The sequence below is a fragment of the Bacillus sp. F19 genome (genome assembly GCA_023823795.1).
GTDB lineage: Bacteria > Bacillota > Bacilli > Bacillales > Bacillaceae > Bacillus_P.
The window spans coordinates 2,018,501-2,133,843 of record CP085710.1; the positions used below are offsets into that span (position 1 = coordinate 2,018,501).

The window sequence follows — 115,343 nt, forward strand, 5'->3', positions numbered from 1 at the left end:
TGACGATTGCAGATAAAGATAAAGAAGAAGGCCTAGAAGTTGCAAGACGCTTCAGCGCCATCGGCTATCAGATCATGGCGACAAGCGGAACGGCTGAATACCTTCATGCCAATGGAGTAACAGCAAAGATTGTTAATAAAATCGGCAGCGAGGCTCCAAACATGCTTGATATCATCCGCACGAGCGAAGCACAGTTTGTCATTAATACACTGACAAAAGGAAAACAGCCGCAGCGGGATGGATTCCGTATCCGCCGCGAATCTGTAGAAAACGGCATTCCATGCTTAACATCACTTGATACGGCAAAAGCGATATTGAGAGTGCTCGAGTCTATGACCTTCTCAACAGACGAAATGCCAAAGCGCGCAAACAGCAAAGAGGTGACATACGCTTGATACAAAAAGAATGGATGACGATTGCAGATCACAAGGAATTGGCAGCAGGCATATATGAAATCACCTTAAAAGGCAGTTTAACCGATCACATGAATCAGCCAGGGCAGTTTGTACATGTGAAAGTTTCAGAGACAGCCTCACCGCTATTAAGAAGACCGATCAGCATAGCGAAAATAGATAAAGAGAATCAGGAATTCACCATGATATACAGAGCAGAGGGAGCAGGCACGAAGCTCCTTTCTGCAAGAAAAAATGGCGAGCTTGTTGATGTGCTCGGACCGCTCGGCAATGGATTCGATCCGGATCAGCTGGATAAAGGCGATACGGCGCTGCTTGTCGGCGGCGGGATCGGAGTGCCTCCTTTATATGAACTATCAAGACGCCTGGTTAAAAAAGGGGTTACCGTTAAACATGTTCTGGGCTTTCAATCAAAAGAGCATGTATTCTATGAAAAAGAGTTTCAAAAACTTGGAGATACCTATGTCACAACTGTAGACGGGTCTCATGGGAACAAAGGGTTCGTCACCGATTTGATTAAAGAGTATGAGCTCACCTTTGATGCGCTTTTTTCCTGCGGACCTACTCCTATGCTCGCAAACATTGAAAAACTCTTCCCCGAAAAGCCGGTCTTTCTGTCACTCGAAGAACGGATGGGCTGCGGAATTGGTGCTTGCTTCGCATGTGTTTGTCATACAGCTGATGATCCTGCTGGCACTTCTTATAAAAAAGTGTGCAGCGACGGACCAGTTTTTAAAGCCGGGGAGGTGCTTTTATCATGCTGAACATTGAATTGCCAGGACTATCTCTGAAAAATCCGGTAATGCCGGCCTCAGGCTGCTTTGGCTTCGGAAAAGAGTTTGCAAACCTGTACGATTTAAGCAGTCTTGGTGCGATTATGATTAAAGCTGCTACGGCAGAAGCGCGATTTGGCAACCCGACGCCAAGAGTGGCGGAGACAGAAGCAGGCATGCTTAATGCCATAGGTCTTCAAAATCCAGGCTTAAAAGGAGTGCTCGAAAATGAGCTTCCCTGGCTCGAGTCATATGACGTGCCGATCATTGCAAATGTAGCTGGCTCCGCACAGGAGGATTATGTTGAAGTAGCAAGAGAAATCAGCAGGGCAAAAAATGTCCGTGCGATTGAACTGAATATCTCCTGCCCGAATGTAAAAACGGGGGGGATTGCATTTGGAACGGACCCTGAGATCGCCGCCTCTTTGACAAGGGCAGTAAAAGAAGTATCAGAAGTGCCTGTTTATGTGAAGCTTTCGCCAAATGTAAGCAACATTGTTGATATCGCCAAAGCCATTGAAAACGCCGGTGCTGATGGTTTAACCATGATCAATACGCTGCTTGGCATGAGGCTGAACATGAGAACGGCCAAACCAATTCTCGCCAACCGCTCTGGCGGATTATCAGGTCCTGCAATTAAGCCTGTTGCAATCAGAATGGTGTATGAAGTAAGCCAGGCTGTTTCCATTCCGATTATCGGCATGGGAGGCGTGCAGACAGCAGAAGACGTGATTGAATTTATGTATGCAGGTGCAAGTGCAGTCGCTGTCGGAACGGCAAATTTTGTGAATCCATTTGTATGTCCGGAGATCATTGAACAATTGCCGCAAACATTAAAAGAATATGGCTTTGATCATATTTCAGAATGCATCGGAAGGAGCTGGAAGAATGAACGGGAGACCGCTTATCATCGCACTTGATTTTCCGAATGGGAAAGAAGTGGACGGATTTTTAAAAAAGCTTCCTGAACAAAAGCTTTATGTGAAAGTGGGAATGGAGCTGTTTTATCAGGAAGGTCCTTCGATTATTCATCAGCTTAAATCAGCGGGGCATGACATTTTTCTTGATTTGAAGCTCCATGATATTCCCCAGACAGTCAAGCAGGCCATGAAAGGACTGGCAAAGCTTGAGGTGGACCTCGTTAATGTTCATGCTGCGGGCGGAAGTGCGATGATGCAGGCTGCGATTGAAGGACTGGAAGCAGGAACGCGGACAGGGTCAAAAAGGCCTTACTGCATTGCTGTCACTCAATTGACAAGTACATCTGAGGGCATGCTTAATCATGAACTTCTCATCGAAAAAGGCCTGAACGAAACAGTCCTTCACTATGCCAAACTGGCAAATGAAAGCGGACTTGATGGAATTGTCTGCTCTTCGCTTGAAGTACCTGAAATATATAAGCATTTGCACCGTTCTTTCCATACCATTACGCCTGGAATCCGACTCGCTGAAGACTCACTGAATGATCAAGTGAGAGTGGCGACGCCTGAGAAGGCAAGAGAACTGGGATCAACAGCCATTGTTGTCGGAAGAAGCATAACTAAAGCAAATGATCCGCTGACTGCATACTTACAAATGAAAAACGCATGGGAGGGTCTGCCTGTATGAAACATCAAATTGCTGAGCAGCTGCTAAAAATTGAAGCCGTTTTTTTAAGTCCAAATGAGCCATTTACATGGTCAAGCGGCCTAAAGTCGCCAATCTATTGCGACAATCGCCTCACATTATCCTATCCTGAAGTCAGAAAAGACATTGCAGAGGGATTAACTAAGCTAATCAGGGAAGAGTATCCCCAGGCTGAAATGATTGCAGGAACCGCAACAGCGGGTATCCCGCATGCTGCATGGGTGAGCGATCTGCTTAATTTGCCAATGTGCTACGTCAGAAGCAAGCCGAAAGGCCATGGAAAAGGCAATCAAATAGAAGGTAAAGTGCATGAAGGTCAAAAAGTAGTAGTTGTTGAAGATTTAATCTCAACAGGAGGAAGCGTTATTACGGCTGTACAGGCGCTTAGAGAGGCAGGCTGTGAAGTGATTGGAGTTGTCTCCATCTTCACATATGAACTGCAAAAAGGCGCAGAGATGCTCGAAGATGCCGGAATAAATGCTGTTTCCCTAACCGATTATTCTTCATTGATTGATGTAGCTCTGAAAAAGGGAGCAATTGAAAAAAAAGATCTTGAAAAGCTGATAAAATGGCGCGAAAATCCTGCAAACGAGGCATGGTTGACTGTTTAATAAGCAAAAAAGCAAAGTCGTTTTTGACTTTGCTTTTTTATTGCCAAATCAAACATGAATATAGATAAGAAACAAGGCCTATTAGAAGATAACCTGTTCGAAACAATTTAATCTGCCATGCTTCTGGAAGGAACCTTTTGCAAATACCAAGGCTTGCATGACCGATCCAGCCAAATGCCCAAAAAAGGCCTGCTTGTTCTTTTTTTATTTTTCGGAAAATTTGATGATCATCAAGCGTTACGGCGGCATAAGCTAATGAAAATCCGCCTATAAGGAAAGTGAAAATGGTCATTATGGCTGGAATTAGGATAGGTTTCACCTCTCGGACAGTAATTTTTTCTCCATAAAACCTTATTCCCGATTTGAAAGTTTAGCACTAAATTTAGCCTTTTAAATAATTTTTTAATTCCGATCGAAAAACTAGGGTTGACAGAATAACTAATTGTGATAAAATTTAGAAAAATATAATAAACTTATCCAGAGAGGCGAAGGGATCTGGCCCTGCGAAGCCCGGCAACCTGCGTTCTGCAAGGTGCTACATCCAGCAAAATGTAAACCCATTTTGAAAGATAAGGTACATCTACCTGAACAGTCTTTCAAGTTGGAAGGCTTTTTTTCTTTCTCAAATTGCGGTAAATTTCTCAGAAAGAAAGAGCGGATAAGAAATGAAATGGGGGACTGCAATGGGAAAGGAAGAACATTTTGAAATCGTCATCGAAAGATTACGGGAAATGCTGAAAACGATGAATTATGGTTCTGTCACATTGGTTGTTCAGGACGGCAAAGTGATTCAGCTTGAGAAGAATGAAAAAGTAAGAATTAAATAATATGCTGACTAGAAAAACTAGAGGCATTTTAACACTGAACGGGTTCCGTCATTCTGTTAAAATGTCTTTTTTTAATGGGACCTGGCTGATAGAGGGGAAGAATAAATATGCTTACGTATGAAACATGGCAGGAGCCAGCCGCCGATTTTGAAGTTGATGACACTTATAAAGGCGCATTAAACGTTTTAAAGTGGAGTTATGGTCATTATGGCAAAGAGATTGTATATGCATGCAGCTTTGGAATAGAAGGCATTGTACTTGTTGATTTAATTTCAAAAGTAGAGCCGGATGCAACGATCGTTTTTCTTGATACGGACGTACATTTTAAAGAAACCTATGAAACGATTGACCGGGTGCGGGAAAAATATCCGCAGCTGAATATCGTGATGAAAAAACCGGATCTCACACTGGATGAGCAGGCAGCAGAATACGGCGATAAACTTTGGGAAACAAATCCAAATAAATGCTGCCAAATCAGAAAGCTTCAGCCTCTTAACGAGACGCTATCGGAATCTGAAGCATGGATCTCAGGGCTGCGGAGAGAGCAGTCAGAAACAAGGAAGCAAGTTCAATTCATTAACCATGATGATAAATTTCAGTCGGTAAAAATATGTCCGTTGATTCACTGGACATGGAAAGATGTGTGGCGGTACGTACACAAAAACGATTTGCCATATAACCCCCTGCATGACAGGGGCTACCCGAGCATTGGCTGCTCTCACTGCACCGCACCTGCATTTAATGCCGATGATTTGCGTTCCGGAAGATGGAGCGGGCAGGGTAAAACAGAATGCGGATTACATGGATAACGAGAAGTCGCCATGCTTGAATTAGCGGCTCTCGCCATCAGTCTCTTTTTTGCAATGAATATAGGGGCAAGCGGTGCTGCTGCCTCAATGGGTGTGGCTTATGGGTCAGGTGCAGTCCCAAAGGCGCGGGATGCACTCTTAATATGTGCCGCAGGGGTGTTTGCAGGAGCGGTGCTCGGAGGCGGAGAAGTTGTAAAGACGATCAGCGGCGGCATTATCCCGCAGGAAATTATTAACGTGAAAATTGTGCTGATCATCATTATTTCCGCTACAAGCTCCCTGTTTGTTGCTAACTTGCTTGGCATTCCGCTTTCTACGAGCGAGGTTACAGTTGGTTCTGTAGTTGGAGTAGGTATAGCGTATCAAGTGCTGTTTATCAATTCATTGCTTGTTATCATGCTGTTTTGGGTAATCGTTCCTGTTGCAGCTTTTGGTTTGGCCTGGATATTCGGCAAAGGGCTGAATACGCTGCAGAATAAAGGGATTTTGCAAGATTGTCCCTGGCTTACCGTCATTCTGATTTTCGCAGGATTTATGGAAGCCTTCTCTGCAGGTATGAACAATGTGGCCAATGCAGTCGGACCTCTGGTGGGAGCAGGCTTGATTTCCGTTTCAAAGGGAATATGGATTGGAGGCGCTTTTGTAGCGCTCGGAGCCATTTTCCTCGGAAAAAAAGTACTTGAAACAAACGGTAAGAAGATTATCAGCTATTCAAAGCCTGAAGGGATTTTAATCTCAGGGACCGGTGCCGGTCTCGTCATTGTCAGTTCTATCTTCGGATTGCCGGTTCCGCTTACTCAGATTACTTCATCAGCGATTATCGGTCTTGGAATGGCGAAAAACGGAAGTGAAATTCTACATAAGCATATCGTGAAGAAGATTATCCGGATATGGATTGTTTCACCTATGTTTTCACTTGCCATTTCTTATTTCTTAGTCAAATTATTTTTAGAAAGTGATATTTATTCAATCGTCGTTCTAGTCAGTGTCATGCTTGCAACCTTAGGAGCCCTCAGCTTAATGAAGGCCATAAAAGAGGAAAAGCGGGCCGTGCATGAAGAAGGCGGAGGCATTTAGCTTTATAACCACTTAAAAAGGGTATGTTTAGGAGGAAAATAGAAAAATGAGTTTACAGCCGCACGGAGGATTACTAATTCAATCGTATAACCCAGAGGAAAAATATCAGGAGATTTCTGCAGAAATTGAAATCGATGCAATGGCATTAAGTGATTTGGAATTAATCGGAATTGGAGCATATAGCCCGCTCGAAGGATTTCTTTCACAGAAAGATTATGAGCAGGTCGTAAATGATATGAGGCTTGCTTCAGGGACTGTCTGGAGCATACCGATCACACTGCCTGTTTCAAAGGGAACGGCTGATAGATTACTAGTCGGCGAAAAAGCGAGACTGATTTACAAAGGCGAGGTATATGGCCTGATACAGGTTGAAGATGTTTATGAGCCTGACAAAGCACTTGAAGCCTTTAATGTATATGGAACGGCAGACATCGCTCACCCGGGCGTGAAAAAAATGCACGAACGGGCAGACGTCTATGTAGGCGGTAAAATTACTCTTTTAAAGAGACCTGAAAAGCCATTTAAACAATACACGTTTGATCCAATTGAAACGCGTGAAATTTTCAAAAGCAAAGGCTGGAAAACTGTCGTTGGATTCCAGACAAGAAACCCCGTGCATAGAGCACATGAATATATTCAAAAATCTGCCCTTGAAACAGTGGATGGATTATTCTTAAATCCGCTTGTAGGTGAAACAAAATCTGATGACATTTCAGCATCCATCAGAATGGAGAGCTATGAGGTACTTCTAAGAAACTACTATCCGGAAGAACGGGTTGAGCTCGGCGTCTTTCCGGCAGCAATGAGATATGCAGGCCCAAGAGAAGCGATCTTTCATGCCATTGTCCGGAAAAATTACGGATGCACCCATTTTATTGTTGGCAGAGATCATGCAGGTGTAGGTGATTACTACGGAACCTATGATGCGCAGAAAATCTTTGATCAATTTGAGGAGCAGGAGCTTGGAATCAAGCCGCTGAAATTCGATCACAGCTTCTACTGCAGCAAATGCGAAGGAATGGCGACAACGAAAACATGTCCTCATGACAGCTCGGCACATATTATTCTATCAGGAACAAAGGTAAGGCAAATGCTCAGGAACGGCGAGGTTCCTCCTAGCACTTTCAGCCGCCCGGAAGTCATTGAAGTTCTAATAAACGGACTTAAAAAAGAAGACGTTTCATAAGAAGGGAGAAACATCGATGAGCAGCAATATTGTATGGCACGAATCCTCTATTTCAAAACAAGAAAGACGAGATAAAAATAAGCACCAGAGCTTTATTCTCTGGTTTACAGGTTTATCAGCATCCGGAAAATCTTCTGTTGCGAACGCTTTTGCACGGACTTTATTTGACCGCGGCGCTCAGGCGTTTGTCCTGGATGGTGATAATGTGAGGCATGGCCTCAATCAGGATCTTGGCTTTAATGAGACCGACCGCAAGGAAAATATCAGACGGATTGGAGAGGTTTCGAAACTGTTTGTTGAAAGCGGACAAATCGTCTTAACAGCTTTTATATCCCCTTACCGTGCTGATCGTGACCTTGTCAGAGAATTGGTTGAAAAGGATGAATTCCTCGAAGTCTTTATTAAATGTTCGATTGAAGAATGCGAAAAACGCGATCCCAAAGGGCTTTATAAAAAAGCGAGAAACGAAGAAATCAAACATTTTACAGGCATCAGCGCACCATACGAAGAGCCTGTGAATCCGGAAATTGTCCTGGATACAGAAAAATATTCAATAGAAGAATGTGTTAAACAATTGACGAAAGCCTTAATTGAAAAGGGTTTAATCTAAAGGTTTACTTTTATGGGCTATAGATTAAAGAAAAAAATTCTCAAAAAGTTTTTGAATTTATTGATATATTATTCTATAAGAACAGCATTACATCATTTAAGGTAATTGTCCTCAAATGAACACGCGGTCAATTACATGTTAGTTAGGAGAGTCAGAACATGGGAAAGGTCTATTTAGTAGGAGCAGGACCAGGTGATCCTGAACTGATCACGTTAAAAGCCATCAAATGCATCCAGCATGCAGATGTTATTTTGTATGATCGCCTGGTCAATAAAGAATTGCTTTCCTATGCCAAAAAGGAAGCAGATCTCATATATTGCGGCAAGCTTCCCGACTATCATTTAATGAAGCAGGAAACGATTCATCACTTCTTAATCCGTTATGCGAAAAGCGGCAAGATCGTAACCCGTTTAAAAGGGGGAGACCCGTTTGTATTCGGACGCGGTGCTGAGGAAGCAGAAGCACTTGCAAAGCAGAAGATTCCGTTTGAAATCGTACCTGGCATCACCTCGGGCATAGCAGCTGCCGCATATGCAGGAATTCCTGTCACGCACAGGGATGTAAGTGCAAGCGTCGCTTTTGTCACAGGACATCACAAAAATGATGCAAAAGAAGACGAGAAGTGGGCAAGCCTCTCAAAAGGCATAGATACATTAGCGATTTATATGGGCGTCAGCAACCTTCCGTATATTCAGGAACAGCTTCTGAAAAATGGGAAAAGCAAAGACACACCCGTTGCTCTGGTCCATTGGGGAACGACTGAAGTTCAAAAAACAGTTACAGGCACACTTGAAGATATCCTTGAAGTTGTCCGTGAACAGAATATAAAAAATCCAAGCATGATCATAATCGGAGAAGTTGTACGCTACCGCGAGAAAATTAAGTGGTTTGAAGAGAAATTACCAATCTGTGAGGCGTTATAAAATGAAACAAGCGGTTTTATATGTGTGCCATGGCAGCCGTGTGAAAGAAGCGTGTGATGAGGCCATTGCTTTTATCGAGAAAACTCAAATGCATATTCATGCCGATATTCAGGAAATCTGCTTTCTTGAAATGGCTGAACCTTCTATTGAAGAAGGGTTCGCTTCATGCATCAAGCAAGGCGCCACACACGTTGCTGTTGTTCCTCTGTTATTGCTTACTGCTGTACATGCAAAAGAGGACATTCCTCTGGAAGTGAAAAAGGCTCAAGAAAACTATCCGGAAGTTGCCGTTACATATGGTATGCCTATAGGTGTGCACCAGAAGATGGCGATAAGCATCGTGAACAGAGTGCATGAACATGGCAGGCCTGATTCTGACTCAATCATTGTCCTGATTGGCCGCGGCAGCTCAGACCCCGGCGCAGTACGAGATTTGACTGCCATAAGCGGGCTAGTCAAAAGTGAATCCGGTGTCAGTAATGTGGAAATTTGCTTTCTGACTGCTGCTAAACCGAGTCTTGATGAGATGCTTTCAAATCTGTCGCTTCTCAAAGAAAAAACGATTTTCCTAGTGCCCTATTTATTATTTACAGGGCTGCTTATGAGGGAAATTCAGACAAAAGTTAATAAGCTTGACCATAAAAAAATCAAGCTTTGCCGGTATTTAGGCTACGACTCTGAAGTTGAAGAAGTTTTTACCGAGAGAGTGCAGTCTGCACTTGATAATCATGATTCCATGTATACCTTCAGATATGGAGACAAATGCGATGCTGCCATTAATGATTAATGTCAGAAATCGCCTGGTTGTCATCATTGGAGGCGGAAAAATTGCTTATAGAAGACTGTCTGTATTTTTAAAGCAGGGTGCAAAAATAAAGGTGATCAGTCCGCATGTGATTGATGAAATCAGCTTTCTCCACGCTCAATCACAAGTTGAATGGATACAAAAAGAAGCAGATAAAGAAGATTTCAAGGATGCGTTTTTAATTGTTGCAGCAACTGACAGCAAGGAAGTAAATGCCTGGGTAGCAAGGGAGGCGGGTGAACATCAGCTTGTCAATCTTGCTGGTGAGTCGGAGCTTGGAAATGTCCAGGTTCCTTCGTTTCATCAGCGTGGAAGATTAACGCTTGCTGTGTCAACGGATGGGGCAAGTCCATCACTTGCAAAAGATCTTTCTGGGCAATTTTTTGATCAGTTTGATGACGCGTTCTTTGACCGCTTGGAAGATCTTTTTAATGAACGGAAAAAAATTAAAGCAACAGACCTTCATCAGGATGAAAAGCGCAGACTTCTGAATCAGCTTGTTAGAAATGCGCAAGCGCCTTGGCAAGCACCGACAGACAGTTAAGAATCCGCTGAAAAAGTCCGGTTTTGACTTTTTTGGCGGATTCGTTCTGGCCGGGGAGTTAGACGCTTGCGCTGGACATAAATGCGCAAATTTTTATTCTTTCTATTAACTTCAAAAAAAGCATGGACTCATAATTGAGTCTATGCTTTTCTTAATTTTATCACCAAATCCGGATCAGGCGTCACATAGACGGTTTGCTGATAGTCATAAATCACAAAACCTGGTTTTGATCCGTTTGGTTTTTTGACATGCCGGATTTTTGTGAAATCAACCGGGACTGAGCTTGAGCCTTTTGCTTTGCTGAAATAGGCTGCAAGATTGGCCGCCTCTAAAATCGTTTCCTCACTTGGTTCCTGGCTGCGGATGACAACGTGAGAGCCAGGTATGTCTTTTGTATGCAGCCAAATATCATCCCGTGCGGCTGTTTTGTTTGTTAAGTAATCGTTTTGCTTGTTGTTTTTTCCGACAAGTATTTCCGTTCCGTCGCTTGCCGAATATTTTTCAAGGACAATTTTTGCAGGCTTGTTCTTTTTATTTCCCTTTACTTGCTTCTTCTTTAAATAGCCGCCGTCCATCAGTTCTTCTCTAATCTCTTCAATGTCCTTTGGAGAAGCGGATTCAATTTGCTGATACACGTTTTCAAAATAGAGGATTTCATTTTCAGCCAGGCTGATTTGTTCTTCCACAAACGCAACAGATTTTTTCGCTTTGTTGTACTTTTGAAAATAAGCCTGTGCATTTTCAGACGGTGTCTTTTGGGGGTTCAAGGTAATGCTGACCAATTCTCCGTCATAATAGTTTATGACCTCTGCCGTTTTATCCCCGCGTTTTATTGCATACATATTTGCTGTAATCAGCTCGCCGCGAAGCTTGTATTTTTCTGCTTTTTCAGCATCCTTTAACGTGGCTTGCAGTTTTTTTATTTTTGTTTTATTTTTCTTCAGTTCATTTTGAACAAAACGTTCAAGATCATTTCCCTGCTGCTTTACCCTGTCACGGGCTGCTTTTCCATAATAATAGCGGTCCAGCATCTCTGAAATCGTTGGGAAAACCTTGCTGGTCCCATTTAAGTGAGTAAGCGGCAGGATATAAAAGTATTCTTTTTCACCGGTTTCAATCATTGTTGCCGAAATTTCACTTTTCTTGATGTTTGAAACGAGGTTCAAAAATGATTCCGGCAGGCTGGTCCGGCTGGCTAGCCCTGCTCTAAATAGAATCTCTTTTGCAAACAGGGGAGATATTCCGGCGAACTGCTGCATAAGCTGCTGATCTAATTTCCCTGAATTGAAATCAACTTTGCGCAGAATGGTTTCTTCTGTCGCTTCAAAGGGGTTCAGTTTATTCTGCTCAGGAGGCAGAACATATTCCTGACCAGGCATAATGGTCCGGTGCCGATTTACAGCAGGTGATATGTGCTTAATGCTGTCGAGAATCATATTGCGGTCACGGTCTATTAGAATAATGTTGCTGTGTCTTCCCATTATTTCAATGATCAGGCGTTTATAAGTGACGTCGCCAATTTCATTTCTGCCTTTTACATCAAAGTAAAGAATCCGTTCTAATTCAATTTGCCCGATTCTTTCAATGACCCCGCCTTCGAGATGCTTTCTGAGCAGCATGCAGAACATTGGAGGTTCACTAGGATTTTCATAGCTTTCAGTTGTTAAATGAATTCTTGCATAGCTTGGATGGGCTGAGAGCAGGAGACGGTGATTTCCCCCATTCGCCCGGATGACAAATATCAGTTCATTTTTATATGGCTGATGGATCTTTGAGATTCTTCCATTTGCCAGTTCATTTTTCAATTCTTCTGTTATTGCATATGTAAACATGCCATCAAATGACATCGCAAGCACCCTTTTCTATAGGTAAGTTGGATCAAATCTCCACATTCAAATTATTATAGCATTTTTTTGGACAGGGCTGAATAAATTGACATTATAAGAGATTGTCCTACTATTCCACGTATTGAGAGGTGTAAAAAAAATTCATGAAATGGCATGAAATTGGACCGGAAGAAGTACTTCAGTCAATTAATACAAGCAGAGAAAACGGATTAACTGAAAAAGATGTTCAAAACAGAGTGAAGCATCACGGTTTCAATGAACTTAAGGAAGCTGAAAAACCTTCAGCATTTTTATTATTTCTGGAGCAGTTTAAAGATTTTATGGTACTGGTTTTGTTAGCGGCAACACTGATCTCGGGTCTGCTGGGCGAATATATTGATGCCATTGCAATCATTGCCATCGTTTTAATTAATGGCATACTTGGTTTTTTTCAGGAACGGCGGGCGGAAAAATCACTTGAAGCATTAAAAGAGATGTCAGCGCCTCAAGTACAGGCTCTCAGAGAAGGCGAATGGACAAGAATTCAATCAAAGGATCTAGTACCTGGAGATATCGTGAAATTTACGAGCGGGGACAGAATCGGCGCGGATCTTCGCTTAATCGAAGCAAAAAGCCTTGAGATAGAAGAATCGGCTTTAACAGGAGAGTCGCTTCCTGTTTCTAAATTTACGAATGCTTTGTCAGATGGTCATACGGGTATTGGGGATTTAACCAATATGGCCTTTATGGGAACTTTAGTAACGCGCGGCAATGGCGTTGGCGTTGTTGTTGCAACGGGCATGAATACGGCGATGGGTCAGATTGCCGACTTGCTTCAATCTGCTGAGACTCTGGAAACACCGCTTCAGAGAAGACTTGAGCAGCTCGGGAAAATCTTAATTGTTGTGGCTCTTGCGTTAACTTTTTTAGTAGTCGCCGTCGGGGTTATTCAAGGTCATGAGCTTTATGATATGTTTCTTGCAGGTGTGTCTCTTGCAGTGGCTGCAATTCCGGAAGGACTCCCTGCCATCGTAACCGTTGCTTTGTCTCTTGGTGTTCAGAGGATGATCAAACAAAGGTCGATTGTCAGAAAGCTGCCCGCTGTTGAAACGCTTGGCTGTGCATCCGTTATATGTTCAGATAAGACCGGGACAATGACACAAAATAAGATGACCGTTACTCATATTTGGTCAGGCGGACGCGAATGGCAGCTGAGCGGAGCAGGATATCAGCCTAAAGGTGAATTCTTCGTGAATGAACAAAAGGTTTTGGTGAAGGATAATAAATCCCTTCAGCAAATTCTCACATTCGGCATGCTTTGCAATACAGCAAACATTTATGAAAAAGATGATGACTACATTCTGGACGGAGATCCGACAGAAGGAGCACTTGTTGTTGCGGCGATGAAAGCAGGACTCTCAAAAGAAGCGCTGTCAAAGCAATTTAAAATTATAGAAGAATTTCCGTTTGACTCAATTCGGAAGATGATGAGCGTCATTATCGAGGATAAAAACGGGAAGCGCTTTGTTATCACAAAAGGTGCACCGGATATTTTGCTTCAGAAATTAGATTTTGTGCTATGGGACGAAAAACAGCACTATATGTCTGCAAAATACGAAACAAAAATAAATGAAGCAATCGACAATCTGGCATCTCAAGCATTAAGGACAATTGCTGTTGCCTTTAAGCCTGTCTCTGCCCAGGCCATTTATCATCAGCATGAAGCTGAAAAGAATTTGGTTTTTTTAGGACTGCAGGGAATGATCGATCCGCCGCGTCCTGAAGTGAAACAAGCAGTGAAAGAATGCAGACAGGCTGGAATAAAAACAGTGATGATCACAGGTGACCATGTCAATACTGCCAGAGCCATAGCTAAACAGCTGGATCTCTTGCCGGCGAATGGAAAAGTAATAGATGGAGCGGCTCTGTCAGCTATGCCAAATGAACAGCTTGTACAGATTGTAGATGGTATTTATGTGTTTGCAAGGGTATCGCCTGAGCATAAGCTGAAAATAGTAAAAGCGCTTCAAAACAGAGGGCACATAGTTGCCATGACAGGGGACGGAGTAAACGATGCCCCTGCCATAAAAGCTGCTGATATTGGCATTTCAATGGGGATAACAGGAACAGATGTAGCAAAAGAAGCATCTGCACTTATTTTAGTAGATGATAATTTTGCAACGATCAAGCTTGCTATTAAAGAAGGCCGGAATATTTATGAAAACATAAGAAAGTTTATTAGATATCTGCTTGCTTCAAACGTTGGAGAAATTCTGGTTATGCTTTTTGCCATGCTGCTCGCTCTTCCCCTGCCTCTTGTTCCGATCCAGATCCTGTGGGTCAATCTTGTGACAGATGGTCTGCCTGCGATGGCTCTCGGTTTAGATCAGCCAGAGGGAGATTTAATGCAGAGGAAGCCGAGGCATCATAAAGAAGGGGTATTTGCACGGGGCCTTGGATGGAAAGTCATTTCGAGGGGATTCCTGATCGGAATTGTGACCCTTGCGGCATTTATGATTGTCTATCACAGAGATCCTGACAATTTAATTTATGCCCAGACGATTGCGTTTGCAACATTGGTCATGGCTCAATTGATTCATGTGTTTGACTGCAGAAGCGAACGTTCAGTATTTTTAAGAAATCCGTTTGAGAACCTTTATCTAGTCGGCGCGGTTATTTCATCCGTGCTGCTGATGCTTTCAGTAATCTACTACGCACCGATGCAGCCGATATTCCATACAGTGCCAATCATGGCTCGAGACTGGCTCTTGGTGCTTGGATTATCAGCCATTCCAACTTTTTTGCTGGCAGGGTCACTTTTAACAAGAAAAAAAAGTTAAAATATGCTATAATTCGAAAGGTAATAGCTGAGTCTATTACCTTTTCTTTTGTTAGAAGCTCTTTTTGGCACAGAACCAGGGAGCATTTCTTATGATTTGATCAAAGAATTGGATGTGGAATAAATGGTGTGCAGCATGACAGGATATGGGCGTTCATCAATCGGGAATGATAAACTGACCATTACAGCCGAAATGAAATCGGTTAATCACCGTTTTTTTGAAATTAACGTAAGAATGCCTAGACAATTGATGTCCATTGAGGATAAAATCAAAAAAGTGATCTCTTCTATCATTTATAGAGGACGCGTTGAATTATACATAACAATTGAAGGCGAATCATTGGCAGACCGGTTTATCGAAGTTGATTGGAACCTGCTTGATCAATACGTTCAGGCAGCTGCTTCGATGCGAAACCGGTATGATTTACATAATGAATTGCAGCTTTCTGATCTCCTTGAGCTGGACAATATTTTTACAATTGGAGAACAGGAAAAAGGTAATGAAGAAATACAATCTATGATCTTTGAAGCCGTGCAGGATGCGGCAAAAAAGCTGAAAGAAATGAGATCGGCAGAAGGCGCACATTTGAAAAGCGATTTGCTGAAGCAGCTGTCAATTTTGGAATCATATGTGTCTGATATTGAGAAATATGCACCTCAAGTCGTTATCCGCTATAAACAAAGGCTGGAAAAAAAGATGGCCGAACTCTCAGAAGGCGCAATTGATGAAAGCAGAATTATAACAGAGGCTGCCCTTTTTGCAGACAGAGCGGACATTGCAGAAGAGATTACGAGAATTAGAAGCCACCTCTCACAATTCCGTGAAACGATGCAAAAAGAAGAATCAATTGGAAGAAAATTAGATTTCCTTGTTCAGGAGCTGAATAGAGAAGCGAACACAATCGGTTCTAAAGCAAATGACAAAGATATTGCCAAATGTTCAGTTGAACTGAAAAGTGTCATAGAAAGATTAAAAGAGCAAGTTCAAAATATTGAATAAACAGCAGTTAAATCGTTTATAATGGGCCAATTAGGGCAAAAATAGTTTTGTCGTTTACTAGGGGGAGCGAATAGATGAGTATTAAGTTAATTAATATTGGCTTCGGCAATATCGTCTCAGCCAACCGCATTATTTCCATTGTAAGTCCTGAATCGGCTCCGATTAAAAGGATCATTCAAGACGCTCGTGACCGCGCCATGCTTATTGATGCGACATATGGACGCAGAACGAGAGCGGTCGTGATTATGGACAGTGATCACATTATACTATCTGCGGTACAGCCCGAAACGGTTGCCCACAGGCTTTCAAATAAAGACGAGTTAACAGATGAAGGGTAGGGAAAGTTCTGGATATGAAAGAAAGAGGATTACTCATCGTGCTTTCGGGTCCTTCTGGTGTTGGTAAAGGTACTGTGCGAAAGGCTATCTTTTCACAGAATGATACAGATTTTCAATATTCCATCAGCATGACGACGCGCAAGCCGCGCGAAGGAGAAGTTGACGGAGTTGATTATTTCTTTAAATCAAAAGAAGAATTCGAACAATTAATTAAAGAAGAACGTTTATTGGAATGGGCAGAGTTCGTCGGCAATTACTATGGAACGCCGATTGACTATGTGGAGAAAACGTTAAGCGAGGGAAGAGATGTTTTCCTTGAAATTGAAGTTCAGGGAGCATTGCAGGTGCGAAAGGCATTTCCGGAAGGGTTATTCATCTTCCTTATGCCGCCAAGCTTAAGCGAGCTTAAAAACCGCATTGTCACCCGCGGAACGGAATCACAGGATATCATCAATAATCGCATGAAGGTTGCTAAAGAAGAAATTGAGATGATGGATGCTTACGATTACGTCGTTGAAAATGATCAGGTCGATCTTGCCTGCGGACGCATTCGGGCGATTGTCACAGCTGAACATTGCAGACGTGATCGCATTGCACTTCGTTATAAGAAAATGCTGGAGGTTGAATAATTAATATGTTATATCCATCTATTGATAAACTCATGAACAAACTTGATTCTAAATATACACTTGTAACAGTGGCGGCAAGACGCGCACGTGAAATGCAGGAAAATCATGATCAGCAAATCGTGAAGCCTGTCTCTTATAAATATGTCGGCAAAGCACTGGAAGAAATTAATTCAGGATTGCTGGATTATGAAAAACAAGACTAATTAAATGGCACTTTAAAATAACAACCTGAAACAAATTGGGTTGTTATTTTTCATAGTTGAAGAATTTTATAAAGCTAATAGGCTGTGGATGATGAAATTGAGTTATCTCATCCAGATGAGGCGCCTAAAACCCCGTCAGAACGAATCTGCCTGTCGGATCTGTCCAAGGCGCCTCCGCTTTTGTTCTTCTGCATGATTCGCAGCTATAATAGGTACAATGACTTTGGTGGGGGAATGTGAAATGAAGGGAAAGAAAATTCTCCTTTGCGTAAGCGGAGGAATTGCCGTCTATAAAGCAGCAGCCTTAACAAGCAAAATCATTCAGGCTGGAGCTGAAATTAAAGTAATCATGACACGCTCAGCACGTGAATTTGTCAACCCGTTGACCTTTCAGGCTCTGTCAAGAAATGACGTTTATTTTGATACATTTGACGAGAAAAATCCTGCAGTTATTTCACACATCGATCTTGCGGATTGGGCAGATCTGGTTGTGGTTGCTCCGGCCACTGCTAATACAATCGGTAAATTAGCAAATGGAATCGCGGACGATATGCTGACAACTACTTTGCTTGCGACAACTGCACCGGTCTGGATTGCTCCTGCTATGAATGTTCATATGTATGACAATCCGGCTGTTCAGAAAAACATACTCGCGTTATCCCAATATGGGTATCAATTTATTGAGCCAAGCGAAGGCTATTTAGCCTGCGGATATGTCGGGAAAGGAAGACTTGAAGAACCTGAGAAAATTGTCTCTTTAATAGAAGGATTTTTTGCTGGTAAAGAAATTCAGCCTTTAAAAGGCAGGAAAGTTATGATTACTGCGGGTCCAACCCGTGAAAAGGTAGATCCCGTCCGTTATTTTACCAATCATTCTTCAGGGAAAATGGGCTATGCCATTGCAGAAGCGGCAAATCAAATGGGTGCTGAGGTTATATTAATCTCTGGTCCTGTCACGATTGCTCCTCCTTCAGGAGTGGGGGTCATTAAAGTTGAATCAGCGGAAGACATGCATCAGGAAGTATTGAAACGCTACAGTGAAATGGATATTGTCATTAAATCTGCGGCAGTTGCAGATTATCGTCCTCGCAACGTTTCTGATCAAAAAATGAAAAAACAGGACGGACCTTTAACCATAGAAATGGAACGTACAAAAGATATTTTAAAGGACCTTGGAGAGCGAAAAGAAAATCAGGTTCTAGTCGGATTCGCTGCTGAAACGGAAAATGTGGAGGACTATGCATTAAGAAAACTCCGGAAAAAAAATCTGGATATGATTGTGGCTAACAACGTAACGCTCGCTGGAGCTGGTTTTGGGACAGATACAAATATTGTGACAATGTACAAAAAGAGCGGAGAAAAAATTGAGCTTCCTGTGCTATCTAAGCAAGAAGTAGCAAAGAAAATTTTAGAAGAAGTCAGCCGTTTTAATAAAGGAGTATAAATCATGAGGTTTGCCAGCGTAATCGTTGATGTGAAAGCGATGCAGACAGACAGAGCATTTGATTATCGGATTCCTGATAAATGGACAGGTTTTATTAAACCCGGAATGCGTGTAATCGTGCCATTTGGCCCCCGCAAAGTTCAGGGGTTTGTGATTGGCCTTAAAAATGAAAGTGAATTTGAACGGGTAAAGCCAATCGCTGAAGTGATGGATATCACGCCTGCATTAACAAAGGAACTGCTGGGTATCGGCCATTGGCTTACTCAAACAACGTTATGCTTCAAGATTTCAGCTTTCCAGGCCATGCTGCCGGCTGCGATGAAAGCGAAATATGAGAAGGAAATTGTCCTTGTTTCTGAGGAATACAGACCAAACCTTCATCCAAAAGTCCTTCCATGGTTTCAAAGCAGAAAAAGCATTTATTGGAAAGACATCGAAAAAAGCGACTCTGTAAAAGAATTTCAAATGGAAATCGAACGGGGAGTCCTTGAAGTTATTTATCAAGTAAAACAAAAGAATAAAAAAAAGACTCAAAAGTACATCACTTCAAATACTGATCTAGACGAACTAAAAAAAGAATCAGATTTATGTTCTGCGCAAGCAGCAAAACAAAAGCTCATTCTTGATTACTTTATTCAAAACAGCGGTATATCTGTGCCGCTTCAGGAACTCCTTTTGCAATTGAACATAACAGACTCTCCTGTGAAAACGCTCATTAAGAAGAAATTGCTAAGGGAAGAGAATATAGAGGTTTATCGTGACCCTTATGAGGACCGCACCTTCAAAAAGACAGAATCGCTTGCACTGACAGCTGAGCAGCAGACTGCGATTACTCCAATCCTGACCTCGGTTGAACAAAACCGGCATGATGTGTTTTTAATGTATGGCGTAACAGGAAGCGGGAAAACAGAGGTTTATCTGCAGTCTATCGAGGCGGTCCTGAGGCAGGGGAAAGAAGCGATCGTTCTCGTTCCTGAGATTTCGCTTACTCCGCAAATGGTCAATCGATTTAAAGGAAGATTCGGTTCGCTTGTGGCCGTGCTGCACAGCGGTCTTTCAGTCGGAGAAAAGTACGATGAATGGAGAAAGATTCATCGCGGTGAGGTAAAACTTGTCGTTGGAGCAAGATCTGCGGTGTTCGCTCCTTTTACTAATCTTGGTATGATTATTATTGATGAGGAACACGAAGGAAGTTATAAGCAAGAAGAGAATCCACGCTACCATGCGCGGGATGTCGCCATTTACCGTGCAAAATTTCATGAATGTCCTGTTGTTTTGGGGAGTGCAACTCCCTCACTAGAATCCTTTGCAAGAGCAGGAAAAGAAGTTTATCAGCTGCTTGCCTTAAAAGAACGTGTCAACAATCGTCCGCTGCCCCAAGTTGAAGTGATTGATATGAGGGATGAATTAAGAAGCGGGAACAGAACCATGTTTTCATCTTCTTTGCTTGAGAAGCTTCAGGACCGTATGGCAAAAGGGGAGCAATCCGTCTTATTTTTAAATAAACGGGGCTATTCTTCTTTTGTCATGTGCAGAGACTGCGGTTGTGTGACCGGCTGTCCGCATTGTGATATTTCATTAACCTATCATAAACATGGATCTCAATTAAAATGCCATTATTGCGGGCATGAGGAGCCGATGCCAAAGGTATGCCCTGAATGCAGCAGCGAACATATCCGTTTCTTTGGAACGGGAACCCAGCGGGTTGAAGAAGAGCTTGCAAAAGTACTGCCGGAAGCAAGAATCATCCGTATGGATGTAGATACGACCGGACGGAAGGGCTCTCATGAAAAGTTACTGACACAGTTTGGCAATAAAGAGGCAGATATCCTTTTAGGAACGCAAATGATTGCTAAGGGGCTGGATTTTCCCGATGTAACCCTTGTAGGAGTTTTAACTGCAGATACGATGCTGCATTTGCCTGATTTCCGCTCAGCTGAAAAAACCTTTCAGCTTCTGACACAAGTAAGCGGCAGAGCAGGCAGGCACAAATTACCGGGTGAAGTTGTCATTCAGTCCTATTCACCTGAGCATTACAGCATTCAGCTTGCAAGCCATCATGATTATGATTCTTTTTATAATCAGGAAATGCTTACAAGAAAGCAGCATGCCTATCCTCCTTTTTACTATCTTGCATTAGTAACTGTTTCTCATCCCGATCTCCTGAAGGCTGTTTCCGTAACTGAGAAAATTGCGAAGCATCTGAATCAAAGACTTTCAGATACCGTCCAGATTCTTGGACCTGTAGCTTCACCTATTCCAAGGATAAACGATAGATATCGGTATCAATGCATGATAAAATACAAGCGGGAAGAAAATCTGCACGCATCGCTTAAAATGATTATCGAACGTTATCAGCAGGATATGAATAAAAATCAATTATCCATCAGTATTGATTTAAATCCAAATACACTCATGTAGGGTTTAGATGCTTCATATGCGTCTAAACTAATGAATAGAAAAGGGAAGCGCCTGCATAGCTCAAGCATGACGAGTTTCTTGCCTAGTAGCTGGCCGATTTCGCTTGCCGTCAATGCAAAAAAATTATATTTAAATAAAGACAAACCTGGAGGATGTTTCATTGGCTATTAAACCAATTGTATTGCACCCGGCAGAAGTGCTCGAGCAAGTTTGCGAACCTGTCACCGTCTTTGACAGAAAGCTGTCAAAGTTATTAAAAGACATGTATGATACAATGATTGAACTTGACGGAGTGGGCCTTGCAGCTCCTCAAGTGGGAATTCCCATTCAAGCTGCTGTTGTTGATATAGATGACCAACATGGAACAATCGAACTGATTAATCCCGTTATTATAGAAAAGCGCGGTTCTCAGACAGGACCAGAAGGCTGCTTAAGCTTCCCGGGATTATATGGAGAAGTAGAGCGCAGCGATTTTGTTAAAGTCAGAGCTCAAAACCGAAAAGGCAAACCATTTGTCATAGAAGCAAATGGTTTTTTAGCTAGAGCGATCCAGCATGAAATCGATCACCTGCATGGAATCCTGTTTACTGCCAAGGTGAAAAAATATCTTAAAGAAGAAGAGTTAGAAGAATTGGAAGGATGATTGGCATGACAAGAATTGTTTTTATGGGAACGCCTGATTTTTCTGTTCCTGTTTTAAAAAGACTGGTGGCAGAAGACTATGAAGTTGTTGGGGTTGTAACTCAGCCTGACCGTCCTAAAGGCCGCAAAAAAACGTTAACACCTCCTCCTGTAAAAGTAGAAGCGGAAAAGCAGAATATTCCTGTGCTTCAGCCGGAAAAAATAAGAGATAAAAAAGAGCTTGAGCAGGTGCTTGCTCTTAAACCGGACCTGGTCGTAACCGCTGCATTCGGTCAAATTCTGCCGAATGAATTATTAGAAGCGCCGCAGTTCGGCTGCATAAATGTTCATGCATCATTGCTTCCTGAGCTAAGAGGCGGAGCGCCTATTCATTATTCCATCCTTCAGGGCAAAAAGAAAACGGGCATCACGATCATGTACATGGTTGAAAAACTTGATGCCGGTGATATCCTGACTCAGGCAGAGGTGACAATTGAAGAGCGTGATCATGTAGGCACTCTTCATGATAAATTGAGTGCTGCCGGAGCTGATCTTTTGGCAGAAACGATGCCTGCACTGCTTGAAGGAAAACTGACTCCCCGCAAGCAGGATAATGAAAAAGCAACATTCGCATCAAATATTAAGCGAGAACAAGAGAAAATTGACTGGACGAAAAGCGGCCAGGAAATCTATGATCACATCCGCGGTCTCCATCCATGGCCGGTTGCCTATACCCACCTGAATGGCCAGGCAGTAAAGATCTGGTGGGGTGAAAAAATCCCAAATAAAAATACAGCAGCACCCGGTACAGTAATTGGAATCGATTCTGATGGTATTGTTGTGGCAACTGGAGACAGCACGGCAATCAAAATTACAGAGCTGCAGCCATCAGGGAAGAAAAAGATGAGCGGAGAAGATTTTTTGAGAGGCACGCAAATGCAAGCAGGAATAAAGTTGGGAGAGCAAAATGAAGAAAACAAATAATGTCCGTGAGGTTGCTTTAGAAACACTGCTGACAATTGAAAAAAATCAGGCGTACAGTCATCTTCTTTTAAATTCCATGATAAAGAAGAACCATGTGAAGGAAATCGACATTCCGCTGCTGACTGAAATGGTGTATGGAACCCTGCAGCGCAAGGATACGATTGATTTTTACCTGGCGCCGTTTATGAAAAATGCCAAAAAAACTGAACAGTGGGTAATGAACCTGCTTCGCCTTTCTGTCTATCAAATGGTTTATTTGGACCGTGTGCCGGAGAGGGCCGTATTATTTGAAGCGGTGGAGATTGCCAAATCCCGGGGACATAAAGGAATTGCCTCTTTTGTAAATGGCATTTTAAGGTCGCTTCAGCGTGAAGGTGTTCCAGCCTTTGATTCTATAAAAGATGAAGCGGAACGGATTGCTGTGGAAACAAGCCATCCTGTCTGGCTTGTTCGGCGCTGGATCGCCCAGCTTGGAGCCGGCGAGACAAGAAAAATGTGCGAGGCAAACTTAACACCGCCAAGCGTGACCGCACGTGTGAATCAAATGAAGCAATCACCTGAGGAACTGATGGAAAGGCTTGCTGAAAAAGGGATTCAAACCGAAAAAGGCGACCTTACAGATGAAGCAATTAAAAGCCTGAAGGGAAATCTTGCTAAAACAGAAGAATTTAAAAAGGGCTTCTTCACAATCCAGGATGAAAGCTCTATGCTCGTGGCAAGAACGCTTGGGTTGCAAAAAGGCGACAATGTGCTGGACGCTTGCGCTGCACCTGGAGGCAAATCAACTCATATTGCTGAGATTTTGGAGAACACTGGCTACGTCCATTCGCTTGATCTGCATGAGCACAAAGTGAAATTGATTAAAGAACAGGCAGACCGTCTTCAGCTCACCAATATCGAGACAGAAGCGCTGGACAGCAGAAATGCCCATACCCGCTTTGAAAACGGCCAGTTTGATAAAATCTTAGTGGACGCACCTTGTTCTGGGTTTGGTGTTATCCGCCGAAAACCGGACATTAAATATTCAAAAACGGAAGAGGATGTTAAGCGTCTGTCAGAAATTCAGCTGGCAATTCTTTCATCAGTCGCACCTTTATTGAAAAAAGATGGTACACTAATCTATAGCACATGTACAATTGATCATGAAGAAAATGGACAAGTCGTACAAGCATTTTTAGAAAAACACATGGATTACGAACTCGATCATTCATTAACAGACCGTTTGCCGAAGCCTGCAAAACAATTTGCTGCTGATGGACAGCTTCAAATATTGCCGCACTATTTTGGCACGGACGGATTTTATATAGCAAGCTTAAGAAAGAAGGTGTAAAAATGGAAGAAGTAAAACGAACTAAAAAAACAGTCATCAAAGATCAAGTAAAACCTTCCATTTATTCTCTTGAACTCGGAGAATTGCAAAACTGGTTAACAGAGAAAGGCGAAAAGCCGTTCAGAGCTGCACAAATTTTTGACTGGCTTTATATAAAAAGGGCAGCCTCTTTTGAAGAAATGTCAAATCTATCCAAAGCGCTAAGAAGCAAGCTTGATGAACATTTCGTATTAACCACACTTAAGACTATTATTCAGCAAACTTCAAATGACGGCACAATGAAGTTTTTATTTGAACTGCATGATGGTTATTCAATAGAAACAGTTCTGATGCGCCATGAATATGGAAATTCCGTTTGTGTCACAACACAAGTCGGCTGCCGGATTGGCTGTACGTTCTGTGCATCTACACTTGGCGGATTAAAACGCAACTTAGAAGCAGGAGAAATCGTTGCTCAGGTCGTAAAAGTACAGAAGGCACTTGATGAGCTGGGAGAACGTGTGAGTCATGTGGTCATTATGGGAATAGGCGAACCATTTGACAATTATGATGAAATGATGGGATTCCTTAAAATCATTAATCATGATGATGGATTAAATATTGGAGCCCGCCATATTACTGTTTCAACGAGCGGGATCATTCCAAAAATCTATAAATTTGCAGATGAACACCTGCAAATTAACTTTGCCGTTTCTCTGCATGCACCAAACACAGAGCTGAGAAGCCGTTTAATGCCAATCAACAAGGCGTATAAGCTTCCTGAGCTTATGGAAGCCATTGAGTATTATGTGAATAAAACAGGCCGCCGTGTGAGCTTTGAATATGGTTTATTTGGCGGAGTAAATGATCAGGTAGAGCACGCTGAAGAGCTCGCGAAGCTTATTAAGCATCTCAAATGTCATGTGAACTTAATTCCGGTCAACTATGTGCCTGAACGAGACTATGTCAGAACTCCAAGAGAACAGATTGATCTGTTTGAAAAGACATTGAAAAAACGCGGCATAAATGTAACGACCAGACGAGAGCAGGGACACGACATTGATGCAGCATGCGGTCAGCTTAGAGCGAAGGAGCGCAAAGAAGAGACGAGGTGACTTCATGGAAACCGTTATTGTAACAGACAGGGGAAAAGTAAGGCAGCATAATGAAGACAGTGTTGGCGTCTTTAAAAATGAAGACGGAGATGTGCTGGCAGTTGTTGCAGATGGTATGGGAGGTCACTTAGCAGGGGATGTTGCAAGTCAAATGACGATTGCAATACTGAAAGAAATGTGGGAATCAGCTTCCCGCATTTCTTCTCCTGACCTTGCTGTTAATTGGCTTAAAGAGCATATCGAAAAAGTTAACTCTATTTTACTGGAACATGCATTGACGCATCCCGATTGCAAAGGCATGGGTACAACGGTTGTTGCAGCTGTATGTACCGGAAGCTTTGCTACAATCGGCCATATCGGCGACAGCCGGGGATATTTATGCAATACTGACGGTTTTAAACAAATTACAGAGGATCATTCCCTTGTAAATGAACTCGTGCGTTCAGGACAGATTTCAAAGGAAGATGCAGAACATCATCCGCGAAAAAATGTTCTTGTCAGGGCTTTAGGTACTGAAGAACACGTTGAACTTGATCTAACATCCATTTGTCTGGAGGAATCAGATATCCTGCTTTTATGTTCAGATGGACTATCCAACAAAGTTGGCGAGAGTGAAATGAAGCAGACATTAACTTCGCTCGGGTCACTTAACGAGATTGCATTGTCTTTGGTCAATCAGGCAAATGATAATGGGGGAGAGGATAATATTTCACTCGTCATCGTCAAACAGCCGTCTGAAATCAAAGAGGGTGATCAGACGTGTTAATTGGCAAGCGATTAAGCGGCAGGTATAAAATTCTTCGGGTTATTGGCGGCGGAGGAATGGCGAACGTATATTTGGCGCGGGATATGATTTTAGATCGCGATGTTGCAATGAAAGTCCTAAGATTTGATTTTTCAAATGACGATGAGTTTATTAAGCGATTCAGACGTGAGGCACAATCAGCAACAAGCCTTGCACATCCGAATATTGTCAGTATATTTGATGTTGGGGAAGAAGACGGCATCTACTATATCGTCATGGAATACGTTGAAGGAAATACGTTAAAACAATACATACAGCAATATGCACCGCTGCATCCCAGAGAAGCCTTAAATATAATGGAGCAGATAGTATCTGCAATCGCACACGCCCATGAAAATCATATCGTTCATCGTGATATAAAGCCGCATAACATTTTGATCGATCCGCATGGAAATGTGAAGGTAACCGATTTTGGCATCGCAATGGCATTAAGCTCCACAACGATTACCCAGACAAACTCTGTGCTCGGTTCTGTACATTATTTATCGCCTGAGCAGGCCCGCGGAGGAATGGCGAATAAAAAATCAGATATTTATTCCCTGGGGATTGTTCTTTTTGAACTGCTGACCGGCAGACTGCCTTTTGACGGAGAATCTGCTATTTCAATTGCGCTGAAACATCTGCAGTCTGAAACACCTTCAGCTAAACGGTGGAATGCTACGATTCCGCAGAGTGTTGAGAACATTATTTTAAAAGCAATGGCAAAGGATACCTTTCACAGATATGAATCTGCTGAAGAAATGGAAGAAGATATTTCAACTGCGCTTAAACCAGAGCGTCTGAATGAAGAGAAATTCGTTATTCCGGAAGATAATGAAGCAACAAAAGCGATTCCGATCATCACGGATTCAAATATGTATGAAAAAACCGATGACACCCTTGTCCGCCCTCATGAGAATAGTGGTACAGAAGCATCAAAGAAGCCCTTAAAAGAAGAAAATAAAAAAGGCAAAAAAGAGAAAAAGAAAAAAGGCAAGGCTGGCAGGATCATACTGACAATCTTTCTTCTGCTTTTGGTCTCAAGTGTTGCCGCGGTAACGCTTCTTCCTACACTTCTTATGCCAAAGGATGTTGAGGTACCGGATTTAACGGGAATGAAGTATGAAAAAGCGGTTGAACAGCTGTTTGCTGATGGGTTTGTTGTGGATGATCCAATTCATATAGAAGATGAAGAAATTCAGGAAGGCTTTGTTGTTAAAACAAAACCGGAAGCCGGCAAAACTGTAAAAGAAGGAGACACAATCATCATATATGAAAGCTCAGGGAAAGAGAAGGTGGAGCTAGATGATTATGTTAACCGTGATATTAACCGTGTCCGGGATCTTCTTGTAAGAAAAGGGTTTACAAACATTAAAGTGGAAGAAGAATTTAATGAAACAGCTGCTGGAACGATTTTAGAACAGGATCCTGAACCTGGAGTGGAGGTTATCCCAGGAGAAGATGAACTGGTCTTAACGGTTAGCAAGGGACCTGAGGAGTTTGAGCTTCAGGATTTAACAGGTTATTCAGAAGAAGCTTTAAATGCTTATATTGAAGAAAATGATCTTGAATTGGTCAGGAAAGATGTTTATTCAGACACGGTCAGCAAAGGAGAAGTCATCTCTCAATCTCCTGCACCATCTGAAAAAGTACTCCCAGGAGATACGCTTGAAGCGAAAATATCGCTTGGTCCGGAACCAATGCCAATTCAAAAAGTAAAGAAAACGATTGAAATTCCTTATCCGCCAGAGCTTGCAGGACAGCCAGCCGAGGTCAGTATTAACATAGATGATGCAGAGCATTCTATTTCAGATGTATACGATAAGTTTACTACCACTGAAACGACTTCGCGTGAAATAGAATTTTCGATTGCTCCTGATGAGAAGGCTTTTTATCAGGTTATCATCGAAAATAGGGTAGTGAAATCCGAAATTATTCCATACCCTGAGTAATTGTCTGCAGCAATCAAGGAGGAAATGTATGCCTAAAGGCAAAATTATTAAAGCGTTAAGCGGATTCTACTATTGTCTTGACGGAGAGCGGACGATTCAGTGCCGCGGCCGCGGTGTTTTCCGTAAAAACAAAGTAACACCGCTGGTTGGAGACGAAGTCATTTACGATTATGAAAATGAACGTGAAGGCACTATACAGGAGGTACTGGACCGGAAAAACGAGCTTGTCCGTCCTCCGATTGCAAATGTCGATCAGGCCATCCTTGTTTTTTCTGCTGTTGAGCCTGATTTCAGCACAGTGCTTCTTGACCGCTTTTTAGTCCTTATTGAATCGAATGATATTGAGCCGATTATTTGCATCAGCAAAACAGATCTAATTGAAGACGAAAAACAGAAGAATGAGATTTTAGCCTATGCGGATGATTACCGCAAAATGGGATATGAAGTGAGACTGACTTCTACACTTGAGGCTGATGGCATCGCCGAACTGCTGCCATTGTTAAATGACCGCATCTCAGTATTTGCCGGCCAGTCCGGTGTTGGAAAATCATCTCTTTTAAACGTGCTGCGCCCTGAACTTGCCCTTAAAACCAGTGACATCTCCTCTCACTTGGGACGAGGAAAGCATACGACAAGGCATGTAGAGCTTATTCCAGTCGGATCCGGATTAGTCGCAGATACGCCTGGCTTTAGTTCACTTGAATTCATGAATATTGAAGCAGAAGATCTGTCTTATTGTTTTCCGGAAATGAGAGAAAGAAGCGATCAATGCAAATTCAGAGCCTGCACACATGTGTCAGAACCAAAATGCGCGGTTAAGACAGCAGTGGAAAATAATGAAATCCCGAAATACCGGTATGACCATTATTTGAGCTTTATTGAAGAAATTAAGGATAGAAAGCCGAGGTACTAACCATGATTAAAATTGCACCATCGATTCTTTCAGCTGATTTTTCCCGCCTTGGAGCAGAAATTGAAGATGTTGAAAGAGGGGGAGCGGATTATATTCACGTCGATGTGATGGATGGGCATTTTGTACCTAATATCACAATCGGTCCGCTGATTGTCGACGCAATCAGACCGGTGACAAAGCTCCCTTTAGATGTTCATTTAATGATTGAGAATCCTGACGCTTTCATCGGTCCGTTTGCTAAAATGGGTGCGGATATCATTTCTGTTCACGCAGAAGCATGTCCGCATTTACACCGGACCATTCAGCTTATTAAGTCTGAAGGTGTAAAAGCAGGGGTTGTTCTTAATCCCCATACACCCGCAGATGTCATTAAACATGTTCTCGATGACCTTGATCTGGTTCTTCTTATGACAGTGAACCCTGGATTCGGCGGCCAATCTTTTATTCATTCTGTCCTGCCGAAAATTACGGAAGTAGCAGAAATGGTGAAGGAACGCGGGCTGCAGACGGAGATCGAAGTAGATGGCGGAGTAAATGCAGAAACAGCTAAGCTTTGCATAGAAGCAGGAGCAAATGTGCTGGTAGCAGGTTCAGCCATATACAATCAGCCGGACCGCATGAAAGCGATACGTGAAATAAGGAACGCTTAAGAACCGCTTTTGCGGTTCTTTTTTTAAGAATTCAATCGATAAAAAGAAATCATAATAATATTATGTAAACTATAAATAAGCAAGGATGAATAAAATGAAGTCAATTTACATTGTTGCAGGCGGACCGAAAAAGTATATACCATCCTTATCCAGATATGATGCGGATCCTGTTATCTGGATTGGTGTCGACAGGGGAGTTATCTACCTTCAGGAAGCAGGTATTACACCTGCTAGAGCATTTGGCGACTTTGATTCTATTACAGACCAAGAACGTGAGGATTTAACAAAATCGTCTCTGAATATAGACTTATTTCCGCCTGAGAAGGATCAAACAGATACGGAGATTGCTTTAGAATGGGCAATTTTGCAGGAGCCTGGTGAAATACTTCTCTTTGGTTCAACCGGGGGAAGACTCGATCATTTTCTTGCCAATACGCAGCTGCTTGCAAAGTATCCGAATGCACCGATTAAGATCATTGATCATACGAATGAAGTTACAGTGCATCTGCCAGGCACTTATAAGGTTGGGAGAGAAAGCAGTTATCCGTATATTTCGTTTCTTCCTGTAAGCGGGGAAGTAAAAGGCATAACCCTTGAGGGCTTCAAATATCCGCTGTTAAATTGTCATATTAAGCTTGGCTCTACATTATGTATTAGTAATGAACTTATTCTTTCGTTCGGTACTTTTTCATTTGAGCAAGGCATATTAATGATGGTAAGAAGTACTGATGAATAACTTCTGGAGCGTTTTTTAAACTATGATGTTTAAAAAAATAATCGGGGCTGCAATGCTTCGCATACGATGAAGAATGGAAAAAACAGATCCGCTGAATCTTTCATCATCATTTTGAACGAATGGCTGAGGAGGGAAAGTATGAAATTTTATACGATCAAATTACCGAAGTTTTTAGGTGGCATCGTTCGGGCGATGCTGGGCTCGTTTAAAAAAGATTAAGAGCAGAAGCAAAGCGCCCTGGTCATTCAGGTAAAATAGAAAATGGCCAAAGAAGGCGCTTTTTGCCTTTTTGGGCCATTTTGGGATCTTTAAGAATATAAAAAAAGCACCGCCCTTTAGCGGTACTTTTTTCATATGTTTTAAATCCCGTCCTGAATTCGTTCGAAAATCTATAGAAATGAACGGGTCAAAAGCTTAAAGCTTTTGATTAAACACGCTCAACTTTACCAGATTTTAAAGCTCGAGCAGATACATATACGCGTTTTGGTTTGCCGTCAACTAAGATACGTACTTTTTGAAGGTTAGCACCCCAAGTACGTTTTGAAGCGTTCATTGCGTGAGAACGTGCGTTTCCAGAACGTGTTTTTTTACCAGTGATTACGCATTTACGTGCCATCGTATTCCCTCCTAACTGCAAAAAACCTTTCCAATTCAAACATACTAATCTTGTTTGTCATGAGATACTTTAATAATTTATCACAACTCCTTTCGGAATGCAATAGTTCTTGCTTTTGCTTTCAAGAATTTTTCCTTGACATACATGAATATTTCATGCTGAATAATACTATAGGGAAAGATGTCCCGTGGCAGTGCTATAGAATAACTTTTAAAAATCTCTTGTATATAGTAAAATAGCTTTAGCCTATGCGAACAATACCAAAGGGGGAACAATCATGTCCATTGAGATGAAAACAAAGTACGGACAAATTGACATATCCAACGAAGTCATTGCAACTGTTGCAGGCGGTGCAGCAATTGACTGTTATGGCATTGTCGGAATGGCATCAAAAAATCAGATTAAAGACGGCATCACTGAGATCTTAAGAAAAGAAAATTTCAGCCGCGGAGTTATTGTCCGCCAAGAAGAAGATCATATCAATATTGATATGTACATTATCGTCAGCTACGGAACAAAAATCTCTGAAGTGGCTCATAATGTTCAAACGAAAGTGAAGTACACACTGGATAAAACAGTTGGACTAGCTGTTGATTCAGTCAATATTTTTGTTCAGAGTGTTCGTGTAACGAACCCGTAGTAAGGAGGAAAAAGTCCGTGTCAATTACAACCTTAGATGGAAAACGTTTTGCGGAAATGATTTTGCAGGGAGCAGGTCACCTGTCAAACAATGCAAAATACGTTGATGCATTAAACGTTTTTCCTGTTCCGGACGGAGATACTGGAACAAATATGAACCTTTCGATGACCTCAGGTGCGAAAGAGGTTAAAAATAATGTTTCTGAACACATTGGCAAGGTCGGTGCAGCACTCTCAAAAGGCCTATTAATGGGAGCACGCGGGAATTCAGGTGTTATTCTGTCCCAGCTGTTCAGAGGCTTTTCAAAAGCGATTGAATCAAAAAGCGTGATTACAAGCGCTGATTTTGCAAACGCGCTTCAGGCTGGTGTCAACACTGCTTATAAAGCGGTTATGAAACCTGTTGAAGGTACGATTTTAACCGTTGCCAAAGACTCTGCCCAAAAAGCGGTTGATACAATTGAAGCTGATTCATCTATTTCAATTGATCAATTAATGGAAGCGATTTTAACAGAAGCTAAAGCATCTTTAGAGAGAACACCGGATTTATTGCCTGTACTTAAAGAGGTCGGAGTAGTCGACAGCGGAGGACAGGGTCTTGTATTTGTATATGAAGGTTTCCTTGCTGAGCTGAGAGGCGAAAAAGTGTCAAATATTAAGGTTACTGCTTCGATGACTGATCTTGTAAGTGCTGAACATCATAAAAGTGTAGCTTCCCACATCAATACAGAAGACATTGAATTTGGCTACTGTACAGAATTCATGGTGCGGTTTGAAGATGACAAAGACGCTTTTACTGAGGAAACGTTCAGACAGGATCTCAGTGAGCACGGTGATTCTTTATTAGTTATTGCTGATGAAGAAATCGTTAAAGTACATATTCACGCAGAATATCCTGGACAGGTATTAACATATGCCCAGCGTTATGGAAGCCTGATCAACATGAAAATTGAAAACATGCGCCAGCAGCATACAAGTTTGCTTGATAACGTCCCGTCTATGCCTGCAGCTGAACCTGTTTCCAAAAAGAAAGAAAAACAAAAATTCGGCATCGTTGCCGTGACAATGGGGAAAGGCATTGCTGATCTTTTCAGAAGCATCGGCTCTCATTCTGTCATTGAAGGCGGACAAACGATGAACCCAAGCACAGAGGATATTGTTCAGGCCATTAAAGATGTTCATGCAGAGAATGTCATTATCCTGCCTAACAATTCAAACATTGTCATGGCTGCTCAGCAGGCGGCTTCTGTTGTTGATGATCACGTAATTGTTATTCCTTCAAAAACAGTGCCTCAAGGAATGGCAGCAATGCTTGCCTTCAATTCTTCAGCATCTGCAGAAGACAATGAAGAAAACATGAAGGACGCTCTGGGCTCTGTCAAGACAGGTCAAATTACGTACGCTGTCCGCGATACGAATATTGACGGCCTTGATATTGAAAAGGGCGATTTTATGGGAATCGCAAATGGCAAAATTGTAACAAAGGATACAAACCAATTAGCCTCTGCGAAAAAACTTCTCGAAGCCATGATTTCAGAAGATGATGAAATTCTTACAATTCTTCAAGGTGAAGATGCTGCTGATGATGAATTGCAGGAATTGGTGCAATTCATTGAAGAAAAATATACAGAAATAGAAGTAGAAGTTCATAAGGGTGAACAGCCTTTATATTCTTACATCTTTTCAATTGAATAATACAATAAAAGTAGAAGGGGGTTCCCCCTTCTATTTCTTATGTAAGCTGAAATTTCATAAGCTTTCCTTATCTTTCTTTTTTCCAGTATGATTACGTTTTCGCAATGGATCATTTTCTGGTAAACTGAGATTTGCAGGGGAGAATTAGATTTTGTCAGTAACTTTTTTCTAATCTTAGGGGGATTTTATGAAATATAGAAGTGTATTTGATATCATTGGACCCATTATGATCGGCCCGTCAAGCTCGCATACAGCAGGGGCTGCAAGAATCGGGAGAGTAGCACGGAGCCTGTTTGGAAGAGAGCCGAAGTGGGCGGCTATTTCGTTTTACGGCTCGTTTGCCAAAACCTTTAAAGGACATGGCACAGATGTAGCCATTATCGGCGGATTGCTTGATTTTGACACATTTGATGAAAGAATAAAAACATCTTTAGAGATTGCAGATCAAAAAGGAATGAAAGTAACCTTCACTGAAGAGGAAGCCATAACCGATCATCCGAATACAGCACGTGTCATCATTGGCGACGATCAAGGCCAGCTTGAGCTGGTGGGAATCTCAATCGGCGGCGGGAAAATTGAGATTACTGAACTGAACGGGTTTGAATTGGAATTATCAGGAAATCATCCTGCCATATTAGTTGTTCACAATGACCGTTTTGGCGCCATTGCAGCTGTAGCGAATGTTCTGGCGAAATATGCGATTAATATTGGCCATATGAATGTAGCACGCAAGGAAAAAGGCAAGCTAGCTTTAATGACAATTGAAGTAGATCAAAACATTGATACCGCTGTACTGGATGAACTTAAAACACTGCCGAATATTCTTCAAGTAACGAAAATAGCAGATTAAGCTAAAAAGAAGCAGTGATGTGACTGGGGGAAAAAACATGTTTCGAAATGTAGCAGAACTAGTCGAACTTGCAGAAAGCAAGGGCGTTAAAATAGCAGAAATTATGATTCAGCAGGAAATGGAAATGACCGGAAGAACACGCGAGCAAATTTTGTCCATGATGGATCAGAATTTAACGGTAATGGAACAAGCCGTTGAAAAGGGACTTGCCGGGGTGAAATCTCATTCAGGGCTGACTGGAGGAGACGCTGTTCTCATGCAGGCCTATATTCAAAAGGGGAATTTCCTTTCTGGAGAAATTATTCTGGATGCCGTCAGTAAAGCGGTTGCCACAAACGAAGTTAATGCTGCAATGGGAACAATCTGCGCAACACCTACTGCAGGATCAGCGGGCGTTGTTCCAGGTACTCTTTTTGCTGTGAAAGCTAAATTAAATCCAAGCAGAGAACAAATGATTGATTTTTTATTTACGTCTGGTGCTTTTGGATTTGTTGTTGCAAATAACGCATCTATTTCTGGAGCTGCCGGAGGCTGTCAGGCTGAAGTCGGATCTGCTTCAGGCATGGCTGCAGCTGCCATAACGGAGATGGCAGGCGGCACACCTAGCCAGGCTGCAGAGGCTATGGCTATTACTCTGAAAAATATGCTCGGACTAGTTTGCGATCCGGTAGCCGGTTTAGTAGAAGTTCCGTGCGTAAAAAGAAATGCTATGGGTGCTGCAAATGCAATGATCGCTGCTGACATGGCTTTGGCAGGCATTACGAGCCGCATACCATGTGATGAAGTGATTGATGCGATGTTCCGCATTGGGCAATCCATGCCGACTGCTCTTAAAGAAACAGCACAGGGAGGACTGGCGGCAACTCCAACCGGCCGTGAACTCGAGGCGAAAATTTTTGGGATATCGCTTGATGAACGCGGACAATAATCTCATGCAGCCTGTCAGTGCCGTAAAGGGAATAGGGGCGGAGTCTGAAGAGATCTTAAATGGAATGGGCATTTATACAGTAAAAGACTTAATTGAATATTTGCCATATCGTTATGAAGATTATCGCCTGAAGGACTTAGCGGAAGTACAGCATGATGAACGGGTGACAGTCGAGGGGAAGGTTCATAGTGAACCTTCTCTTGCCTTTTTCGGCAAAAAGAAATCAAGGCTGACTGTTCGGGTTCTCGTTGGAAGATATTTAATCAGCGCCGTGTTTTTTAACCGCCCATATTACAAAAAGAAGCTTGTGCTGCAGTCCACCATTACCATCTCCGGAAAATGGGACAAACATCGGCAGACGATTTCCGTCAGTGAAATCGTATTTGGTCCTCAGGCAAAGCAGCATGAAATTGAACCGGTGTACTCTGTTAAAGAAAAGATAACAGTCAAAACGATGAGGAAATTCATCAATCAGGCATTGAGTCAATACGCTTCTGACATAACGGATATGATCCCTCTGCAGCTGATGGCAGCCTATCGTCTGCCGCCTAAAAGAGAGGCGATTTTTACGATGCATCATCCATTGAAGCATGAGGATTTAAAGCATGCAAGAAGATATTTTGTCTATGAGGAATTCCTCCTGTTTCAACTGAAAATGCAGGCTTTGCGAAAATTTCAGCGGGAGCAGTCGCATGGAATTATCCATCAGATCGATCCATTGCAATTAGACGGATTTACGGAATCACTCCCGTTTCCGCTAACAAATGCTCAGCAAAGGGTTGTCAGTGAAATTTTAACCGACATGAAGTCAAATTACCGCATGAATCGCCTCCTTCAGGGAGATGTAGGTTCAGGTAAAACCGTAGTTGCGGCCATTGCCATGTATGCCGCTCATTTATCCGGCTATCAAGCTGCTCTGATGGTGCCGACGGAAATTTTAGCAGAACAGCATGCAGAATCACTTGCGCAAACCTTCAGCAGCTTCCCTGTAACTGTCTCCTTGCTGACTAGCTCAGTGAAAGGGAAAAAAAGAAGAGAACTGCTGCAGAGAGCTGCAGATGGTGAAATCCAATTTATAGTCGGAACACACGCCTTGATTCAGCAGGATGTCCATTTTGCAAAGCTTGGACTTGTTATAACAGATGAACAGCATCGCTTTGGTGTTGAGCAGAGAAAAGTGCTGCGCGCTAAAGGAGAAAATCCGGATGTCCTGTTTATGACAGCTACTCCAATTCCGAGAACGCTTGCCATCACGGCATTTGGAGAAATGGATGTCTCTGTGATCGACGAACTTCCGGCTGGCCGAAAACAAATTGAAACGTATTGGGTTAAGCACGAAATGCTAGACCGCATTCTTCGTTTTATTCATAAAGAGCTTCAGGCGGGAAGACAGGCTTATGTTATCTGTCCCCTTATCGAAGAGTCGGATAAGCTTGATGTTCAGAATGCAATCGATGTTCACGGCACCCTCGTTCATTTTTATAAAGACAAATGGAATGTAGGGCTGATGCATGGCAGACTGACAAGTGCAGAAAAAGATGAAGTGATGAGAGAGTTCAGTGAAAACCGGGTTCAAATTTTGGTTTCGACAACCGTTGTTGAAGTAGGAGTCAATGTACCTAACGCGACTGTTATGATGATTTATGATGCAGAGCGCTTCGGACTTTCACAGCTCCATCAATTAAGAGGACGAGTAGGAAGAGGAAGCTCACAGTCTTACTGTATTCTGCTTGCAGATCCAAAATCAGAAACCGGCAAAGAACGCATGCGGGTTATGACAGAAACAGCGGATGGTTTTGAGCTGTCAGAGAAAGATCTGGAACTCAGAGGCCCTGGAGACTTTTTTGGCAGAAAGCAAAGCGGTATGCCTGAGTTTAAAGTGGCTGATATGGTTCATGATTACCGTGCGCTTGAAACCGCCCGGAGTGATGCGGCAAAGCTCGTTCAATCCGAAGCTTTCTGGCAGTCGGATGATTACTGGGAGCTCAGAGAGTATCTGGAAAAAACAGGTGTTGTTGATGGTGATAAATTAGATTAATAGAATACGAAAACATAGAAAGCAGATTGCATTTGGACCTTGCAATCTGCTTTATTTGATTATATACTACTATTAGTACCTAGTCTTAAGAGTGCGGACGGTGTCAGACTAAATGAGAAAATCAAAAAAAGAGCGGCAGTCGATGCTGCAGCAGACTATAAATGAAACACCTTTTATTACCGATGAAGAGCTCGCGGATAAATTCAGTGTCAGCATACAGACAATCAGGCTAGACCGGCTTGAGCTTTCCATTCCTGAGCTTCGCGAACGAATTAAGCATGTTGCTGTCAAGCAGCTTGACGATGAAGTGAAATCACTTCCTTTAGAAGAAGTAATCGGCGAAATTATCGATCTTGATCTTGATTCCTCTGCCATTTCTATGTTTGAAGTGAAAAAGGAGCATGTGTTTGTCCGGAATCAAATCGCACGCGGCCATCATTTATTTGCTCAGGCGAATTCACTGGCAGTTGCGGTAATAGATGATGAACTGGCTTTAACGGCTAAGGCGAATATTCGTTTTACAAGACCGGTTAAAGAGAAAGAAAGAGTGATCGCAAAAGCTAAAGTGATAAAAGTAGATGAAGATAAAGGAAGAACGACTGTTGATGTGAACAGTTATGTAGGAACTGAGCTGGTTTTCTCAGGCACATTTGACATGTATCGATCAAAAACGATGAAAAAGGCAGGTTTCAGCAATGAAGATCGCAATTGATGCAATGGGAGGAGACAATGCTCCTAAAGCAATCGTAGAAGGTGCAATGAAAGCTGTCACTCTATTTAACGATATTGAGATTATCTTATACGGTAAAGAAGCTCTTATAAAAGAACATCTTTCAAATCCGGAAAGAATTACAATTGTACATACTGATACCGTTATTGAAGGAACAGATGAACCTGTCAGAGCGGTGAGAAGAAAAAAAGATGCATCAATGGTGCTGATGGCGAACGCTGTAAAAGAAGGACAGGCTGATGCCTGTATATCTGCCGGGAACACCGGTGCATTAATGACAGCAGGTTTGTTTATAGTTGGAAGAATTGATGGAATTGAAAGGCCAGCATTGTCGCCCACACTTCCAACCATTGAAGGACAAGGGTTCTTAATGCTTGATGTTGGGGCAAATGTTGACGCAAAGCCTGAGCATTTGCAGCAATACGCAATCATGGGCTCTATTTATGTCAAAAAGGTCCGCGGCCTTTCAAACCCAAGAATCGGTTTGCTGAATGTCGGCACAGAGGACAAAAAAGGAAATGAGCTGACAAAAGCAGCATTTCAATTACTGAAAGAATCCGATTTAAACTTTATTGGAAACGTTGAAGCAAGAGATCTTCTTGACGGAGTAGCTGATGTCGTTGTTACGGACGGATTTACCGGCAATGTTGCTCTAAAAACAATAGAGGGAACAGCGCTGTCCGTATTTAAAATGCTGAAGTCAGCACTGACCAGCAATATGAAATCTAAACTTGCAGCAGCAGTATTAAAGCCGCAATTAAAAGAGATTAAAGTGAAAATGGATTACTCTGAGTACGGCGGTGCCGGATTGTTCGGCCTGAAAGCGCCGGTTATTAAAGCGCACGGTTCTTCAGATCCGAACGCTGTCTACAATGCAATCCGCCAGGCGCGTGAGATGGTAAATAACGACGTCTGCAAAACCATTCAGAAAACAATTGAAAAAACGAACTCTGTTCAAGCCTGAGAGGAGATAGAATATGAGTAAACTAGCCTTTATTTTTCCTGGTCAAGGGTCGCAGACCGTCGGCATGGGGAAAGATCTGTATGATGAAGTTGAAGCAGCGCGCAGTGTATTTGCAGCTGCAGATGACAAGCTTGGTTTTCAGCTTTCTGAGTTAATCTTTGAAGGTCCGCAAGAAAAGCTGACATTAACATACAACGCACAGCCGGCTCTGCTGACAGCAAGCATCGCTTTATTGGAAAAATTGAAAGAAAGCGGGATTCAGCCGGATTTTGTTGCTGGACACAGTCTTGGAGAATACACAGCACTTGTTGCAGGAGGAGTTCTTTCCTTTGAAGATGCTGTATATGCTGTCAGAAAACGCGGAGAATATATGAACGAAGCAGTTCCTGCAGGTGTCGGAGCTATGGCAGCCATTCTGGGAATGAATTCAGATGAGCTTCGCGAAGTAACAGATCAAATCACAAACGATGGTTTCTCTGTACAGCTTGCGAACTTAAATTGCCCTGGTCAGATTGTCATTTCAGGAACAGCTGAAGGCGTGGAAAAGGCATCTGCATTAGCAAAAGAAAATGGCGCGAAAAGAGCGATCCCGCTTGATGTGAGCGGTCCGTTTCATTCAGAGCTGATGAAGCCTGCTGCAGAAAAGTTTAAAAGCATACTTGATGAGGTTAGCCTTAGCGATGCTTCTATACCTGTGGTGGCAAATGTAACGGCAGCGCCTGTAACAAGCAGCGCAGACATAAAAACCCTGCTTGTCGAACAATTGTTTTCACCAGTAAGGTGGGAACAATCGATCGGCGAAATGATTGAACAGGGTGTTACGACATTTGTTGAAATCGGTCCTGGAAAAGTTCTTTCAGGATTAGTGAAAAAAATCGATCGCAAGGTGAACACGATTGCTGTATCTGACTTAGCGTCAATCGAAGCTGCAATCGAAAAGCTCAGGGAGGTCAAATAATGGTTGAAGGTAAAGTGGCATTAGTTACTGGAGCATCAAGAGGAATCGGCCGCGCGATTGCACTTGAACTGGCTCAGAATGGTGCAAATGTAGCTGTAAATTACGCTGGGAGCGAAGCGAAAGCGAATGAAGTTGTTGATGAAATAAAGGCACTCGGCAGAGAAGCATTTGCCGTTCAGGCAGATGTCAGCGACAGTGATGCTGTAGCTGCTATGGTAAAAGCTACAGTGGAGCAATTCGGCAGACTGGACATACTAGTTAACAATGCCGGCATTACAAAGGATAATCTGCTGATGAGAATGAAAGACTCTGAATGGGATGATGTCATTAACATCAATTTAAAAGGTGTTTTTCTCACAACAAAAGCAGTTACCCGCCAAATGATGAAGCAGCGTCAAGGACGAATCATCAATATTGCATCCATTGTAGGAGTTAGCGGAAATCCTGGTCAGGCGAATTATGTAGCGGCAAAAGCTGGTGTTATCGGCTTAACGAAAACAGCAGCTAAGGAGCTTTCATCGAGAAATATTACCGTCAATGCCATCGCACCCGGGTTTATTACAACCGATATGACGGATAAATTGACAGAAGAAGTGAAAAATGAAATGCTGAAGCAAATTCCGCTTGCCCGGTTTGGCGAGCCATCCGACATTTCAAATGCAGTAACGTTTTTAGCTTCTGATAAAAGCAGCTATATCACAGGGCAAACGATCCATATTGACGGCGGAATGGTCATGTAAAAAAGATTTAGAGGTCTTCTTTTGGATTCTCTGATTTCGGCTAGTTTTTTAATAGGATATACACTATAATACTTTGAGGGGAGGTGAAATGTTATGGCAGATGTAATGGCTCGCGTAACGAAAATTATCGTTGACCGTCTTGGTGTTGATGAGGCTGAAGTAAAAATGGAAGCTTCTTTTAAAGACGATTTAGGTGCGGATTCCCTTGATGTAGTAGAACTTGTTATGGAACTTGAAGATGAGTTCGATATGGAGATTTCTGATGAAGATGCAGAAACAATTGCAACAGTGGGAGACGCTGTGAACTACATACAAAGTCAACAGTAATGTTGCATTTAAAGTCCCGTTTTAAAGCGGGACTTTATCCCTTTTAAAACATGGAACAAAAATGAAAAGATGCGTTTGTTTAAGTGATGGAGGTACCTATGCCGAAGATGAATTACAGAGAGAGAAGATCGTTTGTCAAAAAAGCAGAATTCAAACAATTTCAAGAACAAATTGGCCATACATTCCAAAATGAAAGACTTTTGTATCAAGCCTTCACACATTCATCCTATGTGAATGAGCATCGCAAAAAGCCTTACGAGGACAATGAACGACTGGAATTTTTAGGAGATGCGGTTTTAGAATTAACGATTTCTCAGTTTTTATTTAAGAAATATCCAACAATGAGCGAAGGTGATTTAACAAAGGTCCGTGCAGCTATTGTATGTGAGCCGTCGCTTGTAGCATTCGCAAATGAATTATCATTTGGAAAGCTTGTACTGCTTGGTAAAGGTGAAGAAATGACTGGCGGAAGAGCTAGACCTGCTCTGCTGGCAGATGTTTTTGAAGCATTTATCGGAGCTTTATATTTGGATTCAGGGCTTGACCCTGTCGTTGCCTTTTTAGATAAATGTGTATTTCCTAAAATTAATGATGGTGCTTTTTCTCATGTGATGGATTTCAAAAGTCAGCTGCAGGAGTTTGTTCAAAGAGACAGCAAAGGTTCTTTGGAATATAAAATTCTTCAGGAGAAAGGCCCTGCCCACAATCGTGAGTTTGTAGCCACTGTCTCTTTAAATGGAGAAATTCTCGGAACCGGAAACGGCAAATCAAAAAAAGCGGCTGAACAGCATGCCGCCCAGGAAGCATTAACAAAATTGAAACCTCATTAAGATGAATTAACCCCCGGAAATCAGGGGGTTCTCTTTATGTTCGGCAGTTTTCACTATATGAGAAAATAAAGGTTTCCTTCAAGATTTCTATTAAATTATCCGAGCATCTGAATGATAAGCGGGAAGGAGCTTTATCTTTTCAAACAAACTGGCCTGAATTATGATAGAATATGGTTGATTTTAAAGAATAGCAGGGAGGATCCTAAATGTTCCTCAAACGTTTGGATATAGTAGGATTTAAATCATTCGCAGAGCGGGTGAATGTAGATTTTGTAAAAGGCGTGACCGCAGTAGTCGGACCCAACGGCAGCGGAAAAAGCAATATAACAGACGCCATCAGATGGGTGCTCGGCGAGCAGTCGGCACGATCTCTCCGGGGAACGAAAATGGAGGATATTATCTTTGCCGGCAGTGACTCGAGAAAAGGCGTAAATATGGCGGAGGTTACTCTGACCCTCGATAACGAAGATCAGTTTCTGCCAATCGATTATCATGAAGTATCGGTTACGAGAAGAGTGTACAGATCCGGTGAAAGCGACTTTTATATAAACAATCAGTCCTGCCGGCTGAAAGATATTGTGGATCTTTTTATGGATTCCGGACTTGGCAAAGAAGCTTTTTCAATCATCAGCCAAGGAAAAGTGGAAGAAATCCTCAGCAGCAAAGCGGAGGAAAGACGCAGCATCTTTGAAGAAGCGGCAGGTGTTTTAAAATATAAAACACGAAAGAAAAAAGCAGAGTTCAAGCTTGCGGAAACGCAGGAAAATCTCAATCGTGTTCAAGATATTCTTCATGAGCTTGAAGGCCAGGTTGAGCCTCTTAAAATTCAGGCATCGATTGCAAAGGATTTTCTTGAGAAAAAAGAAGAGCTGGAGCAATTTGAAGTAGCACTCACTGTCTATGAAATTGAAGAGCTGCATAAAAAATGGGAGTCTTTATCAGAGACTGTTGAGAATGGAAGACTGCAAGAAAGCAGCCTGTTCGCTTCTGTTCAAAAGAAAGAGGCTGAAATTGAACAAATCAGAGATCAGTCCCAGGCTTTAGACGAATCAATTAACGATCTTCAGCAAGTGCTGCTCCTGGCAAGTGAGGACCTTGAAAAGCTTGAGGGCCGCAAAGAGGTACTTAAAGAGCGTAAAAAAAATGCCCATCAGAATAAATCGCAGCTTCAAAAAATAATCGAAGAAGCATCTGAACGCACGTCAGCTCTTGAACATGAAAAGAAAACTCAGTCAGCATTATTGGAAAAGCTTCAAAAAGAAGTCAGCGATCTTAAAATGCAGCTGCAGGAAAAACAAACACAGCTGTCCACGTACGATCAAAACATTGAAGAGAAAATCGAATCTCTCAAAAGTGAATATTTTGATTTGCTGAATGCGCAGGCCCAGTCAAGAAATGAAATGACGTACATAGATGATCAAATGGATCAGCAAACAAAGAAAACCGGCCGGTTAAAAGATGCGAATCAAAAATACATTAACGAGCGGAATGAGATTGAAGAGAAAAAGAGAAGACTTGAAGCAAAGCTCTCTTTACTTGAGGCTCAGCTGGATGAACAAATTAAAACCTTCCGTGCAGCACAGGCAAAATTAGAGAAGGATAAAGCAGCCTATCAAAAAAGAGAAACGTCTCTCTACCAAGCTTATCAATATTTGCAGCAGACGAAATCGCGCAAAGAAATGCTTGAGACCATGCAGGAGGATTACGCAGGCTTTTTCCAGGGTGTAAAGGAAGTGCTGAAGCAGCGTAATCAGCTCCAAGGCATTCATGGCGCTATTGCAGAGCTTATAACAACGGACAAGCAATTTGAAACTGCTGTAGAAATTGCCCTTGGAGGTGCTGCGCAGCATGTGGTTGTTGAAAACGAACAAGCTGCAAGAACAGCCATTTCATATCTGAAGAAAAATGCGTTTGGCCGAGCTACTTTTCTGCCATTAACCGTAATGAAGGAACGCACCGTATCAGCGCATGATCTTCAAACGCTTAGAAGCCACAGTGCTTTTAAAGGAATTGCCTCAGACCTGGTTTCTTTTGACCAGCGCTATCAGAGGGCTGTATCTAATTTGCTCGGCACAGTCGTTGTCACAGAAGATTTGAAGGGTGCAAATGAACTTGCTAAACTGCTAAACTACCGTTTTCGCTTCGTTACAGTGGGCGGAGATGTTGTAAATCCTGGGGGATCGATGACAGGCGGAGCGGTCAAGCAAAAAAACAATTCACTCTTAAGCCGCAGCCGCGAATTAGAAACGATTGAAAAGCAATATAAAGAAATGAGCGATAAAACAAGTCAGCTGGAAGAAGATGTGAAGTCACTGAAGGACTCGATTTCAGCTCAGGATCAGCAATTAGAGGTTCAAAGAGAAAAAGGAGAACAGCTGAGAATTGAAACACAGTCAGTAAGGTCCGAACTGAGAGAGACGGAAATGAACGAGAAGAATGTTAACGATCATCTTTCTCTTTATGATGCTGAAAAAGAATCATATCAGGATGAACAGGCCAGAATGATAAAGCGGAAAGAAGAGCTTGCTTTACAGCTGGATGCTTCTATGGAAAAAATGGAGCATCTGGATGAGCTTATTGCAGAATTATCGGCTCAAAAAACAACCCAGCAATCTTCAAAAGAAGAAGTTCAAAACGCAATAACAGATCTAAAAGTTGTTTTAGCAAGCAAAAAGCAATCACTAGAAAACCAGCTTGAAAAAGCAGAGCGGACGAAGCTTGAGCTTGATGATCAGCATAAGAAGCTGACTGAAGCACGGGAAGATTTGAATTTCCTGCACGATGAAATGAATTCCAATTTCTCGGGCGAGGAAAAATTGGAGGAAACGGCCCGTCAAAAACGCGAAGACAAAAACAAGACCATTGAACTGATTTCCGTCAGACGAAATCAGCGCCTGAAACTCCAGGATCAGCTTGAAGTTTCTGAACGGGAAGTAAAAGAATTAAATAGGCAGCACAAGCAGCTTTCAGATCTTTTAAAAGATGAAGAGGTCAGATTAAACCGATTTGATGTAGAGCTTGATAATCGATTAAATCATTTGCGCGAGGAATACTTGCTTACATTTGAAGCGGCGAAGGAAAAATATGTATTGGATCTTGATGTGGGTGAGGCACGCAAGCGCGTAAGGCTTATTAAGCTTGCGATTGAAGAGCTTGGAACTGTCAACCTTGGAGCGATCGATGAATATGAGAGGGTTTCAGAACGGTTCCATTTCCTGACTGATCAGCGCAATGACCTTCAAGAAGCCAAAGACACTCTCTATCAGGTCATCGGTGAAATGGATGAAGAAATGAAAAAGAGATTTCATCATACCTTCACCCAAATCAGATCTCATTTCGAGTCTGTCTTTCAAGCGCTATTTGGCGGCGGCCGTGCAGAGCTCAGGCTTACAAAGCCGGATGATTTGCTGAACACAGGGGTAGATATTGTCGCTCAGCCTCCAGGAAAAAAACTTCAAAACCTGGGTCTTTTATCTGGCGGAGAGCGTGCATTAACAGCAATCGCATTGCTTTTCTCAATTTTAAAAGTCCGTCCTGTGCCATTTTGCGTACTTGATGAGGTTGAAGCAGCGCTTGATGAGGCGAATGTCCACAGATTTTCTCAATACTTGAAGAAATTCAGCAAAGACACACAATTTATCGTCATTACCCACCGCAAAGGCACGATGGAAGATGCCGATGTTCTGTATGGTGTCACCATGCAGGAGTCAGGCGTGTCTAAAATGGTATCGGTCCGCTTGGAAGAAACAAAAGAATTTGTGCAATCAGGATGAAAGGAAGTAGCTGAATGAGTTTTTTTAAAAAATTAAAAGAGAAATTTACACAACAGCAGCCGGATTCTTCACCGGAAAAATTTAAAGACGGTCTGACAAAAACACGGGTCTCATTTTCAGAACGGGTAAATAACCTTGTAGCCCGCTACCGTAAAGTAGATGAAGAGTTTTTTGAAGAGCTTGAGGAGGTATTGATCGGTGCTGATGTTGGCGTATCAACGGTGATGGAACTGATTGACGAGCTGAAAACAGAAGTTAAACGCCGCAACATTCAAGATTCAAAAGATGTGCGCTCTGTCATTTCAGAAAAACTCGTTGACATCTATCAAGGAGAAGATGCTGAATCGCCAAAACTTGATATTCAAGAAGGCCGATTAAACGTCGTATTGTTTGTTGGAGTTAACGGTGTCGGAAAAACAACGACGATCGGCAAACTCGCACACAAACTTAAGAGTGAGGGCAAGTCCGTCCTGCTCGCTGCCGGTGACACATTCCGTGCCGGTGCGATTGAACAGCTCGAAGTATGGGGAGAGCGCGTAGGAGTGGATGTGATCAAGCAGTCAGCCGGTTCAGATCCAGCTGCTGTCATGTTCGATGCAGTTCAGGCCGCTAAAGCCAGGAAAGTAGATGTCCTATTATGTGATACAGCAGGACGCCTGCAAAATAAGGTAAACCTTATGAAAGAACTCGAAAAAGTGAAGCGCGTCATTGAACGTGAAATCCCTGGTGCTCCGCATGAAGTCATGCTCGTCCTTGACGCAACAACAGGCCAAAATGCCATGGTCCAGGCGAAACAATTTTCTCAGGCGACAGATGTATCAGGTATTGTCCTGACGAAACTTGATGGAACTGCAAAAGGCGGCATCGTTCTTGCTATCCGCAATGAACTGAGCATACCCGTGAAATTTGTCGGCCTCGGCGAAAAAATGGATGACCTTCAGGAATTTGATGCAGAACAATATGTATATGGACTATTTGCTGATTTAGTAGAAGAAGCATAAACAGATGAACTGTCTCATGAAGTCGTGTTTACGGCTTAAGCTGAGACAGTTTTTTTCTTTTTCAGTTCCTTTAAATAAATAGCGGGAAATCCAATATATGGATGAAAAAGCGGGTCTAACTTTCTGAACCTCAATTACAATCTGAATAGCAAAAAAAGGTCCCACTAATTCATTAAAATAATCCTAAAATGTCCATTACCGTCTGCTACTAGTGTAAAAGAACACATTTTGAAGGGTGCGGTACCGCCGATATTATGCTTATTATCCGGAACCGGTGATACACTATCCCCTGGAGCCTCCTATCGGCAAATGCGGTTTCACTATAACCGGGCACTAACTATCCAGCGTTCAGGAGTCTGCTCCGCTTTTCTAAGTGTTAAGAAAAAAACTTGACATGGAATTCAATAGCTTGTAAACTAATGACTTGTAAAGGCAATTCCCTTAACAAAGGAGAGACTCTGAGTGATGCTTGAAAAAACAACGAGAGTAAATTATCTCTTTGACTTTTATCAATCGTTGTTAACACCAAAGCAAAAAAGCTATATGTCGCTTTATTATCTTGATGATTACTCCTTGGGTGAAATTGCTGAAGAGTACGACATTAGCCGGCAGGCCGTGTATGATAACATAAAACGAACTGAGGCAATGTTAGAGCAATATGAAACCAAACTATTGCTTTTTCAAAAATTTCAAGAGCGTCAACATTTGATTGAACAATTAAAAGCTGCAGCGTTCAAGATTGATCAGGAACGTTCACTTTTGACGCTGATTGAGGCGCTGGAGAAATTAGATTAGGAGGCGGCATGTATGGCATTTGAAGGATTAGCCGACCGACTGCAGAATACAATCGCAAAAATCCGCGGCAAAGGCAAAGTGTCGGAGTCTGATGTAAAAGAAATGATGCGTGAAGTGCGTTTAGCGCTTCTAGAAGCAGACGTTAACTTTAAAGTCGTAAAAGATTTTGTAAAAAAAGTAAGCGAACGGTCAGTTGGGCAGGAAGTTATGACAAGCTTAACTCCTGGCCAGCAGGTCATTAAAGTTGTTAAAGAAGAGCTGACTGCTTTAATGGGCGGCGAACAGAGCAAAATTGCCGTCGCCAACAGACCGCCAACCGTTATTATGATGGTTGGACTGCAAGGTGCCGGTAAAACAACGACAACAGGAAAGCTTGCGAACCTGCTTCGAAAGAAACATAACCGCAATCCACTTCTCGTCGCTGCAGATATTTACCGTCCAGCTGCCATCAAACAGCTTGAAACGCTTGGAAAACAGCTGAATATGCCTGTCTTTTCCCTGGGTGATCAAGTGAGTCCTGTTGAAATTGCCAAGCAGGCGATTGAACATGCAAAAAAAGAGCATCTTGATTACGTTCTGATTGATACAGCGGGCCGTCTTCATATTGATGAAACACTGATGGATGAGCTTCAGCAGGTAAAAGAATTATCAAAACCTGATGAAATTTTCCTCGTTGTTGATGCGATGACCGGACAGGATGCCGTAAATGTAGCGCAAAGCTTCAATGATCAGCTCGGCTTAACAGGCGTTGTCCTGACAAAGCTTGATGGTGACACTCGAGGCGGGGCTGCACTATCTATCAGATCTGTTACCCAAACACCGATTAAATTCGTTGGTCTTGGAGAAAAATTGGATGCGATTGAAGCATTTCATCCAGAACGCATGGCATCCCGTATTTTAGGCATGGGCGATGTTCTCACATTGATTGAGAAGGCACAGGCCAATGTGGATGAAGATAAAGCAAAAGAACTCGAACAAAAAATGAGGACTGCTTCGTTTACATTTGACGACTTCCTCGAACAGCTCGGACAAGTCCGCAGCATGGGACCGCTTGATGAGCTTCTTGGAATGCTCCCTGGCGCTAACAAAATTAAAGGCTTAAAAAATGCTCAAGTCGATGAGAAACAGATTGGTTCTGTTGAAGCCATCATCCGTTCGATGACAAAGGAAGAAAAACAGCATCCTGAAATCATCAACTCTGGCCGCAGAAAACGGATTGCAAAAGGAAGCGGAACGACCGTACCGGAAGTTAACCGTCTTTTAAAGCAATTTGAGGACATGAAAAAGATGATGAAGCAAATGACGAGCATGTCAAAAGGGAAGAAAAAAGGCGGAATGAAATTTCCGTTTATGTAACAATTTTTAGGTGTTAAGAAAAAACACTTTACAAAGTGCTTTTTCATTGATATCATACTATCTTGTTGAAATATTTTCGGAGGTGCTTTATAAAATGGCAGTAAAAATTCGTTTAAAACGCATGGGAGCTAACAAATCTCCTTTCTATCGTATCGTAGTTGCAGATTCTCGTTCACCACGTGATGGACGTTTCATCGAAACAGTTGGAACTTACAATCCAGTTGCTAACCCGGCAATCGTAGACATTAACGAAGAGCTTGCTCTTAAATGGATGCAAAATGGTGCAAAACCATCTGACACAGTTCGCAACTTGTTCTCAAATCAAGGCATTATGGAAAAATTCCATAACGCTAAACACAGCAAGTAAGGCTAAAACGATGAAAGAGTTAATCGAGTCGATCGTGAAGCCGCTTGTTGACCATCCTGAAGATGTGTCTGTTGTAGAAAATGAACGTGAACATCAAATTGTCTACGAATTAACCTTACATCAAGATGATATCGGCAAGGTGATTGGAAAACACGGCCGGATAGCGAAGGCGATTCGGACTGTTGTATACGCAGCAGGATCTAACTCTAAAAAAAGAGTCCAGTTGGAAATTAATGATTAAGCAAAAAAGGGGAGGTATAACCTCCCCTTTTTTTGTACAATGAAAGTGATGAATATCTCTGTTATTAGAATAGCTTACCGGAGGAATGGCGATGGAAATCTTCCAGACAGTTACCGTCAAACAAATATTGACAGAAACGAGCAGGGAACAGCTTTTAAATCATTTTATGCAAACCAAACAGCAGCTGGAACGGGAAATTGATCAGCTTGCCTTTCAGCTCAAGAAAAAAGAAAAAACGAATCAGACAGAAGAAATGCGCAAACAATATCAGCGGGAAATATCAAAGCGGATGGACAAAATAAAAATAGCTGACTTTCAAATACAGCAAATACATACCCTGCCGCTTGGAAGCGAAATAAAAGAAAAAGAGATGAACGCCATTCTGGAGGTTCATGTCGGGGACCGCTGGGATGATCTTATAAAGGAAAAGACGATTGTGATTAAAGATGGTATTGTAGTCGAAATACGCTAGAGGTGAATGGTAATGACAGAAAAATGGTTTAATGTAGGTAAGATTGTAAATACTCACGGTGTAAAAGGAGAAGTCAGAGTTTTATCAACGACCGATTTTCCTGAAGAACGTTATCAGACAGGCAACGTTCTTTATCTCTTTCAATCTGAACAACAAGAGCCTGTGGAAGTAAAAATAAAGACACATCGTTTTCATAAAACATTTGATCTTCTTACCTTTGATGGGCATGGTTCAATTAATGATGTCGAGAAATATAAAAATTATCTTATTAAAGTCCCTGAAAGCCAGTTAACAGATCTTGATGAGGGTGAGTACTATTTTCACGAAATTATTGGATGTACTGTTTTAACAGACGCTGGAGAAGAAATTGGAACGATTAAAGAAATTCTCGAAACAGGGGCCAATGACGTCTGGATTGTCAAAAGAAAAAACAAAAAGGATGCGTTAATTCCTTTCATAGACGACGTTGTTAAAGAAATTGATGTTGAAGAAAAGCGCATTATTATTTCATTAATGGAAGGACTAATTGACGAATGAGAATTGATTTCTTAACCCTCTTTCCCGAAATGTTTCATGGAGTAATCGGCAATTCCATTTTGAAAAAAGCGGAAGAAAAGGGTGCCGTCAGCTTTAAAGTAACCAATTTCAGAGATTACTCTGACCATAAGCACTCCATTGTTGATGACTATCCATATGGCGGAGGAGCGGGCATGGTTCTTAAGCCGCAGCCTATATTCGATGCTGTACAAGATATTCAAAAGGAAAGTGCATCTGCCCCTAAAATTATTCTCGTATGCCCCCAGGGTGAAACCTATACCCAGAGAAAAGCAGAGGAACTGGCAAAGGAAGAGCATCTTGTTTTTATCTGCGGACATTATGAAGGATATGACGAGAGAATCAGAGAGCATTTAGTAACGGATGAAATTTCGATTGGAGATTTTATTCTTACCGGCGGAGAACTGGCTTCAATGGTTATCGCTGACAGCGTCGTCAGGCTGCTTCCGGACGTTTTGGGCAATGAGGACTCTCCTGTGCTCGATTCCTTCAGCACAGGGCTTCTGGAGCATCCTCACTACACTCGTCCATCTGAATTCCGCGGAATGAAGGTTCCAGATGTCTTAATCTCCGGCAATCATGCTAAAATTGAAGAATGGCGGGAAAAAGAATCGCTTCGCCGGACTTTTAACAGGAGACCGGATTTGCTGAGCTCCTTCGATCTATCAGACAAGCAGAAAAAGTGGATAGAAGAATTTAAAAAAGGTTAAATGCAGTATTGCATGAGAAGATTCGATATGATATGATGTTTCTTGTGATTTGGTTGCCTATAAAGTGTTTTTCCTTGAAAGGCATTTGGCGCTCATCACACTAAAACGGTGTTCCGCTGCATGATTTATTTTGTAATGAGCATCTGTTGGAAGGAGTTGAAAACGATGCAAAAACTAATTGAAGATATCACTAAAGAACAATTAAGATCTGATCTTCCTGCTTTCCGTCCTGGAGACACTGTACGTGTACACGTTAAAGTTGTTGAGGGAACTCGTGAGCGTATTCAGATTTTTGAAGGTGTTGTCATTAAGCGTCGTGGTGGTGGAATCAGCGAAACTTTCACAGTTCGCAAAATTTCTTATGGGGTAGGCGTAGAACGTACATTCCCAGTTCACACACCTAAAATCGCACAGTTAGAAGTTATCCGTCGCGGTAAAGTACGCCGTGCGAAACTTTACTACTTGCGCGAATTACGCGGTAAAGCGGCTCGTATTAAAGAAATTCGATAATCGATCGTACCAAAAAGGGCTTGTTTACTTTGAACAAGTCCTTTTTTCTTAATGTAAACAATGAAAAGCTGACGATAAAAAGATTCATGACAAAAACGTGTATGAGAAGGTGAGCTCAAAGATGACTCGAAAAAAGAGCGAGTTGTTTGAATGGATCAAAGCACTTGCTATTGCAGTAATACTCGCAGCCGTTATCCGATATTTCTTATTTGCACCAATTGTTGTGGATGGATTGTCCATGATGCCTACCCTGCACGATCAGGACCGCATGATAGTTAATAAAATTGGGTATAAAATAGGTGAACCGGAGCGGTTTGATATTGTCGTTTTTCATGCAACTGAAGAAAAGGACTACATCAAAAGAGTCATTGGACTTCCGGGAGACCGTGTAGAATACCGTGATGATACGCTCTACATTAATGGAAAAGCCTATGAAGAGCCTTATTTAGATGAGTATAAAAACACGTTAATTGACGGACCTTTGACAGAACCGTTTACAGTTGAAGAAGTCCCTGAAGGCCAGTTGTTTGTAATGGGTGATAACCGGAGATACAGCAAAGACAGCCGCCATATCGGCCCGGTATCCAAAGATGAGGTTATGGGACAAACAAGCCTGATCTACTGGCCATTAAATGATATTCGATTTGTTGAGTAAAGAAATAAAGCAGGTGTAAAGCATGACTATACAATGGTTTCCCGGCCACATGGCCAAAGCAAGACGTCAAGTAACCGAAAAATTAAAGTTAATAGATATCGTTTTTGAACTTGTAGATGCGAGAATTCCGGTATCATCAAGAAATCCGATGATCGATGAAATTATATCGAGCAAACCGAGAATTGTGCTGCTGAATAAAGCTGACATGGCTGATCCGAAGGCGACACAGCAATGGCTTGCCTATTTTAGAGAGCAGGGGATTCACGCATTGCCGATAGACGCTAAAACGGGTACCGGCATGAAACAGATTGTTTCGATGTCAAAAGAAGTCCTGAAAGAAAAGTTTGACAGACTAGCTGCAAAAGGGGTTAAACCAAGAGCGATTCGCGCATTGATTATCGGCATTCCAAATGTCGGAAAGTCGACGCTTATCAACCGTCTGGCAAAGAAAAATATGGCAAAAACCGGAGATCGACCGGGAGTCACTACTGCCCAGCAGTGGGTAAAAGTAGGCAAGGAGCTTGAGCTGCTTGATACTCCAGGAATTCTATGGCCTAAATTTGAAGATGAGCTTGTCGGACTAAAGCTAGCAACTACAGGTGCTATTAAAGATGCGATCTTAAACCTTCAGGAAGTTGCGTTATATGCATTGGAATTTTTAAGCGAAAAGTATCCAAACCGGCTTAAAGAAAGATATGCACTTGAAGAAATCCCTGAGGATCGTGTAGAGCTTTTTGATGCTGTAGCGAAAAAAAGAGGATGCATCATGTCTGGCGGCTGGGTGGACTATGATAAAACATCCGAGCTTCTCCTAAGAGAAATCCGCTCTGAAAAACTGGGACGCCTGAGCTTTGAAACGACAGAAAGCATTCAGCAATAAGAAAAGAAGACTCGCTATATGGCGCGTCTTTATTTTTTTTGTAAATGAAGAATGATGAAAGTCCAGGGTAATTAACTCATTTTTTCGCTTTTATACTTTACATACCGATAAATAAAGGCTGTGATATCCATGAAAAAACAAACAACTGAGCAAATCAGGCAAAAATTGATTCAAATCGAACATACAGGCGACCCTTTTTTACTTGAATGCGGAAAAGATGAACGAAAAAGTGTACAAAAACTGGTCGAAAAATGGATGCGCGAATTTGAACAGAAGAAAAAAGATAAGCAGATGTTTGAAGACATGATGACATTTGAGCGTCAGGCAAGAGACAAGGGATATAAATACATATGCGGAATTGATGAAGTCGGACGCGGTCCGCTGGCAGGGCCTGTTGTGGCTGCTGCTGTTATCCTTCCTGAAGAATTTTTCCTGCCAGGGTTAACTGATTCCAAAAAACTGTCAGCAGAAAAAAGAGAGTTATTTTTTGAGAAGATCGTCAGTGAGTCTGTCGCTTATGGAATCGGGACTATTTCACCTGCGCAAATTGATGAGGTGAACATCTATCAGGCTACTAAAGCTGCTATGCTGAAGGCTGTAGATGAGCTCGCTGTGCGGCCTGAGTATATGCTCATTGATGCAATGGAGATTGCCCTGCCAATCCCTCAAGAATCATTGATAAAAGGGGATGCAAGAAGCGTGAGCATCGCTGCGGCCTCCGTCGTGGCAAAAGTCACCAGAGATCGAATCATGAAAAAGCTTGCACAGAAATTTCCCCAGTACGGGTTCGATCAAAATATGGGATATGGAACAAAGCTGCATCTTGAAGCTTTAAATAAGAATGGAGTAACAGACTATCACCGCAAGAGCTTTTCTCCTGTGAAAGAAATGGCATTAAGTAAATAAGGGAGCAGTAGTAATGAATAAAATCATTGCAGGTAAAAGGCAGATACTCATTCAGGAAGAACAGCATCATTTATGGAAAGATCCTTGAAAAAAGCGGCGATCTTGCTGTCATACAAATTGGAGATTCTAAACTAAAGGCGATGATCGACAGCAGCGTTCCTTCTTCAGGGACCTATTGGTTTAGTTTAAATCCGGTAAATAGGGCAATTCCTTCAGCCCTTGATTGATTTACATATTCAAAACTGCATCATGACTGTCACAATTTATAATCAATTCAAACCGTTTCACTCACTCTTTCACAAGGAAGCTGCAAAATTCAATCATGTTCCTGTACAGCAGGATCCTTCGTTTAATGAAATCCTCCATAAGGTGGAAGTGAACGAGCAAATTCCGAAAGAACTTTATCACGCAGTCGCTGAAATCTTTTTATTTATTTATCATGTGGATAAAGAAGTCAAGACCATGTCAGACAAAAATAACTGGGAAAATTGAAAATATTTTATATTACTAGAAAAATAAATTTTGTGAAAAAGTTAGAAAAAAATAAAGGATTCGACGAATTTCTGCAGAATAGTAGACAAGGTATCAACTATTTTATAAAATGAAAGCGCAGTCTATTTTTTCGTACATAAGTTAGGAGGATGAGAAATGAATATCCATGAGTATCAAGGAAAAGAAATCCTTAGAAAATATGGAGTAGCAGTACCAAACGGCAAAGTTGCCTTCACAGTTGAAGAAGCTGTGTCAGCAGCAAAAGAATTAGGTACTGAAGTAGTTGTTGTAAAAGCTCAGATCCATGCGGGCGGCCGCGGAAAAGCTGGCGGGGTAAAAGTTGCAAAGAATATTGAAGAAGTGGAAACTTATGCGAATGAAATTTTAGGGAAAACGCTAGTTACCCACCAGACAGGTCCGGAAGGCAAAGAAGTAAAACGCTTACTTATCGAAGAAGGCTGCGATATTAAGAAAGAATACTATATCGGACTTGTATTGGACCGCGCAACTTCACGTGTTGTTTTAATGGCATCTGAAGAAGGCGGAACGGAAATTGAAGAAGTTGCAGAAGCAACTCCTGAAAAGATTTTCAAAGAAGTAATCGATCCTGCTGTAGGTTTACAAGCTTACCAGGCTCGCAGAATTGCTTTTAATATTAATATTCAGAAAGAATTAGTCGGGCAGGCTGTTAAATTCATGATGAGCCTGTACAAAGCATTCACTGAAAAAGACTGTTCAATTGCTGAAATCAATCCTCTTGTTGTAACAGGAGACGGGAAAGTAATGGCGCTGGATGCAAAATTAAACTTTGACTCAAATGCCCTTTACCGCAGAAAAGATATTCTTGAATACCGTGATCTTGATGAAGAGGATGCTAAAGAGATCGAAGCTTCTAAATATGACTTAAGCTATATTTCTTTAGATGGAAATATCGGCTGTATGGTAAATGGAGCAGGACTTGCAATGGCAACGATGGATATCATCAAGTACTACGGCGGGGACCCGGCAAACTTCCTGGACGTTGGGGGCGGTGCAACGGCTGAGAAGGTAACAGAAGCATTTAAGATTATCCTTTCAGATCAAAACGTAAAAGGGATTTTCGTCAACATTTTCGGCGGAATTATGAAATGTGACATTATCGCTCAGGGTGTTGTTGAGGCTACGAAACAAGTCGGCCTTGAAATTCCTTTAGTTGTCCGTTTAGAAGGCACTAACGTTGAGCTTGGCAAACAAATCTTAAATGAATCCGGTTTAAATATCACATCTGCAGAATCAATGGCTGATGGCGCACAAAAAATCGTATCTTTAGTAGGGTAAGAAAGGCAGGGGACTTAAGATGAGCGTATTTATTAACAAAGATACTAAAGTAATTGTACAGGGGATTACAGGATCTACTGCGCTATTTCATACAAAGCAAATGCTTGAGTATGGCACAAAAATAGTAGGCGGAGTTACACCGGGAAAAGGAAACACGGAAGTAGAAGGAGTTCCTGTCTTTAATACAGTTGAAGATGCTGTTAAAGAAACAGGTGCAAATGCATCAGTCATTTATGTTCCGGCACCATTTGCAGCAGATGCAATCATGGAAGCTGTTGATGCTGAACTTGATCTCGTTATCTGTATCACTGAACACATTCCGGTTCTTGATATGGTTAATGTGAAGCGTTACATGGAAGGCAAGAAAACCCGCCTTGTCGGACCAAACTGCCCGGGTGTCATCACACCTGATGAATGTAAAATCGGCATCATGCCTGGATATATTCATACAAAAGGACATGTTGGCGTCGTATCACGTTCAGGAACATTAACATACGAGGCTGTTCATCAGCTCACTCAAGCAGGCATCGGTCAATCTACAGCTGTAGGTATTGGCGGAGATCCTGTAAACGGCACAAACTTTATCGATGTTCTTAAGGCATTCAATGAAGATGAGGACACATATGCAGTCATCATGATCGGCGAAATCGGCGGAACTGCTGAAGAAGAAGCAGCATTATGGATTAAAGAAAACATGACAAAGCCAGTTGTTGGCTTTATCGGCGGTCAAACAGCACCTCCTGGAAAGCGCATGGGCCATGCTGGTGCGATTATTTCAGGCGGCAAGGGTACTGCGGCCGAAAAGATTAAAACAATGAATGAGTGCGGCATAAAAGTTGCTGACACTCCATCTGTTATGGGTGAAACATTAATTGAAGCTTTAAAAGAAAATAATTTGCTGGAAAAATGTAAAACACATTAAAAAGATCTGGGAATAGCATAATATGCTATTCCTTTCTTTCTATATCGCTCTTTTCCAATCCAAAATGAATACTCCGAAAATCAATCAAGATATGCCTTTTATAAAAACAATATATAATAGTAGAAAGGGACTTAAAATGCTCGAAATAGAAAAAACGCTTATCCATTTATCGCACTGCAGGGGCTTTCGCCACCTTAATTTTTTCAAACTGTTTAAAGCCGACTCAACTTTAAAATCCCTATACAGGTTCACAGATCAAGAGATTCAGCTGCTTTTCAAGCTTACAGATCAAACACTTCCACAATTTCTTCAAGATTTCCACTCATTTAACCTCCAAGACATAAAGGCATATTATGATGAACAGAACTTTCATATGCTCACTCTTTTTAATGAAACTTACCCAGAACTGCTGCGTGAGATTCCAGATCCCCCTCCAATTCTCTTTTATAAAGGTGACATAACTCGTCTAAAATCAAAAAAAATGATCAGCATAGTAGGAACACGGAATCCAACAACATACGGCATAAATGCGCTGCAAAAAATTGTGCCGCCCTTAGTCAGCGATGGATGGACCATTGTAAGCGGGCTGGCTAAAGGTATTGACGCTCTTGCCCATCGTGCCGCCTTAAATGAAAAGGGAGCAACAATCGGAGTTATTGCAGGGGGATTACAACACTTTTATCCTAAGGAAAATAAAGCTCTGTTTGAAAAAATGTCCTCTGAACAGCTTGTCCTCTCGGAACATCCTCCAAATGTAAAACCTCAAAAATGGCACTTTCCCCAAAGAAACCGGATCATTAGCGGCTTGAGCCTTGGAACAGTTGTGATGCAGGCTAAAGAGAAAAGCGGATCGCTGATTACGGCTAACATTGCAATAGATCAGGGGAGACAGGTTTTTGCTGTTCCGGGGTCCATATTTGATGATTTCTCTGCTGGAGCAAATCAGCTGATCAAGCAGGGGGCATATCTCGCAGAAGACGGAAGCGATATCATAAATGATCTCATTTTGCAGGTATAATAAGCGTATTTTTCCTTCTTATGTTCATTTACTGTTTGACAAACTGCATCACAATATTTAATAATAGTGGAGATTTAACCTGTTTAAGCAAATCATGGAATGTATGCGTTATTCTTTGTATGCGGCAGGAATATCATTTCATTTAAAAGATAAACTCATAAATTTAAAAAAGTGAAAGTATGAAAATAAAGAGAGAGAACACCTCTTTAAGGAGGATCATGTATGTCGGATTTTTTAGTGATTGTTGAATCGCCGGCAAAAGCGAAAACAATTGAACGATATCTAGGAAAAAAATATAAGGTTAAAGCTTCTATGGGGCATGTCCGCGATCTTCCAAGAAGTCAGATCGGCGTAGACACTGAGGGGAATTACGAACCGAAATATATTACTATTCGGGGGAAAGGGCCAGTCCTTAAAGAATTAAAAACAGCAGCAAAAAAAGCCAAAAAAGTCTATCTCGCAGCTGACCCGGATCGCGAAGGGGAAGCTATTGCCTGGCACCTCGCTCATAGTCTTGACGTTGACGTACTGTCAGACTGCCGTGTCGTTTTCAATGAGATAACAAAGGATGCCATCAAAGAATCATTTAAACATCCTCGTCCCATCAACATGGATTTAGTTGATGCTCAGCAGGCGAGACGTATTCTGGACAGATTAGTCGGGTATAAAATCAGCCCGATTCTCTGGAAAAAAGTAAAAAAAGGATTAAGCGCGGGACGCGTTCAGTCTGTTGCTGTCCGTTTAATCATTGACCGCGAAAAAGAAATAAAGGCATTTGTTCCGGAAGAATACTGGACAATAGAAAGTCAATTCTTAAAAGACCAAGATCTTTTCGATGGTGCATTCTTTGGGATCAGCGGGAAAAAAGCGGAATTAAAAACCGAAGCTGATGTTAACGAAGTATTAAATAAAATCAAAGGCAACAATTTTACAGTCACAAACGTTTCGAAAAAAGAAAGAAAACGTAATCCAGCAGTTCCATTTACAACATCTACACTCCAGCAGGAAGCGGCCCGTAAATTGAATTTCAGAGCGAAAAAGACAATGATGATTGCACAGCAGTTATACGAAGGAATGGACCTTGGTAAAGAGGGGACTGTCGGTCTGATTACGTACATGCGTACAGATTCTACAAGAATTTCTGAAACAGCTCAGCAAGAAGCATTTACTTTCATTGAACAGAAGTATGGCAAAGAATTTACGAATACAGAGAAGAAGGCTGCGAAAAAAAATTCAAATACCCAAGATGCCCATGAGGCGATCCGCCCTACTTCAACTCTGAAGGATCCTGCATCTTTAAAAGAATTCTTAAGCCGCGATCAGCTGCGTTTATACAAATTAATCTGGGAACGTTTTGTAGCAAGTCAAATGGCATCTGCCGTACTTGATACAATGAGTGTCGATTTAAACAATAACGATGTAATGTTCAGAGCAAATGGCTCCAAAATTAAATTTCCCGGATTTATGAAAGTATATGTCGAAGGAAATGATGATGGAGTGGAAGAGAAGGACCGCATGCTTCCTGATTTACAAAATGGAGATGTGGTTTATTCAAAGGATATAGAACCTGCTCAGCATTTCACTCAGCCTCCCCCTCGCTATACAGAGGCAAGACTTGTAAAAACGCTTGAGGAGCTTGGAATAGGCAGACCGTCAACTTATGCACCTACTCTTGATACAATTCAGAAAAGAGGCTATGTTGCCCTTGATAATAAACGATTTATTCCGACTGAGCTTGGTGAGATCGTTCTTGAATTGATCATGGAATTTTTCCCTGAAATCATTAATGTTGAATTTACGGCTAAAATGGAAAACAGTCTTGATGAAATTGAAGACGGAAATGTACAATGGGCCAATATCATTGACGATTTTTATAAAGATTTTGCAAAGCGCCTGGAAGTCGCTGAAAATGAAATGGAAGAAATCGAAATTAAAGATGAACCGGCAGGTGTGGACTGTGAAGAATGCGGCAACCCAATGGTGTTTAAGATGGGGCGTTACGGAAAATTCATGGCTTGCTCGAATTTCCCCGATTGCCGCAATACAAAACCGATTGTGAAAGAAATCGGGGTTCCTTGTCCGAAATGTGAAAAAGGAAATATCGTTGAAAGAAAATCAAAGAAACGCCGCATTTTCTATGGCTGTGATCAATTTCCAGAATGTGACTTCCTATCATGGGATAAACCGATTGCAAGATCATGCCCAAAATGTGATAATATGCTAGTTGAGAAAAAACTTAAAAAGGGCATGCAGGTACAGTGCGTGAACTGTGATTATAAAGAAGAACAGCAAAAGTAAAGGTGAGCGAAGTCTTGCTCACCTTCTTTATGTGTTTTATGGAGGTTAAAAAAATGAACAATAAAACAGTAAATGTAATTGGAGCCGGTCTTGCCGGAAGTGAAGCAGCATGGCAGCTTGCAAATCGCGGAGTCCAGGTAAACTTGTATGAAATGAGACCGGTTAAACAAACACCTGCTCATCATACAGATAAATTTGCAGAATTGGTGTGCAGTAATTCCCTGCGAGCAAATGGTTTAACAAATGCAGTAGGCGTTCTGAAAGAAGAAATGAGAATGTTTGATTCAGTCATTATTAAATCTGCTGACGATTGTGCAGTACCAGCAGGAGGCGCACTGGCAGTTGACCGTCACGAATTTGCAGCCCTTGTTACGGATCGGGTGAAAGGGCATCCTAATGTTGCGGTCATCACTGACGAAGTAACTGAAATCCCCGCTGGTCCTACAATTATTGCAACTGGACCGCTTACTTCTAAAGCGTTATCCGAGCAATTAAAGGCGCTTACTGGTGAAGAATATTTGTACTTTTATGATGCAGCTGCACCAATTCTTGAAAAAGACAGCATTGACATGGATAAGGTATATTTGAAATCCCGTTATGATAAAGGCGAAGCAGCATATTTAAACTGCCCGATGACAGAAGAAGAGTTTGATCGTTTCTATGATGCGCTCATTGAAGCCGAAACTGTTCCTCTAAAAGAATTTGAAAAGGAAATTTTCTTTGAAGGCTGCATGCCGATTGAAGTAATGGCAAAACGCGGTAAAAAGACAATGCTTTTTGGCCCGCTTAAACCAGTTGGACTTGAAGATCCGAAGACTGGAAAAAGACCACATGCGGTTGTTCAGCTCAGACAGGATGATGCTGCCGGCACTCTTTATAACATTGTCGGTTTTCAGACACATTTAAAATGGGGGCCGCAAAAGGAAGTATTGAAGCTGATCCCGGGTTTAGAAAATGCAGAGATTGTCAGATACGGTGTCATGCACCGGAATACATTCATTAATTCTCCTAAAATGCTTAAGCCGACTTATCAGTATAAAGAGAGAGAGGATCTGTTCTTTGCAGGTCAAATGACAGGTGTTGAAGGCTATGTAGAATCTGCAGCTTCAGGCTTATTGGCAGGCATCAATGCTGCAAATTATGTTCTTGGGGAAGAATTGCTTGTGCTTCCGCATGAGACTGCAATGGGAAGCATGGCAAGATACATTACAACAGCAAATCCTGACAATTTCCAGCCTATGAATGCGAATTTTGGCATTTTTGCAGAGCTTCCTGAGCGCATCAAAAATAAAAAAGAACGCTATGAAAGATACGCTAACAGAGCGATAGAAACAATTCAAAAAATTTCGAAAAAATAATAGAAATCATTTGCAAGGGCTGCTGAATGTATGATAACATTTAGTAGCCCTTGTGAGGTGTTATGATGGAAAATGTTAAGAATTCTTTAAGTCTGTTCGTAGAATATTTACAAATTGAGAAAAACTATTCACAATATACAATAGTGAATTATGTTGCTGATATAGAAGATTTTTTTATATTTATGAAGGAGCAATCCTTGATTGATCTTCAGCTCATTACATATTCTGATACAAGATTATACTTAACTCAGCTGCATCAAAAAAACTTTGCCAGAAAAACAATTTCAAGAAAAATTTCTTCGTTAAGAAGCTTTTACAGATTCCTTAATCGGGAAAAGCTAGCAGCAGAAAATCCATTTGCGAGTGTCTCTCTTCCCAAAAAAGAGCAGAGGCTGCCTCAATACTTATATGAAAAAGAGCTCGAGCAGCTGTTTACTCTATCAGATCCTGCTGCTGCAGCCGGCCAGAGAAATCAGGCATTGCTTGAAGTTTTATATGGTACAGGTATAAGGGTAAGCGAATTGTGTCAAATCAGGCTTTCCGATCTTGACTTGCATATAGGCACTGTCCTTGTGAACGGCAAAGGCGGAAAACAGCGCTATGTTCCCTTTGGAAGCTTTGCACAGGACACTTTGGAACTTTATCTATCTTCAGGAAGAAAGCAGCTGCTTCTTAAAGATAAACAAAATGGAGATCATGATCATCTTTTTGTCAATCAGCGGGGCGGACCTTTGTCTGTAAGGGGGGTCCGGCACATTTTAAATGAAATGATTAAGAAGACTTCTTCAACAATGAATATCAGCCCGCATATGTTCAGGCATACGTTTGCGACACACCTTTTGAATGAAGGTGCTGATATGAGAAGCGTTCAGGAGCTTTTAGGCCATTCCCATTTATCTTCTACACAAATCTATACTCATGTGACAAAAGATCATTTACGAAACATTTATCTGTCTCATCATCCGCGTGCTTAAAGAAAAAGATTACGGAGGAATTTGTATGTCTCAATTTCATGCGACGACCATTTTTGCGATCCAGCACAACGGCAAATGTGCAATGGCAGGCGACGGTCAAGTAACATTCGGCAATTCAGTTGTAATGAAACACACTGCAAAAAAAGTGCGAAAGCTATTTAACGGCAAGGTCATTGCTGGATTTGCCGGTTCAGTAGCAGATGCGTTCACTTTATTTGAAATGTTTGAAGGAAAGCTTGAAGAATACAATGGAAACCTCCAGCGTGCAGCGGTCGAGCTGGCAAAAGAATGGCGCAGCGATAAAGTGCTGCGAAAGCTTGAGGCCATGCTCATCGTCATGAACGAAGAAGATATCCTTCTCATTTCTGGTACAGGCGAAGTGATCGAACCTGATGACGGGATTTTAGCGATTGGATCTGGCGGAAATTATGCTCTCTCAGCAGGAAGAGCGCTTAAAAGATATTCTGGAGATGCGCTCTCAGCAAAAGAAATAGCAGAAGCAGCACTTCAGATGGCCGGAGAAATTTGCGTTTATACAAATCTGAATATAACAGTAGAAGAGTTATAAAGAGAGGAGTAATGATCAAATGAAAGAAATGACGCCAAGACAAATTGTTGAACGTTTGGATCAGTATATTGTTGGTCAGAAAGACGCAAAAAAAGCGGTTGCTGTTGCTTTAAGAAACCGTTACCGCAGAAGTCTGCTGTCAGAAAACCTTCGCGATGAAGTTGTGCCGAAGAACATTTTAATGATTGGACCTACCGGAGTAGGCAAGACGGAAATTGCAAGAAGAATTGCAAAGCTTGTAGGAGCTCCTTTCATAAAAGTTGAAGCAACCAAATTCACTGAAGTCGGCTATGTAGGACGTGATGTTGAATCAATGGTCCGTGATCTAGTTGAAACATCAGTCCGATTAGTAAAAGAAGAAAAAATGATAGAAGTAAAATCCTCAGCTGAAGAAAATGCCAATAGAAGACTTGTAGAATTATTAGTTCCAGGCAAGAAAAAGCAAACATCATATAAAAACCCATTAGAAATGCTTTTCGGCGGTGCTCAGGGTACCTCACAAGAACAAGATGATTATTCAGCTGAAGAGCAGTCTACAGAAGAAAAAAGACGCAAAATTGCTCATCAGCTTGCTTTAGGCGAACTTGAAGAACACCATGTCACGGTGGAAGTAGAAGAACAGCATGCTTCAATGTTTGATATGCTTCAAGGATCGGGTATGGAACAAATGGGCATGAACATGCAGGACGCATTAAGCAGTTTTATGCCTAAAAAGAAGAAAAAGCGCAAGCTCACAGTGCGCGAGGCGCGAAAAGTTCTGACAAGTGAAGAAGCGCAAAAACTGATTGATATGGATGATGTTACACAAGACGCCGTTTTGCGCGCAGAGCAGATGGGCATCATTTTCATAGATGAAATCGACAAAATCGCCAAGAAGAATCAAGCTGGTTCTTCAGCTGATGTATCCAGAGAAGGAGTTCAGCGCGATATCCTCCCAATCGTTGAAGGATCAACAGTGGTAACAAAATATGGATCTGTCAAAACAGATCACGTGCTGTTCATTGCTGCAGGTGCATTCCATATTGCCAAACCGTCTGATTTAATTCCGGAGCTTCAGGGAAGATTCCCTATCCGTGTTGAACTGACTAAATTAAATGTAGAAGATTTCGTCCGGATTTTAACGGAGCCAGATAATGCTCTGCTGAAGCAATATTCGGCTTTATTGGAAACAGAAGGTATACAACTTGAATTTTCTGACGATGCTATTCGTAAGATTGCAGAGGTTGCATTCCAGGTCAATCAGGACACGGATAATATCGGGGCAAGAAGACTTCATACAATACTTGAAAGACTTCTCGAAGACCTTTCATTTGAAGCACCCGAGATCACATTAGATAAAATAGCGATCACACCTCAGTATGTCGAGGATAAATTAAGCAAAATTGCTAAAAACAAAGACTTAAGTCAATTTATTTTATAATTCCATATTTCCAGGAGGAACTTACTAATGGCTTTATTGCAAAAAACAAGAAAAATTAATGCTATGCTTCAAAAGGCAGCAGGAAAACCAGTTAATTTCAAAGAAATGTCGGAAACATTAAGTGATGTCATCGAAGCAAATATATTCGTCGTCAGCCGCCGCGGCAAACTTTTAGGATTTGCCATCAATCAGCAGATTGAGAATGAGCGTATGATTCAAATGCTTGAAGATCGTCAATTTCCTGAAGAATACACAAAGAATTTATTTAACGTCAATGAAACATCATCAAACCTTGATGTTTTCAGTGAGTATACAGCTTTCCCTGTTGAAAACCGAGAGCTGTTCAAAAGCGGCTTAACTACAATTGTACCTATCATTGGAGGCGGAGAGCGTCTGGGAACACTTATCTTAGCTCGTCTGCAGGCTCAATTCGAGGATGATGATTTAATTCTTGCTGAGTATGGAGCTACAGTTGTCGGAATGGAGATTCTTCGTGAAAAAGCAGAAGAAATTGAAGACGAAGCAAGAAGCAAAGCAGTCGTTCAAATGGCAATCAGCTCTTTATCTTACAGTGAGTTAGAAGCAATTGAGCACATTTTTGAAGAATTAAATGGAAATGAAGGCTTGCTGGTTGCGAGTAAAATTGCTGACCGAGTAGGAATTACCCGTTCGGTTATCGTTAATGCATTGCGCAAACTTGAGAGTGCTGGTGTTATTGAATCACGTTCTCTTGGAATGAAAGGCACGTACATTAAAGTATTAAATGATAAATTCCTATTTGAACTTGAAAAATTAAAAACAAATTAACAATATCATTACAAAAAAGCACTTCTTTTGAAGTGCTTTTTTGTTTTGCCTAGACAAAATGTTAATTCGGGTGTAAAAATACCTATGACTATTAAATCACCCTGGGGAATAGTGTGAAAACACTAGGTAAAAAGAACTAGAATAAAAATAGATACAAATTCCGACCTTTTTTTACAAAACCTTTATAGACTTTAAGACTATTATTTCTTACAATTACAGTATAGATTTAACATAATTAGACAATATATCATTCGAAAGGTATAGGGATTTTGTGAGGGGACTAAATGAAAATTTTTTCTGAAACCATTCAATCGCTTGAAAATGCTGTGAATCGATCTGCAATTAAGCAAAAAGTAATTAGTCAAAATATTGCCAATGTAGATACTCCCAATTATAAATCGAAAGAAATTGACTTCAAACAGTCCTTAGATTCTGAAGTGAGCAGGCTTCTAGCTAAAAAGACTGATCAGCGTCATCTTTCTTTCGGATCAGGACAAGAATCCTACTCGATTAAATCCAAAGCAAACACATCCTACCAGGCAAACGGCAATAATGTAGACGCAGATCGTGAAATGTCAGACTTGGCTGAAAATCAAATTTATTACAATGCACTTATCGACCGTTTAAGCAGTAAATTTAACTCGCTTAAAACGGTGATTAGAGGAGGAAGCTGATTATGAATATTTTCAGTCAGTTAAATACAACCGCTTCTGCCCTAACAGCGCAGAGATTAAGAATGGATGTCATCTCATCCAATATGGCAAATGCCGATACAACAAGAGCTGTCTTTGAAAATGGAGAATGGCAGCCCTACCGGCGAAAAATGGTCGTAACTGAGCCAAATGGAAATACGTTTTTATCTCACTTACATAGAGCACAGGGTAAAGTGGCAAATGACTTGTCTGGTGTAAAGGTCACAGAAATCAAGGAGGATCAAACTCCATTTAAACTGGTATTTGATCCTGAACACCCGGATGCAAATGATCAAGGATATGTAGAGCTCCCTAACGTTGATCCTCTAAAAGAAATGGTTGATTTAATGAGCAGCACACGGTCATACGAGGCAAATGCAACAGTTTTTAACGCTTCTAAAGACATGCTGATGAAAACATTAGAATTAGGAAAGTAGGATTGAGGATCCATGATTCAAGCTATATCACCCTTTCAGATGCAGAGAGTTAAGGAAAGTCAAGTTCAGGACGTTCAAAAAAATAAACAAACTCAACAGACCTCATTTTCCGATTTCTTAACACAATCAATCAATGAAGTGAATTCCATGCAGGTGAAATCAGATCAAATGACCGCTGCATTAGCAGAAGGGAAAAATGTTCAATTGCAGGATGTTATGATTGCCGCTGAAAAGGCGAGTGTAACCATGCTTGCAACAATTGAAATCAGAAATAAAGCAGTAGAAGCATATCAGGAAATGATGAGAATGCAAATATAATCTTAATATGTATAAAACTAGCGATGGATGCCGACTTCTCTATGCAGCATTCATGTCGTCATTATCGGGGGATTTCCAGGAATGAATCAGAAGTTAATGGAATTTAGAAATAAAATAGTACAGGTTTGGACTGAACGCACGAAAGCACAAAAGGCTTTTATCATTGGCGGAATTGCTGCTTTGCTTCTTTTTATTGGAATTGGATCTTATATGGCATCAAATCCCGATCTTGTAGCGCTTTATAAAGATCTATCCCCCCAGGAGACAGGTCAAATAAAGGAAACGCTGGATGCTCAAGGGATTCAATCAAAAATCACAGATAATGGTGCAACAATATTGGTGCCCTCTGAGATGGTTGACAATCTAAAAGTTGAGCTTGCAGCTGAAGGAATCCCGAACAGCGGTGTGATCGACTATTCGTTTTTTGGTCAAAATGTTGGATTTGGGATGACGGATAACGAATTTGATGTTTTGAAGCTGAAAGCCACACAAACAGAACTTTCAAATTTAATAAAAGGTATTGAGGGAGTACATGACGCAAAGGTCATGATAAATCTTCCGAAAGAATCTGTTTTTGTTAATGAAGACAATGGCTCATCTACCGCCTCTATTGTCTTAAGCATGAAGCCCGGAATACAGCTTGATCAGACAAAGGTAAATGCCCTTTATCATCTCGTTTCAAAAAGTGTTCCTGATCTATCTACAGATAATATCGTCATTATGGATCAAAATTTTGAGTATTTTGATTTAAAAAATAATAAAAATATTCCTGTTGTTGAAAATATTTCCACTCAGTATGATCTGAAAACGAAAATTGAGCAGGATATTCAGCGTCAAGTCCAAAAAATGCTCGGAACGATGATGGGGCAGGATAAAGTAGTTGTATCTGTAACTGCTGATTTAGACTTTACCCAGGAAAACAGAGAAGAAACCATCGTAGAGCCTGTTGATAAGGAAAATATGGAAGGTCTTGCGGTAAGTGTAGAAAGAATTACTGAGACATATACAGGCGAAGGTGCACCTGAAGGCGGCGTTACTGGAGCTGGAGAAGATGATATACCTGGCTATGAAGCTGTCCAGGGTGAAGGTACAGGGGATTATGAAAAAATAGAAGAACGAATAAATAATGAAGTAAACCGTGTTAAGAAAGAAATCGTTGAAAGTCCATATAAAGTTCGTGATTTAGGAATTCAAGTCATGGTTGAACCCCCTTCTTCAGATGACCCAAGTTCATTATCTGCTGAAAGTGTAAATGACATTGAAAAGCTCCTTGGGACGATCATCCGTACTTCGATAAATAAGGATGAAACGGCAGAGCCGCTTACAGATGAACAGATAGAGGAGAAAATATCCGTTTCTGTACAAGCGTTTGCAGGGAAAATGGACCTGGTGGATGAGACGAAATCATTTCTTCCAGTCTGGCTTTATGCGGCGGGTGGAATTCTCTTCCTGATTATTGTTATCCTTCTGGTTTTATTATTTAGAAAAAAACGCAAAGCAGAAGACGAATATGAAGAAGACATTTTTGTACAAGAGAAATTGATCCTGCCCGATGTAAATAATGAGCATGAAAGCGAGACATCTGTAAGGAGAAAACAATTAGAAAAAATGGCCAGAGAAAAACCGGAAGATTTTGCGAAGCTGCTCAGATCTTGGCTGACGGAAGAATAGGAGGTTTTAAGTGATGGTAAGAAGAGCAAACAATGGAAGACTTACTGGGAAGCAAAAAGCCGCCATCCTTCTGATTTCCCTTGGTCCAGATGTAGCTGCATCTGTTTATAAGCATCTATCAGAAGAGGAAATTGAACGACTGACTCTTGAAATCTCAGGAGTCAGAAATGTAGATTCTCAAAATAAAGAAGAAATCATTGAAGAGTTTCATCAAATTGCGATGGCTCAGGAATTTATCTCTCAAGGAGGCATCTCTTACGCGAAACAGATTCTCGAAAAAGCTTTGGGAGAAGATCGGGCATCAGGCATCATTCACAGGCTGACATCTTCACTGCAGGTTAAACCTTTTGATTTTGCAAGAAAAGCTGATCCTGCACATATCTTTAATTTTATACAGGGGGAGCATCCCCAAACAATTGCCCTTATTTTATCTTATTTGGACCCCGTACAATCAGGCAAGATCTTATCTGGCTTGCCGCATGAGCAGCAGGCTGATATTGCAAGGCGCATCGCTAAAATGGACCGTACTTCACCGGAAATTATCAATGAAGTGGAACAGATCCTTGAGCGGAAATTATCATCATCTGTCACGCAGGATTATACACAGACAGGCGGCGTCGAAGCTGTAGTAGAAGTTCTTAACGGTGTAGACCGCAGTACAGAAAAGACCATTCTTGATTCTCTCGAAATACAAGATCCGGAACTTGCAGAGGAAATAAAAAAGAGAATGTTTGTATTTGAAGATATTGTGACACTTGACAGCAGAGCGATTCAGCGCGTCATCCGCGACGTGGAGAACGAGGACTTAATGCTTTCTCTGAAAGTTGCAAGCGAGGAAGTAAAAGAAGTTGTCTTTAAAAATATGTCAAAGAGAATGGCAGAGACATTTAGAGAAGAAATGGAGTTTATGGGTCCAGTCAGACTTCGTGATGTTGAGGAAGCTCAGTCACGCATCGTTGCAGTTATACGCAGACTTGAAGACGCCGGCGAGATCGTAATCGCCCGCGGCGGAGGAGATGATATCATTGTCTAAATTGATTAAATCGGCACATGCACTTCAGCAGGAAGACGCTAAAAAATCAATTTTATTAAAGACAATCGACTTCAGTCCTCCTTCAAATGTAAGGGGAAATCCAGAACTGTCAATGAAAGCAAAAGTGTTTTTGCAGCAGGCAAGCGAGGAAGCTGAAACACTTGTTCAAAAAGCTAAAGCTGAAGCGAAAAGCATCCGAATTAATATAGAGGCTGAGCGGCAGCAATGGAATTCTGAGCGGGAGATGCAAAAAGAAGTAGCGAGAGAAGAAGGATACCTTGCCGGTCTGAATGCCGGAAAAGAAGAAGGCTACATGCAATACATATCCCATCTTGAAGACGCACGGGAAATTGTTCAGCAATCAAAGGAAGATTATATCGGCAAAATTGTTTCAGCTGAAGAAACGATCGTCAAGCTTGCTGTTAAATTGGCTGAGAAGCTGATTTTTATTGAAATGGAAGAAAATCCGAAGTGGTTTTTGGAGCTTGTTAAAAAAGCATTAAATGAAGTTCGCGAGTATCCTGAAATTAAAATTTTTGTTCATCCGATACATTATGGTCATGTTTTAAAACAAAAAAATGAATTAGAGAATACGCTTATGTCTAAATCAGACTTGTTTATATTTCCTGATGATTCATTGCCAGAAGGAAGCTGTCAAATTGAATCACCTTTTGGAAAGGTGGATGCAGGAATAGATGTACAGCTTCAGCAGCTGAAGCAGCAAATGCTTGAATTGGTTGGAGAGGAATGAGCACTTTTTGAAAGCAGAGGAGTTAATCTCGAGAATAGATACCCTGGATTCTTATAAAAGATATGGAAAAGTTATCAAAGTGATTGGACTGATGATTGAGTCAAGAGGCCCGAAAAGTTCAATAGGAGATTTATGCTATATTCATACAGGTTCCAGTAAGGAATCAGCAATTCCGGCTGAAGTGGTTGGATTCAAAGGGGAAAACGTCCTATTGATGCCATTTGAGCATCTTTCACAGATTTCACCAGGCAGTATCGTGAAAGCAACAAATGACTCTTTGAAAATAAAAGTAGGTTCTGGTTTGATCGGTCAAGTTGTAGATGCGTATGGCCATCCTCTAAATCTATCCCCTTTGCCAAAAGGTTTAACGCCAATATCTGCTGAACAAAGTCCTCCAAACCCTATGAGAAGACCCCCAATAAATGAACCGATGGAAGTAGGCATTCGCGTGATCGACAGCCTGCTGACTGTAGGAAAAGGTCAGCGTGTAGGGATTTTTGCGGGAAGCGGCGTAGGGAAAAGTACACTCATGGGAATGATTGCAAGAAATACAAAAGCGGATCTGAATGTGATCGCTCTAATAGGAGAGCGCGGCCGTGAAGTCAGGGAATTCATTGAAAAGGATCTGGGAGAAGAAGGGCTTAAACGTTCTATTGTAGTAGTGGCAACCTCAGATCAGCCGGCTTTAATGAGAATGAAAGCTTCATATACTGCTACAGCCATCGCTGAATATTTCCGGGATAAAGACATGAATGTCATGTTCATGATGGATTCTGTTACAAGGGTTGCCATGGCACAAAGAGAGATAGGACTCGCAGTCGGCGAACCTCCAACAGCCAAAGGCTATACACCAAGTGTTTTTGCCGTCCTGCCTAAGCTATTAGAGCGGACAGGCACAAACGAGAAAGGAACCATTACTGCTTTTTATACCGTGCTTGTAGATGGTGACGATATGAATGAGCCGATTGCGGATACAGTGCGGGGAATACTCGATGGACACATCGTGCTTGACCGCAGCTTGGCTAACAAAGGCCAGTTTCCGGCAGTCAACGTATTAAAAAGCATAAGCAGGGTAATGAATCAAATTGTTTCTGATCATCAGAAAAAGAATGCGGCAAAACTGAGAGAATTACTGGCAGCTTATATGAATTCTGAAGACTTGATTAATATTGGAGCTTACAAAAGAGGTTCGAACAGGGAGATTGATGATGCCATCCGATTTTATCCGAAGATTATTTCATTTTTAAAACAGGATGTGCATGATAAAATCACTTTTGCAGAGAGCACAGCCTCATTAGAACGATTGATTGAAAAAGGTGAGAATGGGTGAAATATACATACCGGTTTCAAAAAGTGCTTGAATTAAAAGAAAATGAAAAAGAAAAGTCTCTTGAAGACTATAACCGTTCTGTTTTTGAATTTGAAAAAGCCGCAGAAAAGCTGTATGACTGCCTGAAGAAAAAAGAGGTGCTCGAAGAGAGAACCATAAGGCAGCTGAGCACAGGCATGCCTGTACAGGAAATCCGCCACTTTCAGCAGTTTGTCACTAATTTAGAAAAAACGATTGCCCATTATCAGCGGCTGGTCGTTATGACAAGAGAAAACATGAATGAAAAACAGCTTGAGCTTACTGAAAAAAATATTGAAGTAAAGAAATATGAAAAAATGAAAGAAAAGCATGATGAAGTTCATCTCGAACATGTGAAAACATCAGAATCAAAGTTCATGGATGATCTCTCGATTCAGGCCTTTGCACTTCGGGGAAATTAGGTGAAAATACTGTGAAAAACAATGAGAATGATTCAAGCAAGCTTCAATGGACATTTTTTGTAATTGTCATTCCATTTATATTTACTGTCACGTTCATTACGGTCATCTTAACAGTAGCGCGCGTAGATGTGGCAGGGAAAATGAAAGGAGTGATCTTGCATCTGCAGGGAACTGCAGAACATACGAGCGTTCATGAGGAAAAAAACAGCAAAAATGCAGATGCCTCCCATACAGCAGAGCTTGAGAAAGCTAATAAGTTTCAAAAAAACACCATTGAAAAACAGCAGCAGGAAATATCTGCCGCAGAAAACGACGCTGACCTTAAAGTGAGAGAAATTCAGCAGCTCAGCCAAGAAGTAAAGTCCCTCAAAGAACAGCTGCTTGGAACAGAAAATAAAGAAAAAGATATCGCCAAACTCTATGAAAAGATGTCCAGCAAAAAAGCCGCTGAAATCATCCCGTTTTTATCAGATGAAGAGGCTTTGCTGATTTTAACTTCTATTAAAGATGATCAGCTCATTGCAGTGATGGAAAAAATGTCAGTTGAGGATGCTGCGAAATATACAAAAATGCTTGCAAAATCCTGACACCATGGATGACTTGTAAGGGAGGTGAAAAGGTGAAAATTTCTGCTGACTTACTAAATACCGGGACTGTATGGAAGAACGCGCATCAAAAAAGTGAACAATCTTCTTCTTTTCAAACCCTTTTTGATAGCTTGCAGCTTACTGAACAAGAAGATCATTCATCAGTTGCTGAATCCGAAAAGATTTATGAAGAGAATCATCCAGAATTTGATTTTAACGAATTTGAAGAGGAAATAAAGGGCTTTTTAACGACTATACCTTTGGAAGAAGGGTACTTCATTCAATCTCCAATATTAAATCAGAAAATCACTCAATTAGCAGAGCTTGCAGATGAGAATGAAGGCTATATTATCCTTACAATCTTAACCCATTCTGAATCTATGGAGAATATTTTCGCTCAGCTGAACGAACAGCCGGCTGCAGAATCAGTGATACTGCTTACAGTGATGGCTGGAATTATGCAGTTGCCTGGATCAAAAGAAATAACGGAGCTTAAGAATGAACTGATTTCCAATTTTAATAAAGATCGGCCGGATCTAATAATGAAGGACTCTTCTCTTGCAGAAGCAATAAAGATTTTTGATGAATATGATCAGAGCGGAAATCAAATGAGCAGAACTGCAGAAAATAATCGTTCCGGCCTTGTGCATACTCCTGTAAATGAGAATTTAATACAAGCGGAATTAACCTCTAAAGTAAGGGATCCTGTTAAAAACATGATGGAAGAAACGCCTCTCTCAGCACAAAAATATGAACTTCCTAAAATGACTGGCCTATATAATAGCCAGAATCTGAATGGTGACAGCAATGAAGCAATATTATTAGTAAGTACAGAAGAACGTTATCGTATTTATTCATTAGGACAAAACATTGGTGCTCCTCCAATTAAAATGTTTAATAAATTTAAAACAGCAGGCACTGAGGGCAATAAGAATTTACCTGTTTCAGGCATGACAGGTCAAGATGTGCAAAGAAATCTCGCTTTTTCAGAAAGTGGTTTACAAATAAATACAGGAAAAGCGAAAGTTTTCTCAACATCAGATAAAGCGATTCCAGCCCCACAAAATCAGCAGTTATTTAATAATCAAGTTACAGAAGCTTTTAAACGGTCCAAAGCGCTATTCAAAGCCATTGGTTCATCTCAATTGACCATCCGTTTAGCTCCAGAACATTTAGGGATGCTGACAATAAAACTTCAGCAGCAGGATGGAAAAACGATTGCGAAGATCATTACTTCCACACAATCCGCAAAGGAGCTGGTTGAACAAGGCATTCATCAACTGAAACAAGTACTTCCAGCTATCAGTATTCAGGTTGACAGGTTTGAAATGTATAGCGAACAGCTGGAGCCTTCATTTAATCGCAGCCATGAAGAAGCTGATCAACATCGGCGTGAACAAGACAGATCAAGAAAAGAATCAAAAGAAGATGAAAGAGATACATTTAAAGCACATTTAAATATGCTGACGTAAGCGGAGGATGAAAATGACTCAAAACACAATTGATGCAGGACTGCTCTTATCTTCTACAAATACAGCAGAAAGATCCGGAGGAAAATCCAGCTTAGGTAAAGACGACTTCTTGAAAATCTTGATTGCCCAGCTTCAAAATCAGGATCCACTTAATCCAATGGAAGATAAAGAGTTCATTTCTCAGATGGCCAGTTTTTCTTCACTTGAACAAATGACAAATATGAGTACCCAGCTCAGTGATTTTATTCACCTTCATGTGAATGATGGTATTTTAAAGTACTCTGAAATGATAGGAAAACAAGTTGAGTGGGAGTCAAGTGAAGGCAAGTCTTCCGGAATCGTTAAATCCATTAAACAGTCAGGTGCAGATATTATTCTGGAAATGCAGGATGGAAAAGAAGTGACAAGCGCTTTGATTACAAAAGTGACAGTTCAGAATTCATAATTTTTAAAAATTGAAATTTAAATTGATTCAGCACTTAAATGCTGACCATTAAGGGAGAGAGAAAATCTATGTTGCGTTCAATGTACTCTGGTGTAAGCGGTATGAAAAATTTTCAGACAAAACTTGATGTGATTGGAAATAACATCGCAAACGTTAATACTTATGGTTTCAAAAAAGGCCGAGTTACCTATAAGGATTTAATAAACCAGCAAATTGCAGGCGCCAGTGCAGCAACAAATAATTCAAGCGGAATGAACGCGAAACAGGTAGGTCTTGGTTCAGCCCTGAGCTCTATTGATACCATTCACACTGCTGGTTCTAATCAAACGACCGGCCGTACGCTGGATCTTGCGTTGGCTGGTGATGGATTTTTTGTAGTTGGAACGATTAAAGATTTAACAAAGGTAGGTTTAGATACAGACACAGGAAAGAAAGACAATATTATAGCAGAACCAATAGATGATGCAGTTGATTTAAGTTATACACGTGCTGGAAACTTCTATCTGGACGATAAAGGATATTTAGTGACATCAGACGGGTTTTATTTAATAGGTCAGACAGGAGATAAAACACCCGGGAATGCTGCGGATGAATCTGAATGGACGGATCAGCTCAGCGCTGAAGCAGGGCTTATCCAAATTCCACTGACAGCTAAAAGTTTCAATATCGGTCCAGATGGAACAGTAAGCTTTGTAGATGATGGCGGAGAATTGAGAGTGGCGGGACAAATTCGTGTCGCTAATTTCGCCAATGAGGGAGGACTTGAAAAAGTCGGAGGCAACATGTATAAACAGTCCAGTAACTCAGGGACGATCGACACAAATGGGGATGGAATCCAGCTGAATGAACTTTCAGTCCCGGGCCAAGATGGTTCAGCTGCAATAATGGCAGGAATGCTTGAGATGTCAAACGTAGACCTTGCAGATGAATTCACGGAAATGATCATGGCTCAGCGCGGATTCCAGTCAAATACAAAAATTATTACGACTGCTGATGAAATTCTTCAGGAATTAATGAATTTAAAACGTTAAGTTAGGGGGCAGGGGTTCATATCTATATATGACCCCCGCAGCATTTGATTTTATTAACTCGTTTGAACGGAAAGTCTTTTACACTAAACGCGATTTACATAGAGCAGGTAGAGTCTTTTCCGGACACAACCATAACACTTGCCAACGGGAAAAAATTTGTTGTAAAAGAATCAGAAGCTGCCGTTTCAATGTTAACTCGCAATTTTTATAGAGAAATTCATCTTTTACATGCATCAGGTTCTGCGGAGGTGACCGGGCATGAATAAAAAATTATTAACCATCATGCTTGTCATCATTACATCCATTACGTTAATAGGCGTATCAGCATTAGTCATCGCAACAAATTTTATGGATACGGCAGAAGCAAAAGAAAAAGAGCCGTCCATCGATGAGGTCATCGAGTATTCCTTTGATCTTCCGGAAATTACGACTAATCTGGCAAGTGAAAACATTGTCCGTTTGTCTTTTAAACTAGAAACGGACAGCAAGAAAGCGAAAGAAGAGCTTGAAAAAAGAGAATTTCAAGTCAGAGATATCATCATTTCAGAGCTTTCAAATATTTCTGCTGAAGAATTGGATGGAAAAGACGGGATGGATGCTTTTAAAGAGACTGTTAAGAAGCGGGCAAACGAATTGATGCAAAAAGGGAAAATTCAGAAGGTCTACACAACCTCCTATATCATTCAATAGTTTGGCATAAAACCTGCACAGGAGGTGTGAATGCATGACAAGTGAAATATTGTCTCAAAATGAAATTGATGCTTTGCTGTCAGCTATTTCGTCAGGTGAAATGGATGCAGATGAATTAAAAAAAGAAGAAACAGAGCGAAAGGTAAAAGTTTACGATTTTAAGAGAGCTCTAAGGTTTTCTAAAGATCAAATTAGAAGCTTAACGAGAATTCATGAAAACTTTGCAAGGCTTTTAACAACCTATTTTTCAGCTCAGCTGAGAACATATGTCCAGATCAGTGTAGGGTCTGTAGATCAGCTGCCATATGAAGAATTTATCCGGTCGATTCCAAAGATGACCATTCTTAATGTATTTGAAGTTATCCCTTTAAATGGGCGCATATTAATGGAAGTCAACCCGATTATCGCTTATGCCATGATGGACAGGCTTATGGGGGGCCATGGCACAGGCATAAATAAATCTGATCAATTGACGGAAATTGAAAGCAGAATTATGTCAAACCTGTTTGAAAAATCACTTGATAATTACAAAGAGGCATGGAGTTCAATCTATAACATAGAACCGGTCATGAATGATCTTGAAGTCAACCCGCAGTTCCTTCAGATGGTTTCACCGAATGAAACGGTGGTTGTGATTTCGCTGAACACTCAGATTGGTGAAACGAGCGGCATGATAAATCTCTGTATTCCGCATGTCATCTTAGAACCGATTATTCCCCGTTTAAGTGTTCACTTTTGGATGCAGTCTGAAAGAAAAGAACCAAAGCAAAACGAAGTTGAAGCTCTGGAAAGAAAAATTCATTCAGCAGAACTTCAGATTATCGCAGAACTGGGAATATCAGAGATTACCATACAAGAATTTTTGGACATTCAAGCGGGAGATATTATACAGCTGGAAAAAGCCATTAATCAGCCTTTAGTGGTCAAAATTGGAGATAAACCAAAATTTTATGGTCAGCCCGGTAAAGTGAAAAGAAAAGCAGCAGTGCAAGTAATCGGCCATTATCAGAGGGGGCACGAAGAAGGTGAGTAATGGGATGTTATCTCAGGATGAGATTGATGCTCTTTTAAAAGGATCAGATTCAATTGATGAAAAGAGTTTTTCGATAGAAACTGAAGATTATTTAAATGATAAGGAAAAAGATGCAATTGGGGAGATTGGCAATATTTCATTTGGCAGTTCAGCTACAGCACTATCTACATTGCTGCATCAAATAGTGGAAATTACCACTCCAACTGTTTCTGTTGTGCAAAAACAAAGATTATCTGATGAGTTTCCACATCCTTATGTAGCCATTAAGGTGAACTATACAGAAGGATTTATCGGCAGTAATCTGCTTGTGATTAAACAAAGTGATGCAGCGATAATCGCTGATTTGATGATAGGAGGAAATGGTGGAACTTCTAATTCAATACTGGATGAAATTATGATCAGCGCGGTTCAAGAAGCGATGAATCAAATGATGGGGTCAGCTGCAACCTCAATGTCTACGATCTTTAACAAAAAAGTAGATATCTCTCCTCCGTCTATTGAGCTCCTGGATGTAAAAGAAGGAGAGGGAACAGAAGCCTTTCCAAAGGAAGATTTATTTATAAAAGTGGCATTCAGGCTGAAGATCGGTGTTTTAATAGATTCAGAGATTATGCAGCTGCTGCCTCTGCAATTTGTAAAAGGTCTTGTTGATGAGCTAATGAATCCAAAGGAGCAGGCTGCGGCGATTGAAGCTGTAAAAGAAGAAAGACGGATTGAACCAGCACTTCAGAACCGGCCTAGTTATGCTTCACAGCCTGTTCAGCAAAGCGCAGAGAAACGGCAAGTCGATGTTATGCCGGCTGAATTTTCATCTTTTGAACCTGTTCCAGCCTATCAAAATGAAATGAAAAATCTTGATATGCTGCTTGATATCCCTCTTCAGGTAACTGTTGAACTTGGCCGCACAAAGCGTTCAGTTAAAGAAATTCTGGAACTTTCCTCCGGCTCAATAATTGAATTGGATAAACTTGCAGGCGAACCTGTTGATATTCTAATTAACAATAAAATCGTCGCACAAGGGGAAGTAGTTGTTATTGAAGAAAATTTCGGAGTGCGGGTGACTGATATTTTAAGTCAGTTTGAGCGATTAAATAAACTAAAGTAATCAATCATGGGAGCGACTGAAATGGCACATAAAATTATGATCGTGGACGATGCAGCATTTATGAGAATGATGATCAAAGATATCTTGACAAAAAATGGATTTGAGGTTGTAGCTGAAGCTGCTGACGGTGCACAGGCTGTTGAGAAGTATAAAGAGCATTACCCGGACCTTGTAACAATGGATATTACTATGCCTGAAATGGATGGCATTACCGCCCTCAAAGAAATTAAAAAAATGAACGCTCATGCAAAAGTCATCATGTGTTCTGCCATGGGACAGCAGGCAATGGTCATCGATGCGATTCAAGCAGGCGCAAAAGACTTTATCGTGAAGCCTTTTCAGGCAGACAGAGTGCTTGAAGCCATTCATAAAATATTAAGTTAAAAGGAGTCTTTCCACTTGCAAGTGAAAATCAATTGGACCGGAATAGCTATCATAGTTTTCCTCTTCCTTATACCGTACGGTGAGACAGTTGTTCATGCGGAGCAGGGGACTGAATCCGTAGCAGATTGGGTCGGGTCAGATGAAAAAAAGGCTGACAGCAAGAGTGAAAAAACCGGCGGGGATGAAATAAATCAGGCTGCTGATACGTCGGTTACAGCTTGGGATTTCGTTAAGATGATCCTCTCAACTGCATTTATCCTATTTTTAATCTACATACTGCTTAAATTTGTGAGCAAAAGGAAAAATTTCACTTCTTCATCAAGTTATATTGAAAATCTTGGCGGAACAAATGTCGGTCAAAATCGTTCCATTCAGTTAATCAAAGTAGGGAAAAAAATCCTTGTAGTAGGTGTTTCAGATTCGGTTCAGCTGTTAAAAGAAATTGAGGATGAGGATGAATGCAGAGAGATAGCAGAGGGACATCAGCAAAGATTCGCTCCTGCGATTGACCCGAAAGATTGGCTTAACAAAGTATCTGGGCCGTTATTTAACACTAAAAATAACAGAAGCGTTAACGGGCATTCATTTTCCTTTAAAGAACAGCTGGAGCAATTAAAAAAGGAAAGACGAAGCAGCTTAGAGGATTTAACTAGAAAGGATTACACAAAATGAATGAATTTGTGGAAATATTCAGCAATAGCGATGCGGAAAATGTAAGCACCTCTGTAAGATTGCTGCTGTTGCTGACTGTCCTTTCTCTCGCACCAAGCATTTTAATTTTAATGACATGTTTTACCCGTATCATCATCGTCCTGTCTTTTGTAAGGACGTCACTCGCAACGCAGCAGATGCCCCCGAACCAGGTGCTGATCGGCATTGCCCTGTTTTTATCATTTTTCATTATGGCCCCGACTTTTTCAGAAATCTATAAACAGGCATTAACGCCATTATTTAATGAAGAAATTGGACTCGAAGAGGCTTATGAAAAAGCAGCTCTCCCTTTAAAAGAATTTATGAGCAAGTATACGAGGCAAAAGGATTTAGCTCTGTTTCTTGAATATGCAAAGATGGAAAAGCCGGACTCGGTAGAAGACATTCCGCTTACAGCGCTTGTTCCTGCGTTTGCAATCAGTGAAATAAAAACCGCTTTTCAAATTGGATTTATGATTTTCATACCATTTTTAGTCATCGACATGGTGGTAGCAAGTATTTTGATGTCAATGGGAATGATGATGCTTCCGCCTGTGATGATTTCACTTCCATTTAAAATTCTGCTGTTTGTTCTTGTAGATGGGTGGTATTTGGTCGTGAAATCACTTCTTCAAAGTTTTTAAGTAGGAGATTAAACATATGAGTTCAGAATTTGTCATTTCGATTGCTGAAAAAGCCATTTATACAACCTTAATCATATGCGGTCCTCTTTTGGCGATCGCATTGGTTATTGGTTTAGTTGTCAGTGTTTTTCAGGCTGCAACACAAATTCAGGAGCAGACGCTTGCTTTTGTTCCTAAAATTGTGGGAGTGCTGATCGGGCTCGTCTTTTTCGGCCCGTGGATGCTGTCAACCATCATATCCTATGCACAGGATATTTTCGGCAATCTTAATAGATTTGTAGGTTAAGACATGAATGTAATTGAAAGTTTTCCGTCTTTTTTGCTTATCTTTGCAAGAATGAGCGCATTTTTCGTAACACTGCCGCTGTTTTCGTACCGCACCATTCCATCATCACATAAAATCGGTTTTTCTTTTTTTCTTTCTCTTATCGTATTTACTGCAGTAAATCCAGAACCGATGGAACTGAACGGAGCATTTATACTCCTTGCAGTAAAAGAAGTCATGATCGGTCTATTCATCGGTTTTTCTGCCTATCTTATGATGGCTGCTGTGCAAATAGCCGGCAGTTTGATCGATTTTCAAATGGGATTTGCCATTGCCAATATTATCGATCCGCAAACCGGGGCGCAAAGTCCGTTAATTGGTCAATTCCTTAATATCCTGGTCTTGCTTTTTATTCTGAGTGTAAACGCCCATCATCTCTTGCTGGACGGCGTTTTTTACAGTTTTCAATACATTCCGCTTGAGAATGCTGCGTTTCCTTTTGGAGGTGGGAATATCGCTAATCTGATCACAAAATCGTTCAGTGCGATGTTTTTGATCGCCTTTCAAATGTCATTTCCTGTTGTGGCATCGTTGTTCCTGGTGGATCTGGCCCTTGGAATTGTAGCCCGCACAGTGCCTCAGCTGAATATTTTTGTAGTTGGACTTCCGCTGAAAATCGGTGTCAGCTTTATTATGCTCATATTGGTCATGGGAACGATGTTCATTCTCATCCAGCATGTGTTTGAAACCATGCTTTATACGATGAGGGGGTTAATGGAAATAATCGGAGGAGCAGGAAATGGAATTTCTTAAACTTGATCTGCAATTCTTTTCAGGTGAAAAAACAGAAAAAGCTACACCGCGCAAGCGTGATGATGTCAGAAAAAAAGGACAGGTTGCCAAAAGTGCAGATGTAAATACGGCAATCAGCCTGCTGGCCATTTTTTTATCCTTTCTGTTTATCGGGCCATTCATGCTGCAGCGAATACTCGCAATGATGAATGCCTCGTTGCAAGAGACAATTTTAATGAATTTGACAGAAAAAAATGTCCATGAACTGATGGTTGAGATGGTGATCGAGTCAGCCTATATAAGTGCTCCTGTCATGGTGGTGGCATTAGTTGCAGGAGTCGCAGGAAACTATATGCAGGCAGGCTTTTTATTCTCAACAGAAGCCATTCAGATGAAACTTGAGAAAATTAATCCGATTCAAGGCTTCAAGCGCATTTATTCCATGAGAGCGATTGTTGAACTGCTTAAATCGATATTGAAAATATCATTTGTGGGAGCTGTAACTTTTTCTGTCATCTGGTTTCAGACGGGGGAAATTTTGTCTCTTTCAAAATTAACAGTAGAAAAAGCGTTCATATTCATTGCAAAGCTCACCTTTCAAATGGGATTGTTTGCATCCATAGCCCTGTTATTTCTCTCGCTGCTTGATTATTTTTATCAAAAATTCGATTTTGAAAAGAACATCCGCATGTCAAAGCAGGATTTAAAAGATGAGTACAAAAAGTCAGAGGGAGATCCGTTAATTAAGTCGCGAATTAAACAAAGACAAAGAGAAATGGCAGCCAGACGCATGATGCAGGATGTCCCCAATGCAGATGTCGTCATTACAAACCCAACCCATTTTGCTATCGCCTTAAAATATGACGAAGACAAAATGGATGCACCGTTCGTTGTCGCTAAAGGAGTCGATTTTGTTGCTCAAAAAATCAAAGAGACGGCAAAAGCAAATGATGTGACAATGGTAGAAAATCGTCCTTTAGCTAGAGCGCTTTACGATCAAATTGAAATCGGAAAAGCGGTGCCTGAAGAATTTTTTAAAGCTATTGCAGAAATATTGGCTTATGTCTATCAGCTGAAAAATAAGATTTAAAGTTTTATAGGATACAGGTTCTGTTTGAAAGAGAGGTAAACCATGCAAGCTCGAGATTTATCTGTTCTATTAAGTGTTATTTTGATTGTTGCAATGCTGATTATCCCATTTCCAACATGGCTCTTAAGCCTGCTGATTATGATAAATATCACCCTTGCCCTGCTCGTTCTTTTAACGTCAATGAATATGAGGGAGCCGCTTGATTTTGCTATTTTTCCCTCTTTATTGCTGCTGCTTACTCTCTTTCGTTTGGGGTTGAATGTTTCTACTACTCGTGCGATTCTCTCACATGGAGAAGCAGGCGGTGTTATTGAAACTTTTGGAACGTTTGTAGTTGGCGGAAATGTATTAGTAGGATTTGTTGTATTCCTTATCCTGATTATCATTCAGTTTGTTGTGATCACGAAGGGATCGGAAAGGGTATCTGAAGTTGCTGCAAGATTTACCCTTGATGCGATGCCGGGAAAACAGATGAGCATTGATGCAGATTTAAATGCAGGCGTAATCTCTGAGCAGCAGGCCCGCACCCGCCGTGAAAAAGTATCCAGGGAAGCAGATTTCTACGGAGCTATGGACGGAGCGAGCAAGTTTGTAAAAGGAGATGCAATTGCAGGAATTATCATCGTCATTATCAACATGATTTTCGGAATTATTATTGGAATGATGCAGCTTGGCATGGGCTTTGAAGATGCAGCAGCTCATTTTACAATGCTTACAGTTGGTGACGGTATTGTCAGTCAAATACCTGCCCTGCTTATTTCAACTGCAACCGGCATAGTTGTGACCAGGGCTGCTTCAGACGGCAATTTAGGAACAGACATTACTAGTCAATTGTTTGCCTATCCGAAAATGATGTATGTCGCAGCATCAACCATTCTCCTGCTCGGTATTTTTACTCCAATTGGTTTATTTGTTACCGTTCCAATAGCTTCAGCATTTGGTTTTGGAGGATATTTTATTTCTAAATCAAAACAAGATCAGCTGAAATTGGAAGAAGAGGTTGAAGAGGAAGTTGAGATTGATGAAATGAAAACACCTGAGAGTGTTGTTCAGCTGCTGAATGTCGATCCAATTGAATTTGAATTTGGATACGGTCTGATTCCGCTTGCTGACACGAACCAGGGCGGTGATCTGCTTGACCGGATCGTGATGATAAGGAGACAGCTGGCCATTGAACTCGGACTTGTGATTCCTGTTGTAAGAATACGCGACAATATCCAGCTTCAGCCCAACGAATACAGGCTAAAGCTGAAAGGAAATGAAGTAGCGGGAGGCGAGGTTCTTCTAGATCACTATTTGGCAATGGCCCCTGGAATTGAAGATGATTCCATTGAAGGGATTGATACGATCGAGCCTTCATTTGGGCTTCCTGCAAAATGGATCAATGAAGAAAACAAGGATGCAGCTGAAATGTTCGGCTATACGGTCGTTGATCCACCGTCGGTTGTATCTACCCATATTACAGAAACGATCAAACAATATGCTCACGAGCTGCTTGGCCGGCAGGAGACAAAACAGCTTATTGACCATTTGAAAGAATCATATCCGATTTTGGCAGAAGAGGTCACGCCATCTCCGCTCTCAATCGGCGATATTCAAAAAGTACTTGGAAAGCTATTAAAAGAAAAGGTGTCAATCCGAAATTTGCCGGTGATTTTTGAATCTTTAGCAGATTACGGAAAAATGACATCCGATACAGAATTATTAGGAGAATACGTTAGACAGGCACTTGCAAAACAAATAACGAGCCAGTATTCATCAGGCGAAACATTAAAAGTAGTGACCCTTTCTGGAAGAGTTGAAAAAGCTGTTGCAGAAGGAGTGCAGCAAACAGAGCATGGAAATTACCTGTCTATTGAACCGGATATCTCTCAAGCTATTATTGAATCAATTGCTAAAGAAATCGAACAATTAGCCCTGCAGGAGCAGTCACCGATTCTTCTTTGCTCGCCCGCAGTAAGAATGTATGTCAGACAGTTAATAGACCGTTATTTCCCTCAGCTGCCGGTGCTCTCCTATAACGAGCTCGAGGCCGATGTGGAAGTTCAAAGCGTCGGGGTGGTGAATATCGCATGAAAGTAAAGAAATATATAGCTCCAAATATGCAGGAAGCAATGAAAAAAATAAAAAACGACCTTGGTCATGATGCCGTGATATTAAACTCAAAGGTTGTTCATACCGGCGGTGTCTTCGGTCTTTTTATGAAAAAAAAGATAGAAGTGATTGCCGGACGCGATCAGGACCCGAGGATCAGAAGAAATCATTTGAAACCTGAATTGGTAAAAGCTAAGCCACAGGCAGCAAATAAGATTAATCATGAGCAATCACTGATATCAGAGGTGCTTGAGCTGAAAAACCTCGTGAAATCTTTAGGTATAAATGAAAAGCAAAAGGGACTTCCTCCACATTTGATAAAACTGAATCAATTTCTTCAAGATAAAGAAATAGGTTTAGCCAGCAGATCTGAGATACTTTCAGAATTGCCAAATGACGTGTCTTGGCAATCTCCTCCTGAATTTGATTCAGAAGTGATCAAGGTGATGGAGAAGAAGATGGATCATTTGGCGTTCGGCGGGATTTCCTGCCAAAAGAAATATATTAATGTTGTCGGGCCAACCGGAGTCGGCAAAACAACTACTCTTGCTAAGCTTGCAGCAGAAAGCATGCTTAAAAATCATAAAAAAATTGCATTCATCACAACGGATACTTACCGGATCGCGGCAATCGAACAAATTAAAACATACGCCAATATATTAAATGCACCGCTTGCAGTCTGTTATTCTATTGAAGATTTTCAAAGAGCAAAAGAAAAATTCGAGGATATGGATATGGTTTTTATTGATACGGCCGGCAGGAATTTCAGGAACAGGCAGCTTGTCAATGATTTAGAAAAGCTGATTGATTTCACGGAAGAAATGGAAACATTCTTGGTCCTGTCTGTTACATCCAAACTAAATGACATGCTTGAAATACATAATAATTTCTCATCCATTCATATCGATAAAATCATTTTTACAAAGCTTGATGAAACAAATACAAAAGGATCCATGTATGATTTTATCCTTTCTGCTAAAAAAGGTGTTGCCTACATGACGAACGGACAGAACGTTCGGGATGATATCCTGATTGCTACCGAAAAACTGACAGCTGAAGAGATTATGAGGTAAACATATGCGTCGTTTCGGATAAGAGGCGCCATTTTGGACGGACTCAGAAAAGAGGATTGGCTGCCGCGAAGCTCAAGAGAAAAAGCTAAAAAAGTTGATACAAGTATAGAGCGTCTTGAGCAAAAATATTTGCGGAACGTGCTGCCCGGCGAAGTGGCAAAGGACCTGGAAATGTCTGAGGATGAAGTGACGCACATTATGAAGGAAGGATTCTTTGCAAATGTTCTTTCTATAGACGGCCAAAACCACGATCATGATGAACAGGATCACCATTCGAAAATGGTCCTGAAAGATGAGAAATCTATATCACCCGAGGAAAAAATGGTAAAAGATGAGCTGATTCAGCAATTAAGTGAAGTCATCGTCGGCCTCTCTGAAAAAGAACAGCTTGTGGTCAGTTTATTTTATAAAGAAGAACTGACCCTTACAGAAATCGGACAAGTGATGGGGCTTTCGACCTCGCGTATTTCTCAAATTCATTCTAAAGCTTTATTTAAATTAAGAAATTTACTGAAAAAAATCATTCATTAATGAAAGCACCATACGTCTTGAAAAAAGTGAGTGAACAAATTTTATGACAGCCGTTTTAATGGTTTTCAGCATGATTCTTCATGCAGCAGGTTTTTATTTAATTGCCCTTATATATATAAGATATCAATCAGTTAAAAAGTCAGAGGGAAAACAAGCGGCTATGCTTGAAGAAGCAGAGAGGTCGCTTGCAGCTTATTTGATTGACTTAAAAGAAGAGAACGAAAAACTGATAAACGAAATAAAGATGGAAAGACTGAAAGTTATTAATATAGGTAGAAACACCTCTCACCCTAAAAAAGCAGAGTCAGAACCGGAAGATTCCGAATTTCCTGTTCATGCGATAGGTTATGAGGATTACCTGGAGCTTTCGAGCAGCAATGAAACGGTTCATCCTCAATCTGATGAGGAAAAGGTTATTTCCCTATATCAAAAAGGGTATTCTTCTGAGGAAATAGCGAAAGAATTAAAAAAAGGAATAACAGAAGTTGAGCTTTTGCTTAAATTCCGTCAAAACTAGTCGATTTTTGCTTGCTTATGATCAGTCCTTATGATATATTAATTTTTGGTGTTAATACACACGCCATAGATTTGGGCATTGGTGCTGTTTTAAACAGTTTTGCCTAAAGATGATATGTGCGGAGGAGCAAAAACCATTTAGGAGGAAATATCATGTCAGTCATTTCAATGAAGCAATTACTTGAAGCAGGTGTTCACTTCGGTCATCAAACACGCCGCTGGAACCCTAAAATGAAACGTTACATCTTCACAGAGCGTAACGGCATTTACATCATCGACCTTCAAAAAACAGTTAAAAAGGTTGAAGAAGCTTACCAATTCACGAAAGAACTTGCTGCAAACGGCGGTACAATTCTTTTCGTTGGTACAAAAAAACAAGCTCAAGATTCTGTTAAAGAAGAAGCTGAGCGTTCAGGCATGTACTTTGTTAACCAACGCTGGTTAGGCGGAACGTTAACAAACTTTGAAACAATTCAAAAGCGCATCAAACGTCTGAAAGACATTGAAAGAATGCAAGAAGACGGCACTTTCGAAGTACTTCCTAAGAAAGAGGTTGTTCAGCTTAACAAAGAGCTTGAGCGTCTTGAAAAATTCTTAGGCGGTATCAAAGACATGAAAGGTCTTCCTGATGCATTGTTCATCATTGACCCTCGCAAAGAGCGTATTGCAGTTGCTGAAGCACGTAAATTAAACATCCCGATCGTTGGTATCGTTGATACAAACTGTGATCCTGATGAAATTGATTACGTTATCCCTGCAAATGATGATGCAATCCGTGCAGTTAAGCTTTTAACTTCTAAAATTGCTGATGCAATTCTTGAAACAAAACAAGGTGAAGAAACAACTGCTTAATTAGGTAAAGCAAAGGTGATAAGAGGGGAATACCTTTTATCACCTTTTTTAAAGAGGCTTTTTCCAAACGGGAAAAGCCGCCCTTTAAATATGCTAAAGTAAACTGCATTCATTCATGAATGAAAATAATACATAACGCCGAAAACGGCCACATAATAAGGAGGAAAACTCTCATGGCAATTACTGCTCAAATGGTAAAAGAACTACGCGAAAAAACAGGTGCAGGCATGATGGACTGCAAAAAAGCATTAACAGAAACAAATGGTGACATGGAAAAAGCAATCGACTTCCTTCGTGAAAAAGGAATCGCTTCTGCATCTAAGAAAGCAGACCGCGTTGCTGCAGAAGGCTTAGCACTTGTTAAGTCTGAAGGCAACGAAGCTGTTATCCTTGAAGTAAACTCAGAAACTGACTTCGTAGCTAAAAACGAAGGCTTCAAAGAACTTCTTGATGCACTTGCTTCACACTTGCTTGCTAAAAAACCTGCAAACCTTGACGAAGCTATGACTCAAACAATGGACAACGGATCAACAGTTGCTGATTTCATTAATTCTGCAATCGCTAAAATTGGTGAAAAAATCACACTTCGCCGCTTTGAAATTGTTACAAAAACAGACAGCGACGCATTTGGTGCTTACCTGCACATGGGCGGACGCATTGCTGTATTAACTGTTCTTGAGGGTACAACTGAAGAAGAAACTGCGAAAGATGTTGCTATGCATGTTGCTGCAGTTAACCCAAAATACATCGGACGCGACGCTGTAAGCGAAGAAGAAGTTACTCGCGAGCGCGAAGTATTATCACAACAAGCTCTAAATGAAGGCAAGCCTGCTAACATCGTAGAGAAAATGGTTGAAGGCCGTCTTGGCAAATTCTTCGAAGATATTTGCCTTCTTGAACAAAGCTTCGTTAAAAACCCTGATTTAAAAGTAAAACAATTTGTGGAATCTAAAGGTGCTTCAGTGAAGAGCTTTACTCGCTACGAAGTTGGCGAAGGCATTGAAAAACGCCAGGATAATTTCGCTGAAGAAGTTATGAACCAAGTCAAAAAATAATCAAGTCTGTTCCTCTGGCTAAAGCATGACTTTAACCTGCGGCAGAAAATGAGTAAATGAAAGACAGGGAACACACATCTGTGTTCCCTCTTTTTAAAAAATCATTTACACGGTACTTAGATCTATTGGAAACGACTTGGAGGTCATTATGAGCACACCTAAATATAATCGTATTGTACTTAAATTAAGCGGTGAAGCTTTAGCTGGAAATGACAGCTTTGGCATAAAGCCTGCCGTTATTCAATCAATTGCTAAACAAGTAAAGGAAATTGCTGAACTGGATGTTGAAGTAGCTGTTGTAGTCGGCGGGGGAAACATTTGGCGCGGCAAGATCGGCAGTGAAATGGGCATGGACCGTGCAACAGCAGACTATATGGGAATGCTTGCAACTGTCATGAATTCACTTGCGCTTCAGGACAGCCTTGAAACATTCGGCATTCAGACCCGTGTTCAAACTTCAATTGAAATGCGTCAAGTAGCTGAACCCTACATAAGAAGAAAAGCAATCAGACATCTTGAGAAAAAACGGGTTGTCATCTTTGCTGCCGGTACAGGAAATCCGTATTTCTCAACTGATACAACAGCTGCATTGCGTGCTGCGGAAATTGAAGCAGATGTCATTCTAATGGCAAAAAACAATGTAGACGGAGTTTATACGGCTGATCCTAAAAAAGATTCAACGGCTGTTAAATATGAAACACTTTCCTATTTAGATGTTTTAAAAGAAGGTTTGGAAGTAATGGATTCAACTGCATCATCACTTTGTATGGATAATGATATTCCGCTTATTGTCTTCTCAGTTATGGAAGAAGGAAACATTAAACGTGCGGTATTAGGCGAAAATATCGGAACTATTGTAAGGGGGAAATAATCATGGCAAAACAAGTGCTATCACAAGCGAAAGACAAAATGGAAAAAGCAGTATCTGCATTTAATAGAGAGCTTTCTACTGTTCGTGCAGGCCGTGCGAATGCATCATTGCTTGATAAAATCGTTGTAGATTATTACGGTGCTCCAACACCAGTAAACCAATTAGCTTCTATTAATATTCCTGAAGCAAGACTGCTTGTTATACAGCCTTATGACAAAACGGTTCTGGGCGAAATCGAAAAAGCGATTTTAAAATCAGATCTTGGTTTAAACCCGACAAATGACGGATCTTTAATTCGTCTTGCTATCCCTGCACTTACTGAGGAACGCCGCAAGGAGCTTGCAAAGCTTGTGAAAAAATATGCTGAAGAAGCTAAAGTTGCTGTCCGCAATGTTCGCCGGGATGCAAATGACGACTTGAAAAAGCTCGAAAAAAATGGCGAAATCACAGAAGATGAACTGCGCAGCAACAACGACAATGTTCAAAAAGCAACAGATGATTTCATCAGTAAAATTGATGCAATTGCTAAAGACAAAGAAAAAGAAATCATGGAAGTTTAAGAAAAAACTCTGTACAATGGAATTGTGCTTAAAAGACCCTCTAATGTTTACAGGGGGTTTTTTTGTTAATACTGTTAACATCGTTGCAGTATATGAGAGCGCAGAATGGTGATGGAGGAATCACATGCTCAACATACTGAAAAAATGGAGAAATCCTGCCCGCGAGCAAATGGAATTCTCAAAAGAAGAAATTCTGAAAAGGGAAATCCCGGAACATATTGCAATCATTATGGATGGTAATGGACGCTGGGCTAAAAAAAGAGCTCTTCCCAGAATTGCCGGACATCATGAAGGCATGAAAGTTGTAAGAAAAGTAACAAAACTTTCGAATGAACTCGGAGTTAAAGCCTTAACTTTATATGCTTTTTCTACTGAGAACTGGAAAAGGCCTAAAACAGAAGTAGATTATCTGATGAAACTGCCGGAAGAATTTTTGGGCACCTTTCTTCCTGAACTTGTAGAAGAAAATGTTCAGGTGAGAATTATTGGAGAAGAGTCAAAAATTCCTGAACATACTCTTCGCGCTGTGCAAAAGGCAAAGGAAAATACTAAAAATAATAATGGTCTTATCTTAAATTTCGCCCTGAACTATGGCAGCAGAGCGGAGATGATTCATGCTGTTAAAGGAATTGTGCAAGATGCAAAAAAGGGCGACATCAGCTCTGAAGACATTAATGAGGCATTATTTTCTCAATATTTAATGACGAAAGACATGAGAGATCCTGATTTGCTCATTCGAACAAGCGGAGAAATCAGATTGAGCAATTTCATGCTTTGGCAGCTTGCTTATTCCGAATTTGTCTTTACAGACGTGCTTTGGCCGGACTTCAGCGAGGAGCATTTACTTGCGGCAATTAATGAATACCAGCATAGGGGTCGAAGATTTGGCGGTTTATAAGATGAAGGTGATTGCGTGAAACAAAGAATTATAACCGCAATAATTGCTTTGGCCGTTTTTTTGCCGGCCGTTATTTATGGTCGTGCCCCTTTTACTATTTTTATATACTTATTAGCTTCCATCGGCCTGTATGAACTGCTGAAGATGAAGCGGATTTCCATATACAGTATACCGGGGCTGCTCAGTTTATTATTGCTATGGGTTCTATTAATCCCGAGTAACTACATAAACTTATTAGATGAATACAGCATAACCAAAATCGAGTTTGCGTTGCTTTGTGTTCTGTTTTTTTTATGCTATACCGTTGTGACAAAAAACAGATTTTCCTTCGATGATGTAGGATTCACCATAATAACAACAATGTATATCGGGATCGGATTTTTTTATTTTATTGAAATGAGAAACGTTGGCCTTTATCCTATCATTTATGCTCTATTGATTATATGGGCTACAGATTCAGGAGCTTATTTCATTGGTAAATCAGCGGGCAAAAGGAAGCTGTGGCCTGAAATAAGTCCTAACAAAACGATAGAGGGGTCAATTGGAGGAATCTTCTGCGCCGTAATAATCGCGTGGATTTTTCAATATTTTACTGCCTTTGCAGACTCCTATTTAAGCATCACCCTAATCACAGTTTTGCTGTCTATTTTTGGACAAATAGGGGATTTGGCTGAATCAGCGTTAAAGCGCCATTATCAGGTAAAAGATTCAGGGCATATCCTGCCTGGGCACGGGGGAATATTGGATCGCTTTGACAGCATGATTTTTGTATTGCCGATTATGCATTTCTTGTTTTTGTTTTTTAACTAAGGCTCTTTTCGTAAACTTAGCTGCTTTCACAAGTCGGTAAAAAATCGCCTTTGGATTTTTTGCAGTTATTCATCGTATCTTAATGAACGCCGTATCTGCCTACTTGGGAAAAGAGCATGATATGGACTTGTATATGTGAACCAATAAGAATACGTAAAACAATCTATTCTAAAACAGCCTATACTGAAGAGAATGTCTGTGACAAACGAATGGGAGTGACATGGTGAAGAAGATTAGCTTATTGGGTGCAACAGGCTCAATTGGTCAGCAAACCCTGGATGTAATTAGATCACATCCCGATCAATTTCAGCTTGTTGCCATGTCTTTTGGAAGTAATCTGGAGCTTGGAAGAAAGGCTATTTCCGATTTTTCTCCCAGCCTGGCAGCTGTAAATGATATCCATGTATATTCGCAGCTGAAAGAAGAATTTCCCAACATAAATTTTACATATGGTGCTGAAGGTCTAATAGAAGCAGCTGTTATCTCAGAAGCTGAAATTGTAGTGAATGCAGTTGTCGGAAGCGTTGGCCTTTTGCCGACTTTAAAAGCAATTGAAAGCAGAAAGACAATTGCCCTTGCAAATAAAGAGACACTGGTAACTGCAGGTCATCTTGTAACAGAACACGCCAAAAAATATGGTGTAGCCCTTCTGCCTGTTGACAGTGAGCATTCTGCTATTTTTCAGTGTTTGCAGGGAGAAAATCCTAAATCACTGGAAAGACTGATTGTGACAGCATCCGGCGGAAGCTTCCGCGACAGAAAGCGCGAAGAATTAGCAGATGTTACAGTTGACGAGGCACTCAATCATCCGAATTGGTCCATGGGTGCTAAAATTACAATCGATTCTGCTACTATGATGAACAAAGGTCTTGAAGTCATTGAGGCACACTGGCTCTTTGATCTTCCGTATGAAAAGATCGAGGTGCTGCTTCATAAAGAAAGCATTATTCACTCTATGGCAGAGTTTCATGATCGAAGTGTTATTGCACAGCTCGGATCACCGGATATGAGAGTTCCTATTCAATATGCATTATCCTATCCCGAAAGACTGCCGCTTTCTTCAACTAAGCAATTAAATCTATGGGAAGTCGGCAAGCTGCATTTTGAAAAAGCGGACTTTGAGAGATACCGCTGCTTACAATTCGCCTATGATTCAGGTAAAATAGGTGGTACAATGCCAACTGTGCTGAATGCTGCAAACGAAGAAGCAGTCGGAGCATTTTTAAAAGGACAAATTGCCTTTCTTCAAATTGAAGATCTCATCGAAAAAGCTTTGGCAAAACATAGTGTGATATCAAACCCGGATTTGCATATCATTCAGGAAGTGGACAAAGAGACTAGACAATTTGTTCAAACATTATATTCATAAAGGTGGTCATGAAACGTGAATACCGTTTTAGCGTTTGTAATTATTTTTGGAGCACTCGTATTCTTTCACGAGCTGGGACATTTAGTTTTAGCAAAACGGGCAGGTATTTTATGCCGAGAATTTGCAATCGGGTTTGGACCGAAAATCTTTTCATTTATGAAAGATGAAACCGTCTATACCATCAGACTTCTTCCCCTTGGCGGATTTGTCCGCATGGCTGGTGAAGATCCAGAAATGATCGAAGTGAAGCCTGGATATAATGTAGGTTTGCTGTTTAATAAAGAAAATAAAGTTGAAAAAATCATCCTTAATAATAAGGAAAAATATCCTCGTGCAAGAGTCATTGAAGTAGAACAGGCTGACCTTGAACACAAAATGTTCATTTCAGGCTATGAACAGGGCGAAGAGGATGAAATTCTGAAAAACTTTGAAGTAAGTGAAAAATCTTTCTTCATTGTAGATGGTTCAGAGGTTCAAATTGCCCCCTATAACCGCCAGTTTGGTTCAAAAACGCTTGGACAGCGGACAGCGGCGATTATTGCAGGCCCGCTTATGAATTTTATTTTAGCGTTTGTTTTATTATTTTCTCTTGGGTTTATTCAAGGAGCTCCGATTGATGAACCGATTTTAGGGAAGCTGACGCCGGATGGCTCTGCTGTAGAGTCGGGACTTAAAGAAGGCGATGAAATTACATCCATTGAAGGAAAAGTGATGTCTTCTTGGAAACAAGTCGTTTCAGTTATTCAGGCAAATCCAGAGCAAGAATTGACTTTTGCCATTAACCGAGGCGGTCAAAACCTTGAAGTGGAAGTGGTTCCGGAAGCAAGTAAAGTTGGGGAAGAAACAATCGGCAGAATAGGTGCTTACAATCCTGTTGAAAAATCTTTCGTCGGTTCATTGGAATATGGAGTAACGGAAACGTTCAATTGGACAAAGGAAATAGTGCTCGGTCTTGGCAAATTGGTCACTGGGCAGTTTTCGATCGACATGCTTTCAGGTCCGGTAGGAATTTATGACATGACAGATCAAGTCGCACAAACAGGCATCCTCAACTTAATGAGCTGGGCTGCCATTTTGAGCATCAACTTAGGAATTGTCAATCTGCTTCCGATTCCGGCACTGGATGGAGGAAGGCTATTATTCTTCCTGGTCGAAGCGCTGAGAGGCAAACCGATAGACCGCCAAAAAGAAGGGGTCGTTCATTTTATCGGATTTGCTTTATTGATGCTGTTAATGCTTGTTGTCACATGGAATGATATTCAAAGATTCTTTTTATAAGGCTTTGCTATGAATGAGAGGGCGCTGTCATTCTTTTAGGACCGTCGTCTCGTTTGGTTAAACCCGACTTTTAGAATGTAAAAATAGATAGAGGTGCTTGAAGATGAAACAGAGTATGACATTTATTCCTACTTTAAGAGAAGTGCCTGCAGATGCTGACATAAAAAGCCATCAGCTTTTATTGCGTGCAGGCTATATGCGGCAAAATGCAAGCGGGATATACAGTTATTTGCCGCTTGCTTCCATTGTGCTTAAAAAAATTGAGCAAATTGTGCGAGAAGAAATGAATCGTGCGGGATCATCCGAGCTATTAATGCCAGCTTTGCAGCAGGCAGAGCTTTGGCAGGAGTCTGGCAGATGGTATACGTACGGTCCTGAGCTTATGCGAATGAAAGACCGTCACAGCCGTGAATTCGCCCTTGGCGCAACGCATGAAGAAGTCATTACTTCTCTTGTGAGAGACGAAGTAAAATCGTATAAAAGACTGCCTTTGAATCTATTTCAAATTCAATCTAAATTCAGAGATGAGAAACGTCCGCGTTTTGGTCTGCTTCGCGGCCGTGAATTTATTATGAAAGACGCTTACTCTTTTCACGCTTCTTTTGAAAGTCTTGATGAAGTGTACGAAAAAATGTTCCAGGCATACAGCAATATTTTCACACGCTGCGGATTAAATTACCGTGCAGTAATTGCGGATTCCGGTGCAATGGGCGGGAAAGATACACATGAATTCATGGTTCTTTCTGAAGTAGGAGAAGATACGATTGCTTACTCAGATACTTCTCAATATGCGGCAAATATTGAAATGGCACCTGTCATTAATCATTATGAAAAAAGCGGTGAAGAAGCTAAGAGTCTTGAAAAGGTAGAAACGCCTGATCAAAAAACAATTGAAGAAGTTGCATCTTTCTTGAATACAGCTAAAGAGCAATTAATTAAGTCTCTTCTTTTCAAAGTGGATGAGAAATTCGTATTAGTTTTAGTGCGCGGTGATCATGAGGTTAATGACATTAAAATTAAAAACTTATACGGAGCTTCAATTGTAGAGCTTGCCACGGCTGAAGAGACAAATCAGGCATTCGGCGTAATGCCGGGCTATGTAGGTCCAGTTGCCGTCAGCTCAGAAGTAGAAATTATTGCAGATATGGCAGTTCAGGCGATTGTAAATGGCGTGTGCGGCGCTAACGAAGAGAACTTTCATTACACAGGCGTGAATATTGAACGTGATGCTAAAGTCTCTCAATTTACGGATTTAAGATTTATTGAAGAAGGAGACTTATCTCCAGATGGACAAGGTGTCATTCAATTTGCAAAAGGTATTGAAGTCGGCCACGTATTTAAACTTGGCACACGCTACAGTGAAGCTATGAATGCAACATTCCTTGATGAAAATGGAAGAGCTCAGCCGATGATTATGGGCTGCTACGGTATTGGGGTATCAAGAACACTTGCAGCAATCGTTGAACAATTCAACGATGAAAAAGGAATTATATGGCCAGCAGCTGTTGCTCCGTTCCAGGTTCACCTAATTAGCGCAAATGCCAAAAATGATGTACAGGCTGAATTAAGTGATAAATTATATGCAGATCTTATAGAAGCTGGATTTGAAGTCCTTTACGATGACCGCAATGAACGTGCAGGAGTGAAATTTGCAGATTCAGATCTTATCGGCATTCCGGTAAGAGTCGTTGTCGGGAAACAGGCGGCGGACGGAATTGTTGAGATTAAGGTCCGTAAAACAGGTGAAGGAATGGATGTTTCTTTGTCAGATCTAACTGGGACCATTTCCAATTTATTATCCAATTAAAAAAGCATGAAGCACTGTTTTATTCATGTTATGATAAGTAAGTGAATAACACATTTAAAGGTACCTCGCAAAGAGCGAGGTACCTTCAATTATGAGGATCGATATTGTAAGAGGGGACGGTTAGAATGGACGAACTTTCGAAGGCTCAAAAAGAGCGATTTCAGCTTCTGCTGCAGCAAATCGATTTAACAGACGACGCTATTTTTAATCATTTCATAAATGGCGCGATCACAAAATTAACGGTCCACAAGCAGTCAAAGAAGTGGGACTTTCAATTTTCATTTGACCGGATCCTTCCTTTTGAAGTGTACCGGATTTTTTATGCGAAATTAACAAAAGCGTTTTCCCATATAGCTGATGTATCATTTAAAATCTCCGTTAATGATCAAACATTTGATGAGAAATTAATTGCAGACTATTGGTCGGTTTGTGTGCAGGAAATGCAGGGGATCTCTCCTCCAATGCTCTCATTGTTAAACGAACAAATTCCTGAAGTGCAGGGACTAAAGCTGATTGTAAAAACGAGAAATGAAACAGAAGCGATGGCCATCAAGAAAAAATACACATCGGTTCTTCAGGATAGCTTTGCACAATATGGCTTTCCGCTCATTCAGCTGGATACAACTGTGAATATTTCAAAAGAAGAAATTCAAAAGTTCCAGGAACAAAAAAAGCTAGAAGATCAAGAGAAAATGATGCTTGCCATTACAGAAATGGATAAGAAAGATCAAGATCAGCAGGAGGCGCCTCAAGGTCCGCTGATGATCGGCTATGCCATTAAGAATGACGAGGAAATCAAACAGATCAATACAATTGAAGATGAGGAACGCCGTATAACCATTCAAGGTTATGTATTCGATGCTGAAACAAGAGAGCTTCGCAGCGGAAGAACGCTAAGCACATTTAAAGTTACGGACTACACAAATTCCATATTAGTAAAAATGTTTGCACGTGATAAAGAAGATGCAGTTCTCTTGCAAACACTGAAAAAAGGAATGTGGGTCAAAGTCCGGGGCAGCATTCAAAATGATACATTTGTAAGAGACTTAGTCATGATTGCAAATGACATTAATGAAATCAAGCCTGAAATTCGCCAGGATACGTCTGATGAAAAAAGAATAGAGCTTCATTTGCATACTCCGATGAGCCAGATGGATGCTGTTTCATCTGTCAGTTCTTTAGTCGGACAAGCGAGTAAATGGGGACATCCGGCTGTTGCAATAACAGATCACGCTGTTGCCCAGTCGTTTCCTGAAGCGTATTCTGCTGGCAAGAAAAATGGCATCAAAGTATTATACGGGGTTGAAATTAACTTGGTTGATGACGGAGTCCCGATTGCTTATAACGAACAGGACCGCTTCTTGCCTGAAGCAACATATGTCGTATTTGATGTTGAGACAACCGGCTTATCAGCTGTATACGATACGATTATCGAGCTTGCGGCCGTGAAAATCAGAAACGGCGAAATCATTGACCGGTTTGAATCGTTTGCAAATCCTCATCATCGTTTATCAGCGACAACAATAGAATTAACCGGCATTACAGATGATATGGTAGCAACAGCCCCAAATGTAGACGAAGTGCTGCGCAGATTTAAAGAGTGGGCAGGCGACGACATTTTAGTAGCGCATAATGCAAGCTTTGATATGGGCTTCTTAAACGTTGGATATAAACAGCTGCTTGGTGCGGGTAAAGCAGCCAACCCTGTCATCGATACTCTTGAACTCGGAAGATTTTTATATCCTGAGCTGAAAAGCCACAGGTTAAATACACTTGCTAAAAAGTTTGATATTGAGCTGACTCAGCATCACCGCGCTATTTTTGACGCAGAAGCAACAGGATATCTCCTGCTCAGAATGCTGAAGGATGCTGCACAAAAAGGAATTGAGAACCATAACCAGCTTAACGATAATATGGGGCAGGGCAACGCCTATCAGAGGGCGCGTCCTTATCATGCCATCCTGCTTGCTCAAAATGAAATTGGCTTAAAAAACTTATTTAAACTTGTTTCACTTTCTCATATTGACTATTTCTATCGTGTTGCACGCGTCCCAAGGTCTCAGCTTATCAAGCATCGAGAAGGCATTCTCGTGGGGTCAGCATGTGACCGCGGGGAAGTGTTTGAAGGGATGATGCAAAAGTCTCCTGAGGAAGTTGAAGATCTTGCAGCTTTCTATGATTACATTGAAGTGCAGCCACCTGAAGTATACCGCCATTTAATTCAAATGGAGTATATCAAGGACGAAATGGCACTGAAAGAAATCATCACGAACCTTGTGAATCTAGGAGAGAAGCTTGAAAAACCGGTAGTTGCAACTGGAAATGTTCACTATCTTCAGCCTGAGGATAAAATTTACCGCAAGATTCTAGTAAACTCTCAGGGCGGTGCGAATCCGCTGAACCGCCACGAGCTGCCAAACGTTCACTTCAGGCCCACGAATGAAATGCTCGATTGCTTTAGTTTCCTCGGGAAAGAGAAAGCCCGTAAAATTGTCATTGACAATACGCATCGTGTATCAGAATTAATAGATGAAATTAAGCCAATCAAAGACGACCTTTATACACCTAAGATCGACGGGGCAGACGATGAAATCCGTGAAATGAGCTACAGTATGGCGAGAAGCATTTATGGCGATCATCTTCCGGAAATTGTCGAAGCAAGACTTGAGAAGGAACTGAAAAGTATTATCGGCCACGGCTTTGCCGTTATCTATCTGATTTCGCACAAGCTTGTTAAAAAATCCCTGGACGATGGATATCTTGTTGGTTCAAGGGGTTCTGTCGGTTCATCCTTGGTTGCAACGATGACCGAGATAACAGAGGTTAATCCGCTGCCGCCGCATTATGTTTGCCCTGACTGCAAGCATTCTGAATTCTTTAATGATGGATCAGTAGGTTCCGGGTTTGATTTGCCGAATAAAGAATGTCCGGAATGCGGGGCAAAATATCATAAAGATGGACATGATATCCCATTTGAAACGTTCCTTGGATTTAAAGGAGACAAAGTACCTGATATCGATTTGAACTTTTCGGGAGAATATCAGCCGAGAGCACATAATTACACAAAAGATCTTTTTGGTGAAGATAATGTGTTCCGTGCCGGAACCATCGGTACAGTCGCAGAGAAAACGGCATACGGATATGTGAAAGGCTACGCAGGCGACAATAACTTAATGCTCAGAAATGCAGAAGTCGACCGTCTTGTTCAAGGCTGTACAGGCGTAAAAAGAAATACCGGACAGCATCCGGGAGGAATCATCGTTGTACCCGATTATATGGATATTTATGATTTTTCGCCGATTCAATTTCCGGCCGATGCTACAGGTTCTGAATGGAAAACAACTCACTTTGATTTCCACTCTATTCATGATAATTTGCTGAAGCTTGATATTCTTGGCCACGACGATCCAACAGTAATCAGGATGCTTCAGGATTTAAGCGGAATTGATCCGAAAACGATCCCGACTGATGATAAAGAAGTCATGAAAATCTTCAGCGGAACAGAATCACTTGGCGTATCAGAAGAGCAGATTATGTGTAAAACCGGAACACTTGGAATTCCCGAGTTCGGTACCCGCTTTGTCCGTCAAATGCTTGAAGACACAAAGCCGACTACTTTCTCTGAGCTCGTGCAAATCTCGGGACTTTCCCACGGTACGGACGTATGGCTTGGGAATGCCCAGGAATTAATTCATGATAATACTTGTACGCTGAGCGAGGTGATCGGTTGCCGTGATGATATTATGGTTTATTTAATCTATCAGGGACTTGAACCTTCATTTGCTTTTAAAATTATGGAGTCTGTTCGTAAGGGTAAGGGGCTTACACCTGAGATGGTGGAAGAAATGAAAAAGAACGAGGTTCCTGACTGGTACATCAGCTCGTGCCTCAAAATAAAGTACATGTTCCCGAAAGCACATGCTGCAGCATACGTATTGATGGCTGTCCGTATTGCTTATTTTAAAGTGCATCATGCCCTGCTTTATTATTCTGCCTATTTCACTGTACGCGCAGATGATTTTGACATCGAAACGATGGTAAAAGGGTCTGAACCAATTAAAGCCAAGATTGTAGAGATCAATCAAAAAGGACTTGAGGCATCTCCAAAAGAAAAGAGCTTGCTGACTGTTCTTGAACTTGCCCTTGAAATGTGCGAGCGCGGGTATTCTTTTCAAAAAGTAGATTTATACAGATCAAGCGCGACAGACTTCCTGATTGACGGGAACTCTTTAATTCCGCCTTTCAATTCCATTCCAGGGCTTGGAACCAATGCTGCAATCAATATCGTGAAGGCAAGACAGGACGGAGAATTCCTGTCTAAAGAAGACCTTCAGCAGCGCGGGAAGGTGTCAAAGACAATTATTGAATATCTGGATAAGCAAGGCTGTCTCGAGTCACTTCCTGATCAAAATCAGTTATCACTGTTTTAATTTTTTTGACGGAACTGTGACTTGGGAAATATTCACTGAATCATTTCAAAAGAAAAATCTTGCATTATCGTCTGAATACCTTATGCGGTTTGATTTTAATTTGCAATAAATGGCCGGTTATGTTATATTTTTTATGGAAATGCTAACGATAGTTAGAGGCAGAGAGTGGGGCAACCCACTCTTTCGTATTGAGTAGAGATTTTATTGTCTCTTCATTTGGTTCGCGTGTTGTGTACATACATTCCCTGCTCAATATGAAGCAGGGTTTTTCAGCAACTAATAGTGTCATATTTGCTTCTATTTCACAAGGAGGAACGGGATGAGCAAAAAAGTTACTGAAATCGTAGCAGAATTAGCTATGCCGATTTTAGATGAGTTAACATTGGAATTAGTGGATATTGAATTCGTAAAAGAAGGAAAAGAATGGTTTTTGCGCGTATTCATAGATTCAAGTGATGGAATCGACATAGAGCATTGCGCGATTGTAAGCGAAAAACTGAGTGAAAAATTAGATGAAACAGATCCTATCGAACAAAATTATTTTCTTGAAGTTTCATCGCCTGGTGCGGAGCGTCCGCTGAAGAAGGATACTGACTTCACAAAATCAATCGGCAAAAATGTTTACATTAAAACATATGAGCCTTTTGAAGGATCGAAAGTATTTGAAGGAGAGCTTACTGCTTTTGATGGTGAGCATGTAATTGTAACGATTTTAATTAAAACACGCAAAAAACAAATTCAAATACCTTACGAAAAAATCGCCAGTGCAAGGCTCGCTGTCACGTTCAATTAAATAAACTGTTAGATGGATAAGGGGGAAACCGTAAAGATGAGTAATGAACTTTTTGATGCCTTAACGATTCTTGAAAAAGAAAAGGGCATCAGTAAAGAAGTGATCATTGAAGCAATTGAAGCTGCATTGATCTCTGCTTATAAGCGTAATTTTAACCAGGCTCAGAATGTTCGCGTTGATTTAAACCGCGAAACAGGAACAATGAGAGTCTTTGCAAGAAAAGATGTAGTTGATGAAGTATATGATCCAAGGCTTGAAGTTTCAGTAGAAGAAGCTCAAAGCGTGAATCCAAGCTATCAGGTAAATGATGTTCTTGAGATGGAAGTAACGCCTAAAGACTTCGGCCGCATTGCAGCACAGACTGCCAAACAAGTCGTAACACAGCGTGTGCGCGAGGCAGAACGCGGTGTGATTTACTCTGAATTTGTAGATCGCGAAGAAGATATCATGACTGGTATTGTCCAAAGAATTGACTCTAAATTTATTTATGTCAGCCTTGGGAAAATTGAGGCGCTGCTTCCTGTAAGCGAACAAATGCCAAACGAAAAATACAAGCCGCATGACCGCATTAAAGTATTTATTACAAAGGTCGAAAAAACAACAAAAGGACCTCAAATTTTCGTTTCACGCACTCATCCTGGTTTATTAAAACGATTATTTGAAATTGAGGTTCCTGAAATTTATGACGGCACGGTAGAAATTAAATCGGTAGCGCGCGAAGCTGGCGACCGTTCAAAAATTTCTGTGCACTCAGACAATTCTGAAGTCGATCCGGTCGGTTCATGTGTAGGTCCTAAAGGCCAGCGTGTGCAGGCTATCGTAAATGAGTTGAAAGGCGAAAAGATTGATATCGTAAAATGGTCAAACGATCCTGTTGAGTTTGTTGCCAATGCTCTAAGTCCTTCAAAAGTTCTTGATGTCAATGTGAACGAGGATGACAAAGCGACAACAGTGGTTGTGCCTGATTATCAATTATCGCTTGCTATCGGCAAAAGAGGTCAAAATGCACGGTTAGCGGCAAAATTGACAAACTGGAAGATTGATATTAAAAGTGAGACAGACGCTCTGCAAATGGGCATTTACCCTCGTGCAGGAGCAAATGTGCCGCTTGATGAAAGCGAAGACGATGAGCCGCTTTTTTCTTTCAATCAAGATGAATTAGACAAGTAAGAGGTGAGGCAATGTGAACAATCAAAGAAAAGTTCCGCTGCGCAAATGTGTTGCGACTGGAGAAATGAAACCGAAAAAAGAACTTGTTCGTATTGTCCGTTCAAAAGAAGGAGAAGTTTCCGTTGATCCAACCGGCAAGAAAAACGGACGCGGAGCTTACCTCTCACTTGATAAAGACTGTATTTTACAAGCTAAGAAGAAGAATGTACTGGCTAATCACCTGCAAGTAAAGATTGAAGATGCCATCTACGAAGAATTGCTTCAGCTAGCTGAGAAGGAGAAACATTAATGGTATGGTAAAGCATCAATGGATGTCCTTATTGGGCTTAGCAAATCGGGCAAGAAAGATTGTTTCAGGAGAAGAACTTGTCATCAAAGAAGTAAGACAATGCCGTGCAAAACTTGTTCTGCTCTCTAAAGATGCATCAGAAAATACTGCTAAAAAGGTTCATGATAAATGCAGTTTTTACAACATTCCTGTTGTCTCGGTCCCAGATCGGTACCTGTTAGGTCAGGCGATTGGAAAGGATGCTCGAGTCGTTGTGGCATTAGTTGATGCAGGCTTTGCTGCAAAAATGAAAACCTTGCTCGATTAAATTTCTTGGGGGTGACCATATGACGAAAATGAGAGTTTACGAATATGCAAAAAAACAAAACATATCAAGCAAGGATGTTATAACAGCCTTGCAGAGTATGAATGTTGAAGTCAGCAACCATATGTCAACAATTGATGATCATGTAATCGTCAAACTGGACGGAAAATACAAGGCAGATAAGAAAGAAACAACTAAATCCATTTCTGTCAAACAAAGGGAAGATCACAAAACGCCTATGCAAAAACAAGAGAATACTAACAACACAAAACCGGCTAATCCAACTAAACCAGCAGCAAAAGGCGGCAGCAAGCCGTTTAATCAGCAGGGAAAATCAAACAATAACCGAAATAACAATAACAAGAAAAATTTCGGGAATAAGAAAAACAACAGCAGCAACAATCAGCGCAGACCGCAAGGCGGAGCGCCTGTACAGCCTAAAAAAGAAATGCCAAGCAAAATTACATTTACAGGCAGCCTTACAGTAGGAGAATTAGCAGGCAAGCTTCATAAAGAGCCTTCTGAAATCATTAAAAAGTTATTCATGCTTGGCGTAATGGCAACAATCAATCAGGATCTTGATAAAGATTCAATCGAATTAATTGCCGGCGAGTATGGTGTAGAAGTTGAAGAAGTGATTGTTTTTGATGTAACAGAATTTGAAGGCTATGCAACAGAGGATCAAGAAGATCAGCTTCAAATCCGTCCGCCGGTTGTTACGATCATGGGGCACGTTGACCATGGTAAAACAACTCTGCTCGACTCGATTCGAAATACAAAAGTTACAGCAGGCGAAGCTGGCGGTATCACTCAGCATATCGGTGCGTATCAGGTTGTTGTAAACAACAAAAAAATTACCTTCCTTGATACTCCGGGACATGCTGCATTTACAACAATGCGTGCCCGCGGTGCTCAAGTAACAGATATTACAATCCTGGTTGTAGCAGCAGATGATGGCGTTATGCCTCAAACAGTGGAAGCTATCAGCCATGCAAAAGCGGCTGAAGTTCCAATCATTGTTGCTGTAAACAAAATGGATAAAGAATCAGCAAACCCTGACCGAGTGATGCAGGAGCTGACTGAATACGGTTTAGTATCTGAAGCATGGGGCGGGGACACGATTTTTGTTCCGCTTTCAGCTTTATCGGGTGATGGAATTGAAGAATTGCTTGAAATGATCCTGCTTGTAAGTGAAGTAGAAGAATGGAAAGCAAATCCTAACCGGGCAGCGACAGGAACTGTTATTGAAGCGCAGCTTGATAAAGGCCGCGGTTCAGTAGCTACACTTCTTGTACAAAATGGAACACTTCGTGTTGGCGACTCAATCGTAGTAGGAAATACATTCGGACGTGTACGTGCAATGGTGAATGATCTTGGCCGCCGTGTGAAAGAAGTAGGTCCTTCTACTCCTGTTGAGATCACTGGCCTGAATGATGTGCCGCTTGCAGGAGATCAATTCATGGTCTTCACTGATGAGAAAAAAGCACGTCAGGTTGGAGAAGCGCGTGCAAGCAAGCAGATTGATGAACAGCGTAAAGAAGGCGCGAAACTAAGCCTTGATGACCTGTTTGAACAAATTAAACAGGGCGATATCAAAGATATCAACCTTATCGTAAAAGCGGATGTTCAAGGATCTGCTGAAGCTTTGGCTGCATCTCTTCAAAAAATTGATGTAGAAGGCGTTAAAGTTAAAATCATCCTGACAGGTGTTGGGGCAATTACAGAATCTGACATTATTTTAGCGTCTGCTTCAAATGCAATTGTTATCGGATTTAACGTTCGCCCTGATGGGAATGCTAAGAGAACAGCTGATGCAGAAAAAGTAGACATTCGTCTGCACCGTATCATCTACAAAGTAATTGAAGAAATTGAAGCGGCAATGAAGGGAATGCTTGACCCTGAATTTGAAGAAAAAGTCATTGGTCAAGTTGAAGTCCGTCAAACAATTAAAGTATCTAAGATCGGTACAATTGCCGGTTCATATGTGACTGACGGCAAAATCACCCGCGACAGCAGTATCCGCGTAATTCGTGACGGAGTAGTTGTATTTGAAGGTGAAGTAGACGTTCTGAAACGTTTTAAAGATGATGTAAAAGAAGTTGCGCAAAACTATGAGTGCGGGATTACAATTAAAAACTTCAATGATATTAAAGAAGGAGATATCATCGAAGCATACGTTATGCAGGAAATTGAGCGCAAGTGATTGGATATGCAGAGTGTGAGTGCATCATTTATGATGCACAATCATTGAAGGACAAACGGGCTGTTTTACAGCGCATTTTGATGAGACTGAAGCAGAGGCACAATGTCTCTGTTTCAGAAATTGATTTTCAGGATACCTGGCAGAGAACCAAGATTGGCATCGTCGCCATCACATCAAATAAAGTTCAAACGGAAAAGGAATTGAACAAAGCGCTTGCTATGATTGATTCTTTTCCTGAAATTGAACGCACTGTAACCTCGTTTGATTGGCTTTAACAGTGAGGTGATAGCATGAGTTTACGAGCGAACAGAGTCGGCGAACAAATGAAAAAGGAATTAGGCGAAATTATCAGCCGGAAAATTAAAGATCCCCGCATCGGATTTGTTACGGTGACAGATGTAAGAGTTTCCGGAGATCTGCAAATAGCAAAAGTCTACATTTCAGTTCTTGGAGATGAAGAAAAGAGAGAAAACACTTTAAAAGGCCTTGCAAAAGCAAAAGGCTTTATCCGTTCTGAAATCGGACAGCGCATAAGGCTGAGAAAAACACCTGAAATCCTTTTTGAATTTGATGAATCCGTTGATTATGGAAATCGGATCGAAACACTGATCCACGAAATTAATCAAGAAAACAAGCAGGAAGATTAAAGGAGAGGATAGACATCAGTCTATCCTTTTCGTTTATGTATTCTTTCATATGCAGAAGGGCGGAAAGCGAGCATGGAAGGTGTTTTGTTAATTAATAAGCCTGCCGGAATGACCTCACATGATTGTGTGGCAAAAATGAGAAGAATCGCTAAGACAAAAAAAGTCGGACATACCGGAACCCTCGATCCAGATGTCACAGGAGTACTTCCTGTCTGCCTGGGACGTGCAACTAAGATTGTTGAATATTTAACTGCAGCATCGAAAACATATGAAGCAGAAGTTACTTTAGGCTTCTCAACAACCACAGAGGATGCCTCGGGCGCTGTTGTTGAAAAGAAGAAAGTGGATACTATTATCACTAAGAAAGATGCAGAAGAAGCACTGCAAGCTCTGACAGGTGAAATCGATCAGGTTCCTCCAATGTATTCGGCAGTGAAAATAGGCGGTAAAAAACTGTATGAATACGCCAGAGCAGGACAGACAATTGAGAGGCCAAAAAGAAAAATCACGATTCATGAGATGACAATCTTATCTGACATAGAAACTAAAGGGGACACGGTTTCTTTTCGTTTTAAAGTTCAATGTTCCAAAGGTACATATGTAAGAACCCTTGCTGTGATGATCGGCGAACAATTGGGATATCCTGCCCATATGTCACATTTGATCAGAACAGCATCAGGTCCGTTTTTAATTGATCAATGCCACACCTTTGAAGAAATCGAAAAAATGGCAGATGAAAGCAGACTGCAGGATATTCTCATCCCGATCAGCACAGCTTTAAATCATTTGCCCAAATTGTCCATAAATGATACATTAGCAAAGAAAGTGAAAAATGGTGCTGTGCTTGAGGTTCCAGCTGGTTTTGAACATGATGCGGCTGAAGATTCGATTGCCGTATATGACGAACAGGGAACTTGCCTCGCGATTTATAAGCAGCATCCTGAAAAACCTCACTTCCTTAAACCTTCCAAAGTCCTTGTCATCTGACCTGAAGGAAGAAAGCTGATACAGAAAAGGTGAAACACGAGTGAAAACGATCAAACTAACGCATCCGCACTCTTTAAAAGACATAGAAATGCCCCGGCTGGCAATGGCGCTTGGCTATTTTGACGGCGTTCATCGTGGGCATCAGGAAGTGATATTGACAGCTAAAAAAACAGCAGAAGAAAAAGGATTAAAAAGTGCAGTTATGACGTTTGATCCTCATCCTTCGGTGGTTTTAAGAAAAAATATTCAGCATGTTGAGGCAATTACAACACTGCAGGATAAAATTGATTTAATTGAAAAGCTTGAAATCGACTATCTTTTTATCATTCAATTTTCCGAAGAGTTTGCAGCACTGCTGCCCCAGGAATTCGTTGACCAATACATTATCAGGCTGAATGTAAAGCACGTAATAGCAGGCTTTGATTATTCCTATGGCAGGCTTGGAAAAGGTACGATGGAAACCTTGCCTTTTCATTCAAGAAGCGCTTTTGATCAAACGACAATCAGCAAGCAGACAGATCATGACCGGAAAATCAGTTCAACTCTGATCAGGGAGGTGCTGAGAAGCGGGGATGTTGAGTATGCTTCCCGCCTTCTTAACAGGCCGCACAGAGTAAACGGAACAGTGATACATGGAGATAAGCGCGGCAGAACGATTGGCTTTCCAACGGCAAATATAGAGCTTGACGGGGCATACATAACCCCTCCGACAGGGGTGTACGCGGTCAGATTTCAAATAGACGATGCGGTTTATAACGGGGTATGCAACATTGGCTACAAACCAACCTTTTACGATGAAAAAAAAGTAAAACCAAGCATAGAAGTCCATATTTTTGAGTTTAATAAATCTATATATGGAAAGAATGTTTCTATATTCTGGTATAAACGGATAAGAAGCGAGCAAAAATTCAGTTCGATTGACAAACTGATCGAGCAAATTGGAAAAGATAAAGCTTCCGCTGAACAATTTTTTCAGGATCTGCAAGATTAACACTTGCCTTATGTCCGGAAAAATAGTATTCTAATAAATGTAACTTTTATAACCATTGCTTGGCAGAACGATTCACCAACGTTTGCTCGGTAATTGGGGTTTTTAAATGAAGGAGGTGAATAGGATGGCAATCACTCAAGAACGTAAGAATGAAATTATCACTGAGTACAGAACGCATGATACGGACACTGGTTCTCCAGAAGTTCAAATCGCTATCCTAACTGAGGATATTAACAATCTTAATGGACATTTACGTGTTCACAAGAAAGACCACCATTCACGTCGCGGTCTTTTGAAAATGGTAGGTAAACGCCGTAATCTTTTGACGTACCTGCGCAATAATGACGTAACTCGTTATCGTGACCTAATCAACAAGCTTGGTTTACGCCGATAATCTTTGAAAAGCGGGAGAATTCCCGCTTTTTTAGTGTATTAAAATAAGAAAAGCAAAAGCGCCTTGGACAGATCCGTTCTTACCTGAGAATCTAGGGCTGCAGCCAGACACGAAAGCGGATGAAATTTAAATATTCTTATCCTTTAAAAAATAAGATTTACACGCGATCTATTTACATACCGGAATAACATTGATATGTTGAATTTAAATGGTTCATAATAATACATAAATGTATGTTGTGACTTATATGACGAGAGGAGTTCATTCTTATATGGGACAAGAAAAACAAGTGTTCTCCATTGATTGGGCTGGAAGAGAATTGACCGTTGAAGTTGGCCAGCTGGCAAAACAGGCAAACGGCGCGGCACTGATCCGCTATGGAGACACAGCTGTATTAAGTACAGCAACAGCATCAAAAGAACCGAAAACAGTTGATTTTTTCCCGTTAACTGTCAATTATGAAGAACGCCTTTATGCAGTTGGTAAAATTCCTGGAGGCTTTATTAAACGCGAAGGCCGCCCAAGTGAAAAAGCAATCCTTGCAAGCCGTCTGATTGACCGTCCATTGCGTCCATTGTTTGCTGATGGTTTCCGAAATGAAGTACAGGTTGTCAGCATTGTAATGAGTGTCGATCAGGACTGTTCATCTGAAATGGCGGCAATGTTCGGTTCATCCCTTGCTTTAACTGTATCTGACATTCCATTTGAAGGTCCGATTGCAGGTGTAGTTGTCGGCCGTGCTGATGATAAATTTGTCATCAATCCGACAGTTGAACAAATGGATAAAAGTGATATCAATTTAATTGTTGCAGGCACAAAAGATGCTATTAACATGGTAGAAGCAGGAGCAAATGAAGTTCCTGAAGAAACAATGCTTGAAGCGATCATGTTCGGTCATAATGAAATCAAACGTCTGATTGCATTCCAAGAAGAGATTGCAGCTCAAGTCGGGAAAGCAAAATCAGAAGTGAAACTATATGTTCTTGATGCGGATCTTGAGACAAGCATTCGTGAAATGGCTGAAAAAGACTTGCTGTCAGCGATTCAAGTGCAGGAAAAACATGCACGCGAAGAAGCAATAAATGAAGTAAAGAAAACAGTAGTTGCCCATTTTGAAGAGCAGGAAGCAGAAGCTGACACTCTTAAACAAGTGAAAGAAATCCTCTCTAAATTAGTCAAACAAGAAGTCCGCCGTCTGATCACTGAAGATAAGATCCGCCCGGATGGCCGTAAAATTGATGAGATCCGTCCTCTTTCTTCAGAAGTCGGCTTGTTATCCCGCACACATGGTTCAGGTCTGTTCACACGCGGGCAAACTCAGGCTCTCAGCATTTGTACGCTTGGAGCACTGGGAGATGTCCAGATTCTTGATGGTCTCGGCATTGAAGAAACAAAACGCTTTATGCATCATTACAATTTCCCGCTGTTCAGCGTAGGGGAAACTGGATTTATGCGTGGACCTGGACGCCGTGAAATCGGCCATGGAGCGCTCGGCGAAAGAGCTCTTGAGCCTGTTATTCCTTCAGAAAAGGATTTTCCGTACACAGTCCGTCTTGTATCAGAAGTTCTTGAATCAAACGGTTCAACATCACAAGCAAGTATTTGCGCAAGCACACTTGCCATGATGGATGCTGGTGTTCCGCTTAAAGCTCCTGTAGCAGGAATTGCAATGGGACTTGTGAAGTCAGGAGAGCATTACTCAGTGCTGACTGATATTCAGGGAATGGAAGATCACCTGGGAGATATGGACTTTAAAGTTGCAGGTACAGCTAAAGGCGTAACTGCCCTTCAAATGGATATTAAAATTGAAGGATTATCCCGTGAAATTTTAGAAGAAGCTCTTCTGCAGGCTAAAAAAGGACGCATGGAAATCCTTGATTCAATGCTTGCAACAATTAAAGAGCCTCGTACAGAGCTTTCTCAGTATGCTCCTAAAATCTTAATGATGGCGATTAATCCTGATAAAATCCGTGATGTTATTGGACCAAGCGGTAAACAAATCAATAAAATCATCGAAGAAACTGGCGTTAAAATTGACATTGAACAAGACGGAACGGTCTTTATTGCATCAACGAATGAGGAAATGAATCAAAAAGCGAAGCAAATTATTGAAGACATTGTCCGCGAAGTTGTTGTTGGACAAATGTATTTAGGAAAAGTGAAGCGCGTTGAAAAGTTCGGTGCTTTCGTTGAAATATTCAATGGCAAAGACGGTTTAGTACACATTTCTGAACTCGCAGAAGAGCGCGTTGGAAAAGTTGAGGATGTTGTTAAAATCGGTGATGAGTTGCTTGTGAAGGTAACTGAAATTGATAAACAAGGTCGCGTCAATCTTTCTAGAAAAGCAGTTCTTCGTGACGAGAAAGAAAAAGAAAAGCAAAATTCTTAAAGTGTAGAAGCCAGAGAAGCTAGGTCTGGCTTCTTTTTGCTTTTTTCTCCTCTCTTTGCACCTATTGCACATGTTCTACCTTGTCCCCTTCGTACATATTTTCTAGTAAAAAGGGGGAAGACAAACATGAAGAGGTTTCACTATTTAAGCATCGCGCTCATATTGATCATATCTGCTGCTGTCATTCAGAATCCATTTACATCAGCCTATGTGTCTACAGTGAAAGTTGCAGAAGTTTCAGCTGTAAAGCAGCCCGATGAACTCTACCAGACAATCGCTGCAAAGGTGAAGGATTATGAAAAACCGGCACAGGATGCTCAAATACATACGGTCTGGAAAGCGACTCCTGGCTACAACGGCATAACCATTGATATTGATGAGTCGTATAAAAAGATGAAGAAAATTGGGGATTTTGATGAAAAGCAGCTTGTCTTTAAGCAGATAAAACCAAAAGTGCACTTATCCGACCTGCCTTCAGCCCCGATTTACAGGGGGCACCCTGATAAAACGATGGTTTCCTTTCTCATTAATGTTGCCTGGGGCAATGAATATCTTCCATCTATGCTTGACGTGCTTGATAAGCATGGAGTAAAAGCTACCTTTTTCTTAGAAGGAAGATGGGCAAAAGAAAATCCTGTACTTGTTAAAACAATAAAAGAGGCCGGTCATGAAATTGGGAATCATTCCTATTCCCATCCTGATATGGCAAGGATCACAACAGATCAAATCCGTAAACAGATTGGTTCAACAAATGACGTCATCAAAGAGATTACAGGTGCCGCTCCAGTCTGGTTCGCACCTCCAAGCGGAAGCTACAGGCAGGACGTGATTACCGTAGCAGATGAATTTAAGATGGAAACAGTGCTCTGGTCTGTTGATACAATTGACTGGCAAAAGCCTGAGCCCGGCGTTTTAGTTGAACGTGTTCTTAAAAAGGTTCATAATGGTGCTATGATTCTCATGCATCCCACTGATTCCACGTCGAGAAGTTTAGAAACATTGATTCAGTCAATTAAACAGAAGGGATATTCTTTCGGTTCTGTATCAATGCTCTTGGATGAAGAACGGCTGCCGGCATCAAACTAACATATTTCACATATACATCAGATCCTTGGAGCTTACAGATAGGAGGAACAAGATTGATTAAAAAGTATACATGCCAAAATGGTGTAAGAATAGTGCTCGAAAATATCCCTCATGTTAGATCGGTTGCAATTGGGGTATGGATTGGAACGGGCTCAAGAAATGAAAATGAAAAAAACAATGGGATTTCGCACTTTTTAGAGCATATGTTTTTCAAAGGAACTAAAACAAGATCAGCACGTGAAATAGCTGAATCTTTTGACAGCATCGGCGGGCAAGTAAACGCTTTTACTTCAAAAGAATATACGTGCTATTATGCGAAAGTGCTTGATGAACATTCAGATTATGCGCTCGAAGTCCTTGCAGATATGTTCTTCAACTCAACGTTTGATGATATTGAACTGAAAAAAGAAAAAAACGTTGTATATGAAGAAATTAAAATGTATGAAGATACTCCTGACGATATCGTACATGATTTGCTCAGCAAAGCTACATACGGTGAGCATCCGCTTGGGTATCCGATTTTAGGAACGGAAGAAACGCTTGCAAAATTCGAAAGCGACACATTGCGAGAGTATATGGATCAATATTATACTCCAGAGAATGTCGTGATTTCTGTAGCAGGCAATATTTCAGAGAGCTTTATTTCAGAAGTTGAAAAACAATTCGGTTCGTTTGAGACGAGTCAAAAGGGAACTGAAATTGGTGCACCGGCATTCATGAATCAGAAGCTTGCGCGCAAAAAAGATACAGAGCAGGCTCACCTTTGCATCGGTTTTGACGGACTTCAAGTTGGACATGAAAAAATCTATGATTTAATCGTACTAAACAACGTTCTTGGCGGCAGCATGAGCTCAAGACTGTTCCAGGATGTCCGCGAGCAAAAAGGACTTGCCTATTCAGTCTTTTCTTATCACTCCTCATATCAGGATAATGGCATGCTGACGATTTACGGAGGCACAGGGCGAGCACAGCTTGATGTTCTGTTTGAAACAATCCAGGAAACGCTTGCTACATTGAAAAAAGAAGGCATAACTTCCAAAGAACTCACAAACAGCATAGAACAAATGAAAGGCAATTTGATGCTCAGCTTAGAAAGCACGAACAGCCGCATGAGCCGAAACGGTAAGAATGAACTCCTTCTTGGGCGCCATCGCAGCCTGGACGAAATGATCGAAATGATAAATGAAGTAACGGCAGATAATGTCAATGCCCTTGCAAAACAATTATTTACTGATGATTACTCCATTGCTCTGATCAGCCCGGACGGTAATCTTCCTTCTGCCTTAAAACAATAATCAGTTAAGACCTGCAGGCATCTTCCTGCAGGTCTTTTTTGTGTCCAAATGGATATATATGATAAAAAGGATGGTGATTTCATGAGGCTGAGCGAGCTGAGCGGGAAAGAAATTGTGGATGTGAAAAGAGCAGAGAGATTAGGAATTTTAGGACAGACGGACCTGGAAATTAATGAGCAGACTGGTCAAATAACTGCACTTGTCATTCCATCAGTAAAATGGTTCGGATTCAGAAAGCAGGGAAATGAAATCAGAGTGCCCTGGCTTCACATTAAAAAGATCGGCACCGATATGATTATTTTAGACATAGAAGATGATCAAATAAAACTTTTAGAGTAAAAGCGATTGGACGCCAATCGCTTTTTTTGATGGATTCAGCTTCAAAGTGCCAGCGAAAAAATTTATTTTCCCTGGGCTGAAGTATAAGCCGCTGATTTCAATTCAATTTCAGGTCTCACAATTATATGCGTTATAGACTATCACCACGCCTGCTGATTTTACATAAGATGTTTAAGTAAGTTCACTCAGGATTCAATCAATATGAATATATACATCGCGAAAAAGTAGGTGAAAGGGCCGTATGCTAACAGGACTTAATATAGCAGTCATTGGAGGAGATGCCCGGCAGCTGGAGGTCATCCGGAAATTGACAGAACTAGATGCAAAGCTTTTTTTAGTAGGCTTTGACCAGCTTGATCATGGATTTACCGGAGCCGAGAAATTGAAGCTTGCCGAAGTGCATTTTGAAGAAATAGATGTCATTATTTTGCCTGTTCCCGGAACGAATTTAGAGGGGCACGTCGATACAATCTTCTCCAATGAAGAAGTAGTGTTAACGGAGGAGATCATCCAAAGAACACCTCCTCATTGCATCATTTATTCTGGAATCAGCAATCCATACTTAGACGGAATAATTGATGGAGAGAACCGAGAACTTGTTCAGCTTTTTGAAAGAGATGATGTAGCGATCTACAATTCCATTCCGACCGTAGAAGGAACAATTATGATGGCTATTCAGCACACTGATTTTACGATTCACGGTTCAAGAATTGCTGTACTGGGACTTGGACGTGTAGGTATGAGCGTTGCCCGTACATTCTCGGCACTTGGAGCAAAAGTGAAGGTCGGAGCAAGAAAGTCTTCGCATATTGCAAGAATTATTGAAATGGGGCTTGAGTCCTTTCAGCTTGAGGATCTAGAAAAACAAGTTTCACAAATAGATATCTGCATTAATACGATTCCTTATCACATCGTGACGGCAAAAGTGATTTCCAAAATGCCTGCCCACACACTGATTATTGACCTTGCATCAAAGCCGGGGGGAACGGATTTTAAATATGCTGAAAAAAGGGGCATAAAAGCATTGCTCGCACCGGGTCTTCCGGGAATAGTCGCACCGAAAACGGCCGGTCAGATTGTGGCAAACGTATTGGCGGCGCTGCTTACAGAGGAATTCTCCAAAAGGAAGGGGTCATCATCATGAAGGTTAAAGGCAAAAGAATCGGATTTGGATTAACAGGGTCTCACTGCACATATGATGCAGTTTATCCGCAGATTAAACGATTGATTGACGAAGGAGCAGATGTGATGCCTGTCGTCACAAATACGGTTAAAGCTACAAATACAAGATTTGGCAAAGGTGAAGAGTGGATAAAAAAGATTGAGGAGCTGACAGGTCATAAAGTCATTGATTCCATTGTAGGAGCAGAACCGCTTGGGCCAAAAATTCCGCTTGACTGCATGGTTGTTGCTCCGATGACAGGAAATTCAATGAGCAAACTTGCAAATGCAATGACAGAATCACCGGTGCTGATGGCTGCGAAGGCTACTTTAAGAAACCATAAGCCGGTGGTAGTTGGCATTTCTACGAATGACGGGCTTGGTTTAAATGGGGCGAATCTGATGAAGCTCATGGCTGCAAAGAATATGTATTTTATTCCATTTGGCCAGGATGCTCCATTTAAAAAACCAAATTCATTAGTGGCCAAAATGGACTTATTATTGGAAACAGTGGAAGCAGCATTAGAGCATTCGCAGTTTCAGCCGGTAATCATTGAAAAATTTCGTGATGACGAATAGCCTCCTTATTGGTAGAATAGAAGGCAAGAAAAATCATGGTTGAATAATGAATACACCTAGTCTATGATAAACTAATACGCAATATGATATGAAGTTAATCCGTTAGTATACGGATAATCGCGGAAGGAGTTTTGATATATGAATACAAATGGTTATCATGTTGCTGTCCTTGGCGCAACAGGCGCAGTCGGACAGCAAATGCTGCAGACTTTGGAAGAGCGGGACTTTCCTATTTCTAAATTGACTTTATTGTCTTCTGCAAGATCAGCCGGCAAAAAAGTGATGTTTAAAGGAGAGGAATATGAAGTTCAGGCTGCAAGCCCTGACAGCTTTAAAGGCGTACAGATTGCCCTTTTCAGCGCAGGCGGCAGTGTTTCTAAAGAATTTGCTCCTGAAGCAGTCAAGCACGGGGCAATTGTTGTTGATAATACAAGTGCCTTCCGCATGGATGAGCATGTTCCGCTTGTTGTTCCGGAAGTAAACGAGGAAGATTTAACCAAACATAACGGCATTATTGCCAATCCAAACTGCTCTACCATACAAATGGTTGTCGCTCTTGAACCTTTGCGTCAGGCTCATGGCTTAAACAAAGTAATCGTATCGACATACCAGGCAGTATCAGGATCTGGCGCCGCTGCAATTGAAGAACTGAAAACTCAGTCGGAAGCAATCTTGAAAGGCGAAGAGTTTACTCCTGAAATTCTGCCTGTAAAAGGGGACAAAAAGCATTTTCAGATCGCTTTTAATGCGATTCCTCAAATTGACAAATTTGAAGAAAATGGCTTCACTTTCGAAGAAATGAAAATGATGAATGAAACGAAAAAAATCATGCACATGTCAAACCTTGAAATAGCAGCTACATGCGTGCGAATTCCGATTGAGACTGGTCATTCTGAATCTGTTTACATTGAACTTGATTCGGATTCTGTCAGCGTGAGAGATATTCATGAATTATTAAAAGGTGCATCGGGAGTTACTCTTCAGGATGATCCGC

General features: G+C 41.2%; 119 protein-coding genes, 1 pseudogene and 1 riboswitch (2 of these 121 running past the window's edge). Of the genes and pseudogenes, 118 read left to right on the forward strand and 2 right to left on the reverse strand.

The features are described 5' to 3' along the window. From carB to LIT25_10295, 13 genes are all read left to right on the forward strand, one after another. On the forward strand, nucleotides 1-395 hold the final stretch of the coding sequence (carB, locus tag LIT25_10235; protein USK35630.1) for a carbamoyl-phosphate synthase large subunit. It extends 2,818 nt beyond the left edge of the window; only the last 395 of its 3,213 coding nucleotides appear in the window; the start codon falls outside the window, past its left edge; it ends in the stop codon at nucleotides 393-395. Continuing rightward, complete coding sequence (locus tag LIT25_10240; protein USK35631.1) at nucleotides 392-1,177, forward strand: dihydroorotate dehydrogenase electron transfer subunit; 786 nt, start codon at nucleotides 392-394, stop codon at nucleotides 1,175-1,177. Before carB ends, LIT25_10240 begins: the two co-directional genes overlap by 4 nt. After that, the gene (locus LIT25_10245; GenBank protein USK35632.1) at nucleotides 1,171-2,106 is read left to right on the forward strand and encodes a dihydroorotate dehydrogenase; all 936 of its coding nucleotides are present in this window, start codon (nucleotides 1,171-1,173) and stop codon (nucleotides 2,104-2,106) included. The genes LIT25_10240 and LIT25_10245 overlap by 7 nt, the downstream gene beginning before the upstream one ends. Then, nucleotides 2,075-2,794: an orotidine-5'-phosphate decarboxylase gene (gene pyrF, locus LIT25_10250; protein USK35633.1), complete on the forward strand. Its 720-nt coding sequence runs from the start codon at nucleotides 2,075-2,077 to the stop codon at nucleotides 2,792-2,794. Before LIT25_10245 ends, pyrF begins: the two co-directional genes overlap by 32 nt. Continuing rightward, nucleotides 2,791-3,423 (forward strand): orotate phosphoribosyltransferase, encoded by a 633-nt coding sequence (gene pyrE / locus LIT25_10255; protein USK35634.1) that lies wholly within the window; start codon nucleotides 2,791-2,793, stop codon nucleotides 3,421-3,423. The genes pyrF and pyrE overlap by 4 nt, the downstream gene beginning before the upstream one ends. 470 nt (nucleotides 3,424-3,893) lie before the next feature. Then, a riboswitch (SAM riboswitch) is annotated at nucleotides 3,894-3,999 on the forward strand. Between the two features lie 107 nt (nucleotides 4,000-4,106). Beyond that, the gene (locus tag LIT25_10260) at nucleotides 4,107-4,250 is read left to right on the forward strand and encodes a YezD family protein (GenBank protein ID USK35635.1); all 144 of its coding nucleotides are present in this window, start codon (nucleotides 4,107-4,109) and stop codon (nucleotides 4,248-4,250) included. A 107-nt stretch (nucleotides 4,251-4,357) separates the two neighbouring features. Then, entirely contained in the window at nucleotides 4,358-5,059 is a 702-nt protein-coding gene (locus LIT25_10265; GenBank protein USK35636.1) for a phosphoadenylyl-sulfate reductase, read from the forward strand. Between the two features lie 12 nt (nucleotides 5,060-5,071). Further along, nucleotides 5,072-6,136 carry an inorganic phosphate transporter family protein gene (locus LIT25_10270; protein ID USK35637.1) on the forward strand — a complete coding sequence of 355 codons (1,065 nt, stop codon included), beginning with the start codon at nucleotides 5,072-5,074 and terminating at the stop codon, nucleotides 6,134-6,136. A 46-nt stretch (nucleotides 6,137-6,182) separates the two neighbouring features. Beyond that, nucleotides 6,183-7,322 (forward strand): sulfate adenylyltransferase, encoded by a 1,140-nt coding sequence (sat, locus tag LIT25_10275; protein ID USK35638.1) that lies wholly within the window; start codon nucleotides 6,183-6,185, stop codon nucleotides 7,320-7,322. 16 nt (nucleotides 7,323-7,338) lie between these two features. Then, on the forward strand, nucleotides 7,339-7,932 hold the full coding sequence (cysC, locus tag LIT25_10280) for an adenylyl-sulfate kinase (GenBank protein ID USK35639.1): 594 nt from the start codon (nucleotides 7,339-7,341) through the stop codon (nucleotides 7,930-7,932). Between the two features lie 158 nt (nucleotides 7,933-8,090). After that, entirely contained in the window at nucleotides 8,091-8,855 is a 765-nt protein-coding gene (gene cobA, locus LIT25_10285; GenBank protein USK35640.1) for a uroporphyrinogen-III C-methyltransferase, read from the forward strand. Between the two features lies 1 nt (nucleotide 8,856). After that, nucleotides 8,857-9,642: a sirohydrochlorin chelatase gene (locus LIT25_10290; GenBank protein USK35641.1), complete on the forward strand. Its 786-nt coding sequence runs from the start codon at nucleotides 8,857-8,859 to the stop codon at nucleotides 9,640-9,642. Beyond that, nucleotides 9,623-10,204 carry a hypothetical protein gene (locus LIT25_10295; GenBank protein USK35642.1) on the forward strand — a complete coding sequence of 194 codons (582 nt, stop codon included), beginning with the start codon at nucleotides 9,623-9,625 and terminating at the stop codon, nucleotides 10,202-10,204. Before LIT25_10290 ends, LIT25_10295 begins: the two co-directional genes overlap by 20 nt. Nucleotides 10,205-10,344: 140 nt before the next feature. Here the strand turns inward: LIT25_10295 and LIT25_10300 are convergent, their stop codons facing one another. Further along, nucleotides 10,345-12,051 (reverse strand): NFACT family protein, encoded by a 1,707-nt coding sequence (locus LIT25_10300; GenBank protein ID USK35643.1) that lies wholly within the window; start codon nucleotides 12,049-12,051, stop codon nucleotides 10,345-10,347. A 143-nt stretch (nucleotides 12,052-12,194) separates the two neighbouring features. Between LIT25_10300 and LIT25_10305 the strand changes: the two genes are divergently transcribed. From LIT25_10305 to spoVM, 17 genes are all read left to right on the forward strand, one after another. Next, nucleotides 12,195-14,870 carry a calcium-translocating P-type ATPase, SERCA-type gene (locus LIT25_10305; protein ID USK35644.1) on the forward strand — a complete coding sequence of 892 codons (2,676 nt, stop codon included), beginning with the start codon at nucleotides 12,195-12,197 and terminating at the stop codon, nucleotides 14,868-14,870. 123 nt (nucleotides 14,871-14,993) lie between these two features. After that, complete coding sequence (locus LIT25_10310) at nucleotides 14,994-15,869, forward strand: YicC family protein (GenBank protein ID USK35645.1); 876 nt, start codon at nucleotides 14,994-14,996, stop codon at nucleotides 15,867-15,869. A 74-nt stretch (nucleotides 15,870-15,943) separates the two neighbouring features. Further along, a complete protein-coding gene (locus tag LIT25_10315; protein USK35646.1) occupies nucleotides 15,944-16,207 on the forward strand; it encodes a DUF370 domain-containing protein in 264 nt (87 codons plus the stop codon). A gap of 14 nt (nucleotides 16,208-16,221) precedes the next feature. Next, complete coding sequence (gmk, locus tag LIT25_10320; protein USK35647.1) at nucleotides 16,222-16,836, forward strand: guanylate kinase; 615 nt, start codon at nucleotides 16,222-16,224, stop codon at nucleotides 16,834-16,836. Nucleotides 16,837-16,841: 5 nt separating this feature from the next. Further along, the gene (gene rpoZ / locus LIT25_10325; protein USK35648.1) at nucleotides 16,842-17,039 is read left to right on the forward strand and encodes a DNA-directed RNA polymerase subunit omega; all 198 of its coding nucleotides are present in this window, start codon (nucleotides 16,842-16,844) and stop codon (nucleotides 17,037-17,039) included. 241 nt (nucleotides 17,040-17,280) lie between these two features. Further along, nucleotides 17,281-18,483 carry a bifunctional phosphopantothenoylcysteine decarboxylase/phosphopantothenate--cysteine ligase CoaBC gene (gene coaBC / locus LIT25_10330; GenBank protein ID USK35649.1) on the forward strand — a complete coding sequence of 401 codons (1,203 nt, stop codon included), beginning with the start codon at nucleotides 17,281-17,283 and terminating at the stop codon, nucleotides 18,481-18,483. A 3-nt stretch (nucleotides 18,484-18,486) separates the two neighbouring features. Next, nucleotides 18,487-20,904 (forward strand): primosomal protein N', encoded by a 2,418-nt coding sequence (gene priA / locus LIT25_10335; GenBank protein ID USK35650.1) that lies wholly within the window; start codon nucleotides 18,487-18,489, stop codon nucleotides 20,902-20,904. Nucleotides 20,905-21,064: 160 nt separating this feature from the next. Next, complete coding sequence (def, locus tag LIT25_10340) at nucleotides 21,065-21,547, forward strand: peptide deformylase (protein ID USK35651.1); 483 nt, start codon at nucleotides 21,065-21,067, stop codon at nucleotides 21,545-21,547. Between the two features lie 5 nt (nucleotides 21,548-21,552). Beyond that, nucleotides 21,553-22,509 carry a methionyl-tRNA formyltransferase gene (gene fmt / locus LIT25_10345; protein USK35652.1) on the forward strand — a complete coding sequence of 319 codons (957 nt, stop codon included), beginning with the start codon at nucleotides 21,553-21,555 and terminating at the stop codon, nucleotides 22,507-22,509. Beyond that, on the forward strand, nucleotides 22,493-23,839 hold the full coding sequence (rsmB, locus tag LIT25_10350; GenBank protein USK35653.1) for a 16S rRNA (cytosine(967)-C(5))-methyltransferase RsmB: 1,347 nt from the start codon (nucleotides 22,493-22,495) through the stop codon (nucleotides 23,837-23,839). Before fmt ends, rsmB begins: the two co-directional genes overlap by 17 nt. Before the next feature lie 2 nt (nucleotides 23,840-23,841). After that, nucleotides 23,842-24,933 (forward strand): 23S rRNA (adenine(2503)-C(2))-methyltransferase RlmN, encoded by a 1,092-nt coding sequence (rlmN, locus tag LIT25_10355; protein USK35654.1) that lies wholly within the window; start codon nucleotides 23,842-23,844, stop codon nucleotides 24,931-24,933. A 4-nt stretch (nucleotides 24,934-24,937) separates the two neighbouring features. Further along, nucleotides 24,938-25,699 carry a Stp1/IreP family PP2C-type Ser/Thr phosphatase gene (locus LIT25_10360; protein ID USK35655.1) on the forward strand — a complete coding sequence of 254 codons (762 nt, stop codon included), beginning with the start codon at nucleotides 24,938-24,940 and terminating at the stop codon, nucleotides 25,697-25,699. Next, the gene (gene pknB, locus LIT25_10365) at nucleotides 25,693-27,669 is read left to right on the forward strand and encodes a Stk1 family PASTA domain-containing Ser/Thr kinase (GenBank protein ID USK35656.1); all 1,977 of its coding nucleotides are present in this window, start codon (nucleotides 25,693-25,695) and stop codon (nucleotides 27,667-27,669) included. Before LIT25_10360 ends, pknB begins: the two co-directional genes overlap by 7 nt. A gap of 28 nt (nucleotides 27,670-27,697) precedes the next feature. Then, nucleotides 27,698-28,582: a ribosome small subunit-dependent GTPase A gene (rsgA, locus tag LIT25_10370; GenBank protein ID USK35657.1), complete on the forward strand. Its 885-nt coding sequence runs from the start codon at nucleotides 27,698-27,700 to the stop codon at nucleotides 28,580-28,582. A gap of 2 nt (nucleotides 28,583-28,584) precedes the next feature. Continuing rightward, nucleotides 28,585-29,232 (forward strand): ribulose-phosphate 3-epimerase, encoded by a 648-nt coding sequence (rpe, locus tag LIT25_10375; GenBank protein ID USK35658.1) that lies wholly within the window; start codon nucleotides 28,585-28,587, stop codon nucleotides 29,230-29,232. Nucleotides 29,233-29,326: 94 nt separating this feature from the next. Continuing rightward, nucleotides 29,327-29,968, forward strand: coding sequence for a thiamine diphosphokinase (locus LIT25_10380; GenBank protein USK35659.1), 642 nt, complete (start codon nucleotides 29,327-29,329; stop codon nucleotides 29,966-29,968). Nucleotides 29,969-30,106: 138 nt separating this feature from the next. Continuing rightward, the gene (gene spoVM, locus LIT25_10385) at nucleotides 30,107-30,187 is read left to right on the forward strand and encodes a stage V sporulation protein SpoVM (protein ID USK36232.1); all 81 of its coding nucleotides are present in this window, start codon (nucleotides 30,107-30,109) and stop codon (nucleotides 30,185-30,187) included. A gap of 208 nt (nucleotides 30,188-30,395) precedes the next feature. On the opposite strand, the gene rpmB is transcribed toward spoVM, so the two are convergent. Then, nucleotides 30,396-30,584 (reverse strand): 50S ribosomal protein L28, encoded by a 189-nt coding sequence (rpmB, locus tag LIT25_10390; GenBank protein USK35660.1) that lies wholly within the window; start codon nucleotides 30,582-30,584, stop codon nucleotides 30,396-30,398. A 277-nt stretch (nucleotides 30,585-30,861) separates the two neighbouring features. On the opposite strand from rpmB, the gene LIT25_10395 reads away from it, so the two are divergent. The 88 genes and pseudogenes from LIT25_10395 to asd form a co-directional block, all read left to right on the forward strand. Then, the gene (locus tag LIT25_10395; protein USK35661.1) at nucleotides 30,862-31,224 is read left to right on the forward strand and encodes an Asp23/Gls24 family envelope stress response protein; all 363 of its coding nucleotides are present in this window, start codon (nucleotides 30,862-30,864) and stop codon (nucleotides 31,222-31,224) included. 17 nt (nucleotides 31,225-31,241) lie between these two features. Further along, nucleotides 31,242-32,918, forward strand: coding sequence for a DAK2 domain-containing protein (locus tag LIT25_10400; protein ID USK35662.1), 1,677 nt, complete (start codon nucleotides 31,242-31,244; stop codon nucleotides 32,916-32,918). Between the two features lie 187 nt (nucleotides 32,919-33,105). Next, on the forward strand, nucleotides 33,106-33,768 hold the full coding sequence (gene sdaAB, locus LIT25_10405; protein USK35663.1) for an L-serine ammonia-lyase, iron-sulfur-dependent subunit beta: 663 nt from the start codon (nucleotides 33,106-33,108) through the stop codon (nucleotides 33,766-33,768). Between the two features lie 37 nt (nucleotides 33,769-33,805). Further along, nucleotides 33,806-34,696, forward strand: coding sequence for an L-serine ammonia-lyase, iron-sulfur-dependent, subunit alpha (sdaAA, locus tag LIT25_10410; GenBank protein ID USK35664.1), 891 nt, complete (start codon nucleotides 33,806-33,808; stop codon nucleotides 34,694-34,696). Continuing rightward, nucleotides 34,680-36,734 (forward strand): ATP-dependent DNA helicase RecG, encoded by a 2,055-nt coding sequence (gene recG, locus LIT25_10415; protein USK35665.1) that lies wholly within the window; start codon nucleotides 34,680-34,682, stop codon nucleotides 36,732-36,734. Before sdaAA ends, recG begins: the two co-directional genes overlap by 17 nt. A 112-nt stretch (nucleotides 36,735-36,846) precedes the next feature. Then, nucleotides 36,847-37,446 (forward strand): transcription factor FapR, encoded by a 600-nt coding sequence (gene fapR / locus LIT25_10420; GenBank protein ID USK35666.1) that lies wholly within the window; start codon nucleotides 36,847-36,849, stop codon nucleotides 37,444-37,446. Further along, nucleotides 37,430-38,428 carry a phosphate acyltransferase PlsX gene (gene plsX, locus LIT25_10425; protein USK35667.1) on the forward strand — a complete coding sequence of 333 codons (999 nt, stop codon included), beginning with the start codon at nucleotides 37,430-37,432 and terminating at the stop codon, nucleotides 38,426-38,428. Before fapR ends, plsX begins: the two co-directional genes overlap by 17 nt. Nucleotides 38,429-38,441: 13 nt before the next feature. Then, the gene (fabD, locus tag LIT25_10430; protein ID USK35668.1) at nucleotides 38,442-39,386 is read left to right on the forward strand and encodes an ACP S-malonyltransferase; all 945 of its coding nucleotides are present in this window, start codon (nucleotides 38,442-38,444) and stop codon (nucleotides 39,384-39,386) included. Beyond that, on the forward strand, nucleotides 39,386-40,126 hold the full coding sequence (gene fabG, locus LIT25_10435; GenBank protein USK35669.1) for a 3-oxoacyl-[acyl-carrier-protein] reductase: 741 nt from the start codon (nucleotides 39,386-39,388) through the stop codon (nucleotides 40,124-40,126). Before fabD ends, fabG begins: the two co-directional genes overlap by 1 nt. A 93-nt stretch (nucleotides 40,127-40,219) precedes the next feature. After that, nucleotides 40,220-40,453 (forward strand): acyl carrier protein, encoded by a 234-nt coding sequence (gene acpP / locus LIT25_10440; GenBank protein USK35670.1) that lies wholly within the window; start codon nucleotides 40,220-40,222, stop codon nucleotides 40,451-40,453. A 98-nt stretch (nucleotides 40,454-40,551) separates the two neighbouring features. Next, nucleotides 40,552-41,283, forward strand: coding sequence for a ribonuclease III (rnc, locus tag LIT25_10445; protein USK35671.1), 732 nt, complete (start codon nucleotides 40,552-40,554; stop codon nucleotides 41,281-41,283). Nucleotides 41,284-41,489: 206 nt separating this feature from the next. Then, nucleotides 41,490-45,056 (forward strand): chromosome segregation protein SMC, encoded by a 3,567-nt coding sequence (smc, locus tag LIT25_10450; GenBank protein USK35672.1) that lies wholly within the window; start codon nucleotides 41,490-41,492, stop codon nucleotides 45,054-45,056. 14 nt (nucleotides 45,057-45,070) lie between these two features. Beyond that, nucleotides 45,071-46,057 (forward strand): signal recognition particle-docking protein FtsY, encoded by a 987-nt coding sequence (gene ftsY, locus LIT25_10455; protein ID USK35673.1) that lies wholly within the window; start codon nucleotides 45,071-45,073, stop codon nucleotides 46,055-46,057. 462 nt (nucleotides 46,058-46,519) lie between these two features. After that, nucleotides 46,520-46,852, forward strand: coding sequence for a putative DNA-binding protein (locus LIT25_10460; GenBank protein ID USK35674.1), 333 nt, complete (start codon nucleotides 46,520-46,522; stop codon nucleotides 46,850-46,852). 12 nt (nucleotides 46,853-46,864) lie between these two features. Beyond that, nucleotides 46,865-48,208 (forward strand): signal recognition particle protein, encoded by a 1,344-nt coding sequence (gene ffh / locus LIT25_10465; protein USK35675.1) that lies wholly within the window; start codon nucleotides 46,865-46,867, stop codon nucleotides 48,206-48,208. 94 nt (nucleotides 48,209-48,302) lie between these two features. Then, the gene (rpsP, locus tag LIT25_10470) at nucleotides 48,303-48,575 is read left to right on the forward strand and encodes a 30S ribosomal protein S16 (GenBank protein ID USK35676.1); all 273 of its coding nucleotides are present in this window, start codon (nucleotides 48,303-48,305) and stop codon (nucleotides 48,573-48,575) included. Between the two features lie 10 nt (nucleotides 48,576-48,585). Further along, on the forward strand, nucleotides 48,586-48,816 hold the full coding sequence (locus LIT25_10475) for a KH domain-containing protein (protein USK35677.1): 231 nt from the start codon (nucleotides 48,586-48,588) through the stop codon (nucleotides 48,814-48,816). 91 nt (nucleotides 48,817-48,907) lie between these two features. Further along, complete coding sequence (locus LIT25_10480; protein USK35678.1) at nucleotides 48,908-49,288, forward strand: YlqD family protein; 381 nt, start codon at nucleotides 48,908-48,910, stop codon at nucleotides 49,286-49,288. A 12-nt stretch (nucleotides 49,289-49,300) separates the two neighbouring features. Continuing rightward, nucleotides 49,301-49,825 carry a ribosome maturation factor RimM gene (rimM, locus tag LIT25_10485; GenBank protein ID USK35679.1) on the forward strand — a complete coding sequence of 175 codons (525 nt, stop codon included), beginning with the start codon at nucleotides 49,301-49,303 and terminating at the stop codon, nucleotides 49,823-49,825. After that, the gene (gene trmD / locus LIT25_10490) at nucleotides 49,822-50,553 is read left to right on the forward strand and encodes a tRNA (guanosine(37)-N1)-methyltransferase TrmD (GenBank protein ID USK35680.1); all 732 of its coding nucleotides are present in this window, start codon (nucleotides 49,822-49,824) and stop codon (nucleotides 50,551-50,553) included. Before rimM ends, trmD begins: the two co-directional genes overlap by 4 nt. 165 nt (nucleotides 50,554-50,718) lie before the next feature. Next, on the forward strand, nucleotides 50,719-51,063 hold the full coding sequence (gene rplS / locus LIT25_10495; protein USK35681.1) for a 50S ribosomal protein L19: 345 nt from the start codon (nucleotides 50,719-50,721) through the stop codon (nucleotides 51,061-51,063). Nucleotides 51,064-51,184: 121 nt separating this feature from the next. Next, nucleotides 51,185-51,718 (forward strand): signal peptidase I, encoded by a 534-nt coding sequence (lepB, locus tag LIT25_10500; protein USK35682.1) that lies wholly within the window; start codon nucleotides 51,185-51,187, stop codon nucleotides 51,716-51,718. A gap of 22 nt (nucleotides 51,719-51,740) precedes the next feature. After that, nucleotides 51,741-52,598 carry a ribosome biogenesis GTPase YlqF gene (gene ylqF, locus LIT25_10505; GenBank protein USK35683.1) on the forward strand — a complete coding sequence of 286 codons (858 nt, stop codon included), beginning with the start codon at nucleotides 51,741-51,743 and terminating at the stop codon, nucleotides 52,596-52,598. Between the two features lie 129 nt (nucleotides 52,599-52,727). Further along, entirely contained in the window at nucleotides 52,728-53,504 is a 777-nt protein-coding gene (locus LIT25_10510; GenBank protein ID USK35684.1) for a ribonuclease HII, read from the forward strand. Between the two features lie 26 nt (nucleotides 53,505-53,530). Beyond that, on the forward strand, nucleotides 53,531-53,731 hold the full coding sequence (locus tag LIT25_10515) for a hypothetical protein (GenBank protein USK35685.1): 201 nt from the start codon (nucleotides 53,531-53,533) through the stop codon (nucleotides 53,729-53,731). Continuing rightward, on the forward strand, nucleotides 53,724-53,996 hold the full coding sequence (locus LIT25_10520; protein USK35686.1) for an EscU/YscU/HrcU family type III secretion system export apparatus switch protein: 273 nt from the start codon (nucleotides 53,724-53,726) through the stop codon (nucleotides 53,994-53,996). The genes LIT25_10515 and LIT25_10520 overlap by 8 nt, the downstream gene beginning before the upstream one ends. Before the next feature lie 156 nt (nucleotides 53,997-54,152). Then, nucleotides 54,153-55,313 carry an ADP-forming succinate--CoA ligase subunit beta gene (gene sucC, locus LIT25_10525; GenBank protein ID USK35687.1) on the forward strand — a complete coding sequence of 387 codons (1,161 nt, stop codon included), beginning with the start codon at nucleotides 54,153-54,155 and terminating at the stop codon, nucleotides 55,311-55,313. Between the two features lie 19 nt (nucleotides 55,314-55,332). Continuing rightward, nucleotides 55,333-56,235, forward strand: a complete 903-nt coding sequence (gene sucD / locus LIT25_10530; protein USK35688.1) for a succinate--CoA ligase subunit alpha — start codon at nucleotides 55,333-55,335, stop codon at nucleotides 56,233-56,235. 136 nt (nucleotides 56,236-56,371) lie between these two features. Beyond that, on the forward strand, nucleotides 56,372-57,253 hold the full coding sequence (gene dprA / locus LIT25_10535; GenBank protein ID USK35689.1) for a DNA-processing protein DprA: 882 nt from the start codon (nucleotides 56,372-56,374) through the stop codon (nucleotides 57,251-57,253). A 222-nt stretch (nucleotides 57,254-57,475) separates the two neighbouring features. After that, nucleotides 57,476-59,551 carry a type I DNA topoisomerase gene (topA, locus tag LIT25_10540; protein ID USK35690.1) on the forward strand — a complete coding sequence of 692 codons (2,076 nt, stop codon included), beginning with the start codon at nucleotides 57,476-57,478 and terminating at the stop codon, nucleotides 59,549-59,551. A 53-nt stretch (nucleotides 59,552-59,604) separates the two neighbouring features. After that, nucleotides 59,605-60,909 carry an FADH(2)-oxidizing methylenetetrahydrofolate--tRNA-(uracil(54)-C(5))-methyltransferase TrmFO gene (gene trmFO / locus LIT25_10545; protein ID USK35691.1) on the forward strand — a complete coding sequence of 435 codons (1,305 nt, stop codon included), beginning with the start codon at nucleotides 59,605-59,607 and terminating at the stop codon, nucleotides 60,907-60,909. A gap of 65 nt (nucleotides 60,910-60,974) precedes the next feature. Further along, complete coding sequence (xerC, locus tag LIT25_10550) at nucleotides 60,975-61,883, forward strand: tyrosine recombinase XerC (protein ID USK35692.1); 909 nt, start codon at nucleotides 60,975-60,977, stop codon at nucleotides 61,881-61,883. Nucleotides 61,884-61,908: 25 nt separating this feature from the next. Further along, entirely contained in the window at nucleotides 61,909-62,451 is a 543-nt protein-coding gene (gene hslV, locus LIT25_10555; GenBank protein USK35693.1) for an ATP-dependent protease subunit HslV, read from the forward strand. Between the two features lie 19 nt (nucleotides 62,452-62,470). Then, on the forward strand, nucleotides 62,471-63,871 hold the full coding sequence (gene hslU / locus LIT25_10560; GenBank protein USK35694.1) for an HslU--HslV peptidase ATPase subunit: 1,401 nt from the start codon (nucleotides 62,471-62,473) through the stop codon (nucleotides 63,869-63,871). A 27-nt stretch (nucleotides 63,872-63,898) separates the two neighbouring features. Continuing rightward, on the forward strand, nucleotides 63,899-64,678 hold the full coding sequence (codY, locus tag LIT25_10565) for a GTP-sensing pleiotropic transcriptional regulator CodY (protein USK35695.1): 780 nt from the start codon (nucleotides 63,899-63,901) through the stop codon (nucleotides 64,676-64,678). Between the two features lie 284 nt (nucleotides 64,679-64,962). Then, nucleotides 64,963-65,352 (forward strand): flagellar basal body rod protein FlgB, encoded by a 390-nt coding sequence (flgB, locus tag LIT25_10570; protein ID USK35696.1) that lies wholly within the window; start codon nucleotides 64,963-64,965, stop codon nucleotides 65,350-65,352. A 2-nt stretch (nucleotides 65,353-65,354) separates the two neighbouring features. After that, the gene (gene flgC / locus LIT25_10575; protein USK35697.1) at nucleotides 65,355-65,807 is read left to right on the forward strand and encodes a flagellar basal body rod protein FlgC; all 453 of its coding nucleotides are present in this window, start codon (nucleotides 65,355-65,357) and stop codon (nucleotides 65,805-65,807) included. 12 nt (nucleotides 65,808-65,819) lie between these two features. After that, nucleotides 65,820-66,125 carry a flagellar hook-basal body complex protein FliE gene (gene fliE, locus LIT25_10580; GenBank protein USK35698.1) on the forward strand — a complete coding sequence of 102 codons (306 nt, stop codon included), beginning with the start codon at nucleotides 65,820-65,822 and terminating at the stop codon, nucleotides 66,123-66,125. 81 nt (nucleotides 66,126-66,206) lie between these two features. Beyond that, nucleotides 66,207-67,796: a flagellar M-ring protein FliF gene (gene fliF / locus LIT25_10585; GenBank protein ID USK35699.1), complete on the forward strand. Its 1,590-nt coding sequence runs from the start codon at nucleotides 66,207-66,209 to the stop codon at nucleotides 67,794-67,796. A 13-nt stretch (nucleotides 67,797-67,809) separates the two neighbouring features. Then, nucleotides 67,810-68,829: a flagellar motor switch protein FliG gene (gene fliG, locus LIT25_10590; protein USK36233.1), complete on the forward strand. Its 1,020-nt coding sequence runs from the start codon at nucleotides 67,810-67,812 to the stop codon at nucleotides 68,827-68,829. Continuing rightward, nucleotides 68,822-69,580 (forward strand): flagellar assembly protein FliH, encoded by a 759-nt coding sequence (fliH, locus tag LIT25_10595; GenBank protein ID USK35700.1) that lies wholly within the window; start codon nucleotides 68,822-68,824, stop codon nucleotides 69,578-69,580. The genes fliG and fliH overlap by 8 nt, the downstream gene beginning before the upstream one ends. Nucleotides 69,581-69,587: 7 nt before the next feature. Beyond that, the gene (gene fliI, locus LIT25_10600) at nucleotides 69,588-70,910 is read left to right on the forward strand and encodes a flagellar protein export ATPase FliI (GenBank protein ID USK35701.1); all 1,323 of its coding nucleotides are present in this window, start codon (nucleotides 69,588-69,590) and stop codon (nucleotides 70,908-70,910) included. Then, a complete protein-coding gene (fliJ, locus tag LIT25_10605) occupies nucleotides 70,907-71,350 on the forward strand; it encodes a flagellar biosynthesis chaperone FliJ (GenBank protein USK35702.1) in 444 nt (147 codons plus the stop codon). The genes fliI and fliJ overlap by 4 nt, the downstream gene beginning before the upstream one ends. An 11-nt stretch (nucleotides 71,351-71,361) precedes the next feature. Beyond that, on the forward strand, nucleotides 71,362-71,937 hold the full coding sequence (locus LIT25_10610) for a hypothetical protein (GenBank protein ID USK35703.1): 576 nt from the start codon (nucleotides 71,362-71,364) through the stop codon (nucleotides 71,935-71,937). A 32-nt stretch (nucleotides 71,938-71,969) separates the two neighbouring features. After that, on the forward strand, nucleotides 71,970-73,409 hold the full coding sequence (locus LIT25_10615; GenBank protein USK35704.1) for a flagellar hook-length control protein FliK: 1,440 nt from the start codon (nucleotides 71,970-71,972) through the stop codon (nucleotides 73,407-73,409). Nucleotides 73,410-73,422: 13 nt separating this feature from the next. Then, nucleotides 73,423-73,854, forward strand: a complete 432-nt coding sequence (gene flgD / locus LIT25_10620; GenBank protein ID USK35705.1) for a flagellar hook assembly protein FlgD — start codon at nucleotides 73,423-73,425, stop codon at nucleotides 73,852-73,854. 68 nt (nucleotides 73,855-73,922) lie between these two features. Beyond that, nucleotides 73,923-74,885, forward strand: a complete 963-nt coding sequence (gene flgG, locus LIT25_10625) for a flagellar basal body rod protein FlgG (GenBank protein ID USK35706.1) — start codon at nucleotides 73,923-73,925, stop codon at nucleotides 74,883-74,885. Nucleotides 74,886-74,929: 44 nt separating this feature from the next. After that, entirely contained in the window at nucleotides 74,930-75,151 is a 222-nt protein-coding gene (locus tag LIT25_10630; GenBank protein ID USK35707.1) for a flagellar FlbD family protein, read from the forward strand. Next, nucleotides 75,144-75,575, forward strand: a complete 432-nt coding sequence (fliL, locus tag LIT25_10635) for a flagellar basal body-associated protein FliL (GenBank protein ID USK35708.1) — start codon at nucleotides 75,144-75,146, stop codon at nucleotides 75,573-75,575. Before LIT25_10630 ends, fliL begins: the two co-directional genes overlap by 8 nt. A 34-nt stretch (nucleotides 75,576-75,609) precedes the next feature. Further along, nucleotides 75,610-76,608 (forward strand): flagellar motor switch protein FliM, encoded by a 999-nt coding sequence (fliM, locus tag LIT25_10640; protein USK35709.1) that lies wholly within the window; start codon nucleotides 75,610-75,612, stop codon nucleotides 76,606-76,608. A gap of 4 nt (nucleotides 76,609-76,612) precedes the next feature. After that, on the forward strand, nucleotides 76,613-77,713 hold the full coding sequence (gene fliY / locus LIT25_10645; protein ID USK36234.1) for a flagellar motor switch phosphatase FliY: 1,101 nt from the start codon (nucleotides 76,613-76,615) through the stop codon (nucleotides 77,711-77,713). 21 nt (nucleotides 77,714-77,734) lie between these two features. Continuing rightward, entirely contained in the window at nucleotides 77,735-78,097 is a 363-nt protein-coding gene (locus LIT25_10650; protein USK35710.1) for a response regulator, read from the forward strand. Nucleotides 78,098-78,118: 21 nt separating this feature from the next. Then, a complete protein-coding gene (gene fliO / locus LIT25_10655; protein USK36235.1) occupies nucleotides 78,119-78,769 on the forward strand; it encodes a flagellar biosynthetic protein FliO in 651 nt (216 codons plus the stop codon). After that, nucleotides 78,766-79,431, forward strand: a complete 666-nt coding sequence (gene fliP, locus LIT25_10660; GenBank protein ID USK35711.1) for a flagellar type III secretion system pore protein FliP — start codon at nucleotides 78,766-78,768, stop codon at nucleotides 79,429-79,431. Before fliO ends, fliP begins: the two co-directional genes overlap by 4 nt. 16 nt (nucleotides 79,432-79,447) lie before the next feature. After that, nucleotides 79,448-79,717 carry a flagellar biosynthesis protein FliQ gene (gene fliQ / locus LIT25_10665; GenBank protein ID USK35712.1) on the forward strand — a complete coding sequence of 90 codons (270 nt, stop codon included), beginning with the start codon at nucleotides 79,448-79,450 and terminating at the stop codon, nucleotides 79,715-79,717. A 3-nt stretch (nucleotides 79,718-79,720) separates the two neighbouring features. Further along, nucleotides 79,721-80,509, forward strand: coding sequence for a flagellar type III secretion system protein FliR (gene fliR, locus LIT25_10670; protein ID USK35713.1), 789 nt, complete (start codon nucleotides 79,721-79,723; stop codon nucleotides 80,507-80,509). After that, a complete protein-coding gene (gene flhB / locus LIT25_10675; GenBank protein ID USK35714.1) occupies nucleotides 80,496-81,578 on the forward strand; it encodes a flagellar biosynthesis protein FlhB in 1,083 nt (360 codons plus the stop codon). The genes fliR and flhB overlap by 14 nt, the downstream gene beginning before the upstream one ends. Before the next feature lie 42 nt (nucleotides 81,579-81,620). Next, nucleotides 81,621-83,654: a flagellar biosynthesis protein FlhA gene (gene flhA / locus LIT25_10680; protein ID USK35715.1), complete on the forward strand. Its 2,034-nt coding sequence runs from the start codon at nucleotides 81,621-81,623 to the stop codon at nucleotides 83,652-83,654. Then, nucleotides 83,651-84,745, forward strand: a complete 1,095-nt coding sequence (flhF, locus tag LIT25_10685) for a flagellar biosynthesis protein FlhF (protein USK35716.1) — start codon at nucleotides 83,651-83,653, stop codon at nucleotides 84,743-84,745. Before flhA ends, flhF begins: the two co-directional genes overlap by 4 nt. Then, a pseudogene (locus LIT25_10690) lies at nucleotides 84,746-85,276 on the forward strand (FliA/WhiG family RNA polymerase sigma factor). 43 nt (nucleotides 85,277-85,319) lie between these two features. Then, a complete protein-coding gene (locus LIT25_10695) occupies nucleotides 85,320-85,793 on the forward strand; it encodes a hypothetical protein (protein ID USK35717.1) in 474 nt (157 codons plus the stop codon). A 152-nt stretch (nucleotides 85,794-85,945) separates the two neighbouring features. Further along, nucleotides 85,946-86,644, forward strand: a complete 699-nt coding sequence (rpsB, locus tag LIT25_10700; protein ID USK35718.1) for a 30S ribosomal protein S2 — start codon at nucleotides 85,946-85,948, stop codon at nucleotides 86,642-86,644. A 173-nt stretch (nucleotides 86,645-86,817) separates the two neighbouring features. Further along, nucleotides 86,818-87,699, forward strand: a complete 882-nt coding sequence (tsf, locus tag LIT25_10705) for a translation elongation factor Ts (GenBank protein ID USK35719.1) — start codon at nucleotides 86,818-86,820, stop codon at nucleotides 87,697-87,699. Nucleotides 87,700-87,847: 148 nt separating this feature from the next. Beyond that, nucleotides 87,848-88,570, forward strand: coding sequence for a UMP kinase (pyrH, locus tag LIT25_10710; protein USK35720.1), 723 nt, complete (start codon nucleotides 87,848-87,850; stop codon nucleotides 88,568-88,570). 2 nt (nucleotides 88,571-88,572) lie between these two features. After that, nucleotides 88,573-89,130, forward strand: a complete 558-nt coding sequence (gene frr, locus LIT25_10715; protein USK35721.1) for a ribosome recycling factor — start codon at nucleotides 88,573-88,575, stop codon at nucleotides 89,128-89,130. A 124-nt stretch (nucleotides 89,131-89,254) separates the two neighbouring features. Then, entirely contained in the window at nucleotides 89,255-90,028 is a 774-nt protein-coding gene (locus LIT25_10720; GenBank protein ID USK35722.1) for an isoprenyl transferase, read from the forward strand. 15 nt (nucleotides 90,029-90,043) lie between these two features. Further along, entirely contained in the window at nucleotides 90,044-90,838 is a 795-nt protein-coding gene (locus tag LIT25_10725) for a phosphatidate cytidylyltransferase (GenBank protein ID USK35723.1), read from the forward strand. A 223-nt stretch (nucleotides 90,839-91,061) separates the two neighbouring features. After that, nucleotides 91,062-92,207: a 1-deoxy-D-xylulose-5-phosphate reductoisomerase gene (gene dxr, locus LIT25_10730; protein USK35724.1), complete on the forward strand. Its 1,146-nt coding sequence runs from the start codon at nucleotides 91,062-91,064 to the stop codon at nucleotides 92,205-92,207. 15 nt (nucleotides 92,208-92,222) lie between these two features. Further along, nucleotides 92,223-93,485 carry an RIP metalloprotease RseP gene (gene rseP / locus LIT25_10735; protein ID USK35725.1) on the forward strand — a complete coding sequence of 421 codons (1,263 nt, stop codon included), beginning with the start codon at nucleotides 92,223-92,225 and terminating at the stop codon, nucleotides 93,483-93,485. A gap of 103 nt (nucleotides 93,486-93,588) precedes the next feature. After that, on the forward strand, nucleotides 93,589-95,292 hold the full coding sequence (locus LIT25_10740; protein USK35726.1) for a proline--tRNA ligase: 1,704 nt from the start codon (nucleotides 93,589-93,591) through the stop codon (nucleotides 95,290-95,292). Between the two features lie 125 nt (nucleotides 95,293-95,417). Continuing rightward, complete coding sequence (locus LIT25_10745; GenBank protein ID USK35727.1) at nucleotides 95,418-99,722, forward strand: PolC-type DNA polymerase III; 4,305 nt, start codon at nucleotides 95,418-95,420, stop codon at nucleotides 99,720-99,722. Between the two features lie 319 nt (nucleotides 99,723-100,041). After that, nucleotides 100,042-100,515, forward strand: a complete 474-nt coding sequence (gene rimP, locus LIT25_10750) for a ribosome maturation factor RimP (GenBank protein USK35728.1) — start codon at nucleotides 100,042-100,044, stop codon at nucleotides 100,513-100,515. A gap of 36 nt (nucleotides 100,516-100,551) precedes the next feature. Next, nucleotides 100,552-101,685 carry a transcription termination factor NusA gene (gene nusA / locus LIT25_10755; GenBank protein ID USK35729.1) on the forward strand — a complete coding sequence of 378 codons (1,134 nt, stop codon included), beginning with the start codon at nucleotides 100,552-100,554 and terminating at the stop codon, nucleotides 101,683-101,685. Between the two features lie 13 nt (nucleotides 101,686-101,698). After that, on the forward strand, nucleotides 101,699-101,974 hold the full coding sequence (locus LIT25_10760) for a YlxR family protein (GenBank protein ID USK35730.1): 276 nt from the start codon (nucleotides 101,699-101,701) through the stop codon (nucleotides 101,972-101,974). Between the two features lie 4 nt (nucleotides 101,975-101,978). Next, a complete protein-coding gene (locus LIT25_10765; protein ID USK35731.1) occupies nucleotides 101,979-102,281 on the forward strand; it encodes a YlxQ family RNA-binding protein in 303 nt (100 codons plus the stop codon). Between the two features lie 19 nt (nucleotides 102,282-102,300). Next, nucleotides 102,301-104,481 (forward strand): translation initiation factor IF-2, encoded by a 2,181-nt coding sequence (gene infB / locus LIT25_10770; GenBank protein USK35732.1) that lies wholly within the window; start codon nucleotides 102,301-102,303, stop codon nucleotides 104,479-104,481. Then, nucleotides 104,478-104,756 (forward strand): DUF503 family protein, encoded by a 279-nt coding sequence (locus LIT25_10775; GenBank protein ID USK35733.1) that lies wholly within the window; start codon nucleotides 104,478-104,480, stop codon nucleotides 104,754-104,756. Before infB ends, LIT25_10775 begins: the two co-directional genes overlap by 4 nt. Before the next feature lie 15 nt (nucleotides 104,757-104,771). Further along, nucleotides 104,772-105,128, forward strand: a complete 357-nt coding sequence (gene rbfA, locus LIT25_10780) for a 30S ribosome-binding factor RbfA (protein USK35734.1) — start codon at nucleotides 104,772-104,774, stop codon at nucleotides 105,126-105,128. 72 nt (nucleotides 105,129-105,200) lie between these two features. Further along, complete coding sequence (gene truB / locus LIT25_10785) at nucleotides 105,201-106,115, forward strand: tRNA pseudouridine(55) synthase TruB (GenBank protein USK35735.1); 915 nt, start codon at nucleotides 105,201-105,203, stop codon at nucleotides 106,113-106,115. A 40-nt stretch (nucleotides 106,116-106,155) separates the two neighbouring features. Further along, complete coding sequence (gene ribF, locus LIT25_10790; protein USK35736.1) at nucleotides 106,156-107,106, forward strand: bifunctional riboflavin kinase/FAD synthetase; 951 nt, start codon at nucleotides 106,156-106,158, stop codon at nucleotides 107,104-107,106. Nucleotides 107,107-107,230: 124 nt separating this feature from the next. After that, a complete protein-coding gene (rpsO, locus tag LIT25_10795) occupies nucleotides 107,231-107,500 on the forward strand; it encodes a 30S ribosomal protein S15 (protein ID USK35737.1) in 270 nt (89 codons plus the stop codon). 271 nt (nucleotides 107,501-107,771) lie between these two features. Then, nucleotides 107,772-109,889: a polyribonucleotide nucleotidyltransferase gene (pnp, locus tag LIT25_10800; protein USK35738.1), complete on the forward strand. Its 2,118-nt coding sequence runs from the start codon at nucleotides 107,772-107,774 to the stop codon at nucleotides 109,887-109,889. A 126-nt stretch (nucleotides 109,890-110,015) separates the two neighbouring features. Further along, nucleotides 110,016-110,975, forward strand: coding sequence for a polysaccharide deacetylase family protein (locus LIT25_10805; GenBank protein ID USK35739.1), 960 nt, complete (start codon nucleotides 110,016-110,018; stop codon nucleotides 110,973-110,975). A gap of 53 nt (nucleotides 110,976-111,028) precedes the next feature. Continuing rightward, nucleotides 111,029-112,270, forward strand: coding sequence for an insulinase family protein (locus LIT25_10810; protein ID USK35740.1), 1,242 nt, complete (start codon nucleotides 111,029-111,031; stop codon nucleotides 112,268-112,270). An 81-nt stretch (nucleotides 112,271-112,351) separates the two neighbouring features. Next, complete coding sequence (locus LIT25_10815; GenBank protein USK35741.1) at nucleotides 112,352-112,609, forward strand: YlmC/YmxH family sporulation protein; 258 nt, start codon at nucleotides 112,352-112,354, stop codon at nucleotides 112,607-112,609. Nucleotides 112,610-112,850: 241 nt separating this feature from the next. Further along, nucleotides 112,851-113,753, forward strand: a complete 903-nt coding sequence (gene dpaA / locus LIT25_10820) for a dipicolinic acid synthetase subunit A (GenBank protein USK35742.1) — start codon at nucleotides 112,851-112,853, stop codon at nucleotides 113,751-113,753. Next, nucleotides 113,750-114,349: a dipicolinate synthase subunit B gene (dpaB, locus tag LIT25_10825; protein ID USK35743.1), complete on the forward strand. Its 600-nt coding sequence runs from the start codon at nucleotides 113,750-113,752 to the stop codon at nucleotides 114,347-114,349. Before dpaA ends, dpaB begins: the two co-directional genes overlap by 4 nt. A gap of 138 nt (nucleotides 114,350-114,487) precedes the next feature. Then, a protein-coding gene (gene asd / locus LIT25_10830; protein USK35744.1) for an aspartate-semialdehyde dehydrogenase crosses the window boundary here: on the forward strand, nucleotides 114,488-115,343 show its 5' portion. It continues 188 nt past the right edge of the window; only the first 856 of its 1,044 coding nucleotides appear in the window; its start codon is at nucleotides 114,488-114,490; its stop codon lies beyond the right edge, outside the window.

Coding starts and splice junctions, on each gene's coding strand:
- LIT25_10245 (USK35632.1), top strand. CDS start 1,171: ATGCTGAACATTGAATTGCCAGGACTATCTCTGAAAAATCCGGTAATG.
- pyrF (USK35633.1), top strand. CDS start 2,075: ATGAACGGGAGACCGCTTATCATCGCACTTGATTTTCCGAATGGGAAA.
- pyrE (USK35634.1), top strand. CDS start 2,791: ATGAAACATCAAATTGCTGAGCAGCTGCTAAAAATTGAAGCCGTTTTT.
- LIT25_10260 (USK35635.1), top strand. CDS start 4,107: ATGGGAAAGGAAGAACATTTTGAAATCGTCATCGAAAGATTACGGGAA.
- LIT25_10265 (USK35636.1), top strand. CDS start 4,358: ATGCTTACGTATGAAACATGGCAGGAGCCAGCCGCCGATTTTGAAGTT.
- LIT25_10270 (USK35637.1), top strand. CDS start 5,072: ATGCTTGAATTAGCGGCTCTCGCCATCAGTCTCTTTTTTGCAATGAAT.
- sat (USK35638.1), top strand. CDS start 6,183: ATGAGTTTACAGCCGCACGGAGGATTACTAATTCAATCGTATAACCCA.
- cysC (USK35639.1), top strand. CDS start 7,339: ATGAGCAGCAATATTGTATGGCACGAATCCTCTATTTCAAAACAAGAA.
- cobA (USK35640.1), top strand. CDS start 8,091: ATGGGAAAGGTCTATTTAGTAGGAGCAGGACCAGGTGATCCTGAACTG.
- LIT25_10290 (USK35641.1), top strand. CDS start 8,857: ATGAAACAAGCGGTTTTATATGTGTGCCATGGCAGCCGTGTGAAAGAA.
- LIT25_10295 (USK35642.1), top strand. CDS start 9,623: ATGCTGCCATTAATGATTAATGTCAGAAATCGCCTGGTTGTCATCATT.
- LIT25_10300 (USK35643.1), bottom strand. CDS start 12,051: ATGTCATTTGATGGCATGTTTACATATGCAATAACAGAAGAATTGAAA.
- LIT25_10305 (USK35644.1), top strand. CDS start 12,195: ATGAAATGGCATGAAATTGGACCGGAAGAAGTACTTCAGTCAATTAAT.
- LIT25_10310 (USK35645.1), top strand. CDS start 14,994: ATGGTGTGCAGCATGACAGGATATGGGCGTTCATCAATCGGGAATGAT.
- LIT25_10315 (USK35646.1), top strand. CDS start 15,944: ATGAGTATTAAGTTAATTAATATTGGCTTCGGCAATATCGTCTCAGCC.
- gmk (USK35647.1), top strand. CDS start 16,222: ATGAAAGAAAGAGGATTACTCATCGTGCTTTCGGGTCCTTCTGGTGTT.
- rpoZ (USK35648.1), top strand. CDS start 16,842: ATGTTATATCCATCTATTGATAAACTCATGAACAAACTTGATTCTAAA.
- coaBC (USK35649.1), top strand. CDS start 17,281: ATGAAGGGAAAGAAAATTCTCCTTTGCGTAAGCGGAGGAATTGCCGTC.
- priA (USK35650.1), top strand. CDS start 18,487: ATGAGGTTTGCCAGCGTAATCGTTGATGTGAAAGCGATGCAGACAGAC.
- fmt (USK35652.1), top strand. CDS start 21,553: ATGACAAGAATTGTTTTTATGGGAACGCCTGATTTTTCTGTTCCTGTT.
- rsmB (USK35653.1), top strand. CDS start 22,493: ATGAAGAAAACAAATAATGTCCGTGAGGTTGCTTTAGAAACACTGCTG.
- rlmN (USK35654.1), top strand. CDS start 23,842: ATGGAAGAAGTAAAACGAACTAAAAAAACAGTCATCAAAGATCAAGTA.
- LIT25_10360 (USK35655.1), top strand. CDS start 24,938: ATGGAAACCGTTATTGTAACAGACAGGGGAAAAGTAAGGCAGCATAAT.
- rsgA (USK35657.1), top strand. CDS start 27,698: ATGCCTAAAGGCAAAATTATTAAAGCGTTAAGCGGATTCTACTATTGT.
- rpe (USK35658.1), top strand. CDS start 28,585: ATGATTAAAATTGCACCATCGATTCTTTCAGCTGATTTTTCCCGCCTT.
- LIT25_10380 (USK35659.1), top strand. CDS start 29,327: ATGAAGTCAATTTACATTGTTGCAGGCGGACCGAAAAAGTATATACCA.
- spoVM (USK36232.1), top strand. CDS start 30,107: ATGAAATTTTATACGATCAAATTACCGAAGTTTTTAGGTGGCATCGTT.
- rpmB (USK35660.1), bottom strand. CDS start 30,584: ATGGCACGTAAATGCGTAATCACTGGTAAAAAAACACGTTCTGGAAAC.
- LIT25_10395 (USK35661.1), top strand. CDS start 30,862: ATGTCCATTGAGATGAAAACAAAGTACGGACAAATTGACATATCCAAC.
- sdaAB (USK35663.1), top strand. CDS start 33,106: ATGAAATATAGAAGTGTATTTGATATCATTGGACCCATTATGATCGGC.
- sdaAA (USK35664.1), top strand. CDS start 33,806: ATGTTTCGAAATGTAGCAGAACTAGTCGAACTTGCAGAAAGCAAGGGC.
- recG (USK35665.1), top strand. CDS start 34,680: ATGAACGCGGACAATAATCTCATGCAGCCTGTCAGTGCCGTAAAGGGA.
- fapR (USK35666.1), top strand. CDS start 36,847: ATGAGAAAATCAAAAAAAGAGCGGCAGTCGATGCTGCAGCAGACTATA.
- plsX (USK35667.1), top strand. CDS start 37,430: ATGAAGATCGCAATTGATGCAATGGGAGGAGACAATGCTCCTAAAGCA.
- fabD (USK35668.1), top strand. CDS start 38,442: ATGAGTAAACTAGCCTTTATTTTTCCTGGTCAAGGGTCGCAGACCGTC.
- fabG (USK35669.1), top strand. CDS start 39,386: ATGGTTGAAGGTAAAGTGGCATTAGTTACTGGAGCATCAAGAGGAATC.
- acpP (USK35670.1), top strand. CDS start 40,220: ATGGCAGATGTAATGGCTCGCGTAACGAAAATTATCGTTGACCGTCTT.
- rnc (USK35671.1), top strand. CDS start 40,552: ATGCCGAAGATGAATTACAGAGAGAGAAGATCGTTTGTCAAAAAAGCA.
- smc (USK35672.1), top strand. CDS start 41,490: ATGTTCCTCAAACGTTTGGATATAGTAGGATTTAAATCATTCGCAGAG.
- ftsY (USK35673.1), top strand. CDS start 45,071: ATGAGTTTTTTTAAAAAATTAAAAGAGAAATTTACACAACAGCAGCCG.
- ffh (USK35675.1), top strand. CDS start 46,865: ATGGCATTTGAAGGATTAGCCGACCGACTGCAGAATACAATCGCAAAA.
- rpsP (USK35676.1), top strand. CDS start 48,303: ATGGCAGTAAAAATTCGTTTAAAACGCATGGGAGCTAACAAATCTCCT.
- LIT25_10475 (USK35677.1), top strand. CDS start 48,586: ATGAAAGAGTTAATCGAGTCGATCGTGAAGCCGCTTGTTGACCATCCT.
- LIT25_10480 (USK35678.1), top strand. CDS start 48,908: ATGGAAATCTTCCAGACAGTTACCGTCAAACAAATATTGACAGAAACG.
- rimM (USK35679.1), top strand. CDS start 49,301: ATGACAGAAAAATGGTTTAATGTAGGTAAGATTGTAAATACTCACGGT.
- trmD (USK35680.1), top strand. CDS start 49,822: ATGAGAATTGATTTCTTAACCCTCTTTCCCGAAATGTTTCATGGAGTA.
- rplS (USK35681.1), top strand. CDS start 50,719: ATGCAAAAACTAATTGAAGATATCACTAAAGAACAATTAAGATCTGAT.
- lepB (USK35682.1), top strand. CDS start 51,185: ATGACTCGAAAAAAGAGCGAGTTGTTTGAATGGATCAAAGCACTTGCT.
- ylqF (USK35683.1), top strand. CDS start 51,741: ATGACTATACAATGGTTTCCCGGCCACATGGCCAAAGCAAGACGTCAA.
- LIT25_10510 (USK35684.1), top strand. CDS start 52,728: ATGAAAAAACAAACAACTGAGCAAATCAGGCAAAAATTGATTCAAATC.
- sucC (USK35687.1), top strand. CDS start 54,153: ATGAATATCCATGAGTATCAAGGAAAAGAAATCCTTAGAAAATATGGA.
- sucD (USK35688.1), top strand. CDS start 55,333: ATGAGCGTATTTATTAACAAAGATACTAAAGTAATTGTACAGGGGATT.
- dprA (USK35689.1), top strand. CDS start 56,372: ATGCTCGAAATAGAAAAAACGCTTATCCATTTATCGCACTGCAGGGGC.
- topA (USK35690.1), top strand. CDS start 57,476: ATGTCGGATTTTTTAGTGATTGTTGAATCGCCGGCAAAAGCGAAAACA.
- trmFO (USK35691.1), top strand. CDS start 59,605: ATGAACAATAAAACAGTAAATGTAATTGGAGCCGGTCTTGCCGGAAGT.
- xerC (USK35692.1), top strand. CDS start 60,975: ATGGAAAATGTTAAGAATTCTTTAAGTCTGTTCGTAGAATATTTACAA.
- hslV (USK35693.1), top strand. CDS start 61,909: ATGTCTCAATTTCATGCGACGACCATTTTTGCGATCCAGCACAACGGC.
- hslU (USK35694.1), top strand. CDS start 62,471: ATGAAAGAAATGACGCCAAGACAAATTGTTGAACGTTTGGATCAGTAT.
- codY (USK35695.1), top strand. CDS start 63,899: ATGGCTTTATTGCAAAAAACAAGAAAAATTAATGCTATGCTTCAAAAG.
- flgB (USK35696.1), top strand. CDS start 64,963: ATGAAAATTTTTTCTGAAACCATTCAATCGCTTGAAAATGCTGTGAAT.
- flgC (USK35697.1), top strand. CDS start 65,355: ATGAATATTTTCAGTCAGTTAAATACAACCGCTTCTGCCCTAACAGCG.
- fliE (USK35698.1), top strand. CDS start 65,820: ATGATTCAAGCTATATCACCCTTTCAGATGCAGAGAGTTAAGGAAAGT.
- fliF (USK35699.1), top strand. CDS start 66,207: ATGAATCAGAAGTTAATGGAATTTAGAAATAAAATAGTACAGGTTTGG.
- fliG (USK36233.1), top strand. CDS start 67,810: ATGGTAAGAAGAGCAAACAATGGAAGACTTACTGGGAAGCAAAAAGCC.
- flgD (USK35705.1), top strand. CDS start 73,423: ATGACTCAAAACACAATTGATGCAGGACTGCTCTTATCTTCTACAAAT.
- flgG (USK35706.1), top strand. CDS start 73,923: ATGTTGCGTTCAATGTACTCTGGTGTAAGCGGTATGAAAAATTTTCAG.
- fliL (USK35708.1), top strand. CDS start 75,144: ATGAATAAAAAATTATTAACCATCATGCTTGTCATCATTACATCCATT.
- fliM (USK35709.1), top strand. CDS start 75,610: ATGACAAGTGAAATATTGTCTCAAAATGAAATTGATGCTTTGCTGTCA.
- fliY (USK36234.1), top strand. CDS start 76,613: ATGTTATCTCAGGATGAGATTGATGCTCTTTTAAAAGGATCAGATTCA.
- LIT25_10650 (USK35710.1), top strand. CDS start 77,735: ATGGCACATAAAATTATGATCGTGGACGATGCAGCATTTATGAGAATG.
- fliP (USK35711.1), top strand. CDS start 78,766: ATGAATGAATTTGTGGAAATATTCAGCAATAGCGATGCGGAAAATGTA.
- fliQ (USK35712.1), top strand. CDS start 79,448: ATGAGTTCAGAATTTGTCATTTCGATTGCTGAAAAAGCCATTTATACA.
- fliR (USK35713.1), top strand. CDS start 79,721: ATGAATGTAATTGAAAGTTTTCCGTCTTTTTTGCTTATCTTTGCAAGA.
- flhB (USK35714.1), top strand. CDS start 80,496: ATGGAATTTCTTAAACTTGATCTGCAATTCTTTTCAGGTGAAAAAACA.
- flhA (USK35715.1), top strand. CDS start 81,621: ATGCAAGCTCGAGATTTATCTGTTCTATTAAGTGTTATTTTGATTGTT.
- flhF (USK35716.1), top strand. CDS start 83,651: ATGAAAGTAAAGAAATATATAGCTCCAAATATGCAGGAAGCAATGAAA.
- LIT25_10695 (USK35717.1), top strand. CDS start 85,320: ATGACAGCCGTTTTAATGGTTTTCAGCATGATTCTTCATGCAGCAGGT.
- rpsB (USK35718.1), top strand. CDS start 85,946: ATGTCAGTCATTTCAATGAAGCAATTACTTGAAGCAGGTGTTCACTTC.
- tsf (USK35719.1), top strand. CDS start 86,818: ATGGCAATTACTGCTCAAATGGTAAAAGAACTACGCGAAAAAACAGGT.
- pyrH (USK35720.1), top strand. CDS start 87,848: ATGAGCACACCTAAATATAATCGTATTGTACTTAAATTAAGCGGTGAA.
- frr (USK35721.1), top strand. CDS start 88,573: ATGGCAAAACAAGTGCTATCACAAGCGAAAGACAAAATGGAAAAAGCA.
- LIT25_10720 (USK35722.1), top strand. CDS start 89,255: ATGCTCAACATACTGAAAAAATGGAGAAATCCTGCCCGCGAGCAAATG.
- LIT25_10740 (USK35726.1), top strand. CDS start 93,589: ATGAAACAGAGTATGACATTTATTCCTACTTTAAGAGAAGTGCCTGCA.
- LIT25_10745 (USK35727.1), top strand. CDS start 95,418: ATGGACGAACTTTCGAAGGCTCAAAAAGAGCGATTTCAGCTTCTGCTG.
- rimP (USK35728.1), top strand. CDS start 100,042: ATGAGCAAAAAAGTTACTGAAATCGTAGCAGAATTAGCTATGCCGATT.
- nusA (USK35729.1), top strand. CDS start 100,552: ATGAGTAATGAACTTTTTGATGCCTTAACGATTCTTGAAAAAGAAAAG.
- LIT25_10765 (USK35731.1), top strand. CDS start 101,979: ATGGTAAAGCATCAATGGATGTCCTTATTGGGCTTAGCAAATCGGGCA.
- infB (USK35732.1), top strand. CDS start 102,301: ATGACGAAAATGAGAGTTTACGAATATGCAAAAAAACAAAACATATCA.
- rbfA (USK35734.1), top strand. CDS start 104,772: ATGAGTTTACGAGCGAACAGAGTCGGCGAACAAATGAAAAAGGAATTA.
- truB (USK35735.1), top strand. CDS start 105,201: ATGGAAGGTGTTTTGTTAATTAATAAGCCTGCCGGAATGACCTCACAT.
- rpsO (USK35737.1), top strand. CDS start 107,231: ATGGCAATCACTCAAGAACGTAAGAATGAAATTATCACTGAGTACAGA.
- pnp (USK35738.1), top strand. CDS start 107,772: ATGGGACAAGAAAAACAAGTGTTCTCCATTGATTGGGCTGGAAGAGAA.
- LIT25_10805 (USK35739.1), top strand. CDS start 110,016: ATGAAGAGGTTTCACTATTTAAGCATCGCGCTCATATTGATCATATCT.
- LIT25_10815 (USK35741.1), top strand. CDS start 112,352: ATGAGGCTGAGCGAGCTGAGCGGGAAAGAAATTGTGGATGTGAAAAGA.
- dpaA (USK35742.1), top strand. CDS start 112,851: ATGCTAACAGGACTTAATATAGCAGTCATTGGAGGAGATGCCCGGCAG.
- dpaB (USK35743.1), top strand. CDS start 113,750: ATGAAGGTTAAAGGCAAAAGAATCGGATTTGGATTAACAGGGTCTCAC.